This is a genomic window from Terriglobia bacterium (assembly GCA_020073085.1).
Taxonomy (GTDB): domain Bacteria; phylum Acidobacteriota; class Terriglobia; order JAIQFV01; family JAIQFV01; genus JAIQFV01.
The window spans coordinates 1-115,343 of sequence record JAIQFV010000003.1 but is presented as its reverse complement, the minus strand read 5'-3'; the positions used below and the strand labels follow the sequence as shown (position 1 = coordinate 115,343).

At 56.4% G+C, this 115,343-nt stretch carries 97 protein-coding genes, 2 tRNA genes and 1 other RNA gene (1 of these 100 running past the window's edge); 38 read left to right on the top strand and 62 right to left on the bottom strand.

Annotated features, from left to right (window positions below; genetic code table 11):
- The 17 genes from secG to LAO21_04740 form a co-directional block, all read right to left on the bottom strand.
- Positions 1–138, bottom strand: partial view of a preprotein translocase subunit SecG gene (gene secG / locus LAO21_04820; GenBank protein MBZ5552021.1) — the beginning only. The gene continues 327 nt to the left of window position 1, outside the view; only the first 138 of its 465 coding nucleotides appear in the window; its start codon is at positions 136–138; its stop codon lies off the left edge, out of view.
- A 35-nt stretch (positions 139–173) separates the two neighbouring features.
- Complete coding sequence (gene tpiA / locus LAO21_04815) at positions 174–923, bottom strand: triose-phosphate isomerase (GenBank protein ID MBZ5552020.1); 750 nt, start codon at positions 921–923, stop codon at positions 174–176.
- Positions 924–1,005: 82 nt separating this feature from the next.
- A complete protein-coding gene (locus LAO21_04810) occupies positions 1,006–2,193 on the bottom strand; it encodes a phosphoglycerate kinase (GenBank protein ID MBZ5552019.1) in 1,188 nt (395 codons plus the stop codon).
- Between the two features lie 347 nt (positions 2,194–2,540).
- A complete protein-coding gene (gap, locus tag LAO21_04805) occupies positions 2,541–3,545 on the bottom strand; it encodes a type I glyceraldehyde-3-phosphate dehydrogenase (protein ID MBZ5552018.1) in 1,005 nt (334 codons plus the stop codon).
- A gap of 250 nt (positions 3,546–3,795) precedes the next feature.
- A complete protein-coding gene (locus LAO21_04800; GenBank protein ID MBZ5552017.1) occupies positions 3,796–5,745 on the bottom strand; it encodes an ABC-F family ATP-binding cassette domain-containing protein in 1,950 nt (649 codons plus the stop codon).
- Positions 5,746–5,973: 228 nt separating this feature from the next.
- Positions 5,974–7,119: a divergent polysaccharide deacetylase family protein gene (locus tag LAO21_04795; protein MBZ5552016.1), complete on the bottom strand. Its 1,146-nt coding sequence runs from the start codon at positions 7,117–7,119 to the stop codon at positions 5,974–5,976.
- A gap of 168 nt (positions 7,120–7,287) precedes the next feature.
- Positions 7,288–8,565, bottom strand: coding sequence for a S41 family peptidase (locus LAO21_04790; GenBank protein ID MBZ5552015.1), 1,278 nt, complete (start codon positions 8,563–8,565; stop codon positions 7,288–7,290).
- Between the two features lie 101 nt (positions 8,566–8,666).
- Positions 8,667–9,770 carry an aspartate-semialdehyde dehydrogenase gene (asd, locus tag LAO21_04785; protein ID MBZ5552014.1) on the bottom strand — a complete coding sequence of 368 codons (1,104 nt, stop codon included), beginning with the start codon at positions 9,768–9,770 and terminating at the stop codon, positions 8,667–8,669.
- Positions 9,771–9,822: 52 nt separating this feature from the next.
- On the bottom strand, positions 9,823–10,656 hold the full coding sequence (locus LAO21_04780; GenBank protein MBZ5552013.1) for a 2,3,4,5-tetrahydropyridine-2,6-dicarboxylate N-succinyltransferase: 834 nt from the start codon (positions 10,654–10,656) through the stop codon (positions 9,823–9,825).
- On the bottom strand, positions 10,643–11,560 hold the full coding sequence (gene dapA, locus LAO21_04775; GenBank protein ID MBZ5552012.1) for a 4-hydroxy-tetrahydrodipicolinate synthase: 918 nt from the start codon (positions 11,558–11,560) through the stop codon (positions 10,643–10,645). The genes LAO21_04780 and dapA overlap by 14 nt, the downstream gene beginning before the upstream one ends.
- Before the next feature lie 2 nt (positions 11,561–11,562).
- Positions 11,563–12,288: a dihydrodipicolinate reductase gene (locus LAO21_04770; protein MBZ5552011.1), complete on the bottom strand. Its 726-nt coding sequence runs from the start codon at positions 12,286–12,288 to the stop codon at positions 11,563–11,565.
- Complete coding sequence (locus LAO21_04765) at positions 12,285–13,241, bottom strand: M20/M25/M40 family metallo-hydrolase (GenBank protein MBZ5552010.1); 957 nt, start codon at positions 13,239–13,241, stop codon at positions 12,285–12,287. Before LAO21_04765 ends, LAO21_04770 begins: the two co-directional genes overlap by 4 nt.
- Before the next feature lie 158 nt (positions 13,242–13,399).
- The gene (gene lysC, locus LAO21_04760; GenBank protein MBZ5552009.1) at positions 13,400–14,830 is read right to left on the bottom strand and encodes a lysine-sensitive aspartokinase 3; all 1,431 of its coding nucleotides are present in this window, start codon (positions 14,828–14,830) and stop codon (positions 13,400–13,402) included.
- A gap of 473 nt (positions 14,831–15,303) precedes the next feature.
- A complete protein-coding gene (locus LAO21_04755; GenBank protein MBZ5552008.1) occupies positions 15,304–16,101 on the bottom strand; it encodes an alpha/beta hydrolase in 798 nt (265 codons plus the stop codon).
- Entirely contained in the window at positions 16,102–16,536 is a 435-nt protein-coding gene (locus LAO21_04750; GenBank protein MBZ5552007.1) for an MmcQ/YjbR family DNA-binding protein, read from the bottom strand.
- 83 nt (positions 16,537–16,619) lie between these two features.
- Entirely contained in the window at positions 16,620–17,291 is a 672-nt protein-coding gene (locus tag LAO21_04745) for an ankyrin repeat domain-containing protein (protein ID MBZ5552006.1), read from the bottom strand.
- A 57-nt stretch (positions 17,292–17,348) separates the two neighbouring features.
- Positions 17,349–17,996 (bottom strand): ATP-binding protein, encoded by a 648-nt coding sequence (locus LAO21_04740; GenBank protein ID MBZ5552005.1) that lies wholly within the window; start codon positions 17,994–17,996, stop codon positions 17,349–17,351.
- Positions 17,997–18,062: 66 nt separating this feature from the next.
- Between LAO21_04740 and LAO21_04735 the strand changes: the two genes are divergently transcribed.
- Positions 18,063–18,284 (top strand): hypothetical protein, encoded by a 222-nt coding sequence (locus tag LAO21_04735; protein ID MBZ5552004.1) that lies wholly within the window; start codon positions 18,063–18,065, stop codon positions 18,282–18,284.
- Between the two features lies 1 nt (position 18,285).
- On the opposite strand, the gene LAO21_04730 is transcribed toward LAO21_04735, so the two are convergent.
- From LAO21_04730 to LAO21_04715, 4 genes are all read right to left on the bottom strand, one after another.
- Entirely contained in the window at positions 18,286–18,795 is a 510-nt protein-coding gene (locus LAO21_04730) for a DinB family protein (protein ID MBZ5552003.1), read from the bottom strand.
- 31 nt (positions 18,796–18,826) lie between these two features.
- Entirely contained in the window at positions 18,827–19,750 is a 924-nt protein-coding gene (locus LAO21_04725) for a cysteine synthase family protein (protein MBZ5552002.1), read from the bottom strand.
- 129 nt (positions 19,751–19,879) lie between these two features.
- Entirely contained in the window at positions 19,880–20,524 is a 645-nt protein-coding gene (locus LAO21_04720) for a class I SAM-dependent methyltransferase (protein ID MBZ5552001.1), read from the bottom strand.
- Between the two features lie 184 nt (positions 20,525–20,708).
- The gene (locus LAO21_04715) at positions 20,709–21,266 is read right to left on the bottom strand and encodes a DinB family protein (protein ID MBZ5552000.1); all 558 of its coding nucleotides are present in this window, start codon (positions 21,264–21,266) and stop codon (positions 20,709–20,711) included.
- 349 nt (positions 21,267–21,615) lie between these two features.
- Between LAO21_04715 and ruvX the strand changes: the two genes are divergently transcribed.
- From ruvX to LAO21_04625, 18 genes are all read left to right on the top strand, one after another.
- A complete protein-coding gene (gene ruvX / locus LAO21_04710) occupies positions 21,616–22,068 on the top strand; it encodes a Holliday junction resolvase RuvX (protein ID MBZ5551999.1) in 453 nt (150 codons plus the stop codon).
- Between the two features lie 153 nt (positions 22,069–22,221).
- Positions 22,222–23,328: an endolytic transglycosylase MltG gene (mltG, locus tag LAO21_04705; GenBank protein ID MBZ5551998.1), complete on the top strand. Its 1,107-nt coding sequence runs from the start codon at positions 22,222–22,224 to the stop codon at positions 23,326–23,328.
- A gap of 68 nt (positions 23,329–23,396) precedes the next feature.
- Positions 23,397–23,720, top strand: coding sequence for a hypothetical protein (locus LAO21_04700; protein MBZ5551997.1), 324 nt, complete (start codon positions 23,397–23,399; stop codon positions 23,718–23,720).
- A 71-nt stretch (positions 23,721–23,791) separates the two neighbouring features.
- A complete protein-coding gene (locus LAO21_04695; GenBank protein MBZ5551996.1) occupies positions 23,792–24,676 on the top strand; it encodes a hypothetical protein in 885 nt (294 codons plus the stop codon).
- A gap of 16 nt (positions 24,677–24,692) precedes the next feature.
- Positions 24,693–25,796 (top strand): ABC transporter permease, encoded by a 1,104-nt coding sequence (locus tag LAO21_04690; protein MBZ5551995.1) that lies wholly within the window; start codon positions 24,693–24,695, stop codon positions 25,794–25,796.
- A 176-nt stretch (positions 25,797–25,972) separates the two neighbouring features.
- Positions 25,973–26,695, top strand: coding sequence for an ABC transporter ATP-binding protein (locus tag LAO21_04685; GenBank protein ID MBZ5551994.1), 723 nt, complete (start codon positions 25,973–25,975; stop codon positions 26,693–26,695).
- A gap of 98 nt (positions 26,696–26,793) precedes the next feature.
- Positions 26,794–27,180 (top strand): hypothetical protein, encoded by a 387-nt coding sequence (locus LAO21_04680; GenBank protein ID MBZ5551993.1) that lies wholly within the window; start codon positions 26,794–26,796, stop codon positions 27,178–27,180.
- A 99-nt stretch (positions 27,181–27,279) separates the two neighbouring features.
- Positions 27,280–27,960, top strand: coding sequence for an outer-membrane lipoprotein carrier protein LolA (locus tag LAO21_04675; GenBank protein ID MBZ5551992.1), 681 nt, complete (start codon positions 27,280–27,282; stop codon positions 27,958–27,960).
- 313 nt (positions 27,961–28,273) lie between these two features.
- Positions 28,274–29,506, top strand: a complete 1,233-nt coding sequence (locus LAO21_04670) for a DUF5777 family beta-barrel protein (GenBank protein ID MBZ5551991.1) — start codon at positions 28,274–28,276, stop codon at positions 29,504–29,506.
- A gap of 27 nt (positions 29,507–29,533) precedes the next feature.
- Positions 29,534–30,340 carry an RNA methyltransferase gene (locus tag LAO21_04665; protein MBZ5551990.1) on the top strand — a complete coding sequence of 269 codons (807 nt, stop codon included), beginning with the start codon at positions 29,534–29,536 and terminating at the stop codon, positions 30,338–30,340.
- A complete protein-coding gene (locus LAO21_04660; protein ID MBZ5551989.1) occupies positions 30,324–31,154 on the top strand; it encodes an ABC transporter permease in 831 nt (276 codons plus the stop codon). The genes LAO21_04665 and LAO21_04660 overlap by 17 nt, the downstream gene beginning before the upstream one ends.
- 215 nt (positions 31,155–31,369) lie before the next feature.
- Positions 31,370–32,314: a branched-chain amino acid transaminase gene (locus LAO21_04655; GenBank protein MBZ5551988.1), complete on the top strand. Its 945-nt coding sequence runs from the start codon at positions 31,370–31,372 to the stop codon at positions 32,312–32,314.
- A 30-nt stretch (positions 32,315–32,344) separates the two neighbouring features.
- On the top strand, positions 32,345–33,490 hold the full coding sequence (locus tag LAO21_04650; protein MBZ5551987.1) for a PilT/PilU family type 4a pilus ATPase: 1,146 nt from the start codon (positions 32,345–32,347) through the stop codon (positions 33,488–33,490).
- A gap of 15 nt (positions 33,491–33,505) precedes the next feature.
- Positions 33,506–34,027 (top strand): RecX family transcriptional regulator, encoded by a 522-nt coding sequence (locus LAO21_04645; GenBank protein ID MBZ5551986.1) that lies wholly within the window; start codon positions 33,506–33,508, stop codon positions 34,025–34,027.
- Between the two features lie 101 nt (positions 34,028–34,128).
- Entirely contained in the window at positions 34,129–36,816 is a 2,688-nt protein-coding gene (gene alaS, locus LAO21_04640) for an alanine--tRNA ligase (protein MBZ5551985.1), read from the top strand.
- A 196-nt stretch (positions 36,817–37,012) separates the two neighbouring features.
- Positions 37,013–37,726: a lytic transglycosylase domain-containing protein gene (locus LAO21_04635; protein MBZ5551984.1), complete on the top strand. Its 714-nt coding sequence runs from the start codon at positions 37,013–37,015 to the stop codon at positions 37,724–37,726.
- Positions 37,727–37,979: 253 nt separating this feature from the next.
- Positions 37,980–39,989 carry an N-acetylmuramoyl-L-alanine amidase gene (locus LAO21_04630; protein ID MBZ5551983.1) on the top strand — a complete coding sequence of 670 codons (2,010 nt, stop codon included), beginning with the start codon at positions 37,980–37,982 and terminating at the stop codon, positions 39,987–39,989.
- A 26-nt stretch (positions 39,990–40,015) separates the two neighbouring features.
- Complete coding sequence (locus tag LAO21_04625; protein MBZ5551982.1) at positions 40,016–41,191, top strand: hypothetical protein; 1,176 nt, start codon at positions 40,016–40,018, stop codon at positions 41,189–41,191.
- A 70-nt stretch (positions 41,192–41,261) separates the two neighbouring features.
- Here LAO21_04625 and LAO21_04620 read toward each other — a convergent pair whose 3' ends face one another.
- Complete coding sequence (locus LAO21_04620; GenBank protein ID MBZ5551981.1) at positions 41,262–41,642, bottom strand: hypothetical protein; 381 nt, start codon at positions 41,640–41,642, stop codon at positions 41,262–41,264.
- Positions 41,643–42,169: 527 nt separating this feature from the next.
- On the opposite strand from LAO21_04620, the gene LAO21_04615 reads away from it, so the two are divergent.
- Positions 42,170–42,245: transfer RNA gene (locus tag LAO21_04615), tRNA-Thr, on the top strand.
- A 316-nt stretch (positions 42,246–42,561) separates the two neighbouring features.
- Positions 42,562–43,455: a PDZ domain-containing protein gene (locus LAO21_04610; GenBank protein ID MBZ5551980.1), complete on the top strand. Its 894-nt coding sequence runs from the start codon at positions 42,562–42,564 to the stop codon at positions 43,453–43,455.
- 182 nt (positions 43,456–43,637) lie between these two features.
- Here LAO21_04610 and LAO21_04605 read toward each other — a convergent pair whose 3' ends face one another.
- From LAO21_04605 to LAO21_04595, 3 genes are all read right to left on the bottom strand, one after another.
- Positions 43,638–44,117: a hypothetical protein gene (locus LAO21_04605; protein ID MBZ5551979.1), complete on the bottom strand. Its 480-nt coding sequence runs from the start codon at positions 44,115–44,117 to the stop codon at positions 43,638–43,640.
- 72 nt (positions 44,118–44,189) lie between these two features.
- Positions 44,190–45,515 (bottom strand): DUF58 domain-containing protein, encoded by a 1,326-nt coding sequence (locus tag LAO21_04600; GenBank protein MBZ5551978.1) that lies wholly within the window; start codon positions 45,513–45,515, stop codon positions 44,190–44,192.
- A 10-nt stretch (positions 45,516–45,525) separates the two neighbouring features.
- A complete protein-coding gene (locus tag LAO21_04595; GenBank protein MBZ5551977.1) occupies positions 45,526–46,518 on the bottom strand; it encodes a MoxR family ATPase in 993 nt (330 codons plus the stop codon).
- A gap of 76 nt (positions 46,519–46,594) precedes the next feature.
- Between LAO21_04595 and LAO21_04590 the strand changes: the two genes are divergently transcribed.
- The 5 genes from LAO21_04590 to LAO21_04570 all read left to right on the top strand — a co-directional run bounded on the left by LAO21_04590 (position 46,595) and on the right by LAO21_04570 (position 49,855).
- A tRNA-Val gene (locus LAO21_04590) sits at positions 46,595–46,670 on the top strand.
- 142 nt (positions 46,671–46,812) lie between these two features.
- Positions 46,813–47,475, top strand: coding sequence for a carbohydrate-binding family 9-like protein (locus tag LAO21_04585; GenBank protein MBZ5551976.1), 663 nt, complete (start codon positions 46,813–46,815; stop codon positions 47,473–47,475).
- Positions 47,476–47,877: 402 nt separating this feature from the next.
- Positions 47,878–48,132 carry a DUF1844 domain-containing protein gene (locus LAO21_04580; GenBank protein ID MBZ5551975.1) on the top strand — a complete coding sequence of 85 codons (255 nt, stop codon included), beginning with the start codon at positions 47,878–47,880 and terminating at the stop codon, positions 48,130–48,132.
- Positions 48,129–48,893 (top strand): MBL fold metallo-hydrolase, encoded by a 765-nt coding sequence (locus LAO21_04575; protein MBZ5551974.1) that lies wholly within the window; start codon positions 48,129–48,131, stop codon positions 48,891–48,893. Before LAO21_04580 ends, LAO21_04575 begins: the two co-directional genes overlap by 4 nt.
- Positions 48,890–49,855, top strand: a complete 966-nt coding sequence (locus tag LAO21_04570) for a bifunctional riboflavin kinase/FAD synthetase (GenBank protein ID MBZ5551973.1) — start codon at positions 48,890–48,892, stop codon at positions 49,853–49,855. Before LAO21_04575 ends, LAO21_04570 begins: the two co-directional genes overlap by 4 nt.
- Before the next feature lie 205 nt (positions 49,856–50,060).
- Here the strand turns inward: LAO21_04570 and LAO21_04565 are convergent, their stop codons facing one another.
- The 18 genes from LAO21_04565 to larC all read right to left on the bottom strand — a co-directional run bounded on the left by LAO21_04565 (position 50,061) and on the right by larC (position 72,765).
- Positions 50,061–51,299: an O-antigen ligase family protein gene (locus LAO21_04565; protein ID MBZ5551972.1), complete on the bottom strand. Its 1,239-nt coding sequence runs from the start codon at positions 51,297–51,299 to the stop codon at positions 50,061–50,063.
- 182 nt (positions 51,300–51,481) lie between these two features.
- Positions 51,482–54,544: a hypothetical protein gene (locus tag LAO21_04560; GenBank protein ID MBZ5551971.1), complete on the bottom strand. Its 3,063-nt coding sequence runs from the start codon at positions 54,542–54,544 to the stop codon at positions 51,482–51,484.
- A gap of 106 nt (positions 54,545–54,650) precedes the next feature.
- Positions 54,651–56,060: a type I glutamate--ammonia ligase gene (gene glnA, locus LAO21_04555; GenBank protein ID MBZ5551970.1), complete on the bottom strand. Its 1,410-nt coding sequence runs from the start codon at positions 56,058–56,060 to the stop codon at positions 54,651–54,653.
- Positions 56,061–56,366: 306 nt separating this feature from the next.
- Positions 56,367–56,867, bottom strand: coding sequence for a transcriptional repressor (locus LAO21_04550; protein MBZ5551969.1), 501 nt, complete (start codon positions 56,865–56,867; stop codon positions 56,367–56,369).
- Positions 56,868–56,929: 62 nt separating this feature from the next.
- A complete protein-coding gene (locus LAO21_04545; protein MBZ5551968.1) occupies positions 56,930–58,030 on the bottom strand; it encodes an FAD:protein FMN transferase in 1,101 nt (366 codons plus the stop codon).
- A 51-nt stretch (positions 58,031–58,081) separates the two neighbouring features.
- A complete protein-coding gene (locus LAO21_04540) occupies positions 58,082–58,636 on the bottom strand; it encodes an FMN-binding protein (protein ID MBZ5551967.1) in 555 nt (184 codons plus the stop codon).
- Between the two features lie 67 nt (positions 58,637–58,703).
- Positions 58,704–60,380: a hypothetical protein gene (locus tag LAO21_04535; protein MBZ5551966.1), complete on the bottom strand. Its 1,677-nt coding sequence runs from the start codon at positions 60,378–60,380 to the stop codon at positions 58,704–58,706.
- Between the two features lie 110 nt (positions 60,381–60,490).
- The gene (locus tag LAO21_04530; protein ID MBZ5551965.1) at positions 60,491–60,943 is read right to left on the bottom strand and encodes a PepSY domain-containing protein; all 453 of its coding nucleotides are present in this window, start codon (positions 60,941–60,943) and stop codon (positions 60,491–60,493) included.
- A 477-nt stretch (positions 60,944–61,420) separates the two neighbouring features.
- Complete coding sequence (rseP, locus tag LAO21_04525) at positions 61,421–62,803, bottom strand: RIP metalloprotease RseP (GenBank protein MBZ5551964.1); 1,383 nt, start codon at positions 62,801–62,803, stop codon at positions 61,421–61,423.
- Between the two features lie 42 nt (positions 62,804–62,845).
- Positions 62,846–64,003: a 1-deoxy-D-xylulose-5-phosphate reductoisomerase gene (locus LAO21_04520; protein MBZ5551963.1), complete on the bottom strand. Its 1,158-nt coding sequence runs from the start codon at positions 64,001–64,003 to the stop codon at positions 62,846–62,848.
- Between the two features lie 34 nt (positions 64,004–64,037).
- Positions 64,038–64,886, bottom strand: coding sequence for a phosphatidate cytidylyltransferase (locus LAO21_04515; protein ID MBZ5551962.1), 849 nt, complete (start codon positions 64,884–64,886; stop codon positions 64,038–64,040).
- On the bottom strand, positions 64,883–65,665 hold the full coding sequence (locus LAO21_04510; GenBank protein MBZ5551961.1) for an isoprenyl transferase: 783 nt from the start codon (positions 65,663–65,665) through the stop codon (positions 64,883–64,885). The genes LAO21_04515 and LAO21_04510 overlap by 4 nt, the downstream gene beginning before the upstream one ends.
- 7 nt (positions 65,666–65,672) lie before the next feature.
- Complete coding sequence (locus LAO21_04505; protein ID MBZ5551960.1) at positions 65,673–66,257, bottom strand: class IV adenylate cyclase; 585 nt, start codon at positions 66,255–66,257, stop codon at positions 65,673–65,675.
- 58 nt (positions 66,258–66,315) lie between these two features.
- On the bottom strand, positions 66,316–67,278 hold the full coding sequence (locus LAO21_04500; GenBank protein ID MBZ5551959.1) for a polyprenyl synthetase family protein: 963 nt from the start codon (positions 67,276–67,278) through the stop codon (positions 66,316–66,318).
- A 110-nt stretch (positions 67,279–67,388) separates the two neighbouring features.
- The gene (locus LAO21_04495; GenBank protein ID MBZ5551958.1) at positions 67,389–67,886 is read right to left on the bottom strand and encodes a YajQ family cyclic di-GMP-binding protein; all 498 of its coding nucleotides are present in this window, start codon (positions 67,884–67,886) and stop codon (positions 67,389–67,391) included.
- Between the two features lie 128 nt (positions 67,887–68,014).
- Positions 68,015–69,403, bottom strand: a complete 1,389-nt coding sequence (locus LAO21_04490) for a YchF/TatD family DNA exonuclease (protein ID MBZ5551957.1) — start codon at positions 69,401–69,403, stop codon at positions 68,015–68,017.
- A 35-nt stretch (positions 69,404–69,438) separates the two neighbouring features.
- Positions 69,439–71,469, bottom strand: a complete 2,031-nt coding sequence (gene metG, locus LAO21_04485; protein ID MBZ5551956.1) for a methionine--tRNA ligase — start codon at positions 71,467–71,469, stop codon at positions 69,439–69,441.
- 3 nt (positions 71,470–71,472) lie between these two features.
- Entirely contained in the window at positions 71,473–72,765 is a 1,293-nt protein-coding gene (gene larC / locus LAO21_04480) for a nickel pincer cofactor biosynthesis protein LarC (protein ID MBZ5551955.1), read from the bottom strand.
- Positions 72,766–72,965: 200 nt separating this feature from the next.
- Here larC and LAO21_04475 point away from each other — a divergent pair, with 200 nt between their 5' ends.
- The gene (locus LAO21_04475; GenBank protein ID MBZ5551954.1) at positions 72,966–74,975 is read left to right on the top strand and encodes an arginine--tRNA ligase; all 2,010 of its coding nucleotides are present in this window, start codon (positions 72,966–72,968) and stop codon (positions 74,973–74,975) included.
- A gap of 157 nt (positions 74,976–75,132) precedes the next feature.
- On the opposite strand, the gene LAO21_04470 is transcribed toward LAO21_04475, so the two are convergent.
- From LAO21_04470 to ligA, 4 genes are all read right to left on the bottom strand, one after another.
- Positions 75,133–76,047, bottom strand: coding sequence for a C40 family peptidase (locus LAO21_04470; protein MBZ5551953.1), 915 nt, complete (start codon positions 76,045–76,047; stop codon positions 75,133–75,135).
- A gap of 443 nt (positions 76,048–76,490) precedes the next feature.
- An RNA gene (gene rnpB, locus LAO21_04465) (RNase P RNA component class A) lies at positions 76,491–76,970 on the bottom strand.
- Between the two features lie 85 nt (positions 76,971–77,055).
- On the bottom strand, positions 77,056–78,666 hold the full coding sequence (locus LAO21_04460; protein MBZ5551952.1) for a patatin-like phospholipase family protein: 1,611 nt from the start codon (positions 78,664–78,666) through the stop codon (positions 77,056–77,058).
- Positions 78,667–78,781: 115 nt separating this feature from the next.
- Positions 78,782–80,803 carry an NAD-dependent DNA ligase LigA gene (gene ligA, locus LAO21_04455; protein ID MBZ5551951.1) on the bottom strand — a complete coding sequence of 674 codons (2,022 nt, stop codon included), beginning with the start codon at positions 80,801–80,803 and terminating at the stop codon, positions 78,782–78,784.
- 274 nt (positions 80,804–81,077) lie between these two features.
- Between ligA and LAO21_04450 the strand changes: the two genes are divergently transcribed.
- Positions 81,078–81,689 (top strand): VTT domain-containing protein, encoded by a 612-nt coding sequence (locus LAO21_04450; GenBank protein ID MBZ5551950.1) that lies wholly within the window; start codon positions 81,078–81,080, stop codon positions 81,687–81,689.
- 25 nt (positions 81,690–81,714) lie between these two features.
- On the opposite strand, the gene LAO21_04445 is transcribed toward LAO21_04450, so the two are convergent.
- From LAO21_04445 to LAO21_04425, 5 genes are all read right to left on the bottom strand, one after another.
- Positions 81,715–82,206, bottom strand: coding sequence for a DUF4149 domain-containing protein (locus LAO21_04445; GenBank protein ID MBZ5551949.1), 492 nt, complete (start codon positions 82,204–82,206; stop codon positions 81,715–81,717).
- Positions 82,207–82,219: 13 nt separating this feature from the next.
- The gene (gene dnaK, locus LAO21_04440; GenBank protein MBZ5551948.1) at positions 82,220–84,079 is read right to left on the bottom strand and encodes a molecular chaperone DnaK; all 1,860 of its coding nucleotides are present in this window, start codon (positions 84,077–84,079) and stop codon (positions 82,220–82,222) included.
- 7 nt (positions 84,080–84,086) lie between these two features.
- On the bottom strand, positions 84,087–84,806 hold the full coding sequence (locus LAO21_04435) for a hypothetical protein (GenBank protein MBZ5551947.1): 720 nt from the start codon (positions 84,804–84,806) through the stop codon (positions 84,087–84,089).
- Positions 84,807–84,879: 73 nt separating this feature from the next.
- Positions 84,880–85,083, bottom strand: a complete 204-nt coding sequence (iscX, locus tag LAO21_04430; GenBank protein MBZ5551946.1) for a Fe-S cluster assembly protein IscX — start codon at positions 85,081–85,083, stop codon at positions 84,880–84,882.
- A gap of 75 nt (positions 85,084–85,158) precedes the next feature.
- Positions 85,159–85,479 carry an iron-sulfur cluster assembly accessory protein gene (locus tag LAO21_04425; GenBank protein ID MBZ5551945.1) on the bottom strand — a complete coding sequence of 107 codons (321 nt, stop codon included), beginning with the start codon at positions 85,477–85,479 and terminating at the stop codon, positions 85,159–85,161.
- Positions 85,480–85,852: 373 nt separating this feature from the next.
- Between LAO21_04425 and LAO21_04420 the strand changes: the two genes are divergently transcribed.
- The 7 genes from LAO21_04420 to LAO21_04390 all read left to right on the top strand — a co-directional run bounded on the left by LAO21_04420 (position 85,853) and on the right by LAO21_04390 (position 90,943).
- A complete protein-coding gene (locus LAO21_04420) occupies positions 85,853–86,302 on the top strand; it encodes a MerR family transcriptional regulator (protein MBZ5551944.1) in 450 nt (149 codons plus the stop codon).
- A 28-nt stretch (positions 86,303–86,330) separates the two neighbouring features.
- Positions 86,331–87,551, top strand: a complete 1,221-nt coding sequence (locus LAO21_04415; protein ID MBZ5551943.1) for an IscS subfamily cysteine desulfurase — start codon at positions 86,331–86,333, stop codon at positions 87,549–87,551.
- A gap of 148 nt (positions 87,552–87,699) precedes the next feature.
- Positions 87,700–88,119, top strand: coding sequence for a Fe-S cluster assembly scaffold IscU (iscU, locus tag LAO21_04410; GenBank protein MBZ5551942.1), 420 nt, complete (start codon positions 87,700–87,702; stop codon positions 88,117–88,119).
- Positions 88,120–88,186: 67 nt separating this feature from the next.
- The gene (locus LAO21_04405; protein ID MBZ5551941.1) at positions 88,187–88,423 is read left to right on the top strand and encodes a NifU family protein; all 237 of its coding nucleotides are present in this window, start codon (positions 88,187–88,189) and stop codon (positions 88,421–88,423) included.
- A gap of 135 nt (positions 88,424–88,558) precedes the next feature.
- Positions 88,559–89,173, top strand: a complete 615-nt coding sequence (folE, locus tag LAO21_04400) for a GTP cyclohydrolase I FolE (GenBank protein ID MBZ5551940.1) — start codon at positions 88,559–88,561, stop codon at positions 89,171–89,173.
- A 210-nt stretch (positions 89,174–89,383) separates the two neighbouring features.
- A complete protein-coding gene (locus LAO21_04395) occupies positions 89,384–90,049 on the top strand; it encodes a hypothetical protein (GenBank protein ID MBZ5551939.1) in 666 nt (221 codons plus the stop codon).
- Between the two features lie 177 nt (positions 90,050–90,226).
- Entirely contained in the window at positions 90,227–90,943 is a 717-nt protein-coding gene (locus LAO21_04390; GenBank protein MBZ5551938.1) for an OmpA family protein, read from the top strand.
- Positions 90,944–91,218: 275 nt separating this feature from the next.
- Here LAO21_04390 and LAO21_04385 read toward each other — a convergent pair whose 3' ends face one another.
- From LAO21_04385 to nuoI, 4 genes are all read right to left on the bottom strand, one after another.
- The gene (locus LAO21_04385; GenBank protein ID MBZ5551937.1) at positions 91,219–91,881 is read right to left on the bottom strand and encodes a hypothetical protein; all 663 of its coding nucleotides are present in this window, start codon (positions 91,879–91,881) and stop codon (positions 91,219–91,221) included.
- Between the two features lie 92 nt (positions 91,882–91,973).
- Positions 91,974–93,527, bottom strand: a complete 1,554-nt coding sequence (locus LAO21_04380; protein ID MBZ5551936.1) for a HAMP domain-containing protein — start codon at positions 93,525–93,527, stop codon at positions 91,974–91,976.
- A 273-nt stretch (positions 93,528–93,800) separates the two neighbouring features.
- A complete protein-coding gene (locus LAO21_04375) occupies positions 93,801–95,177 on the bottom strand; it encodes a sigma-54 dependent transcriptional regulator (GenBank protein ID MBZ5551935.1) in 1,377 nt (458 codons plus the stop codon).
- A gap of 1,167 nt (positions 95,178–96,344) precedes the next feature.
- On the bottom strand, positions 96,345–96,833 hold the full coding sequence (gene nuoI / locus LAO21_04370) for an NADH-quinone oxidoreductase subunit NuoI (protein MBZ5551934.1): 489 nt from the start codon (positions 96,831–96,833) through the stop codon (positions 96,345–96,347).
- Positions 96,834–97,339: 506 nt separating this feature from the next.
- Here nuoI and LAO21_04365 point away from each other — a divergent pair.
- From LAO21_04365 to glmS, 3 genes are all read left to right on the top strand, one after another.
- Complete coding sequence (locus tag LAO21_04365; protein MBZ5551933.1) at positions 97,340–97,843, top strand: tetratricopeptide repeat protein; 504 nt, start codon at positions 97,340–97,342, stop codon at positions 97,841–97,843.
- A gap of 78 nt (positions 97,844–97,921) precedes the next feature.
- A complete protein-coding gene (glmU, locus tag LAO21_04360) occupies positions 97,922–99,322 on the top strand; it encodes a bifunctional UDP-N-acetylglucosamine diphosphorylase/glucosamine-1-phosphate N-acetyltransferase GlmU (GenBank protein ID MBZ5551932.1) in 1,401 nt (466 codons plus the stop codon).
- Positions 99,323–99,344: 22 nt separating this feature from the next.
- Positions 99,345–101,195, top strand: a complete 1,851-nt coding sequence (gene glmS / locus LAO21_04355) for a glutamine--fructose-6-phosphate transaminase (isomerizing) (protein MBZ5551931.1) — start codon at positions 99,345–99,347, stop codon at positions 101,193–101,195.
- 102 nt (positions 101,196–101,297) lie between these two features.
- On the opposite strand, the gene LAO21_04350 is transcribed toward glmS, so the two are convergent.
- From LAO21_04350 to LAO21_04325, 6 genes are all read right to left on the bottom strand, one after another.
- Positions 101,298–101,627 carry a cupin domain-containing protein gene (locus tag LAO21_04350; GenBank protein ID MBZ5551930.1) on the bottom strand — a complete coding sequence of 110 codons (330 nt, stop codon included), beginning with the start codon at positions 101,625–101,627 and terminating at the stop codon, positions 101,298–101,300.
- Between the two features lie 170 nt (positions 101,628–101,797).
- Positions 101,798–102,913 (bottom strand): AmmeMemoRadiSam system radical SAM enzyme, encoded by a 1,116-nt coding sequence (gene amrS, locus LAO21_04345; protein ID MBZ5551929.1) that lies wholly within the window; start codon positions 102,911–102,913, stop codon positions 101,798–101,800.
- Positions 102,914–103,249: 336 nt separating this feature from the next.
- Positions 103,250–104,170 carry a cysteine synthase A gene (cysK, locus tag LAO21_04340; protein MBZ5551928.1) on the bottom strand — a complete coding sequence of 307 codons (921 nt, stop codon included), beginning with the start codon at positions 104,168–104,170 and terminating at the stop codon, positions 103,250–103,252.
- Positions 104,171–104,458: 288 nt separating this feature from the next.
- Complete coding sequence (locus LAO21_04335) at positions 104,459–108,628, bottom strand: hypothetical protein (protein ID MBZ5551927.1); 4,170 nt, start codon at positions 108,626–108,628, stop codon at positions 104,459–104,461.
- Positions 108,629–108,920: 292 nt separating this feature from the next.
- Positions 108,921–113,090 carry a hypothetical protein gene (locus LAO21_04330; protein MBZ5551926.1) on the bottom strand — a complete coding sequence of 1,390 codons (4,170 nt, stop codon included), beginning with the start codon at positions 113,088–113,090 and terminating at the stop codon, positions 108,921–108,923.
- Positions 113,091–113,919: 829 nt separating this feature from the next.
- On the bottom strand, positions 113,920–115,343 hold a 1,424-nt coding region (locus tag LAO21_04325; protein ID MBZ5551925.1), incomplete at its 5' end, for a hypothetical protein.

Below are 115,343 nucleotides of genomic sequence, written 5' to 3'. Positions count from 1 at the left end.
CCGAGGTCCGAAGGCGGTCTGGCTGCCTCCACCACCAAATGCGCCCGCCAGGTCGGCGCTCTTACCGCTCTGAAGCAACACAACGAGAATCATGATGACCGAAGCCAGGATGTGAATTGTCGTAAAAACTGCAACCATGAAAACGCCTTTCTCTTGAATTGTTCGATCCCGGCCTAAAAATTCACGATGGCCGCAAACGAATCAGCCTTCAAACTCGCCCCGCCGACCAGGGCGCCATCGATATCGGGCTGTGCCATCAAGCCCTTGATGTTATCGGGCTTAACGCTCCCCCCGTACAGAATCCGCATTGCTGAAGAGCTGGCGGGAGAAAACATCCTTCCGATCGTATCGCGTACAAACCGGTGGGTCTCGGCCGCCAACTCCGGGGTGGCCGTGCGCCCGGTGCCGATCGCCCAGACGGGCTCGTAAGCAACAATAATATGGGAAAGCTGGAGCTCTGTCAACGAGTTGAGGCCTTTCGTCAATTGCTCGCCCACGACTCGTTCCGTTTGTTTCTGCTCTCGCTCCGCCAGCGATTCGCCGATGCAAACAATCGGGATCAGGGAAGCACGAAGGGCAGCAAAGATCTTCTTGTTGACCGTCTCATTGGTCTCTCCAAAAAACTGCCGCCGCTCCGAATGCCCAATGACAACATGGCTCGCCCCTGCTTCAACGATCATTTCACAAGACACTTCACCTGTAAAGGCTCCTTCTTTTTCCCAGTGGCAATTCTGTGCTGCCACTCGAACATTGCTCCCTTTCACCCGTCGGGCAACGGACCACAATGAGGGGAAAGGGGGCGCCACCACGACTTCGCAGTGCGCCGAACCTTTGACCAGGGGAAGGAGTGCATCGACAAAGGCAACCGATTCTTCCACGGTTTTGAACATCTTCCAGTTGCCGGCAATGACGGGCTTTCGCATGACTATAAGGGCCTCTTTTCAAGGATTGACCGATGACTTTCAAACATATGCATAAATATAATAAAGGACGACTCGACCCTTTTCACCTCGTCTCGAGGGCTGCAACGCCAGGCAGCTCAATCCCCGACAAAAACTCCAGGGAAGCCCCGCCTCCCGTAGAGATGTGCGTTATCCGGTCGGCGACACCCGAGCGCTTGACGGCAGAGACGGAATCGCCGCCTCCGATTACGGTAATTCCCCGGCAATCCGCCAGCGAATGCGCGATGTCCATTGTTCCTCGAGCGAAAGGAGTCTTTTCGAAGATACCCATCGGTCCATTCCAGAAAACGGTTTTTGCCCCCCGTATCTTTTCCCGAAACTTCTCAACGGTCCTGGGGCCGATATCAACCCCCATCCAATCCGCCGGGGTCTCATTCACACTGGTGATTTTTGTCTCCGCCAATTCATCGAGCCGGCTTGCCACGAGATGGTCCACCGGGAGCAGGAACTCAACATGCTTACTTGCCGCCACGTCGAGGAGTTCTTTGGCCAGAGCTGCCTTGTCGGACTCCACCAGGGACTTTCCAACCTCCACACCCTTGGCCAGGAAAAAGGTGTATGCCATGGCGCCGCCGATCAGGAGCGCATCCACGCGGCCGAGAAGATTCCTGATGACCTCAATCTTGTCCGAAACCTTGGCTCCTCCCAGGATGGCCACAAAGGGTTTCTCCGGATTGGAGACCAGCTTCCCCAGATACTCCAGTTCGCGCTCCATCAGGAATCCAGCCGCTGCTTCGCGGCAAAAGGGGACCATTCCCACCGTTGAGGCATGAGCGCGATGGGCCGTGCCGAATGCATCGTTGACATAAACCTCACAAAGCCGCGCCAGCCGCTCGGCATACTGGGGATCATTGGCTTCCTCTTCCTTGTGGAATCGCAAGTTTTCAAGCAGACAGACTTCCCCTGCCTTGAGCTGTTGCACCGCGGATTCCACCTCGTCTCCAACGGACTCCTTCGCAAATCGAGCATTGGCTCCCAGCAACTCATTGAGGCGTGTCGCCACCGGCCGCAAAGAATACTTGGGATTCACCGTTCCTTTGGGGCGACCCAGATGGGAGGCGAGAACCACCTTCGCTCCCTGGTCCCGCGCGAACTGAACCGTTGGCAGCGAAGCCCGTATCCGCGTGTCGTCCGCCACAGCCAGCTTCTCGTCCAGAGGAACATTGAAGTCGACCCGTATGAAAACCCGCTTCCCTTTCAGATCAACATTTCGAATCGATTTGATCGACATAGAATGACGTCCTGGGCGATAAATAAGCTTGTGAGCGAGTGCAAGGCAAGACCAAACTGTCTCCTGCGGGAGAGTTTCACGCTTACCTCAGATCCTCATGAAGCAGGTCCGGAACATTGCATTTTCAATTTCCGGAACGCGCAGAACCGGTGGCCGCCCCTGACCTTCACGGGGCTGCCTCAGGGGGTCTCTTCCTACTGCCGGCGATAGCAACTTCGAAGAACCGGGCGCCACGCCCCATTGACCTGCACGCCGTCAATCCAAACTCTAAGACAGCGGTTCCACTCTTATGGTGCAACTGTCAGAAACCCCGCCGGAAGAAAATTGGCATGGAGGTTCAAAGAGGTCTATTTATGCCCCACGATGAACCGGATCAAGTCACGGACACGGCAACTGTAACCCCACTCATTGTCGTACCATGACATCACATGAACAAGCCGGTCTCCCACCATCTTGGTGTATCCCGCATCAAGAATGGAAGAGTGTGGGTTCGCCCTGAAATCAACCGATACCAATTCCTCCTCGCAGTACTGCAATATTCCCTTCATCGGGCCTGCCGCCGCGGCTCTCATCGCCTCATTCACTTCGGTGGCCGACGTCTGCTTCTCCAGTCCGCAGACCAAGTCAATCACGGACACATTAGGAGTCGGTACTCGCATGGCAATACCGTCCATCTTTCCCTTCAGCTCAGGGATGACCACGCCGATCGCCTTGGCCGCCCCGGTCGAGGTGGGAATGATCGAAACCGCAGCCGCGCGTGCGCGTCTCAGGTCCTTATGGGGAAAATCGAGGGTGACCTGATCGTTGGTATAGGAGTGAATCGTCACCATAAATCCACTGCTCACCTTGAAGTGATCATTCAACACCTTTGCCACCGGAGCCAGACAGTTCGTGGTACAAGATGCGTTGGAGACTACATGGTGTTTTTGCGGGTCGTAGGTGCCTTCATTGACTCCCAGCACGATGGTGTGGTCAACGTTCGTTCCAGGGGCGGTGACAATGACCTTGTTCACGGTGCCTCGGATGTGCTTTCGGGCGTCTTCACCCTTCGTAAACTTTCCCGTCGACTCGATCACCATCTGCGCCCCAAACTTCGTCCAGTCGATGGCCTCAGGATTTTTCTCCTTCAGCACCCGAATGGATTTACCGTTGACGACGATGTTGTCGTCCCCATGATGGATTTCGGCAGGGCAAATACCGAGCAACGAATCGTATTTCAGCAAATGAGCCAGGGTCTTTGGATCTGTCAAATCGTTCACGGCAACAAAATCGATCTCCCGGTCGTCCAGGGCGGCCCGCAGCAGATTCCGTCCAATACGACCAAACCCGTTGATTCCAATTTTGACTGACATAATAATTTCCTCCGAATGAACCAGGATGATTGCTGACTGCCGGGATGGTCAGGCAGCTCGTCTGCTTTGAGACATCTTGTGGGGTGGTTACCCAAAAGAAAAGTGAGTTTACTTGGCGCTGCAAATCTATGTCAACAGGTTAAAAGCACGACAGGGCTCCGGCTGGCGTCCTCAGGGAGCATCCAATCGCCCCGGCCCTGCCACCGGGCGGATCCCTTCCCCTCACCACATTCAGCGCGTTCGGCCCCGCTCAAGCCTCTTCCCTTTCGAGGGCCGCCCATTCATCGTACAACCGCCGCAGCTGTTCGGTCAGGGACTGGTAAGCTTCGCTCAGGGCTCTGATCTGTTCCGGGTCGGAATAGTTGGTGGAGTCGGACAAGTGCTCTTCCAGGTCCTTCAACTCCAGTTCCAGCTTCGTGATTTCATCCTCAAGCCGACTGAGATCTTGGATTCTTTGGCGTTCTCGATTCGTGCTGGGCTTTTTTACTCCTCGGCCCGTCTCCGCTTTCGGCACATCTGCCAGGCTCAAGGGGACGCCCCGTTTGCCTTCATCTTTTAGATTTTTCTTTTTCGTGCTTTCGGGGAGGGTCGGCGCCGGTGTGGAGGTCAGGCCCTTGACATACTCTGAATATCTCCCATCGAAGAGCTCCATCTTTTCGTTTTCGAACACCAGCAGTCGTGAAACCAACTGCTCAAGCAGATAGCGATCGTGAGTGGCGACGAGAAGCGTCCCGTCATATTCCGTCAGGGCTTCTTCCAATGCCTCCCTCGAGGCGATATCGAGATGGTTCGTAGGCTCATCAAGCAAGAGGAAGTTGGGGTGCTGGCAGATCAGCTTGGCCAGGCTCAACCTCGACTTTTCTCCACCGCTAAGGCTCTCGATGCGCTGAAACACCTCCTCCCCTTTGAACAGAATCCGTGCCGCAAAGGAGCGCAGTTCCCCGTCAGTCGCCATGGGCGCGAGCAGACGCAGTTCTTCAAGGACGGTGTTCGACGGATTCAAGTTCTCCAGGGTCTGATCGTAATACCCGAGGTGAACCCTTTCCCCGGGAATCCAGGCTCCCGACAGGCGTTTCAAACGGCCGCAAATGGTTTTCAAAAAGGTTGATTTACCTGACCCGTTTCTCCCAATCACCCCGTAGCGCTCGCCCCGGAAGAGCTTCAGGTCAATCCCTGTGACGACGGAGGTCTCACCGTATCCAATGGTCCCGTTTTCAATTTCAAGCACCCGGTGCGCGCTCGGCAGGGTCACGTGGAAATCAAACCGCGCCGATTCCTCTGCCTCCGAAGGTTTCTCGAGTCGGTCCACCTTCGCCAGCATCTTCCGTCGCGACTGGGCTTGCTTCGTCTTTTGCCCGGCGATGTTTCGCCGGACGTAATCCTCGGTCCGCTCAATCCACTCGCGCTGTTGTTCGTAAGCCTTCGTGGCCTGTTCCAGACGTAACTGCTTTTGCCGGTGGTAAGCCGAATAGTCCCCTGAGTAGGTCTGAATCCTTCCATTTTCGAGCTCAAAAACACGGCGGACCACTCGATTCAAAAAATAACGATCGTGCGATACCACGAGAAAGGCGTTGGGGTAACTCTGCAGAAAATCTTCGAGCCAGGCGACTGCTTCGAGGTCCAGATGGTTGGTGGGTTCATCCAGCAGGAGCAGGTTGGGTTCGCTGAGCAAAAGACGCGCCAGGTTGAGCCGGTTCATCTGCCCTCCCGAGATCTCCTCGCCCGACCTCGAAAAATCAGAACTCCCAAACCCTAATCCCATGAGGACGGCTTCCGTGCGCGCCCGGAAGGAATACCCCCCTCGCAACTCGAATTGATGCAGCAAATCACTTAAGCGCATAGAGTCCTGCTCCCGCGTCCCGGCGAAGGCAGGATCAGAGAGGTGATGCGTGAGCATTTCTATTTCGCGCTCCTGAGACAGCAACCCCGAAAAAACACCTTCGGCCGCCTCAAAGACGGTGGCGTTGGACTCGCCATGAACCAGTTGCTCCAGGTAGCTGATCTGCAGCTGGGCAGACCGAATGATGGTACCCGCATCCGGTGGTATCTGGCCGGCGATCAGCCGGAGGATGGTTGTTTTCCCGGAGCCGTTGCGTCCAATCAGACCGATGCCCTCCCCCGGATCAATTTGGAAGGATGCCTCCTCCAAAACTTCGGCGGCGCCAAAGGAAATTTTCACGCGTTCAAATCGAACCAGCATTTAATTAAAGTTCAAAGTTCAACAAACCAGTTCAAAGTCCAAGGTCCAAAGTCCAAGGTCCAAAAACCCAACTCAAAGTTTAAAGTTCAAGGTTCAAAGTTAAGAACAAACCCACGGTACGGATCAGGGCAATTGTTTCAGGCTTCCGACATCCGACCTCTGACTTCCGACTTCTGACGTCTGGCTTCCTCCACCCTCCACCTGATCCCCGGCACCAGACCCCTCTCCTCACGACACCAATTCCGAGGCGAACACAATCTTCACTCCGCGGCGTTCAAATTCGGGAAGTTTCCGGCGCAGAGCTTCAATGGTGCTCGGATACGGGTGGCCAATGGCGATGGCCGAGCCCTGCTTCAACATTCGCTTGAGCAAGACATCGAGCTGGTACTCGGTATACGGCACGTTTCTCTTGTCGTCGAGGAACACCGAGCGGAAGTTAGTGGGGACTCCCATTTCCCGCGCCACGGCGTAGCCCTGGGTGGCGGGCGTCGTGCGACTGTCGATAAAGTAGAGTCCGCGCAACTTCGCCAGCGCCAGGACTTCGGCCATCAAGGCGCGATTGGGAGTCGCCTTCGAACCCATATGGTTATTCATCCCGACAGCGAAGGGTACATTGGCGACCATTTCCTGAAAGATTGACTCTACTTCCGAGGGCGACATGGATGACAGAATGGTCTTCGGTTCGATCACCAGCCCTTCGTGAGCTTCCGGTTCCATCGGCAAATGCACCATGATCTCTTTGCCGTTCGATTTGGCCAGTTCCGCCGTCTTCTGTGTGTACTTGAGTTCAGGAATGATCGAAAAGGTCAGATTCTGCGGGAGTTTGACCAATTCCTCAGCCACACTCAAATCGGCACCAAGATCGTCAATAATAATCGAGACCCGGTAGTCTCCCTGGAAGAACTTGGGCAGGTCAATTTTAGAAGGCTCGATCTCATCGGGGGGCAGTGTTGCGGTCCTTCGCGGCTCGGTCTGAGACTCCAGGGTCAGGAGGATGGAACTAACCCGGTTTTTTCCCTCCGAGACTTCATAAAGCACAAAGTCCGTTCCATCCTTGGGAGAAACCCACCGCTTGTAGGACAGCTCATACCGGCTCGCTATTTTCTCCACCGCCGCCCCCGCCTGCTGAAGCACGATCCGGTTGGGCGCAACGATTTTCATATGGGTCATCTCTTGAATGCCGCCGTCTGTCCCTGCGGGTTCGGTGGCGACCGTCGGCTTACAGGCCGCCAGGTCTCCTCCCCGTAACGCCTGCTTCAATTCGGCATGAAACAATGCCCCCCGATTCTCCTTCGGCCTCGGAATCTGCTGACACGAGCCCAGGAGCAAAGTCAGAATGACAAGAAGATGGATTCTTTTCCGGTTGGTCATCATGAGGAAATTAATTTCCGAGAATAGGAGTTGGAGTCTTTCAGTCGTGGCAAGCATTCTTGGCCCGCGCATATGAAAATGGCGATCCACCGCGGTGGATCGCCATTCGGATTTCCCGGGACCTGTACTGAACTCAAGGATGCAGAGGGTGGGCTTCCACCTCCTCAGCACTCAAGCGGCTTTCTTTTCTCTTGCGGACTCCTCATGAAGCACTTCAAGCGCCTTATTCAGGATGACATCCGGCTGGTTCCTGGGTTTTGGCGGCAACCCCGCCTTCGACTGTCCTTTATCGGCCGGCGCCGCCTCGGATTCGGCAATCGGTTCAGCCTGCGCCGCCAGATTGTCTTCATCAATCTTAACGACGACGTTGGGAAGCACCCCGGATTTACTCAGATCTTTGTCGTTCTGAATCAAATGTCCGGCCGGTGTAAAGTATTTTCCCACGGAGAGCAGGATGGCCGATCCATCTTCCAGAGGAATCAGCTTTTGGATCGATCCGATGCCATAACTGCGCTCTCCGATAACGTCACCGCGGTTGTTTTCGAGGATGGCAGACGCAATGACCTCCGCATCAGACGCGCTTCCACGGTTCATGAGCACTGCGACAGGAAGTTGAGTCGCCGTCTTGCTTTTCTCGGCGACAAAGGTTTTCTTGGGATATTTCTGCCCTTCGACCGTCACTATGGTTCCGTGATCGAGGAACAAGTTCGCCACAGCCACTGCTTCTTCGAGATCATTGCTGGCCATGTCTCGGACATCAAGCACGAGCTTCTTGGCCCCCTGCCGTTCCATCGCCTCGACGGCCTTCTTCACCTCTTGGGCCTTCCCGGAGGCCAAATCGGAGATCCGGAGGTAACCGGTGCCCTGCTCAAGCATCCTGGATTCCACGGGGGGCACTGGAAGGGCTTCCCTGATGATATCCACCTTAATGGGCTCAGCCCGCTGGCCGCGGAGAATGGAAAGCGTCACGGTCGCGCCCACCGGTCCTCGGAAGAACATCCGGGCCTGCTGCATGCTCACGTCGCGCGTGGAAACTCCGTTGATGGCTTCGATAATGTCACTCGTGATGAGACCTGCCCGGTCGGCCGGCGAGTTCGGGACCGTGGTGACGACGTTGATGTAACCGAACCGCTTGGAGATCTGCACCCCGATGTCGCCCCTCTCTCTCATGGCGCCGCCGTTCATCTGGGCCACTTCCTGAGGGGTGAGGTAGCTGCTGTACGGATCCAACGACTCCAGGACCCCGCGCAGCGCGCCCTCGGACACCTGTTTCAAGTTAGGCTCCTCGACGTAGTCATTTCGAATGCGCAGAAGAACTTCACTGAAAACCTGCAGTTGTTTGTAGGCTCCCTCTGCCGGGGTTTCCTTCCCGATGAGGCCGCCGACGACGGCGTAGAAAACCACAAGGCACGAGAGCAACACAATTAACGCTTTTATCTTTCTATTCATCCGTTTGTCCCAAACAGAGCATAATTTGTAACCAGGTGCCCCGAATTATACAGTCCCGGGGCAATTTTGACAAACAAACAATTCACAGCGGGAGGGACGGCTTATCGTGACGAATCCGCCAGCGAGTTCCTCATCCTCTTCTCCTTGCTCAGCCATCCCGTTGCAATCAGCAATTCCCCATTCAGGATCGCGGCGCCTGCCGCGCCCCTTACCACATTGTGTCCAAGCGCCACAAACCGGTAATCCAGAACCGGATCCTGAGCAATTCGGCCGATAGTGACGCTCATCCCCCTGCCGGCGTCGCGGTCAAGCCGGGGTTGAGGGCGGTCGGGCTCATCCCGCACAATCAAGGGGTGGGATGGCGCCGAATGGAGGCCCATGCTCTGAGGAACACCGGTAAAGGTCTCGAACGCCTCGCGGACCTCAACGGGCTTGGCAGGTCGAGATAGCTTCACCCGCACGGCCACGGTGTGGCCGTCGGAAACATTCACCCGATGACACTGAGCACTTACCGGCATCGGCGCATCCTCCACCTTCTCGCCTTTGTAAACACCCAGGATTTTCTTGGTCTCCCGCTGGATCTTTTCTTCCTCGTGTTCGATGAACGGCAGCACGTTATCGGTGATATCCAACGAGGCGACTCCCGGATAACCGGCTCCCGAAATGGCCTGAAGGGTGGTCGCCGCGACGGCTTCAAGGCCAAAGGTGCGCTGCAACGGCGCCAGTGCCAGGGTCAACACGATTGTCGAACAATTCGGATTGGTAACCAGGTATCCCCCGTTGGATCCGGGCGACTGGAGTTGAAGCTCCAGTAATCCCAGATGGTCCGGATTGACCTCCGGGATCAACAGGGGGACCGCGGGATCCATCCGGAAGGCCGAGGAGTTGCTGATCACCGGATAGCCGGCTTCGGCAAATGCTGCTTCTGACTTTTTCGCCACATCCGCAGGTAGACTTGAAAATATGATCTCACAATCCAGCGGGGGATGCGGCGGGTGAATGACCATCAACCGGGCATAGGAGGGCATCCCCCCCGGCAGTCTCCACGCGCAGGCCTCCCCATAGGTCTTCCCCTGAGACCGGTCGGAGGCAGCGAGCGCGGTGACTGTGAACTGAGGATGGCTTTCCAACAAGCGGATGAACCATTGTCCAACCATCCCAGTGGCTCCCAGAATTCCCACACGGTACTTGTGATCTTCAGCCATAAGCCTTCCCTTCCGTCATCTGATCCTTGGACTGTCCAGCACTCATCCATCTTTAGCGTAAAGCCTCTTCAAGTTGTGTTGCCGCATCCGATTTCTCATCCCGGTACTTGACGATGACCGGAGCATAAAGGGACAAACCTGAAGCGCCGCTTGGGCGATCCTGGACGGCTCGGGCGCCCGGGACGACAACCGCCCCAGCGGGGACTTCAAGCGAGGCCCCCTGTTCGCGCCGATAAACCCGGTTGCGGACAAGGTCATACAGCGGAGTTGAACCCGTGAGAATGGTGCCTGCCGCGAGAATCGCCCGTTCCCGCACAATCGCCCCCTCGTAAATACCACAACCCCCGCCGACCATCACATCGTCTTCGATGATGACGGGCATGGCGCCAACCGGCTCGAGCACACCCCCGATCTGGGCGGCGGCGGAGACGTGGACCCTTTTGCCCACCTGGGCGCATGAGCCCACCAGCGCATGGCTGTCAATCATGGTCCCTTCATCGACATACGCCCCGACATTGACGTACATCGGGGGCATGCAAACCACGCCCGGGGCGACGTACGCCCCATCCCGGATACTGGATCCTCCGGGAACGATGCGCACATTGTCTCGCAATGCCGTCGCGCGCACCGGATACGTATCCTTATCGAAGAAGCGCAAGCTAGGACCTGAAGACATGTCTGCCAACATCCCCATCCGAAAGCCGAGGAGGATTCCAAGCTTGACCCACAAGTTCACCTGCCACACCCCGTTGGGCAGACGCACTGCCGAGCGGACTTCGCCGCAATTGAGCGCGGCCTTGAACTCGTTGAACAGCGCACGATCTTCTTCTGTAAAGCTGTTGCGGCCGCTTGCCGAGAGGAGCTCGATGCGTTCACGCAACTGCATGGGAGGTTTCCTTCACCAATCCAAGTTCCACCAGGACTTCCCGCACTTTCAGCCGGGATTTTTCCTGCACGGGTACTAGCGGGAGTCGTAATTTTTCTTCAATCAGTCCCATTTGGGCTAACGCCGCCTTGACTGGCCCCGGGCTCGACTCAATGAAATTCACCTCCATGAGATCGAGCAACCGGAAGTGAAGCGTGCGGGCTTCTTCCCAGTCACCCGCCAGGGCCCGATCCACCATTCTTGACATCAAGTCGGGTACTTCGTTGGAGACCACCGAAATGATCCCATCCCCCCCCAGCGAAAGCAAGGGGAGCGTCACGGCATCGTCACCCGAGAAAACTCGAAACCCGGAGGGACGATGGTGGAGGATTTCCATGATTTGCGAAAGGTTTCCGGAGGCCTCTTTGACCGCCACGATATTCCTCACCTCGCGGGCCAGCCGGAGCACGGTCGCGGCGGCGATGTTCGAGGAAGTGCGGCCCGGAACATTGTACAGCACCATCGGGAGATCGCCCACTGATTCGGCTATGGCACGGAAGTGTGCATAAAGCCCCTCCTGTGTCGGCTTGTTATAATAGGGGGCCACGACGAGTATGGCATCCGCTCCCAGCTGCCGCGCCGCCAGGGAATATTCGATGGCCGTTGAGGTGGAGTTGCTGCCAGTCCCCGCTATCACGTGCGCGCGCCCTCTTGCCACCTCGACCGTCATACCGATCACCCGCGCGTCTTCCTCTTCCGTCATGGTGGCGCTCTCGCCTGTCGTGCCACAGGGCACCAGGAGTCGAACCCCCTGGGTGATCTGCCGCTCCACCAGCGCCCGGAATGCCTTCTCGTCAACAGCCCCTGCCGAATCAAATGGAGTCACCAAGGCCGTTGCGCAACCTTGAAGCCAACCGATCTGCATGCTCATTTCATATCCCTCCTTTCACGTTTCACCTCACTTAGGATTTCATCCAAAACGTCTGAGAACTCAAACACGCCTCGCCGCCCCATGACCCACTGCGCCGCAACAAGGGCACCCGAGGCAAATCCCTCCCGAGATCGGGCCGTATGCGCCAACAGGATCTGATCGGGAGCAGAGTCAAACCCCACCCGGTGGGTGCCGGGAATATAGCCGGCGCGGGTGCTGGTCACGGCAAGGTCGCGCCCTGAACGCGTCGCCACAATCTCACGGAGACGGAGCGCCGTGCCCGAAGGCGCATCCCGCTTGCGTCTGTGGTGAGCTTCTTCAATGAAGGCATCATATTCGTCCACGCGGCCAAACAACTCTGCAGCTTGCGCCACGACACGATAAAAAAGGTTTATCCCAATGGAGAAATTAGCCCCCAAAATGAGACCGCCATGGAGGGACTGGACCACTCGCCGTACTTCGGCCTCTTCCGCTTTCCAGCCGGTCGTCCCCTCGACTAGAGGAACACCCGCTCGCGCGCAGGCCGTCGCATGTTTGAGGACGGCATTGCCCACCGAAAAATCGATCGCCACTTCGTGCCCCCGAAGGCGATCGGACATTTCCTCAAGCGTCAGAACCGAATCCTTCGAGGTGAAAATCATCCCGATTTCCCGCCCCTGATTGCGGGCGCATGTTTCCACGAGGCGGCCCATCGCCCCATGACCGAGCAAGGCGATTCTCACCGGCGGGTCTCCGTTCTCAGCTCATCCCCCTCCGGGGCATGGGCGCGGCCAAGCAGGATGTGCGCGAGTTTTGTGTATAGCCCCACTGCCTTGATGATCTCTGTTTTGGAGATGCGTTCATGCTCGGTGTGGGCTTCCAGAATTGAACCGGGCCCCAACAACAGCGGTACTCCCCAGTTCTTGAGGTGGGGGATATCAGTCGTGAAGCGGACGACACACTCCTCAAAGCCCTCAACTGCCATGAGACGTACGGGTTCCGCGATGGAAAGGACATCAAGCCGAGCCAACCCATCCACTGCCTGTTCCAGCAATTCTTTGACGAGTTCGGAACCTGCCACCAGACGAATCTGAACCTCGGCGTAGGCCTCGGAGGGTACCACGTTGGTCCGTGTGCCCCCTCCCACGACTCCGATATTGCAGGTCGTTTCCCCCAGGAAGTCATCGCGGGGCCACTGGACTTCACGGAGCCGCGCCAGGGCATCGAGCAGTTTTTCAATGGCGGACTCGCCCTGTTCCGGATAAGCCGAATGCGAGGCCCGGCCCTCGGCTCGAATCCTGGCCCGCAGGGAGCCTTTGGAGGCGATGGCCAGCTTGTTGTCGGTAGGCTCTCCATTGATCATGTAATGGCAGGAGGATGCCAAAGCGTGCTGATTGGCAGCGCGCGCCCCCAGGCTTCCCACCTCCTCGTCCACGAGAAACAGAAATCCCAGGTTTGTCTTCCCCTCCGCACGCAACCGCTCGGCAGCAGCTATTTGCGCGGCCAGAATTCCCTTGGCGTCACAAGCTCCGCGACCGTATAGATAATCCTCATCCTCACCCGGGGTAAGCGGCGGAGGCACCGTATCGAGATGCGTCGAAAAGAAGACGCGAGGATCATTTCCCGAGGTGGCGATGACGTTCATCCGGCCCGCAGCGACTTCCTGGATCTCCACGCGGTAATTCAGACTTTCCATGAGCCGGGCCACGAAGCCAGCTATCTCCGTTTCTTCTCCTGAGGTCGAAGGGATCTTGAGAAGCTGGCGCGTCAATGCAATAGGGTCGGCATGTGCCGGTTTTTCTGAAGCCAAGGGTGTCTCCCTTTCCTCTGACCGGAACGAACATTATGAAGGTCTCATGATGAGGTGCGAACCACTCCTTCGTGAATCACCGCTTCGGAGTCCACCCCCATCTCCCTCAGATCCACCTCGAAGAAGGCCTTGTGAAGACGCGACACCGCTTCCCCCACAAACGCCTCATCAATAACGAAGGTCAGATTGATCCGTGAGGCCCCCTGGGAAATGAGCGAGATATTAATGTCCCTGAGCGTTCCGAACACCCGGCCTGCGATGCCGGATGTGCTCCGCAGCCCCTCGCCCACCACACAGATGATGGCCCGGTGATCTTCCACTTCAACGGTCCCCAACTGTTCCAAATCCTTGAGAATGGCCGGCAACGCGGAGGAATTATCCAAGGAAAGTGAAACGCTCACTTCCGAAGTCGTGACGACGTCGACAACAGTCCGATGGCGTTCAAATACCTCGAAAAGGGAACGTAGAAAACCGTAAGCTCCGAGCATTCGTCCTGACGAAATTTGGAGTGTGGTAATCCCCGCCTTGTGGGCGATGGCCTTAATTCCCCGCGGCGAGATCTCGCTCTCATGCCCGATCATGGTTCCCGTCTTCTGGGGAGCACGCGAATTGCAGATGCGAAGAGGAATTCCCCGATCCACCGCGGGATGCACCGTCTTGGGATGCAGGACCTTGGCGCCAAAATAGGCAAGCTCGGCCGCTTCCGCATAGGAAAGCCGGGTTATCGTCCGGGCGTTCTTTACCAACCGGGGGTCCGCCGTGAGAACGCCTGTAACGTCAGTCCAAATCTGGATCTCTCTTGCGGAGAGGGCGGCCCCCACCAGGGCCGCCGTATAATCCGACCCGCCCCGCCCGAGGGTTGTCGTCAGTCCCTCCCTCGAGGCGCCGATGAAACCCCCGAGAACAGGAACCGTTGAAGCATCGAGCAGCGGTTGAATTTCGGCCCTAGTACGCAAATCCGTCTCGGGCCACAAAGGCACAGCGCGGCCATGCTCGTCATCGGTGACAATGCATCGACGCGCATCGACGAGCGCCGTTGCAAGTCCGCGCTGCCGAAGCACCCGGCTCAGGACCAGGGCAGAGAGACGCTCGCCGTAGGAAACAATCTCGTCTTCGAGCATGGCCCGAGCTCGCGGCCGCTGACTGAGTTGCTGTAGTTGGCTGGAAATCGTTCTGCGGGCATCATCCAGCGCGAGTCCAATCTCCGGTGTTTCAGGGACACACAGGTTCTTTGCCACTGTCAAATACCGCTCAAAACAGGACTCCAGTGAACGAACGGCCTCTCCATGGGAGCCGTGTTCTGCCAACCGGACGCTTCCCAGCAACGCATCCGTAACGCCACCCATGGCCGAAACAACAACGACCGGGAGGGCCTCCCTTTGAGCGAGGACGATGGATGCCACCCGATCAAACGCATTGGTGTCTTCTACCGATGTTCCGCCAAACTTCAGAATGGTCGGTCGCTGAATTCCCATGGTTAAAAGTCCTGCTCAGCTCTGGGTTCGGGGTCGAAGCTCTGGCCGCAATCCGCAACCAGAAATCAAAAATAAAAAAAGGCCGGCCGCGAGTGCTCACGACCGACCTTGGAATAGACGGGTGCGGGAGAAACCGCACTCCATTGCCTCTGTCGTAGCTCTCCACCGGGATGAATCCCGGCGACAGTCCTGTGGATTTAGCCACAGCAACCAGCCCGTCTGCCGTGAAGGCGGCGCGACGGCTTCGGCGGCCTTCCCCTTTTGCCCGGGCGATCCTGAATCCTTCACTTCTTCCGGACCGGCTACTCCTGGAGGCCGCGCCTCTACTTGGTTGTAAAAGATCATTCCCCTGGAAGCCGCGAAACTTAACAACAACTCCTGGCCTTGTCAAGCGGAGAATTGGCAGATAAATTGCCCCTGAGTGGATTGAACTGAAGCCTGTCGGACGGTTCCCCGCTGAGCCGCACCGACACTCACTGCAGTTCCTCTTCCAGGACTTGATAGAACGCTTCCGTCGCCCGCCGCTCGATCCAGGGTTTGTGCCCGCACTGCTTGAGCAGAACGAATCGAAAGTCCTTCAAGACAGACAACAGGGGCTTTCGGACTCCCTCAGCGGGATGAGGGTCGTAGTCACCATGGATGGCTACCACCGGACATTGAATCCGTTGCGCAAGCTCCAGGAGGGTCCCGCTGCGTCTCATTTCCGCGGCATCCCTCCAAACCTTTTGATAGAGATCGCCCGTTCCGCTGAGTGAAGGCGATTCACGGGGACTTCTTCCATCCGGATCATACTCGTCCGCTCTCGAAGTGAGCTTTCCCAGCCGCTCTAATGATTCCTCTCTCTTATGGGCCGCGGGATCGTCCAGCATCTTGAGAATCAATCCATACTCAGTCCGCTCTTCTTCAGTGAAACGGCTCAGTCGGGCCTGTTGAAGTTGTGAAACGTAGTTCTCTTCAAACGGACCGCTCCCAATGAGAATCAGTTTCTTGATTAAAGCCGGATAGGAAGCCGCTACGATAAGACTGAGCCAGGCCCCCCAGGAAAACCCGATTAAAGTAAGGGGCGGGTCGCCGCCGTGCTCCAAGGTCGACTTCAATTCCTCAACCTGGCCTTGAAGGGAGGTAGCCGTTTGTATCGGCTCCAAGACCCCCCTCTTGGAGGCGAGGCGACGCGCAACCGGGGCCATCTCTCCGCCGGCACCCGGCCCCCCGTGAATAACCGCCACCATAAAGGGCCGCCCTCCATAAGTTCTCAGGTTCTCCAAGGTCATTTACTGATACAGCTCCCCCCATCGGCAATGTTCCAGCTCCTCGCGCCTACGGCAGATATATCTCTTGCGCCACTGCTTGCATCGAACGCCGTGAAAGTCGAACCGAACTAAGAAACTACCAAGCATCCATGGGTAATTGAGGTAGTGCTCAGTAATGTAGTACGTGTCCGGTTCGGCCGCCATCAACTCTTCGCGTTGCTCTGGCTCCATGCGAACGACGAGCGAGTCCGGATCCTCACGGAGAGGTGCGAACAGTCCCCCACGTACCCGGAACTCCGGGGTGCGGTACGAAGTTCCTTCCTCGACGTCGTCCAGCGCCAGCGCCAGCGCCATCTCGCGGACGGTCTCAAAGGTTACAGGCTTGGAGTCTGCTTGCCGGATCTTCTTCACCTCTTGAGTCTTTGCAAACCTCGACGTTCCTCTTGGCGTTGTCATAAATTGATCTCTATCAGCCCTTCGTTATTCCGCCGGTCTGCCTGACGAAAAACACGTTGCCAGCAACGTGTCGATCCGGGCTGTCAGTCATGCGGCGCCCCAAGCAGATTGGCTTCCATGGAACGCCGTTCGGGGCGGATGAAGAAATTCCCGTAGCAAAGTTTTCGGAGAAACGAATCGGGGCGGAGGTGCCAACTCCCCCAAGTGAGCGGAGAGTCGCCGTTCATGTCTTTGGCATCGATGGTTGCGCCGGCATCCAGAAGCAGCTGGATGGTCTCTTCAGTGCCGAAGGCGGCGGCCCGATGCAGCGGAGTCTCAGCTCTGGTCCTGCAGTCCCTCATGAATCCCCCTGTTTCAACCGATGCCTTTGTTGCGCAATTGGGATTCGCCCCATGGGCGAGCAGAACTTTGACAACCAAATCATGTGCCGTTCGCTTCGCAGTGCACAGCGCCGAGTGCAACGGGGTTTCTCCGGTGTCCGCCAGGGCCTGATTTACATCAGCGCCATTTTCGATGAGGAATTGGCACAGCCGCCAGTGCCCGTGAAACGCGGCCGCATTGAGGCCAAGGTCGTCTCCCAGGGACTTGAGTGATTCGCCGTTGGCTAGGAGGAATCGTATGGCACTGACATCGCCGTAATAGGCGCACCATTTGATGAGAGACACTCCATTCCCATCGGTGGAGCTGGCCGGGTGGCCTTCCGATAGATACTCAAACACCAGGTCAGTACGCCCATCCGCAATTCGATCAAACATCTTTCTCCTCCAATTGCGCTCTATTTGTTCGTGCGTGTCGCCCCACGGTTTGACGCCTCACCTGCCCGGCGTTCTCTTGTTTCTTGTTTGCTCCGAGTCTCTGCACCGGCCTGACTGACCTGTCCGGTGAGTGTCCAATTGTCCTGGGCGCTGGCTTCCAGTCATCTCGCCGCCCCTTTCTTGGAGATGGATCAATACCTGCTGGACACGTTCGTGGAGGGAGCCCGTCACCTTCAGCACATTCATCCCGAGTTCGAACGGATTTTCGATGAGAATCTCGTTGAGTTTTTCGTCCACCGCCAGTCGGAACCTCTTGTCCTGCGACGAGGCCACTTCGATTCGATCGGGTCTTTCGATTGGCAGAAAAACGATTAAGTCTAGGTTTTCAATGGAAATCCTGACACGGGGCAACCAGTCCTCAAGTCGAAAGGCATCGGCATCACGGTGTGTGAGAAGATAGCCGAGCAGATCGATGGGGCAGCGGTCCAAGATGACGTCGGATCCACTGCCCTCCACAGACTCGAGGGATCGTTGGAGCTGCGATTCGAAATCTTCGAGAGAAGGCACTTCCGCGAACTCGTACCCGTCGTCCTCCAATAGGTAGTAGGGCTCTTCGACAGTGGTGTACGCAGGAAGCTCCCTGGAGAGCGCTTCCACCAGCGTGGACTTGCCCGAGTAGTGCGTTCCTGAAACCGCGATCCGCATCTTGAAGTTCTACCTGGCCCATAGCGTGCCCCTTGTAGCGTCCCTCCGACCAAGGAATCACTTGGGATGCTGATACAGACCAATGACGTTCCCGCCGGAGTCTCGAAACCGTGCGGTGACCTCGGGCGCGTCCGCTCCAACCGGTTGAACGATCTCACCTCCGCGGGCGACGATAGCGTCGAGGCAGTTAAGGCGTTGGACCTTCGGCCTGACGATCTGCCGTTCAGCCGGCGCCTTGCTGAGCGGCCGACCTCAAAAGCGAGCGGGTCGGATGGGGATGTGACCTGATTTACCCCGCCGGGACGGCGCGCTTCTCAGCAAAATAAAAGAGAATATCAACATTGCCCGGCACAAAGCCGAGCAGTCGAAGCAGCAACGCAACCTGACCCCGATGATGAACGCCATGATTGGCCGCGTGCTGCATCAGGTTTCCCAACGGCAACGAGCGTTTCTCCCCCCGGGGATTCATGAATTCGACAGGGCGAGCCAGCTCGTCGTCCTTCAGCTTTGATAAAAACTCGCGCACGTAGATCTCGACTTTGTTCCAAACCTCCATGAGAGATTCGACCGTTGGAAAATCGTCAGGATTGAGGCGCGAGCCACGCTCTGCGCCGCCGCAACGGTCCAGCCAGCCCCATTCGGCGCTCAGAACGTGAACCATCGTGTTCCGTATGGATCCATAGCTTCCTCCCACCGGCTGCGTGAATTGTTCCGGCGTAAGCTGTGAAATCACATTGAAGAGCTTTTTGTTTGCCCAGTGGCCATAATCGTAAAGAGTTTCCAGATCTTTGATGGTCATCCGATACTCCTCTTATGATCGAGAGGGTGGCTTACTTTCTCCGAAACACGTCGGTGCTCAAGTACTTAAGGCCGGAGTCGGCCATCAGCGTCACCACCTGGGCCTGTGGCCCAAGTCGCTCCGCGACGCGAATCGCGGCGACGACGTTCGCTCCGGAAGACGTCCCCGCGAAAAGGGCCTCCTCCCGCGAAAGGCGTCTCGCCATGTCCTTCGCGTCGTCTGTTCTGACCGGCTGAATCTCGTCCACGAGAGTCGGCTCCCAGAGAGGAGGAGTGAAGCCGATCCCCACTCCTTCGATCTTGTGAGGACCTGCCTGCCCTCCCAGCAACACCGAGGATTCCGCGGGTTCAACGACGACGATCTTGATACCCGGTTTGCGTCGCTTCAGCACTGTGGCGACCCCACGCGAGGAAGCCGCCGTCCCCACGCAATGAACGAAGGCGTCGATCTGCCCCTTCGTTTGATTCCAGATCTCCTCGCCCAGCGCGTAATAGCCCGCGATGCTGTCGTGGTTGTTGAGCTGGTCGGTCCAGTAGGTGTGAGGCTCTTGGCTCAACACACGGGCGGCCTCGATCATGTCCAGGATCAGCTTCTTGGTGGTGCGCCCTCCCTCGCTCGGGACAAGTGTCAGCTCAGCCCCCAGGGCCGCCATGTGATCCAGCTTCTCCTGGCTGAACGCATCGGAGCTGACGATCTGGAGACGGTATCCTTTGGCGGCGCAGACCAATGCAAGCGACGTTCCTGTGCTGCCGCCGGTATATTCGAGGACGGAATCCCCGGGCTTCAGTCGGCCGTCCCCCTCCGCCTGCGTAATCACGGCCAGTGCCATCCGGTCCTTGACGCTGCCGGTGGGGTTCTCCCACTCAAGCTTCACGCAGATTTCTGCGCAATGAGGTGGAACGACCTTGCGCAGTCGAACCATCGATGTGTTTCCTATGGCCTGGAGAATGTCCATGGGTTGAGCTCTCCCTCTGATTGCTGGTTACCTTGACGTGCGGAGTCTACTCTGCACGTAGCTCGGTGTAAACAGAGGGCCTCTCGCTCGGTCGCCCTGTAGGGGGAGAATGCGGGTTTCATCCACAAACTACAAAGGCTTTCTGCCAATGCCACAGATCCAACCCTTGTCGTGTTCCTCTATAATCTGAACATCCGAATAACCGGCGTTTGAGAAGAGTTCGCTATGTTCCTTAACACTCAAGAGCGCCATCTGCGTCATTTTCGCATGCTTCTCTAATAGCTTTTGAATCCGGACGTGTTTCCCTCCTTTGTATATTTCTGCGATGACGATGAGCCTGCCACCGGGTTTCAGTACGCGGAAGACCTCTCGCATGTCAGCGGGCAAGTCAGGCCACCAGAAATGCGTTTCCACCGCTGTGGCGAGATCGAACATGTCCTCGGAAAATGGCAGATGAGACACAGAACCTAGCCGGATTTCGACGCGGCCCATCGCTATCCATTGTTGGTTTGTTCGCTGGGCTGCGGCGACACCCTCTCCAGAATGATCGACGCCGTAGACCTTGCCCTCCGTAGCGATGGCGGCCAGCTTGCGAACGGTCCTCCCGCCGCCGCAGCCCACGTCGAGAATCGTTTCGTGCTTCTCTATCGGGACATGCTTCAGTCCCCAGTCGGTCACCTTGGAATGCCGGATGTTCATTGTCCACAAAACGAATCTGCCGTGCCATCCTGTCGGTTTTCGGCATTGATTGAGCAAGTTGTTCCTGGTGCTCATGATTCTTCTCCTCTACTTCCTATTGATGGCCCGCCTGATGGCGGTGGCTGCGCTGCTGCGGAGGGACAGTAAATGAACGTAGCCGACTGGCGCACCCATGAATGATTAATTCTGGCTTGACTCGTCGGCCGGCGATTCGGGTTCCGTAGTTCCCTCAGCTCCAGCGGTCTATCAGGCGGCGGGCCTACGGGTGGCGGGTGAGCAGTGGGACATAGCGCTCTTGCAGCAATCGCATATGGTGCAACTCGTGACCGGCCATGTGAAAGGCCAGCCCACGGGGCGTTGCTCGATACCCGTTTACTTCACCCGCGCGCGTCCATCGAGCAGGTGAGAGCCCGCGGAAGAGCGACAAGGAAGCCGCCCGGACTGCCTGGTAGTCCGATAAGAGTTCCCCCCATGAGCGGTGCTCGGCATCTCCATGAGCCGCGTACACATTTTCGTCGAATCCTGGCAGCGACAGAGTTTCGCCGCGTGCGAGGCAAAACGCCCGATAGGCAAAGACTCGTTCGTCGTCGATCACATGCCCAAGGACCACCTTCAAGGTCCATTTGGTGGGGGCATATCGTAGACCCGCCAGACGGTCTTCAGGAAGAGAGTGCAAGAACGCGAGTGTCTGGTCAGCGAGACGCTCCAACACGATCACGGCGTCAGATCCTTCCACCAGGTCGATGTCGGCCTGTGCATACTGTGCGTACTCCCCTGGGACGGGACGACCCGAGGGGTGATGAGAAACTCCAATCATCGAATACCTCCAGATTAGGGTTGTTGATTGACCATGACTGCCGCTGCCTCGTCAGCTCCGAGCCGCCGGGTAGTGATACACCGCCGCGCAACAGCGGGGGAGCCCATCTCATCGCTTGAACTTGGTCTCAGGAATTCCTGCTCCACACCCGAGCAGCTGCGTGTACATGGAGGTTTCCACGGGGGAGGAAAAACTGGTTCCTACAATACAAGCCTGAGAAACCAAGCTTACGCTGGGCGAAAATGAGAGTCAAGCCTATGGGGACCGAAGTTGTCATTTGACACATGCGCGATCCGCTTTCTATACTGCCATGCCTGATTGAATTTGAAGAGAGCGGCAAAGGAATTTCATGGCAGGTCGGATCCTGGGGTTGGATGTTGGCGATGTCCGCATCGGCGTTGCGGTCAGCGATGCGCTGGGGATTACAGCCCAGGCCGTGACCACTCTCAAGAGGAGAGGTTTGGAGTCGGATCTCGATGAACTCAAAGCTCTCTTCGATGACTACGCGGCCGAGAAAGTGGTCGTCGGGTATCCGCTCAACATGGATGGCACCATCGGGCCACAAGCCGACAAGGTCAGGGCTTTTGCCGAGGCGCTTTCCACCCGCCTGGGCCTGACCCCAGTCCTTTGGGATGAGCGCCTCACCACGGCAGAAGCCCGCAAGGTTTTAATCGGCGGTGGCATGCGCCGGGAGAAGCGAAAGGGGGTTATCGATCAAATGGCGGCGATGCTTCTGCTGCAAAGCTATCTTGATGCTCACGGTCACGACAACTCCTCTCGCGAACCCAGTGCTGAACCGTAACTCACCCCGCGGCCGAGGGATTCTCAATGCAAACCACATTTGCAGGTGGTGACGGGGATTTGAACGCCATGTGAGAAGTCTTGCCGCAGGTCGCAGCGCTGAATCGGATGGCGGCAAACTTTTCAGCACCGCCACGACGTCAGGATAAGAAGGATGCATTTTGTTTCCAGATTTTGGTACCGCACAACGGTTCTGATTTCATTCCTCGTGCTTTCGTGCCTCGCCGTCGTCATTGGAGGCGCATTTCTCCTAAGCTCTCCTTACAAAGGGTTTACCGAGAAGGAAAAGCTGGTGGAAATACCCCGGGGCACCCGTCTGCGGGGGATCGTGGACCTGCTTCAAAAGGAAGGCATCATTCGCCACCGCCGCTCTTTTCTGGTGGCGCTGCTGCTGGAACGGCGCAAACGGGTCATCCGCGCCGGCGAATACAATTTCGACCGCCCTTTGACCGAATTTGAAGTCATCCAAAAACTGCTCCGGGGAGAGGTGCACTATCACGAGGTGACTGTACCGGAAGGATCAAACATCTTTGACATTGCCGGGATATTGGCGAATGCTGGTCTTGCCGACAAGGATGAATTTCTGACAGCAACAAACCGTGTGGATTTGATCAAAGAGATCTCGCCCAGCGCCGTATCGCTCGAGGGTTACCTTTTTCCGGACACCTATAAATTTGAACGCCACACCCCCGTCCTCGAAATCATCGGCAAGATGCTGGATCGGTTCCACAAATTCGTGACGCCGGAATATCTGGCGGCAGCTCGAAATGAGAACTTGACGCTTCATCAGGCGGTCATCCTGGCGTCTTTAATCGAGAAAGAAACTCGAAAGGAGACCGAGCGACCGCTCATCAGCGCCGTCTTTCTAAATCGGCTGAGAATCCACCAGCGGCTGGAATGTGATCCCACGGTCATCTACGCGGCTCTGCTCAAGGACAGCTATCGGGGAAAAATCTATCGCTCCGACATGCAGATCGACTCGCCCTACAATACCTATCTTCAAAGTGGTTTGCCGTTGGGGCCGATCGCAAATCCCGGCGAGGCGTCCCTGGAGGCGGCGGTACATCCCGAACCGGCCGATTATCTCTACTTCGTCAGCGATAACAATGGGGGGCACATTTTCGCCAAGACCCTGGCGCAGCATCAAAACGCCGTGCGTGAGTACCGGCGGGCCTTGGCGCTGGACGCCGCCATTGCACCACAAACCCCCAGTTCCCCTGAGGTGACAACAAAACCCCGTCGCCCCAGGACACGGAAGTGAATCGTTTCCCCTCAGGCCCCCCGTCTCATGGCCAAGGCGAGTGTTCAATGGAAGATGAGTTCGAGGGAATGCTTAAGTTCGATACCCTGGATGCCTCAGAGCAGACCTTGCTGAAGGTGCATGCGCGATTCTCCGAGTTCAGCACCCAAGGCGACCCGAAGGGTATGCAACGTTGCCGGGAACTCATCCTTAAGGGCAAGAAACGAGCCCAGATGATTGCGAGAAACAAAAAGGTCCATTCCGGGAAACGTGCGGAGAAAGCAGAGATTGCTCAGTGGTTCACAGTTTGGTTACAGACGCCGGACATTTTTGTGGACTGGCTGATATTGAGAAAGCGGAGCCGGGAGTTTCAGGAACACTTCGGAGGTGGTGGCGAGGAGCATTCGCCTTGACAAGCGAAGAACCGTCCGCCTAAACTACGCCACTTTTGTACTGGCAGTCGACCTCCTCGGGGTGAAACCGCTTGACGACAAACCGATCCGGGTACGCCATTCTGATGTCCCTGCTGCTGGCCTTGGCCGCGGGAGGGTGTGTCGTTAAGACCCACAAGGTTAAAGAGTTTGAGCGTCCCCGCTCCGCTCAAACCGCAAGCCTGCAGGACCTCATTCATCGCTTGAATTCGGAGGCTGAGGCCGTCCACTCTTTCCAGGCGAAGGTCCGGTTTGACCTTCGGAGCGGTTCGCTTGCCAGTGGCGAGTTGAAAAACTATCACGAGATTAAGGGTTTTCTTCTGTATCGCTCTCCGGACCACCTTCGGATGATCGGGCAAATCCCGAGCTTTGGGCTGAATGCCCTCGATATGGTTTCCAATGGCCGGGAGTTTCGGGTCTCATTCGCTCCTTACAGGAAATTCATTATTGGAAGCGCCCTCGACCACCCGCATTCCAAGAAACCCCTGGAAAACCTTCGCCCGGAACATATTCTTGAAGCCCTCCGGCCGGCGACCATCGGCGAAAACATCGACCACCGACTCATTTTTCAGGAGGAGGCTTCCGAGGGCAGGGACAATTTCTATGTGATGTACGAGGTCGTCCAAGCGGAATCCGGGTCCGCTGCCCTCCGTCGCAAGATTTGGATTGATCGATTTGACCTTCGCGTCGCCCGGCAGCAGTTGTATTCTGAGGGGGGTGTGCTAGAATCAGATGCGCATTACACGCAGTATTCTCAATGGGGGGATGTTTGGTATCCCGGCGGAATTGACCTCTTTCGACCTCGCGAAGATTACGGTCTGGCAATCCGCGTTGACGATATTAAATTCAATCTCCTGCTGGATGACAGCAAATTCGAACTCACCCGGCCGGGAGGCTATGAATTGATCGAAGTCGGTCGGAAACCGACCAACCCTTGAAAGAGAGTCTGCCGCCTTGACCAACTCCATGATCGTCGCCAACATCCTCCACCGGCCGATGCGGACCTTTGTCTCTGTGGTTGCCGTGGCGATCCAGGTCACCCTGGTGTTGCTTGTCGTCGGGATCACCACCTGGATGCGGGTGGATAGTGCCAAGCGGCAGGAGGGGATCGGCGCGGATATCATGTTCCGGCCTCCCAACGCGCAGCTTCTGTGGCTGACCGGAGCCCCCATGTCAGTCAAGTTCAAGGACGTGCTGGAGCGAGTCGAGGGTGTCAAGGTCGCGGCTCCCGTTTTGATTCAGACCACCACGAGCGGCGGACTCAGCCAAATCTTCGGGATTGACCTGAAGAGTTACAGCGCCCTCTCGGGAGGCTTCAACTACCTCCGGGGAGGCCCGTTCGAAGAACCGCTCGACGTGTTGGTGGATGATCTGCACGCCCGCAACAACAAGCTGAGGGTCGGGGACCAAATTGACGTGCTCAACCATAAGTTCCGGGTGTGCGGGATTGTGGAGCATGGTAAGGGCGCTCGCGTATTTGTCCCGCTCGCCACCCTTCAAGACTTGATGGGAGCGGTGGACAAGACCTCGGTGTTCTACGTTAAGGTCAAGGATCCGAACGAGACCGACGCCGTCGTCCAGCGGATCAAAGCCATTCCCGAGCTGCGCGATTATTCGGTGATTTCTATCAAGGAATATCTTTCACAGATCACGAATGCAACCATCCCCGCACTGAATACTTTCATTGATGTAATGATTTTCATCGCCTGCTTGATCGGTTTTCTGGTGATTTATCTCTCGATGTACACCACGATCACCGAGCGCACCCGTGAAATCGGCATCCTGAAGTCGCTGGGAGCTTCCAAGCTCTTCATTGTCGACGCGATTCTCCGGGAAGCGCTCCTGCTGACGATCCTCGGGATCCTCCTGGGATTGGGCTTCACCTTCTTGGCCAAGCGCGTCATCACCACCACCCTGCCCACACTGTCGGTGTTGATCACGACCTCCTGGGTGGTCAGGGCCAGCCTGCTGGCGGTCCTGGCGGGTGTGCTGGGAGGGTTTTATCCCTCCTTGCGCGCCGCCTCGCAGGATCCCATTGCCGCACTTTCTTATGAGTAGATTTCCGCTTCCGGATTCCGGGTTGTGACACCGTAACCTTCAGACTTACCGTTTCGTCCTCTCCATTCGCTTGTGAAGCAACCTCTCCGCCCCGCCGGCGGGAGATTTGTCATCACAAAGGCACAAAATTTTGTTATCATGACGTTCGCATCCTGACCCTTCGAGGGCGCCTAGACTTGAAGACCATTCTTGAAACAAAGGCCGTGACCAAAGTGTACCGCGCCGGGAAGGTAGACGTCCTGGCGCTGCGCGGCATCGACCTTCGGGCCCATCAGGGTGAGTTTGTCGCCATCATGGGGCCTTCGGGCTGCGGGAAGTCCACCCTTCTTCATATCCTCGGAGGCTTGACGACACCCACGAGCGGTGAAGTATGGATTGACGGCGTGAATGTCAGCGCGCTCAGCGATGCGGCGCGCACGCGGGTTCGGCGCGATAAGATCGGTTTTGTTTTTCAGCGGTTCAATCTGCTTCCCACGATGACCGCCCAGGGAAACCTGGAAATCGCGCGCCACATCCACGGCAATGGATCAGGGGCGATGCAGTTACAATCGAGCCAGGAGGTTTTGCGGGTGCTGGGGCTCGAGCACAAGCTCAAAAGCAAGCCGCTGGAGATGTCAGGAGGCGAACAGCAACGCGTCGCCTTGGCGCGAGCCGTCATCAACCGGCCGTCCATTTTGTTGGCGGATGAGCCGACCGGAAATCTGGACTCAGAAAATTCTCAACTCGTTTTAAAGATGTTGCAGGAGCTGAATACGAAGTTCACCCAAACGATCATCCTGATTACGCACAATCCCGAAGTGGCGGCGATCGCCCACCGGTTGGTGGAAATGCGCGATGGCCGAATCGTGGACCGCGCTCAGGATGTTTCCTACACGGCGGTGGAGGAATCGTTCTTGTAAGTGTGGCGGCTGCAAGGATTCTTAATCCAGTCTTTCTCCTTGAAGCTCGACTCGGGGGGACAGGACCCCGTCAGAAAGTCTTCATTAAACTTCCGGCGATGTTCCACAAGATCTTCTTGGTTCTTAAGAATGCCCTGTTCTGGAGATACGCGCGGGGCACGTGGCAGTACGACCTGATGGTGGCTGCCATTCTGCTCTTCATCTTCTTTACCCCCCGGAGAATCTTCCATGACGAACCGCTTCCGCTGAACGTCAGTGATACCGTCATTCGAGAATCTCACCAGGGTTCGGTGCAAGTCTATCATTTGAGGGCCCAAGTCTTCTCTCATTACAAGGAATTTCAATCTGACAATCAAGCCCTGACGCGGGTGATCCAGGAAGAACTCCAGAAGAACCTGCACCGTTCCGTCAAAATCCAGCGCATTGAGCCGGTCTTCGACGAGGATCAAAAGCTTGAAGGGTTCCGTGTCTGGGTGTTCGAGTAAATCCGTTCCCCCGTCCGATCCCACCGGAAGAGAAAACCGCCTGCATATTTTCATGATTGATTTTTCTGCGTGGATCACTAGAATGAGGGGTGGCGATCGATGAGACCGAATCCCGCAATACTTATTCTTGCGCTGTCAATCATCCTCCTGGGTTCCTTTCCCTGGCTGGGGTGGGCCCAAAAGGAGGACCCCCAGGTGGAGCACATCCTGGCGGAGTTGGATAAAGCCGCTGCTGATTTTCAAACCCTTCAGGCAAAGATCAAGAACACGACCTATACCAAGGTGGTGGACGACACGAGTATTGAAAACGGTCGCCTGTGGTTCCAGCATGAGCGCCGCGGAAACAAGATCAAGCTCGAGTTCAAGGACCCGGCGCGCCGTGAGATCCTGATTGCGGACGGAAGGGTGTCCATTTATTACCCCAAAATTAAGAAGATCGATGAGTTTGCTTTAGGCAGCGAAGGCCTTCAGAACAAGGCAGAATTGGGGTTGCTGGCCGGCGTGGGATCGTCGGGCGATACTCTCCGAAAGACCTATTCCATCCGTTACCTGGGAGAGGAAAAGATCGAGGGAAAGAAGACTGTCAAACTGGTCCTGACTCCACGCGACGCCAAGGCCAAATCGTTCTTTTCCACCCAGGAGGTATGGCTCGATGCGGTGTCCTGGCTGCCTGTACGCCAAAAGATGATTGAGCCTTCGGGGGATTCACTGACGATCGATTTTGACGACGTGGAGAAGAACAAGCGCATCTCCGACAAGACCTTCAAGATCAAGAGATAATCCTCATCCCTTCCCCTGGACAGACTCGATCTGAACTCCGAAATCTGAAAAACAAAGTGACCTCCGCAAGTAAAATGACGCCGCTCCTTCGCGTCAGCCCCTTCAACTCAGACCCTCTTTCTCGCCGCGACGCCCCCCCCTCCGAACCCGGGTAAATGCAATGATGTTCATTCCTGCACCGGCCACGCTGGGCATGCAAATGGAAATCGTGTAATATCCGACCGAATCCGGCTAGGACACCTGAAGGTCGTGCGGCAGGTCCTGGAGGCTCTGAGTGCCGCCCGATTTCTAATTTATTTCTGGAGTCATTTTCATGAGAACCCCAAAACCCAAGTGGGCAACATGGTGTGGGTTAGCCTTGCTCGCGGGGATGACCCTTGGCACAGGCAGGAACGCCCTCTTTGCCCGTCCGCAGTACATGCTCCTCTTCGATCAGGACCAATATTCGATCCCCGCATGGCACGGCCAGTGTTCAACCTGTCATATCAATCCCAGCGGGGGCGGAGAGCGCAATGTGTTTGGACAGTCCTTTGAGAAAGGGCTGCATAGGATCACTCCCGAATTGCGAGCCAGCTTCCCGGACCGGTTCCTCTCCGAACCACGCTCCTCGCATCGCCCCCGTGTCCATTTTGATCCGAGGAACCCCAACCTGGTGGTGGTCGAGGTGAATGGGGAGAGGATTCAAATCGACACTGCCAGAAAGAGCTTCCAGACGGCCGGACCTACACCCAATGCGCCCCCGTCAACTCCGCAGGTCCCGCCACCCCCTGGAGCTTCCGTAAGGGAAAAAGCTTCCCCCACAGTTTTAGACCACTACTTTGTTAACCTGCCCTCCGCCGTTCCCTACGCCAAGCACTCCTTGAATCTGCAATTCTCGCACCGGTTTGGGAGTCCGCCCTTTGATGAAACACGAGGTGGTGGCCCCAGCAATCTTTTTGGGTTTGACAGTTTCTCGATTTCCTCTTTTGGGGTGACGTATGGCATTACCGACCGAATTGCGGTGCGCGCCTATCGCAGCCCTCTGTTCAAGACGATCGAACTGGGCGGGGAAGTTTCCATTCTCAGAGAATCGGAGGGAGAACCATTCTCCTTGAAGGCCTATGCTTCGGTCGAAGGCCGCAACAACTTCAAACTCACCGTTGCGAACCGGGAGTTCTTTGAACATTTCTATGGCGGGAATTTTCAGATCGCCGTGTCGCGCTCGTTATGGAACCGACTCGAACTGGCCTTTGCCCCCACCTTCTCCAGCAACACGCGCTTCATCTTTGACCCCACAACCTCCCGAAGCAACACGGTGGCGATGGGAATCGCGGGTTCGCTCAAGTTAACACGCCGCTCCGCGCTGGTGGCCGAGTATATTCCTCGTGTGGCAGGTTATGTTCCCGCAGGCACCCAGCCGACGGTCTCCCTGGGAATTCAGAGAGCGACGACGCGGCATGTCTTCTCGCTGGTGGTCTCAAAGACGCAGGCCACCACCACAGGGCAGCAAATCCTGGGCGGCAATATTTTCACCGTGGGATTCAACATTTACCGAAGAATACGCTAAGATGACTTCAAGCTGGGGACTGCGGTGATGCCCGAAGAATTTGAGGAAATCAAGAGCCGGCACAATGCCCTCCTAAAGGAAATCCGGACGGCCTTAAGGGGGGGAGAATTGAGTGCGCGCGGCCTGCTCCCAATCGAAGGGCCCCTCCTGCTCCGTGAAGCGTTCAAGAGCAGAATTGCCGTCGATTCCCTTCTGGTCCGAGATTCCACTCTCCTCGATGCGGGTTTGCAGAACTGGCTCCGAGACGGTCGGGCCCGCGTTTTTACGGTCAGCGCCGATCTGATGACCTCTATTGCCGATACGGAGACACCCAGCGGCATCCTGGGATTAGTCCGACTGCCCCAATGGAAACTGGAAGCGCTATTACCGGAGAAAGCCGCGTTGTTCCTGGTCCTCGTTCAACTTCAGGACCCCGGAAACCTGGGCACTATCATTCGCTGTGCCGAGGCGTTTGGGGTGACCGCTGTCCTGGCGACCCCGGAAACCGTCAGCCCGTTCAATCCCAAAGCCGTGCGCGCCAGCGCGGGGTCCATCTTCCGGGTCCCGATATTCCGGGGGTTTCGCGAGACAGACCTTTTTGAGGTATTCAAGGCCCACCGGATTGTCACCGTGGCGACATCCCTGCGGGCGCAGCAGTCCATCGAAACGCTGCGACTTCATCCGCCCCTGGCTTTGTACATCGGGCAGGAGGCCGCGGGTCTCCCTGAAAACACCCTGGCCGCCTGCCAGAGCCGAGTCCGGATCCCCATGAGAGAATCTGTTCAATCGCTCAATGTTGCAATCGCCACGGGGATACTTCTTTACGAAATTCGAAGACATGAAAAAACTCATTAAAGTGATGTACTTCCCGTTCCGGGACATGGTGACAAACGCACAGCTCATCTCGACCCTCGTGAAGCGGGACTTCATGTCGCGCTACCGGGCCTCCTCGGTCGGGCTCTTCTGGACCCTGATCCAGCCCGCATTCATGATTTGTGTTTACACCGTCACCTTCTCTTTGATCATGAATGTCCGTTTTGGAACCGATGACTCCCCGATCTCTTTTGTTCTTTACCTCTTTTGCGGGATGCTTCCCTGGATGGCGTTCAGCGAGTCGCTCTCCCGTTCCAGCACCGTCGTGCTGGATAATTCCAATTTTGTGAAGAAGCTGGTTTTTCCGACTCAGATCCTCCCCATTAACATGATGCTCTCCGCCCTGATTACCGAAGGGATCGGAATCCTGATTCTCCTGGTTGCCATCCTGCTGTTCAAGCATACCCTGCACCCCACCGTCGCGCTTTTCCCTTTCGTGCTCCTCCCTCAGATTCTGCTCACCCTGGGCCTGGGCTGGATCCTGGCGAGCCTGACGGTCTTCATCCGTGACATCGCCAACTTCCTGAACCTGGTTTTGACCGCCTGGTTGTTCCTGACCCCGATTTTTTATCCCGAGGAGATCATCCTGCGGGCGCAGGTGCCCGGCCTCTTCAAAACTTTTTTTGTGCTGAACCCGATGTATACTCTTGTGAGCAACTATCGAAGGATCTTTCTGGAGGGAAAGATGGTGGAGGTTCGCAGTCTCGCTTTACTGACGCTGGCATCGCTCCTGGTCTTTTGGATCGGCTATGCCTGGTTCTACCGCACCCGGCGGTCGTTCGCCGACGTGTTGTGATGCCCGTCACACGAATCCATTCTGCATCGTGTTTTTTCCACAACCCTGGATCCACGGAGGTGGACTCGGACGGAGGCGCCAAACTTCCAGAATTTCAGATTTCAGGATAATTCCGGAAGTTTCGACTCCGGCGAATGTGTTATAATCCGCCGCAAGTTGGTTGCAGGCATAACCGATTGTGCCGGGGCCGACAAATCCTCCAAAGGAGCAGACGCATGCCGATTGTTAAAGCCTCCAAAATCTGGGCGAATGGAAAGATGATTGATTGGGACGATGCGAAAATCCATGTCCTTTCACATGTCGTCAATTATGGTTCGTCCGTTTTTGAAGGGATCCGTTGTTACCAAACTGCCAAGGGACCCGCGGTATTTCGGCTCTCCGATCACATTGAGCGTCTTTTCAATTCCTCGAAGATCTATCGCATCGAGATCCCCTATTCCCCGGAGCAGATTTCGAATGCGGTTCTGGAGCTGGTTCGAGTCAATCGGCTGGAGCAATGTTACATCCGCCCCATCGTCCTGCGCGGGTACGGCGACATTGGCGTCAACCCTTTCCCCGCCCCCATTGATGTGTACATCGCCTGCTACCCCTGGGGCAAGTACCTCGGCGAGGACGCTCTTGAGAACGGAGTGGACGTGTGCGTTTCCTCGTGGGCCCGGATGGCCCCCAATACGTTTCCGGCCATGGCGAAGGCCGGCGCGAACTACATGAATTCGCAGCTCATCAAGATGGAAGCGCTCGTCAACGGCTATGCCGAGGGGATTGCCCTGACTTCGGAAGGTTACGTCAGTGAAGGGAGTGGCGAAAACGTCTTTGTGGTTCGTGAAGGGGTCGTGTACACCCCCCCCATCGGTTCGTCCATCCTTCCGGGCATCACACGCACTTCGGTCCTCAAAATCTGTACCGAGGCTCAGATCGAAGTGATCGAGCGGGTGATCCCACGGGAGTTCCTCTACATTGCTGATGAAGTCTTCTTTGCGGGGACGGCGGTGGAAATCACTCCAATCCGTTCGATCGACCGGATCAAGATCGGCAGCGGCCGGCGTGGCCCCGTTACGGAGGAAATCCAAAGAGAGTTCTTCGGGATCGTCGGGGGAAAGAACCCGGACCGCTTTGGATGGCTGACTTTTGCGAATGCGACAAACTTTGTCAACGCCTGAACCGGAGGGCGCTGCGGAAGGTAGGGCTTCATGATCATCGATGATCTACTTCGCATTGCCTGCGAGAAGAGCGCCTCGGACCTTCACCTGAAGGCGGGAAACCACCCGCACATCCGGGTCCACGGCGAACTGGTCCCGGTCACCGAGGTGCGTCGCCTCTCCGCTGAAGACACCCTGAACATGGCGTTCAGCATCATGTCCAATCGTCAGAAACAGAAGTTCAAGGACAACTTCGAACTCGACATGGCTTACGGCATCACCGGGGTGGGCCGCTTCCGGTGCAACATTTTCCAGCAGCGCGGCACCGTGTGCATCGTGATGCGCGTCATTCCGACGAAAATCCTGACCCTCGAGGAACTGCATCTCCCTCCCATCGTCGAGAAGATCTGTGACGAAGCCCGCGGCCTGGTCCTGGTCACGGGAACCACGGGTAGCGGCAAGACGACCACCCTGGCGACGATGATCGACCTCATGAATCAGAAGCGCTGCGAGAACATTATTACCATTGAGGACCCGATCGAATTTCTTCACACGGACAAGAAGGCGTTCGTCAATCAACGCGAGGTGGATATCGATACGAAGAGTTTCCACGATGCCTTGCGCAGCGCCTTGCGCGAGGACCCCGACATCATCCTCGTGGGCGAAATGCGAGACTTGGAAACCATCGATACCGCCATTACCGCGGCGGAAACCGGGCACCTCGTCTTGAGCACCCTGCACACCATTGATGCTACGGAAACGGTCCAGCGCGTCATCACCATGTTTCCACCCCATCAGCAAAACCAGATCCGGCTGCAACTCGCCACCATCCTGCGCTCCGTGATCTCGATGCGGCTGGTACGTCAGGCCGACGGGGTCGGCCGTGTGCCTGCGGTTGAAGTTCTGATGTCGACCGAATACATCCGGGATTGCATTGTGACCCCCGAAAAAACCCGCATCATCCGCGACGCCATCGCCCAGGGCACCACACAATACGGGATGCAAACATTCGATCAGTCCATTTACGGCCTTTTCAAGTCCGAGCTGATTACCTATGACGAGGCGTTCAAGAACGCTTCCAACCCGGATGAGTTTAAGCTGCGGGTGCAAGGGATCCGGTCGACCTCGGATTTGGCGCGCGATGATATGGACTCGTCACTCCGCGACTCCATCCAACGGACCTCCCACCGGGGGTAGCCTACTTACGCGGTCATGAAGCCCTCGCGAACATGGATCGTCAGCGAAATCGAGCTCTATGACCGCGCCCTCAGACTTCTCGCTCAGAAGAACCGATCCCGATGGGAATTGAGCCGGCTCCTCGAGAAACGGTGCACGGAGAAAGCGCTCGTCTCGAGCGTCCTCGATAAATGTGTCGCTCGGGGTTACCTCGATGATATAAAATACGCCGTCCATCTGGCTCGTCAGCGTGCGACCGGGAAGAAACAGGGCCGCCGCCGGGTGGCCCAGGAGTTGAAATCCCGGGGCATTGCACCCTCGATCGCCGAGCAGGCGCTCGAGCAGGTCTTCGGCTCTCTGGATGAGGATGAACTGCTGCGTCAGGCCCTGGGAATGAAACTGAAAGCCAAGTCCGGCGCCTGGACTCGGAAGCAGGTAAAGAAAATCTACGACCAGCTCGTCCGGGCCGGCTTTAACACGGATCGTATCCTTCTTGAATTTCGCCGTCATCATATTTCCCCGCGGGAAATGGATCTCAACGGCGAGGAAGGCGAGTAAAAGGAATCCACCCGGTTATCCGCGCACGGTTCGATGAGCGCCGAGGCGGGCTGGATTTGAAACGGACGGATGAGCAAGGGGTCATTCGGGGAGATGAGAAATTGACCGGCCACGAAATTCGCACAGCCTTTCTGAAGTACTTCGAAAAGAATGGGCACAAGCTCGTCAAAAGCTCACCCCTGCTTCCCGCCAATGATCCAACCCTGTTGTTTGCCAACGCCGGGATGAATCAATTCAAGGATGCCTTTCTTGGGAATGAGAAACGCGAGTATCACCGGGCGGCAAGTTCGCAGAAGTGCGTTCGAGCAGGAGGCAAACACAACGATCTGGAGGAGGTCGGGAAGACCGCGCGCCACCACACGTTCTTTGAAATGCTGGGAAACTTCTCCTTTGGCGATTATTTCAAGGAGGACGCGATCTTTTTCGCCTGGGATTTGATGACCCGCGAATTTCAACTGGAGATCGATCGCCTGTGGTTTACCGTCTACACGGACGATGATGAAGCCTTTGAGCTCTGGAAGAGAGTCGGCGCCCCGGCGGACCGGATCCTGCGCTTCGGGGAGAAGGATAACTTCTGGGCTATGGGAGAGACCGGGCCGTGTGGCCCCTGCTCCGAGATTCACTACTATCTGGGAGACCTCAAGGCGGACAACCGCCCCGAGCACGTGAACGGCCCCGGGGACACCACGATTGAGCTTTGGAACCTGGTCTTCATGCAGTTCAATCGAGCCGCCGGCGGACAAATGGCCCCCCTGCCGAAACCCTCGGTGGACACCGGGATGGGGCTGGAACGGATCGCGGCCGTCCTGCAGAATGTCCGGTCGAATTACGATTGTGATCTCATCCGGCCCATCATCGAATTTATTGCGGGGTGCGCCAAAAAGAAATACTCCTATTCGAGCGAGGAGGGAGTTTCCATGCGGGTGATTGCCGACCACGCACGGGCTGCAGCCTTCCTCATCACCGATGGCGTGTTCCCCGGCAACGATGGGCGTGCCTACGTCCTCCGGAAGATCATGCGGAGGGCCTTGTGGCACGGGAAGAAGCTGGGACTCGAGCTTCCCTTCTTTTACAAGATTACGGAATTTGTCTCGGACTTGATGGAGGGTCCCTATCCCGAGCTCGCCGACGCCAAAAGCATCGTGACCCGCACGGTGAAAACCGAGGAGATCTTGTTCTCCACGACCCTCTCCGTCGGGATCCGGGAATTTAACAGGATTCTCGAGGCGCACGTGGAACAACACATCGCCGCCGTGGCAAAGGCCGAGCAGACCGGGTCTCCGGTCGCCCTGGTTCCCATCCCGGGAGAGGAAGTATTCCGCCTCTATGATACTTATGGATTGCGCGAAGACCTGATCGAGTACATCGCCGAGCAACGCGGATTTACGGTGGACTGGGAAGGATTCAAGAAGGAACTGGAACGGCAGCGCGAGCGCGCTCGAGAAAGCTGGAAGGGCGTTGACAAGAAGCAGGTGAAGGAGGTTTACCGGAAGGTAGCTGAGCGGGGGGCGGTCGTGTTTACGGGTTATGACGGAACAGATCTTCCTTCCGCCACCATTCGCGCTCTGCTCTCGAGCGATCGCGAGGTTCCATCCCTGAAACTCCACGACGAAGGTGAAATCGTGCTGGACCGGACACCCTTTTATGCCGAGAGTGGCGGCCAGATCGGCGACCGTGGAATGCTCGAAAATGAGGAGGCCCGCATCGCGGTGCTCGACACCTACTCCCCGCTCACAGGCCTGATTGTCCACAAGGTCCGGGTGGAAGGCGGTGAGATCAAACCGGGTGATCGAGTGGCGGCGCGCGTCGATGCCCGGAGACGCCAGCGGATCGTTTTGAATCACTCCGCCACCCACTTGATGCACGCGGCCCTGCGTGAGGTCCTGGGCCCCCATGTTAAACAAGCCGGATCCCTGGTGGCGGAGGATCGCCTGCGTTTTGACTTCACGCATTATGCCCCTCTCTCCGATCAGGAGATCGCTGAAATCGAGCGGCTTGTCAACGAGCAGATTCGGGAAAACAAAGCGGTTTCAAAGGATGTCATGGAACTGGATTCCGCCTTGAGCAGCGGGGCGCTCGCCTTCTTCGGTGAGAAGTACAGTCGTCAGGTCCGAGTGGTGACTGTCCCCGGCTTCAGCAAGGAACTTTGTGGTGGCACCCACGTCCTCCGCACCGGCGACATCGGGCTTTTCAAGATTATTTCAGAATCGTCCATCTCGTCAGGGGTAAGACGGATTGAGGCGATCACGGGGGAAAGAGCGGTAGAGGAGTTCTATAAGTACTTCCAGGATTTTTCCTACCTCGCCGAAACGCTGCGGGCCCCGCGCGGAGCGGTAGTCGAGGCGGTAGAAAAGCTCTCCGAACAGGAATCGCAGCTCCGCAAGAAGATCGAAGATCTGGAACGAAAGCTCGTTCGGACCCGGGAGTCTGCGGTCCACAGCCCCGCGAATGAGCCCAAGAAGATCAAAGATGTCTCCTACCTGGTTCGAGAAGTGAACGACGTCAGCCAGGCTAATCTCCGGTTGCTTGCAGACGAATACCGAAGCCAATTGGGCTCCGGTGTGGTCGTGCTGGGAATGAAAACGGATGGAAAGGTGTCGTTAATTACGGCCATAACCAAGGACCTGACCTCCCGACTGAATGCCGGAAAGATCGTAAAAGAGATTGCGGCAGTGGTAGAGGGCGGCGGAGGCGGTCGGGCTGATCTCGCGGAAGCGGGCGGCAAGAATCCTGAGAAATTGGCCGAGGCATTGGCTCTGGTCCCCGGCATCCTCGAGCGGATGTTGTGAGCCATGTCACATCGGTGTGACAATTTCGGGATAGAATTTTTCTCAGTGGGACGCGTGGACGCGCCCGGGGAGCTGCATTTCGGGTTCGTCTTTTTGACGCCCAATGACGTCTACGTAATCGAGTGGGATGTTCTGACTCATGAGCCGACGAATTTTTAACCTACTTCTCTTCTTTCTCATGGCGGCCTTGCCGGCGGTGAACCGGGCCGAAGGCATCTACACTTACGTCGACGAAAATGGAAGGCGGGTGTTCACCAACGTCGTGTCGAACACCAAGGGGGGCGCCTCCGGTGGGGCGTCCGGCTCTTCCACCGTGGCCAACCGGAAGAAAATCAAACTTCCAGTCCCTTCAGGGGAGTTAGAGTCCTCCAAACCACTGAGCGACCGGATTGCGACTCTGGTCGAGAAATACAATCTTGGAAGATACAACCTGGGCCCTGATTTTGTCCGCGCCGTCATCAAAGTGGAGTCCAATTTCAATCCACATGCCCTTTCCCGAAAGGGTGCCCTGGGCCTGATGCAACTCATGCCGGCCACGGCCAGGCGGTTTGGCGTGCGGAATGTGTACAATCCGGAGGAAAATCTGGAAGGCGGGATCCAATACCTCAACTTCCTTCTGGATACCTTCAATGGCGATGTCAACCTCACGCTTGCTGCTTATAACGCCGGAGAGAACATCGTCCAGAAGCTCAAGGCGATCCCTCCATACCGCGAAACACGTGATTACGTGAAACGAATCAGCGACATCCTGGGCGGGTCCTCCTCTATTCCCCTTTACGATTATGCCACCAAGCGGGTCACTTACGTGGCATTAGTGGGAGGAAGACTCAAATTTACCAATGTCGATCCACCCGCCTCTTCAGTGGTTTTTGACGGATACCATATGCCCCGGGCCGCAGGCTCCTTATAGACGACCGCGCATCCCATTCCCCTCCTTGATTCTCACCTTTTGTTCACCAACTCAAGTCTTCGATTAGCGTGCGCATCCATGGAGTTTATGGATCTTCCCCGCTCCGAAACCGTCTTATCGGGGGAGGGGTAAAATGAACAATGCTCGAAAGAGGTATTGCAATACCGATATGACCGTGCAATAATCAGCCGAAACTTGTTGAAGGAGATGAACTTCGACGGAATTGCAGTTTTCTGGCGACCGTAAGCAACGTTTGAAGCAACTCTTTTTCCCCGTGCTTTTAGGGGCCGTAGCCAGTGTCGGCCTAATTTCCACCCTTCAAGCCTCCCCTGAGAACGCCAATAGACGAGAACGTGCCAAGGCGGCCTTCGAAAAGGCCGAGCAGTTGCGTGCGGGCCTCGATGGCCGGCCGATATCATCGAGGAAGTTAGGCGACTATGAGCGCGTGCTGTACGCCTACAAGCTGGTTTATGACATCAGCCCTGTCTCAGCCTATGCCGATGATGCGCTCCTGGCAGTGGCTGAATTGCACAATCAGATGGGGGGAGATCTAAAAAAGCCCGATTACTACAGAAGAGCGATCCAGGATTATGAGTTTTTGCTTAAGGAGTATCCATTCAGCAAGTTCGTGAAGGATGCGCTTTTCACAATCGGGTTAATCTATCAGGATGATTTGGAAGACAATGACGCGGCGCTCAAGGTTTTCCAAAGGTACCTTGACAAGTACAAGCAGGGACCCAAGGTCGTTGCGGCCCGCGAGAATGTCCGCCAACTGAAGCAAAAGATTGCACTGGAGGCGAAATCCTCTAGACCGGCATTGCCGGAGAAGGCCGCCCAGCCGAAGCACGCTGATGTTGCCGAGGAGCCAGCCCAAGCGAAAACGGTTGATTCCTCGCGCCTGCCGCGCGTTTCCAATATTCGACACTGGTCGACCTCCAATTACACCCGTATTGTCATTGACGTGGATAGCGAAGTGGAGTTCGATCAACGGCGGCTGGCAAACCCTGACCGGATCTTTTTCGACCTCCGGGGAGCCCGCTTGACCTCCACCCTGTCGGGCAAGAGCTTTCCCGTTGAAGACGGATTTTTGAAGGAAATACGGGCCGGGCAGTTCCAATCCAACATCGTACGCATTGTTCTCGATTTGGACCGGATTCAGGACTACACCGTCTTCCCACTCTACGATCCGTACCGCCTGGTCATCGACGTTCGCGGAGCCAGCACCCCCAAGGAGAATCCTGTCGTTACCGCCGAGAAAGTGCCGCCTGCCCCGGCAAAGACCGGTGACGTCCCCTCGAACCAGAAGAAACAAGAGCCGACTCGGCGCTCGGAAGATGTTGCTACAGAAATTCCGGCGGTCACTCCAGAGAAAACAGCCACCTCCAGCAAGTCCGCCTCCCCCGAACCCCTCCCCACCACAAAAGCTCAACCCCGAAGCGTTCTGCCCAAGGAAAAGGCAAAAGGGACGGACACCAGCGCCCTGGCAGCCCCGCACGCCGCCAAGCCGAAATCCGATGGCGAGCTTTCATTGACGCGTTCCTTGGGATTGAAGATCGGGAAGATCGTGATCGATCCGGGTCACGGAGGCCACGACTACGGAACGATCGGCCCCGGAGGACTGGCGGAGAAGGACCTCTGCCTTGACGTTTCATTGCGGCTAGGAAAGCTCATCGAGGAAAAACTGGGCAGTCAGGTTGTCTATACGCGGGACGATGATACCTTTGTACCCTTGGAGAACCGGACGGCACTGGCAAACCAGAAACAGGCGGATCTCTTCATCTCCATTCACGCCAATTCCAGCCGCAACCGTTCCGCCAGCGGGGTCGAAACGTTCTTCCTGGGAATCGCCTCCAGCCGGGACCAGGAAACCCTGGACGTGGTCTCCCGTGAGAACGCCTATTCGGAGCGGTCCCTGCATGATTTGCAGGATGTCATCAAGAAGATCACTCTGAATGAAAAAGTGGAAGAGTCGAGAGAATTTGCCGGGGATGTTCAGAAGTCGATCGCCACTCAAACGGCCCAGTGGAATAGATATGCTAGAAACCGCGGCGTCAAGAAGGCCCATTTCATCGTGTTGATCGGCGCCAACATGCCCTCAGTCCTCACCGAAATCTCGTTCCTGAGCAATCCCAACGACGAGAAACTTCTGAAGAAACAGGATTACCGGCAGAAGATGGCGCAGGCACTTTTTGGGGGCATCTTCAATTACGTCAAGACCTTGAGTGGCATTAAGGTCGCCAAGAAGATTGAGACCGAGGAATAATCACGCTTTCCGAAGCAGTGTGGGGTATGAAGACGAATTGGGTAAAGCTGCTTGGCTATGGCTGCCTGGCGTTCACGCTCACCGCAGGTAGTTCCCACTCCGAAGACACCCTCGTAACAACGATTAAGTTATTTCCTTCTCCGAAGGAAATCCTGAATAAGATTGGCGCCACCGCTCATTGGCGTGCCCAGGGATCGCTTGTGGGCACGGAAACTCTCCGTTCTCCGGATATCGGCCTCCCGGTATCTCCCATCCTCCTCAAGGAATGTGGATTCCGGTCCTTTTGGCAAGGGATTTATGAACGCGGACCAAGGGCCGTTTCCGTTCAGATCTTTGAGTTGGGAGATCCCTCGGGAGCCTACAGTCTTTACACCATCCAGGTTCAGCCCGATGCGCACGCTGAGCCCACGGGAGATCAGGCGACCTCCACTCCCAATGACCTGTGGCTGTGGCAAGCTAACCTGGTAATCCATATCCATGATCAGACGGCGTCTGGAAAGGCTAAGACCCAGCTGTTGGACCTCGGAAGGGAGGTTTCCGCATTGGTCCGGCAGCACGCCGAACTGCCCAATCTTGTGAAGCGACTCCCGTTCCACAACCAGGTTTCCGGAACCTCCCGGTATGCCGTCGGCCCGCAAGGTTTTTCGGACCTCAAGATCCCCCTGCAAACAGCCAAACTGGGCTTGGAAATGGGCGCCGAGGTCTCAGTCGCGAGATACCAATTTCCGAACACGCAAGGACAACTCCTGCTGTTGAGTTACCCCACCCCACAGTTGGCGCGCAAGTTTTATACGGACATGAAAGATGCGCGTTCCCTTCTGCTGAATCCCTCCCCGACCAGCACGATCTTCAGTAAGCGGAGCGGCCCATTGATCGCGTTGCTCTTTGGAACGCTGAGCGAGGCCGAAGCGAACACGTTGCTGCAAACGATTCAATACAGCGCTAACCTCACCTGGGATGAAGTCCCACCCGGAGAAGATGTGGCTGCCTATCTTCGAAGGGTCAGACAAAGCATCATGCTGACGGGAGCTCTGCTCCTTTTTACAATTGGGGCGGGCGTGGTGTTTGGTTTCATCCGGGTCGCCGCCAAGCGCTGGCTGCCGATTTCAATTTTCGATCGTCCAGAAGAAGTTGAGCTCACACAGCTCCGGCTTTGGGAGAGAACAGTTCATCCACCCCCCACTGCCCCTCCATCAAAGTGAGGACGGGATGACCCGCTCCACACGCCTCTCGTAACGGGCGGCCCCATTCGCCGCAGTTCGGATCACCCATTCACATCAGAAGAATCTCGTAAACCTCAGATGTCGATTTTGAGGATTTGATGTACAGCGTAACAAGCATCCCGACAGCCAATTCGGAGATTTTCAGTTCGCCCGTCTTATGGACCGATGTGATCCGGACGCCCTTCTTATAATTGAAGGTTTCCTCCTGATCACCCTCCGTTGTGGTCAAGACCAGGATGCGATTCTTGATATCGATGGATTTGACCTTACCTACGAAGGTGTGATCGCTCTTTTGGCTTTCGCCCTTCTTCTTTTTGACCCGGGGGATTTTAGGACCACCGTAAAGTGGAGTGACGTCCGCAATCAGAGACAACATGATTATGGGAATGGTGAGGAGGAGCACTAGATTCTTCCAGGCACGGCGGCGCATGAACCCTCCATCTCTAGCCTAAGGATATTATTCAAAACGGAATGAACCTGTCAAACTGTAACAGTCCAGGCAGCAAAATGGCAACTCCTAAGAGCTAGAATCTGTAATGAAAGGTCATGTCCTCCAGTAGGCTTTTCCGCCCAATGACCCTCTCGTCGACCCACCCTTTTGGCAGTATTTCTTTCGTTTACAATGAGTTCCGCGTCGCCCTGGAGATCTCTCGCCAGTCTCAAAAAAATATTTAAACAATAACATTAGAATGTAATTTATATAATGCTGTATATACACTACTTATAATATCATTGTATGTGGATAGAAATGTCTACAAAAGGAAGGGAATTATTTCTGTGGAAATCCAGTTTTTTCTATTGACAACACAAGGGCCCCTTATCTACTATGGCCATGGTTTTGGTATTGACGGTTGCGCATCCGTCATTCCCTCCTTAACAAGAAAATGCTCATCCTCGCGGGTGAGCATTTTTTTTGTTCATTGCAGTTTTGGGAGACTCGGATATAATGCCTTCCGCGCCAGCGTAGCTCAGTTGGTAGAGCAACGGTTTCGTAAACCGTAGGTCGTCGGTTCAAGTCCGACCGCTGGCTCCATGATTACCAACTCACGCTTAACCTACTCCTCCCCTGGTGCGATTCCCTCCCTGTCGTTCGCAAGAAACAAGCATTGAAGCTCGGGACGGACTCCTGCCGGCTGGACGGTTGAAAGGACGTTGAGTCATGGCAAATCTCGCTTGCATAGCCTCAGATTAGCGTCCGCCCGACCCACCGTTTCCCCAGGCGAGTTCCAGCGTTGAAGTGCGGCTGAAGGCGTCTTCCTGTCTTAGGAAGTCCGAACCGTCGAATTTTTCTCCGACCAAATTCTGAGATTAATCGTCTTAATGGCGAAAACTGAGTCCAAGGAGGAAACATGCACAATGGCCCAAAAATCGTTACCGTGATCCTTGCAATCGTTTTGTTGTTTGCTGCTGTTGAGGCCTATGGCCAGAACACCTACTCGCTTCTGGAAGGATGGGAGGACGGCGCATGGCTTGGGGTTTCCATCAGTGACCTGACAAAAGCCAAGGTGTCCGAACTCAAATTACCTGACGAAAACGGCGTCCTCATTGATAGCGTTGAGAAGGATTCGCCCGCACAAAAGGCGGGGCTTCACCCCAACGATGTGATCGTGCAGTTTAATGGAGTCAAAGTTCTTACGACGCGTCAGTTCACACGCATGATGAGGGAACTGCTTCCGGATCGAACCAGCAGCCTGGTTGTGGTACGCACCGGCGCCCCAAAGACCATTGCGGTCACTTTAGGGAAGCACCCCGGCTCGGAGACCAACGACGTCTACACCTTGAACCTGGCTCCCTTCCGCAAGAACCTTGACGAGTTGACCGAGCGGTTCCACAACTGGGAAGGGCCGCAGGGTGCAATGGCTTATCTCTTGGAACCCCGTCAGGGCCGGCTCGGGGTTAATATTGATTCTTTAACTCCCCAGCTGGGGGAATACTTCGGGGTAAAGGACGGTCATGGGGCGCTTATCACTTCTGTTCGAAAAGAGAGCCCCGCGGAGAAGGCCGGGTTGAAGGCGGGTGATGTGATTGTCGGAATCGATTCCAAGGAAGTCGCCTCAACAGAGGATGTGATGCGCATGATCCGTGCAAAACGAGAGGGCGATCTCGAAATCAAGGTTCTCCGGGACCGGCAATCCAAATCTTTCACGGTTCATCTTGAAAAGTCTGAGTCAGAGTCCCGGCACAGCAGCTACCGGACACAAACCCTTCCCCGGAGAGCAGCGGCCGCGAAGTCCATCATTTGACTCCCACAGGGGGCCGCCAGCGAGCCGGACTGAGTGTCTCAGACCCCTTCAAGGGTGCCCGCCGGGCACCCTTTCATTCGCTTCACAAGGACTTTCCTGTTCAAATCGGAAACCAATCCTAAGAGCCGGGCGATTCATGGGAGCGGATCGCCCGTGGGCCCTTTCCTGTTGTCATGGAACCCTTAGAATCGGAAGACCAGCCCGAAAGAAAGCCGGGCATTATTCTGCGTGCTTCCCCCGAACCGAGTCATCAAGTAATCCGCCTGTACCGCCCGGACCGCGGTGTGCGATCCTACCTTGACATCGACGCCACCCCCCAAAGCCATTGCAAAGGCATTCTGTAAACCTATATTGACGCGTGCCCCGCCGAAGAGGCTATGAACAAATGGGGTGACGAAGGGCAACTTGCGATACGAGAGTTGCGGACCGAACAGGTAGGCGTGCTGATGGAAGTCTCCGTAGTGACCGCTAAAGTCACCGACAATCCCCAACCAGTCGTTCAGATTCCCTGCGACAGAGGCGTTCCACCCATTCAAGTGGATCCCGCCCGCGGCATGATAGTAAGAATAGCCGCCGAACACCTCGGCATAGGGAGCGTCCTTGCCCAACGCGAGCAAAGGGAGAAGCAGCAACAACAAGGCGCCCAGGATCGTTCTTCGCATGACTGTGTCCTCCTCAAATCGATGTCTGGATATTTTCAGGCCGCCCGTGCGGGAAAGCCTGACATTTTGATTTCATTCCACAGGGGCCGGGTTGCCCGGCGCGCCAGGGCCTTCCCGGATGAAAAGAACATGCGATGACTCCCACAGTCGGGTGGGGAGCGTTCCGCGTTCCCGCAATGTGAATACAATCTTAAATGAATCCTTCTCGTCTGGCGGGAGCGATTCCACCTGATCCATCAGCCGGCTGGGACCTGGGCTCATCTCCAGCAGCGCCAGCTCGGTATAGATTTCATCAAGCGTCTCTTCCGTGGTCCCCTCCAGAAGAGTTCCATCTTCCCGTAGATAACTGAGGTCGGCCCCTTCACTAAGAAAGTGATGGGCCAGACAGGCGCACAGCGTAACTGCCCTCTCAAACCGGGAGGGCTCGGGCATCGGAATATCGTCGGTTTTCGCGTCAAAAATCAGCATGAGGCGTCGTTCATCCTCGCGGGCAAATTCCTTGACCTTGAGCGATTCCGCCCGTGCCGTGGCCTTCCAGTGGATCGTTCGGGCAGAATCGGTGGCCGAGTAATCGCGGACGGCATACAAATCCATCCCCCGGCCTTTCAGATAGCTCTCAAATTCGCCGCTGATCAAAGGGAGAATCTCGTAGAAACTGTCCACCGGTTCAATCGAGGGAAACACAATCACTTCCCGGGGTTGAGGGAGCTCGACCCATTTGGTAATGAAGCCAAATGGGAATCGCGTGGAGATTCGAACCCTTGACTGAGAGTACTTGCCCCGGCGACTGAACACCAATTCCATCCTCCGTTTTTGGGAGAACGAGGGGGGAAGAAACGGGAAGTAGATTCGCTCAAAGGCGATGCAGGGGCCCATTTGAAGGGCTGGCTCCACTGAGATCGAAAACGAGGGAAGCCATCGCTTTCGGTTGGCCAGGGTGACAGTCGCCAGCGATGCTTGTCGAGCGAACAAACGCTCCGGAAGGTCTGCGGAAAACTGGAGTCCCCTCAGGGCGACGCGGGACGCCACTCCCGAGATGACAATGGAGCCCAACATCGTGGATAAAACGATGAAGAGCAGGTTGTTCCCGGTATTGACGGCGGAAAGACCGATCAGCACGGTCACTCCGAAATAGATCCACCCCTCGCGGCTCACTTTGAATAAGATCTTTGCTCCCCTCCACTCCCTGCGTGCGCGGCGGGCCAGAGAAGGGACCACCGTCATTGAAATGAGTCCCGCGAGGCCAAGTGCGACGAGCGCCAGCAGGGCGGCGGTGATCAGTTGATTTTCCAGAGCGGCCGCCCGGGATGCCAGCGCTGCGAGCAGCGCCAGCAACAAGGTCGTCAGGGCCATGAGGAAATAACCCCACGCCGGCAGAAGTGGTTTCTTGAGGGCCATGAGGGGAACCCTAGAGCGGGACTTCCAAGGATTCGATGATCTCGTCGAGGATCAGCTCGGCTTGTTCAATTTTCTTCAGTGTGGAGGAGAACTTCGAATTCACGGTCATACGATGAGCAAACACGGGCTTCACGAGCCGCTTGATATCGTCAGGCAAGACATATCCGCGACCTTCCACCAGGGCCAGCGCCTGGGCCGCCCGGTAGAGGGACAACGAACCGCGCGGGCTCACGCCCAGCGAGAGGTGTTCATGGGAGCGGGTGCTCTGAACAATCCGCAGGACATAATCCACGAGCGCTTCGTCCACCGTGACGCACCGCACGCGCTCCTGGATGGCCAACACCTCTTCAGCATTCAGGACAGGCGTCAAATCCTCCAGGGGATGATTGCGGGACTGGCTGAGGAGGATTTCTTTTTCGCTGCTGGTTCTTGGATAGCCCATTGTGATTCGCATCAAAAACCGATCCAGCTGTGATTCCGGGAGCGGGTAGGTACCATGGTGCTCCACCGGATTTTGGGTGGCCAGGACCATGAACGGCCGGGGGAGCGCGTAGGTATGGTTATCGGCCGTGACCTGACCTTCATTCATCGCCTCGAGGAGCGAACTCTGTGTCTTGGGAGTGGTGCGGTTGATCTCGTCGGCCAAGACCACATTCGCAAAGAGAGGGCCCGCTTTAAACTCGAAGGTTCGTGTGGCCTGATTGTAAATCGAAATTCCGATGATGTCGGAGGGGAGCAGGTCGCTCGTGAATTGGATTCTCTGGAAAGTGCAGTTGAAGGAGCGTGCCATGGCGTGGGCGAGGGTCGTCTTCCCAACCCCCGGAACGTCTTCCAACAAGAGATGTCCGCCGGCCAGCAAAGCCACCACGGAAAAGCGGATGGCTTCATCTTTTCCCCGGATGACGGTGGCAATGGATCGCTGGAGCGCCTGGATTCTCTCCAGGATATCGACGTCGCGATCATGATTCGGGTCCAAGTGAGGGCTCCGGAGGATCTCGCCCATCCCGCCGCGAGATGCTTGTTTTCGCTTTTACTCGTTGACGCTCGTGGGAAAGTTTGTTAGCTTAATCGCCGCCTTGGGGCGCTTAGCTCAGTTGGTAGAGCGTTCCCTTCACACGGGAGAGGTCATAGGTTCGAGTCCTATAGCGCCCACCAGTGCTTCCAGACAGATTCCCATATTCCAGCGTAATTGTTAAGGAAAATCCTCGCAACACGCCGAGTCCTCCTATATAATCCCTCCCCATCAACCTGAAAACCCTTTGCCTGATTGCCCGGCATTTTTGAGATTCTGCCAGCCATGATGAGTACACCTACCGCAGACCCCTCGCGAGTCCTTGAATGCCGGTGGGCGAATGAGAAGCCGCCTGTTAAGGCCGATTGGGGGACGGAGTTCTGGAGAGGGGCTCAATGGCAAGCGATCTCCACCCAGTGGAACGGCGAGGCGGTGGGTCCTCCATGGGAAACATCGTTCGCGACACGGTGGACCAAGGATTTTTTGCATTTCGGATTCGACTGCCGGTTTCAAAAGCTGACCATGAGCGACCGCCCCCAGGTTCAAACACGAACTCACGATCTGTGGGACAAGGAAGATGTCGTCGAGATTTTCATATCGCCGGATCTCCGGCGTCCGAATTGTTACAAGGAGTTCGAATTGAGCCCGTCAGCTCAATGGATTGAAATTGATGTGGACCGGGACCGGGATTTGAAGGATTTCCACTGGGTCGCGGGGATGGAATCGCGGAGTGCGGTGGACATCGGACAGAGGCATTGGCAGGCCGAGTTCCGCGTTCCGCTCGAATCTCTCGGGATGAAGGAAATGACTACAGGAACGCGCGTCGCGCTCAATGCCTACCGGGTGGAATTGAAGTCGCATCTTTACCTTGCCTGGAACCCGACGATGACGCCGAAGCCCGACTTTCATGTGCCCCGACGATTCGGGCAAATGGTCCTTTCCCGTTGACGCCGCCTTTTACTAAATGGCGGCATCCCGAGGTCCGGCCAGTTTTCTCCTCAGCAATCAGTGGTCTTTTGCATCTGAAGAATGACGAACGTGTTGACAAGAACACGTTTTTTGCCAATGATAAAAACTTAGTTCGGGTTCATCCCTAACGAGAGCGAGGCGGGACGCTTCATTGGTCGGCCTCGAAGCGCGTGATCCCTTTTCCAAGGCGAGGAGACCGTTATGCAAAATTCAGAACAAGAGGGGACCTTTAAGGTCACGGACAAGAGAAAATTTACTACCGAAGGGGAGGCCAGGGCGGAATCCAGCGAAACCATCGGAGACGTGACAGCCCCGCAGGCCAAGGTATCCGCGAACCAACGAACGGCACCCGAGGATCCAACTCCTCCGGAAGCCTTTCAGATGACCTTTGAGACCCTGGTGATGTCGCTCAGTTCAACCGCCATGGTTCAACTGGGGCTGATTCCAGACCCCGCCACCAACCAGCCGGAGCAAAATCTGCAGGCGGCCCGACAGACCATCGATATCCTGGAAATTCTCCAGCAGAAGACGAAAGGGAACCTCGACGAATCGGAATCGAAGCTTCTGGACAACATCCTCTATGAACTGCGGATGACTTTCCTTGAGGTGAACCAGTCGATTCAAGAACCGCGATGAACATTACCTTCTTAGGCACTGGGACTTCGGCGGGAATTCCTGTCGTAGGGTGTGGCTGTGGAGTCTGCCAATCGACAGATCAGCGTAACTCTCGAACGCGGGCCTCGGTCCTGGTTTCCTTCGACACCAGAAACATACTCATTGATACCTCCACTGATTTTCGGGCCCAGGCCTTGCGGGAAAAAATTTCTCGGGTGGATGCCATCCTTTACACCCACTCCCACGCGGACCACATCCTGGGACTTGACGATATCCGGCCCTACAATTTCTGGCAGCAAGGGGCCGTTCCCATTTATGGCCGCATCGAAACCCTCTCCCACATCCGCCGGGCCTTCCCTTACATCTTCGAATCCACTTCCGCGTTGAGCCTGGTTCCCCATGTGGAGGAAGTCCAGATCAACGGCCCATTTGAGCTCTTTGGAATGCCGGTCACTCCCATTCCCGTGATGCATGGCCCCAATGAAATTGTAGGGTATCGAATGAACGGCTTCGCCTATATTACAGACTTCAAGACCATTCCAGAGACTTCGCTTTCCCTGTTGCAGGGATTAGAGGTCCTCGTGCTGGATGCCCTGCGGCGGAAGCCGCATCCCACGCACTCGAACCTCGAGAATTCCCTCGCAGTCGTGGAGGTCTTGAATCCAAAGAAAGCATATTTTACTCACATGTGCCATGATCTGGACCATCAAACCACTGAAGCCCATTTTCCCCCTCACGTTCGTTTGGCTTATGACGGGCTCAAGGTCTCACTTGACTCATGAAACAATTTTCGCGCCTGGAATCCTTTCCCTCGGGTCTCCCTTCGCCGTTCGTTACGATCGGCAACTTTGATGGCGTGCATCTCGGCCACCAGTTGATTCTCAAGCGGGTCGTGGAAGAAGCCCACTCTCGAAAGGGCTGTTCCGTCGTCATTAGTTTCAGCCCTCACCCGCTTCGAATCTTGTTACCCGACACCGCTCCTCCGCTGATCATGACCTCTCCTCAGAAGCTGGCGGCCCTGGCCCAGCACGATATCGACTACGTCTTGATCGTTCCTTTTGACGAAGAAGTATCTCGATGGAGCCCTCGCCACTTTGTGGAGCGAATCCTCGTGCATTGCGTGGCGGCGAGAAAGGTCTTTGTGGGTTCCGATTTCGTCTTTGGATACCAGCAAAGGGGAAATCTCGAAACACTTCAATTCCTGGGGAATGAATTCCATTTTGGAGTAGAGGGCATCCCCCAATACACCTGGCGCCAGACGCGGGTCAGCAGCAGTTTGATCCGGAGCTATGTCCGCGAAGGCAATGTGGCCGAGGCCAATCGTCTTCTGGGAAGATACTTTACCCTGGAGGGCAGCGTCACTCAGGGGGCCGGACGGGGTCATAAGCTGACAGTCCCCACCCTGAACCTGGTGTCGGTTAACGAGTTGATTCCGAAGACCGGGGTGTACATCACCCAGACTTCATTTCATTCCAGCACCTATCCCTCGGTTACGAACGTGGGAACCCGGCCAACCTTCGACGAGTCGTCACTTTCCATCGAATCCCATCTGCTTGATCAGGATGAGATCGAGGCCCCGAGCCAGATGTCGATATCCTTTTTTCATCGCTTGCGCGATGAGAGGAAATTCGCCGGCCCGATCGAGTTGAAGAATCAAATTGGCCGGGATGTGCGGGCGGCCAGGAAGTTCTTTGGCCGGCTGAAGCGATTCACGGGCGCCACAGTCTCGCCCGGGGAAACCTAGATTTATTCCCTGGACTTGCGAAGCCCCTCTCCTCTTCCAGAGAGTCAGATTCTCCGGGCTGAACCCGCTAAAGCGGGTGAAATCCATCTTGCGGATCATTCGACCACCGCAGCGGATCGGGGAGAGTTGAGGTTCAATCCGAATCCCCGCACGAGCGCAGGATACGATTCGAGCACTGAGGACGAAAAGTAGGGGGCAACCCTTGCTATGTAAGGTTCGGCCTGGAGCGTGCCGAAGGATCAGGAGTGAACGGGCGGATGGCGTAAGGGGCACTGATCAGAAACAGGAATAGTATCAGGACTTCCGAATCACCAAAGTTGAATTCAAAGAGCCCTGCTACCACCAGGGCGACCGTCGACAGTAAAGCGGCGAGATAGGCCGCCCGCATTTCGACGGGGCCTGTGGCAATGAGGGTTCCTCGCCAGAACCGGACGATCAGTTCAACCATCAACCACACAAAGGCCGCCAGGGCGAATATCCCCCGTTCTGCCCCGAGTTGTACGAAATTGTTGTGGAGGTGGCCGGTATAAAAAGGGGGGTTGCGTACCCCCTGATTCTCCAGGATTGATTCAAATTCCTCCCTGATTCGCTGCGGTCCCACTCCAAACCAGGGGTGCTCGCGGAACAACTTCCAACCCGCCCGTGCCATTTCGATTCGCGCGACATTGGAAGAGAATCCCGTATTCACGATCGAATCCAGCCGATCGTGAAAGGCATGCGGAAAGATCGCGAGCAGCACGATGAGCGCCAGGGGGAAAACCAGGAGGATCCGCTTCCGGGCAGTGAGCAGCGCCACGGCAAAAACCGCCATGGCCGCAAGCCAAACGCTTCGCGTGAAGCTCAACGCTACGGAAACAGAAAGCAAGACAGCAGCACCGACCCACCTCCAGGTCTTCTGGATCGGAAGCGCCACAAGGCACCCCAGGAGCGCCGCCAGGACCAAAACCTGTTCCCCGCTGAAGGTCATCCAATGACCCATGAACGCATGAATGCGAAAGATGAGAGTGGGATCATCCGCGGCCTGCTGAGTGTGCTGGAATAACCACCACTTCTCCCCGAACTGTACCATCGCGTAGAGTCCTGCCAGGCTGCCTAAGCCGAACAGACTGTAATAGACGCGCTTGATCCAAACCTGATCGAGGAACCGGACGACTAGAAAGCACAGAAAAAACAGTGGCAGCTTCCGGATTGCTGCCATCCCTTGATGCGGGTTTACAGAAAACAAGACCGAGAGTATGGTGGCCGCGACGAAAAGTTGAAGCGCTCTGAAAAAGGGGGGCCATTCGACAGGGAGCCTCTTCTTATTCCAGCCTTCCTTGATCCCGACGGGCAGCCAGCAAAGGAACGCCAGGGCAAGGAAGCTCTCTGAGGCCGCAATGGAGAGCAGGATGCTAACAATGCTCAGGAAAGTAAAAAGCCGTATGGCCGCACTCAGTCGCGTCATAAAAGGTCAGGGTGGATGGCCTCCAAGGGAGCCCTACGCCCATAGGGATCCAGCACAAACACCATCCCAGAGAGAATTATTGCTCGACAGAACAAGGAGCTGCAGGTCTGCTGAATAGAGCCCTGGGTGAAGTCTAACACAGAGGGCAAACGGTTGTGGGCGGAACCCGACTTGAAGCACCTTCAAGGGATTCCCTCAAAGGCTTGTTCCATTCCGCATCGCACCCGGTCGGCCATCCTCGTGCATAACGCCATCACTTCGTCCGCCTGATTCCCGCGGACAAATGGGCCCATACCTGAAGAGGAGGCGAAGGCCGACATGATCCGGCCCTGCAGATGCACGGGGACTTCCTGGATGATCTTCTGGTCGAGAGCCGGAGAGGTCTTCCCCCTGATTAAACGGATGGAGTGGTCAAGTATGCGGTAAAGAGGGATCGCCTCATCAAAAACCGTCGCGATGGACTCTGAAAGTATTTTGCTGCGACGGGCGGTTTCGACCGCCTCACGAAGCGTCAACCCAGCCCGATAGCGCTTGCCATTCTTCAAATGGCTGTACGCAAGAGCAAATTCGATGTCGTAGATCCCGCCGCGGCCTTGTTTAAGATCCAAAGACGTCTCGGAGGAGCCGGACGCCTCCTGCACTCGCGCCCGAATATCCAGTAAATCCTCTTTGAGCGTTTCTGGTTTCATGCCGGCAAAGCTGGCATTTGCAAGTTTCTTTGAAACCGTCTTGGCCCACGACAGATCGCCCGCCAGGGGGCGCAGTTTCAGATACGCGGCGTGCTCCCAGCCTTTGGCAATCCCTCGAAAGTACTCAATCAAGTAAGTGGCATCCTGAACCAGTTCTCCCTCCTTGCCGCTGGGCCTCAAGCGGAGGTCGACCCGGTACAAGGGACCTTCACGAGTATAACTTGTCAGTATGGAAACCACCGTCTCAGCAAGCCGGAACGCTACTTCGTGAACGGCTTCTCGTGCTTTGAAGCTAGCGTAATCGCACGCGAAGAAGAGATCCAGGTCTGACCCGACATCGAGTTCGTTTGAGGCGAGGCGCCCCAGTCCAAAAATGCCGAAATGAAAATCACTGCTCTTAAGGATTTTTCGTGTTGCTGCTGAAACCCGCCCACTGAGCTGACGGGTCGCGAGCGTCAGTGCGCCTGCCACGGCCCTTTCCGCGGTTTCCGTCAGGCGTCGAAGCGAAACTGCCAGAGGAGGCTGCCGTAACACATCTTCGACAAGAATGTCGAACACCTGGCGGCGAATCTCATGTCGAAAGAAAGTCACCCCCGCAGGAGCCGCTGCTCCGGGTCGGCCGCGTTTCTTCTTCCCGCTTTTTTTAGGGACGGTACTTTCAAGTCGGGCCTTGATTCGCAGCCCCCTGGACATTCCGGGCCGATTTCCTGCCGCGGGCTTCTCCAGCAGAGAGAGCACCCACCTGGGATTACGCACCATCGCTTCACAGAGAGCCGTTCCGGATGCAAAGAGCGCCTCCAGCCGCTGGCAAGAAGATGCGTTCAGCTGAAAATCTTTCAGCAATTGGGCCTGCGAGAGAAGGGCCTCAAGAAATAAATGGAACCGCGATCTGGCGGCCTTGTCAAAATCCACCGTTCTGAGCGCGGATGCGAAGTCAGGATGGACTTTCTCGAGCTTATTCATTGACGCCGTCATCTCGCGAGATTCTCGTGCCTCAGCTCCATGTTCCATCTCTTCCAAAATTTGAACGTCGCCGGGGTGAACGACGGCCTGGACCCTCCCCTCCTCCAGATTTTGCTGGGAGATTCGAAGAACATTTCCGCGGTGATACTCGATTGCATGGAGCAAGGCCTCCCGAGCCGTCGTTTCGCGGCCGTCCTCGAAGCCCATTCGCAGGGCCAGAAGCTGCTGATCGGACGGCTGGCCGGATAGGGTATGAGTCTGTTGGCCCCGATCCAGTTGGAGGCGATGTTCAATGATTCTAAAGAATTCATAGGCGCTGGCTAAGGCGAAAAACTCGGCACGGGGCAGATAGTTATTGTCGTGGAGGCGACGCAAGGCAAGAACCGTGTTGCCCTCCCGGACCCAGGCGTCATGAGCTCCATGGATGCGCTGCAGGCACTGCGTAATGAACTCGATGTCGCGGATAGTTCCTCGCGCCAGCTTCACATTAAAGCCCGAGGCCTCTGATTGCTGCAGCTTATCATCCAGCTTGATCCGCATCTGCTCAATGCTTTCAATAATGCGCCCCTTCTCTTCCGAGGGAAAAATGCGTACCTGCAAGCTGTTCAACAACTGCTTTCCAACGGCCAGTGATCCTGCCACAGGTCGCGCCTTCAGCAGCGCCTGCAGCTCCCAGGGTTGAGCGTGGCGATTATAATATTCGATGGCGCTCCTCGCCGACCGTGTCAGGAAGCCTTCTCTCCCCTGGGGGCGCAGACGCAGGTCCACCCGGAAGGCCCATCCCGCCGGAGTGACCCGGCTCACCGCTTCATTGATCGCGCTACTGAGCTTGATAAAGTATTCCTGATTCGAGATTCGCGTTTCGGACCGCCCCTCGATTCCCTCAGTCTCCCCCTCGTGGGAATACAGATACATCAAATCAATGTCGGAACTGTAATTGAGCTCATTTCCTCCCAGCTTCCCAAGGGCCAGGACGACAAACTCCGAGGGAGCAATTCTGCCTGCCTCGTCGAGAAACCGGGGGACGCCATAGCGGTTTCGAAGCGATTGGTCGCACCAACGAAGGGCCTTTTCAAGCACCACGTCCGCCAGCGTCGACAGTTCCCATGTGGTCTCCGCGAGAGTAGCAATCTTCCTGACGTCACGGAGGGCAATCCGGAGATACTCCTTCCGCTTGAAACGGGCCAGGCGTTCAGCCAACTCCACATCCCCCAGGGTCGCATCGAACCGGGAGGACTCCTCCAGCAGGTCTTCCTTCGACTTAACGAATTCAATCCGCTTGTCCCGGTGGAGCCATTCCACGTATTCCGGATGCATGAGCAGCGTCTCCGAGAGGAAATGACTTTGTGAAAAGAGGGGGATAAGCACATTGAGGGCTGCCGGGAACTTGGCGAGATAACTGATGGTCTTTTCGGGGGTGTTGGAGAGGAACCGCTCAAGATAGTTGAGGGCAGTGTCGGGATCGGCAGAGCCTTTGAGCAGCGAAGCGATCGGGCCCAGAATCTCACGGGGCGCCGACCGCTCAATACGCGTCCAGTTCAGCTGTGCCCGGTCCGGATCCTGGAATGAAATGGATAGATGTCGAATGGGCATGCAATGAAGGCGAAAAAAAAGGGACTACTCCTGCGCTCAGCAGACTGCAGTCCCACACATCTTAGCACAAACCCGATTCCCCGACGCACCGACCCGCTACCCCAGGTTAGATGTCGTAATACAATGCGAATTCATAAGGGTGAGGACGCAAGTTCACCGCCTGGACCTCATTCTTCATTTTGTAATTGATCCAGGTGTCGAGCAGATCCTGCGAAAAGACATCGCCCTTCATCAGGAAGCCATGATCCTTTTTCAAATTGTTCAACGCCTCCTCCAGCGAGCCAGGCAAAGTGGGGACGTCCTTCATCTCCTCCGGACTGAGGTCGTAAATGTCTTTGTCGAGGGGCTCGCCCGGGTCAATCTTGTTTTCGATCCCGTCGATGCCTGCCATGAGCATGGACGCGAACGCCAGGTAGGGGTTACACGAAGGGTCGGGAGGTCGAAATTCCAGCCGTTTCGCCTTGGGGGATGCGGAATACATCGGAATGCGGACGGCGGCGCTGCGATTGCGGCGGGAGTAGGCCAAGTTGACGGGGGCCTCAAAACCCGGGACCAACCGTTTATAAGAATTCGTGGTGGGAGCAATCAGCCCGGCGATCGCGGGCGCGTGCTTCAGCAGGCCCCCGATGTACCAGAGCGCCATCTGGCTCAATCCAGCGTATTGATCGCCCGCAAAAAGCGGCTTCCCCTTCGACCACAGGCTCTGGTGGGAGTGCATCCCGGAGCCGTTGTCCTGGAATAGCGGCTTGGGCATGAAGGTCACCGTCTTGCCATGCCGGTTGGCCACGTTTCGAGTGATGTACTTGTACAGCATCATGTTGTCGGCGGACTTGACCATGGTATTGAATCGCTGGTCGATCTCCGTCTGACCCGCCGTAGCCACCTCGTGGTGATGACATTCAATCGTCATCCCACATTGTTCCATGACCCTGACCATCTCCGAGCGCAGATCCTGATAATGGTCGGTAGGAGGGACGGGGAAATAACCCTCTTTATAACGCGGCCGGTAGCCGAGGTTCTCCTCCTTGCGCCCCGAGTTCCATCGCCCTTCCTCCGCATCAATAAAGTAATAGCCACAGTGCTCTTTCTGGTCAAAGCGAATGTTATCGAAGATGAAGAATTCTGCCTCCGCGCCAAAGTAGGCCGTGTCAGCGATCCCGGTATAGGCGAGATAGGCCTCCGCCTTGCGGGCCACGTAACGGGGATCGCGCGGGTAATGCTCCCGCGTGATGGGATCAATCACGTCCCCGATCATGCACAGCGTCGGCGCTTCATGGAATGGATCGATCCAGGGAAAGCTGGGATCCGGGATCAGGAGCATGTCGCTCTCATGGATGGATGCCCAACCCCTGATCGAGGACCCGTCGATCCCAAATCCGTCTTCAAAACTTTCTTCCGTCAGTTCGTGAAGCGGGAATGAGACGTGGTGCCACAATCCCGGAAGATCGGTGAAGCGAAGATCGAGAATCTTCACATTATTCTCTTTGGCATACTCCAATACTTCTTTGGGTTGCATTCTTCCCTCCTTCAGGTAATAGGGTTGCGCCTTCTGGGTTTTGGATTTGGATTGGCTTTCGTCCTGAAAAATTATACGAGGGGTCCGGTTTAGTCAAGCAGATTCCCGACCGATTGTCCGGGGTCACTCGTTGTCCATATTGACTCGGTTTCTCCTGGAATCAGACCAGGGACGGGAAGACCAAGCCACGGGTGGATTGCGGCGTGGGCGCAAGCCATCCCCCGATCAATTCGCAAGATCTGGAATTTCAAGTCGGGCAGGAGCCTCGAAAAAGGACATCCGAATAACGGCGGAACAACGGAGGGCCTAGGTCTTGAGAGCACGCTGACAATCGCGACAGAGACCATACAGCACCATGACGTGGTGCTTCATCTTGAAGTGGTACTTCCTCGCCACTTGCTCTTGAAGTTCTTCGATCTCAGAGACAAAAAACTCCACGGTTTTGTTGCAGGAGGTGCAGATGAGGTGATCGTGGTGTGGATACTTGTAGTTGCGCTCAAAGCGGGAAATTCCGTCCGCCAGGACGACCTCACGGGCAACGCCGCAGTCTTTGAGAAGCTTCATGGTCCGGAAGACGGTGCTGAATCCGATCCGAGCGTCCCTCTGACGCGCCATCTGGTAAAGATCGTCCACGCTTAAATGTGTTCGATGCTTCAGGAACTCATCCAGGATGACATCCCGTTGGTGCGAGTGCTTCAGACCGACCGTTCTGAGGTGTTCTTCAAAGACGCGCTTCTCCTCAGTGACAGGGATGGTCCCTTGGGCCTTGTTTACTTCCGAAATATCCAACACCCGCGCGGTGTTCATAGGGTCACCTGAACGCTTCTTTCTCTTTGCCGGGACCTGCTGGGTCTGTGACCCGTAATCTATCAGTTCTCCCGCTTCAAATCAACACGTCTAACGGAATGGGTCCGGCGAATTTCGCCTTTCAGGCAGAATTCCGATTGTGACCAGGGAGTCATTCGGAGGCGCCATCCGGCGGACCCGCTGCGCTCGAAACGAAGGGCGTGGACCCCGCCCAGTTTCTGAAATAGGCCGAAGGCATCTGGGGGAGATAAAACAAAAGCTGCTTTCGTCAATGCGTCTGATTCGGTTGCCGTTGGGGCAATGACGCTCACCTCGAGAACTCCCCCCACCGGCGCCCCTGATCGCGGATCAAAGATGTGACTGAAGGTCTGACTTCCCTCTTGCACGCGCTTTTCGAGGCTCCCGGACGTGGAGAGCGAGTTGTCGAGGAGCGCAACGAAGGCCGCGGGATGGTTTGGAAAAAAGGGGTCCTTGATCCCGATCCGCCAAGAGGCCTGGCCGGGTGGATGCCCGATCGCATACAGGGAGCTGCTGCCGGCGTTGACCAGAGCGGAAGTGATGCCGGCGCGCTTTAGCGTTCCAACTGCCCGATCCACTGCGTAGCCTTTGCCTATTCCCCCGGGATCGATCTCCATTCCCTCAACCCCGTAACTGATCAGGGCATGAACCTGGTCGAGTTCGACCTTCCCCATTCCCACCTTGTCACGGGCGGCTTCCACTTCACTCCTCCGGGGGACATGAGGGTGAAGCCCAAAAAAACCCCAGGCACGAACCAGGGGGCCTACCGTCGGGTCAAATGCCCCCTGAGTGATCCTGTAGAACCGCTGACAAGCCGTGACAAATTGGAATAACTCGACAGACGCTTTAAAGGGGCCCGCGGCAGCCGTCCGGTTCATCCGGCTCAACTCGCTGTGGGGATCGTAGTTGCTCAAGAGCCGGTCGACCCGTTGCATCTCCTCAAACGCTTGGTTCATGGCCCGCTCCGCCCGTACTGGATCCTCGTCATAAATCGTAATTTCGCACAGGGTTCCCATCACATAACGCATCTGCTTGTGAGGAAGTGGTTGCGATCCGGATTCTCTGAACCCCATTGCTGCCAATGCGGCCCCCATAACTACCGCCATCGGGACCCAACGCCGCCAGTACCCAAACATTTTACCCATTGCAGGATGAATCTTGGGGAAGTGTTGAGATGTCGAATTCAAGGGGAGCTCCTACTTTCTATCCGAATGTAAAAGGAAATAATCGACCAGCACGACGGCCTTCTTGACACCGTTGGCCACGGCGATCGACGAAAGAGTGGCGCCGCTCAAGTTGACCACATCATCGTTGACACGGAGGTGATCGGTGGATTTCTTGCCATGAAACTGGCGCAAAAAACGGGGCTCCTTTACCTCCCATCCGCGAGTCTCCCGAAACTCCATGACGGCTACGGTCTGGACTCTTCCAAATGGGTCCATGACGACAATGAACGTGATCGGCTCGCTCTTTCCGATCTCGTCAGCGATCACGGCATACCCGTCTATCCTTGAACCGCTTCTTCCAGAATATATCCTCGCTGAAGAACTCAGCACTTCAATCCCGTATCGCTGTTTGATTCCCCGGCGGTCCTCGTCTGAGATCACTCTGCTCTCCGCGGTGACGCTCTGGGACTGAGGGAACGCAATCTTCAAAGCTTGCGCTTCGGTCAGGTATTGCTCGGCAATCATCACCGGCGTGCGGACCCACAATGAAATCAATGCGAGGCACAGCACTTGCTTCTTCATCACTCAATCCCTTCCACTTCCGAAATGTCGGGGGGCAGCGGCAAAGCTGCACACGTAATGCCCCATTCCTCTAGAAGCCAAAACTCATTCCCAAAAGGAAACCATTTGTCGAATTCAATGGAACCGCCGGATAAATCAACATCGATCCTGATCGGCGTCGATTGTGTTCATAGGCGAGTTGGAATGCGAACGACGGCACCGGCCGGTAACTGATCCCAACCGTCAACCGGTCCTGGCTCCGGTTCTCCTGAGCAAGCTCGGTGAGGGCCCCCTGGTCGAATGCAAGCCCAGTGACCAGGTCTTTGAGCCATACGCGTTCAAATCGGACAATGGGGATCAGGACCGGATCCTCAAACCCTCGACCGAGGAACGTCTTCCTCAAAAACTCCGGTCGCCAGTGATACTTGACGTCGGTCCAAAAGCCGTACCGCCTCCGCGCCAGGCCCTCCAGACTGAATTCGATCTCTGATCCGAGACCCCCGCTTCCTGTGGACTCTACAGACGCGGCAAATGCCCGCTCGGCAAAGGCGGCCAGCACATTGCGGACATTCCCAAAATCGGAAGCAATCATCTCTCCTTCCACTTCGAACCCCTTGTGTTTGAAGTCCCCATCCAGTCCGATCACCTGGAGTACTTCAGAGACCGGGAGAAAGCCCGGGGTATATCTTCCATGATATCCCGAAAGGGCGATCTCGCTTCCCAGGCGTGGGCTATAAGCCAGACGATAGCCCAAGGCCTGAGCGGACTTCGTCCCGTCAAAGGCGCCGGAGGTCAACCCCACCTCAGCCTCCGACACCAATCGGGCGGGTTGCGAACCCCTTGTCTGGCTGATCTGATTCATCGCAAAATCCAGAGTGGCCCCACCCAATAAATAGACTTGATAATCGATCCGACCGCGCCCCCCCACGTTGCCATGACCGACCAGGCCCGCCCCCAATTCCCTCCATGCGGCCTTCACCGGCAGCACGGGAGCATCACGGTCGGTCAGCGTGCGTCGAGGAAGATCCCAATAGTCGTCGTCGTGGTTGATGTTATAGCGCCCCACCGGGGATAAGACGACGCCGAACCGGATTCCGTGGTTTTTCGAAAAGTCGAATTGGCCCCAGGCCTGCTCAAGTTCAATGGCTCCCCCGTTGGTTCCCTCCAAACCTTGCTCGAATCGCAGTCCGCCCGCACTCCTTTCGACCTTCCGTTCAATCTCCAGTTCCAACAGTCTCTCAAATTCGGTTTCCGTGTGTATGCGAAGCCGGTCGCTGAGATGCGTATCGGTAGTCAGCACAAAACGTCGAAACGTGAACCCCCTGGCTGACCCGCCGGGTACGAAGAAGTCACCGCCCACATCATTCGCTTCAAATCGGACCGAGCCGTAACCTCCTATGTTGACACGGTCCTTCAAGACGCTGATTTGTCCCGGCCGAATACGTCCAGGAGAGGTTTGCGAGCTTGAGTCCATGACCTCCTTGCGTGGGACCTGGACTTTCGCCGAGTCATCCGGGGAGATTGGCGGGACAGCGGTTTCCGTCTCAACCGGTCTTTCCATCCCGATCTGCTTCCGGAGTGCATCGATCTGTGCCTGAAGGTCCGAGATTTTCGCCAAAAGTTGATCGCGCTCGGACTTCAGCAGCGTGCCACTTGCGGGCTTCGCCGCCTCTGAACCGTTATAGGCGCTTTGTCCAACCGCTTCTCCCCCGCCCAAGCACAGGATCAGGAGACAGGACAACCGCTTCCGAAAAAACTGAGACCTCATATATGAATCTCCCACTGTAGACTTCGGGATGGCTCTGAGAAAATGAATCATCATCGACACCCGGGCTGCTCCTTCACGTATATTCCTGATTTGATCCTGGTCGTTTTTGTTCAGGTTCCGTTTGAAGTTGTGATTCTCAGTTGTTGAGGCTCTGAGGCCTCCGCAGGGATTGGAGGCAAGTCGGCGACAGGCTTCGCCCGAGGCGTTTGAAAGGATGCCCCTCGTTTCCGGGATCGTCTCCACCCCAAGGCAAACCCGGTTAAAGTTGAGGCCATCAAAATCAGGGCGATGAGATCACTTACCGTGGGGCCATATCTTCCGAAAAGCAGCCCGGAGTGGAGATCGGCAAGAACAATATCCAGCCGTGTTCTTTCTCCCTCGTCCATCGGGCGATAATGCGAAGGCAAAAAGCGGTGGCTGACGGTTTTCTCCTCCAGCCCCCAGTCGGTTCGATGATTCAGCGCAATCCCGGTCAGGCCGAGAAACAAGAAATACAGGCCGGCGGAAAGCCCCAGCCAGAGATGAAGCCGGGGGATTCTGCCAGACCGCAGGGAAGATTTCATCGGGACTCCACCTCAAGGCCGTGTCGTCAATATTGAAAATGAATGTCATTTTCAATACAACACTACCCAATGGCTTTCCGGCTGTCAAGCCTCTTCTTGAAATTTTCTTGAAATTTCTTCTTGGAATTGTTCTTGAAAAGGGTCGCCTTGAAAATCCTCTTGAAAATCGCCTTTCTCCCGGGGCAAACCGGGACTCGGGAGAGGCTTACGATCCCCTTCTCCATCCCATACGCGGCCGATGGCGGGGATTCAAGTATCTCAACTCGTTGTGTGTCAGCGGGGGGAGGAAGAGATCAGATTCTCGGGGGGGGGGCGTACATACGGTGATTTGCGAGAGAAAGATAAATGCTTCGCTCTGCTGAAAAACACACGTCAGGGGGAAGGACAACCAACGTGAAGAAAAAGTCCCCGCAAGCCCTGGAGGCTCGCCCGCCTGTCGGGAACGCGCATTCGGAATGAACAGGCGAACGCCACCCCCTATTTTGGGGGCGACGCAGGCTGGGTCGCAGTGCTTCCTGACCCCTTTACCCAAGGGGTATACCGCATGGCATCGTTGTAGATGACGTAGACCATCAAAAGCATCAGGAAGACAAAACCCACCTGAATGAGTCGTTCCTTGGCGACCCGACCCAAATCGCGACGGAGGGCGCTCTCGATCAGCAACACGAAAACCATCCCACCATCGAGAACAGGGATCGGAAGCAGATTGAATATCCCCAATTGGAGGCTGATAAAGGACATCCAATGGAACAAGTCGCTGGCACTGGTCTTGGCCGCCTCGCCTGTCACCTTGAAAATGCCAATCGGTCCAACCAGTGTCTTGGGCGACGTTTTACCGGTGACCAGTTGCCCCAACACCTTGAAGGTCAGCCCGGCGATCCTGACGTTCTCGCCCACCGATTTTCCGATGGAGCCGACCACCCCAAGATTCATTTTCTCCGTGGGGATGTCGGGTCGGAATCCAATGCGGCCATAGCCAAGGGCCGGATCCAACACCGGCGTGATCTCCTTCGTCAGGGTGTCGTTCCCCCTTTGTAGCACAAAGAGGAGCGGCTTTCCGACGCTCTTATGAATGGTGTCGTTGAGGTAGGAGAAATCTTCACTCTTCGTGATCGGATGATCCCCGATCTTCAAGATCAGGTCTCCGTCCTGGACACCTGCCTTCGCAGCGGGAAACCCCGGGACCAGGTTGCGTACCTGCACGGCAAGGGTGGGTTGAATTCCGAAGTCGCTGATTCGTTCCCCCGTCTCGGGCAGAGTCACCAGCCGGGGAGTCACGGTTAAACTGAAGGGTCTGCCGTTGCGCTCTGCAGTGACCGCCACCGGCTCAGCCAGATTGGTAATCGACAACGTCTCGAGGTCATGCCAATTAGGATTCTCCTTGGCGTTCAACTTGGTAATCCGATCCCCCGCTTCGAGTCCGGCCGCCGAAGCCGCGGAGTTCGCCGCCACCGACCCGACGACGACCGGTTGGCCCAAGTACATGGGCTCGAGGTAATTGAACCTGAAAACAGCCGCCAGAATGAGGACCGCCATGATGAGGTTCATGGTGGCGCCCGCCACGCCCACAATCAACCGCTGCCAGCGCGGCTTGTTCAGAAATTCATCAGGGGCCCCGACCGACTCATCGGTGGGATATTCACCGGCCATTCGAACGTAACCGCCCACTGGCAGGACGCTGACTCGATAGTCCGTGCCCCCCCGTTCGAACCCCACAAGACGCTTCCCAAAGCCGAGGGAAAAGGTCAGGATCCGCACCTTAAAGTACTTGGCGGCCAGGAAATGACCCAGCTCATGCACAAAGATGAGTACTCCCAGGACGAAGACGAACGACAGGATATAGACGGCTGCGTTATACAAACAACTCTCCTTGGCGGGAAATGAAACCCTGTGGCAGCTCCATTATATCATAGCGAGGGCCACCCGCCGGGCTTCCCGATCGGTTTCCACACAGTGCCGAATCGACTGGATCTTAACGGAGGGCAGGCGTTCGAGGGTCTTTTCAATGACCACCGGAATCCGGGTCAGGGGGATTTCTTCCTTGAGGAATGCCTGGACTGCCACCTCGTCCGCTGCGTTCAAGGCGCACAACGCGGAGGGCCCGGACCGGAGAGCGTGGTAGGCTAGGGCGAGGCATCGGAACTTGCCCAGATCGGGCTGTTCAAAATCGAACTTCGTCGCCTTGCCAAAATCAAAATATTGGACATTGGAGTTGAACCGGTGCGGATAGGTCAACACGTATTGGATCGGCTGACGCATATCGGTGGCACTCAGCTGGGCCATGATCGACCCGTCGATAAACTCGACCATGGAATGGATGGTCGACTGGGGATGGATGAGCACATCGATCTGGTCGGCCTTCAACCCGAATAACCAGTGGGCTTCAATCACCTCAAATCCCTTGTTCATCAGGGTGGCGCTGTCGATGGTGATGCGGTTCCCCATCCTCCAGGTTGGATGGGCCAGGGCTTCCCGCACGGTGGCGCGGCGCATGGCCCGCAGCGAGGCGTTGCGAAACGGGCCTCCGGAGGCCGTCAGGATCAATCGCCGGATCTCGTGATGATAGCCCGAGCGCAGGCATTGATGGATTGCGCAATGTTCGCTATCAATCGGCAGCAAGGGTTTCCCCTGCCGGGCCATCTCTCGGGTGAGGAGTTCTCCCGCAACAACGAGAATCTCTTTGTTCGCCAAGGCCACGGACTTCCCGCGCCGGACCGCCTCGAAAATAGGAACCAATCCCACCACCCCGACCGTGGCGGCCACCACGAGCTCGACGGCCGGGTGGGTGGCCACCCGCGTCATTCCCTTTTCGCCGACCTCGATCTGGGGCTGGCGTCGCTTGGGAAATCCCCGAAGATTCCGGGCCAAGGCGTCGGCAGTTTCGTCATCAGCCACGGATACAATCTGCGGGTGAAACTTTCGAATTTGCTGAGAAAGAAGGCTGGAATTGCTCCCGGCGGCCAATGAGACCACGCGGATCGTCCCGGGAAATTTTTCAATCACGCGGAGGGTGTTCACCCCGACCGAGCCTGTGGACCCGAGAATAGAAATGTTCTTCATTCGGTTTTCGAGATGCCGCCCTGATGCAACCACTTCAACCCGTCTTGAGCATGCCCTTCAAGAATACAAGCACCGCCGGGTAATAATACATCACCGGGAGGGCGAACAACAAACTGTCGATCCGATCCAGGACACCGCCATGGCCCGGAACAATCGAGGAAGAATCCTTTACGCCCGCCCCCCGTTTCATAGCCGATTCGGCCAAATCGCCCAGAACCCCCGCCAGATCGAGAAAAATTGCAAGGACCATCAGGGCCGCCAGGCTGTAACCTCGAAGCCAATACCGTTGAAACACAAGAGAAACGAGCACGCTGGCCATCAATCCTCCCACCAGACCCTCAATCGTCTTTCCCGGACTGATCCGCGGGGCCATCTTATGCCTTCCGATGGCGCGACCGACGTAATACGCTCCAATATCAGACGCCCAAATGACGGCCAGCAAAAAGAAAATTGCTGCCCGGCCCTCAATGGGGAGACCCAAGGGACCCCGGCGGGACGAGGGGTCTGGAAATGCCAGGAGGAGACTCAGCAACCCTCCCGTATAGAGGGTGCCTAAAATCGTGGCCCCCGAAGACCCAATCGCCAGGGCAAAGCTGTCCGGACGCGTCAGGCTAAGAAAGAGAACCAGCAGGACGAACCCTGTCAACGCGCCCATGCTCATGTGCCCGGGAAACCTCCACTGCTCGGCGAGCAGCCACAAGCCGTAAAGATGACCGGCCGACCGGAACGGAAGCAGCCCGCATTTTTCAGAGAGCTGGTAGAACTCGTGCAACGCCAGATTGCTGAGCACCACCAGCCCCAGAAAGATCACCCAGCGCGGGGCCCAGCCCACCACCCCAACGGCAACGAGAACCAGCACAAGTCCGCTCAACACTCGCGTCATGCCTGGAGGCCACCATAGCGCCGCTCGCGCTTTTGAAATTCAATGATTCCTTCCAGTAAATGGTGCCGGCGAAAATCAGGCCAGAGAACCGGGGTCACCCAGATTTCCGCGTACGCGATCTGCCAGAGCAGAAAATTCGACACCCGCATTTCTCCACTCGTTCGGATCAGCAAATCGGGATCCGGCAGACCGGCTGTGTACAATTCCCTTTCAATGTCAGATTCGTTCAATTGATCGAGATCCAGCCCGTTCGTCCGCATCCGGACAGCCAGACGCTTGAACGCGTCGACCAGTTCGGTCCGCCCCCCATAATTCAGGGCGACGTTGAAGATCATTCCGGTATTGTTCCGGGTTTCCTCCCGGCCATAGACCAGGTCTTTCTGAACCAGCGGCGGAAGATCCTCCATCCGGCCGAGGACCTGGAAGCGAATATTGTTCCGCTTCAGACGGGCCAGTTCCTTGTGGAGATACTCGCGGAGCAGGCGCATCAGAACGCTGACCTCCGACTTAGGCCGCTTCCAGTTTTCCTTGGAAAAAGCATACAGGGTCAACGCTTCAATATTCAGCCACCGTGACATTTCGACGGTGTCCCGAACGGCATCGATGCCGGCGCGATGTCCGGCAACCCGCGGCAGGTGTCGCCGCTGTGCCCAGCGGCCATTGCCATCCATGATGACGGCAATGTGGCGCGGCATTCGAATCGGATCGAGCTGTTCGACCATTCTCTTGCTCCGTGCATCCAGGATGAACGGGTCGGGCTGCTCGGCCTTGAGGTTCATACGATGGCTAACCTTTCGGGTTCGGTTGTGAGTAGGTGGACCCAAACAACATGGCGGACCCTTCGAACTCCTGCTCCGGACAACTCTCCCGGAACAACGTCACATAGCTTTTCAAGATATAGTCGCCAGGTGAAAAGCCCAGCTGTGAGGCCGCTTGATCGATCCAGTCAGTGGCGCCCTCCAACTCCAGAAATGGGCCGATCGGCGTTTCATCCAGCAGAACATGCCCCCGGGATTCATCCCTAATCCGGAACGCGGTCCGATACTTTTGATAGCGAAACGTCTCGTTCAAGCCCAATTTGCGAAAAATATCGCGCATCACCTCGGCTTCCGCCACTTCAGTTTGAATCTCGTCGCGCATCTTGTAACGCAAGTTCCCTTCGGGAGGATCCTTAAAGGTGATGATGGCGCGATCGCCGGATTTTCTTAGCCGGAGCAAGGAACGCGATTGACGCAAGGTCTGGGTCGGAAAATCGTACAGCCAATTCTCTTCAAAAACCCGCTCTCCTTCGGGTTCAAACCCCGCCTCCAGGAGCCGGCGCCGGGTCTGGACGACATCGCTGATCCTCAGCTTGACCTCGATTTCTTTCATGTTTTCTGTTGAATGGAGCGGAACCCGCCAGGGAGGGCCCGGCCGCCTCGAACTGCTGTTATCGGTTGCGATCGATGACAAAATCCGTGATGTCCAGCAACGCCTCTCGATACGGGGAGGGCGGAAAACTGGAGAGCTCCTCGCGGGCACACCGGGCATAACGTTTTGCCTTTTCATGCGCCTCGGCAAGGGTATCGTATTTCTCCACCAGTTCGATGATCTCACGGCGCCCGACGGTATCGAACCCGGAGTCTTCCAGGACTCGCTTTACCGGGATGGCTTCTTCCGGCTGGCAGCGACGCAACGCATAAATCAGCGGCAACGTCACCTTGCCTTCCTTCAGATCGCTCAGGACCGGCTTTCCCAGAGTGGTCTCATTGGAAGTAAAGTCGAGGAGATCATCGACCAACTGGAAGGCCAGGCCGAGGTTTCGGCCATATTCCCCGATCCGCGCTTCCTCTCCCTCCGACCGCCCTCCCAGGACGGCCCCGAGCCGGCCGCAGGCTGCAAACAGAAGGGCGGTTTTGCGGGTGGCGATATCGAGATAGCTCGCCTCATCAATATCGCTGTGACCCAGCCACTGGAGTTGGATCAGTTCGCCTTCCACCATTTTCTGGGTCACGTCCGTCAAGATCTCGAGGATATGAAAGTTCTTCTCCGAGAGCGCCAGCACATAGGATTGCATGTACATCCAGTCCCCGGCGAGAACACACGTTTGGTTGCCCCATTTCATGTGCGCCGCAGTGCGGCCCCGCCGCAGGTTCGAATCATCAATGATATCGTCGTGAACCAGGGTGGCCGTATGAAGGAATTCCACGACCGTTCCGAGCTTAATCGACGCCAGGCTCCCGTTGGAGCCGCACAGCCTCGCGCAAAGAAGTAAAAGGGCGGGTCGCAGCCGCTTGCCTCCGCTCTGTTGGAGGTAGCTCCCAATCGATGAGATTGTCTTGACAGGCGAAACCACCTGCCGGGCGAATTCGGCTTCAACTTCCTTCAGGTCCGATTGGACAAGATCGAAAATCTCCTGGACGGTCACAGCACGAACTCCTTTGATCGCGGATCCCTATCCGGACCTCGGCTCCTCCTCGCCCCGGCAAGGAGGCACGCTTCGCCTCTTTGTGCAGCCTCCGTTTACTGGCTGCGGTAGTTCACAAACTGCATGTGAATTCCAAAATCGAGGGCCCGCAGATGGGCAATCACGTTCTGCAGGGTGTCTCGATCCTTTCCTGAAACACGCACGAAGTCCCCGTTAATGGAGGACTGTACCTTCAATTTGGTTTCTTTGATGGACTTGATAATTTCGCGGGCCTTGTCCGGAGAAATCCCCTGTTGAAGCGTGACCTCCTGCCGCACCGTCCCCTGAGCGGAGGGCTCAACCTTTCCGAAGGCCAACCCCTTTAGAGGCACGCCGCGCTTGACCAGTTTTTGCTCCAGGATGTCCGTCACGGCTTTCAATTTGAAATCATTATCGGAGACCAGAACGATCTTGTCCTCCAGGAGTTCGATCGAACTCTTGCTCCCCTTGAAGTCAAAGCGCTGATGAATTTCTTTCAAGGCCTGTTGGATGGCGTTGGAGACTTCCTGCTTGTCAATTCTTGAGACGATGTCAAAACTATTTTCTGCGGCCATTTGGCTTCCGCCCCCGGTTAGACAACTGAAAAGAGAAGTTGTCAGTTCTCAGTTCTCGGTTGTCAGTACGAGCGCAAGACCAGGCTGCACTACACTGATAACTGGGAACTGACAACCGACAACTTTCCTCACCCAACCAAATCATACTCTCGAATCCGAAAGACGGCTCCGATCTCGTCCGCCATCCGTTTGCAGGCCTCAACGTCCAGATTCGGGACGCGGACGACGGACAGCGTAACCCGGGGCAACCACCTGACGCATTCGCGGGTAAACTCCAGCATTCCGGCGAAAGCCTCCCCTGGAAATTCCGTCCGGCAGAGCTTTTCGTATTTTTGTGCGTCCGCGGCATTCAGGCTGATGGAGACGTGATCAATCAATCCCACCAGTTCGGGCACAACGTTTCTCTTGTGAATCAGATTGGCATGGCCGATGGTATCAATGCGGGTGCGCCCCCCTTTGGACTTGACGGCGCGCGATACCTCCTTGATGACGTCGAGCCGCAGGGTGGGTTCGCCATAGCCACAGAAAACCACTTCTTCGAACTGTGTGGGGTCGCCTATTTCGCCGATGATTTCGTCGGCGCCCGGCTCCTCGTTTTCTTTCAGCCCCAGGTAATAGCCGGACACGACCGGATCGTAAAGCCGGGCGCAAAAAACACAGTCGGCCGTGCAGCGCGTCGTCAGGTTTACATAAATTGAATGCCGGATCTTGTAGGTGACCGTGCGCCGACCGATCGAGGGATCCGGCAATTTGAAGAACCGGTTGAAATTGAACCGGGTGATGCGGGCAATGTCCTCCGTTGTCAGCCCCTTCACTTCCGCCAGTGCTCGGGCGGTCTCTGCAACAAAGGCCGGTTCGTTTGTCTTGCCCCGGTGAGGCTCCGGCGCCAGGAACGGGCTATCGGTCTCTATCAAGACCCGCTCATTCGGCAAGGAGCGAGCCACTTCTCGGATCGACTGAGATTTCTTAAAGGTGATAATCCCGGAAAAGGAGACGAGAAAACCCATCTCGATCGCGCCGCGCGCCATCTCCAGGCTCCCGGTAAAGCAGTGCAGGATCCCGCCCAGCCCGGCACTCCTCCACTCGTGGCGAAGGATTTCCAAGGTATCCTGTTCTGCATCCCGGGAATGAACCACAATGGGCAAGCCCAGATCTTTTGCAATCCGGATCTGGCGGATGAAGACTTCCCGCTGGACGTCCCGCGGGGAGTGATCATAATAGTAGTCGAGGCCAATCTCCCCGATGGCCAGCACCCTTGGACGTCCGGCCAGCTGCCGAATCTCCACGAAATCCTTATCCGCGGCCAGCCTGGATTCGTGGGGATGAATGCCAACCGTGGCGAAGATCCAATCATAGCGTTCCGCAAACTGGAGGGCGCAATCCAGCGTCCCGGGTCCCGACCCGCTCCCGATGGCGAGGATGCGTTCGACGCCGGCGGCCTGGGCGCGCGCCAGGACCTCGGCACCCTGGCCGTTGTACTGGGGGAATTCCAGATGGGCGTGAGAATCGATAAACATGGTTTTCAGCAGGGAGGAGCGATTGAATCTTTTTGCTATTTCAATCTCGCTCCATTGGGGACGTCCTCGTTAAATGTTGCGATGACAGGTCGTCCCTCCGGTCCCACCGAGGCCGCCACTATCATGCCGTTGGAATCGAGCCCGCGCATCTTCCGGGGCGGCAGATTCGTCACCACGACCACTTTCCGGCCAATCAATGATTCCGGTTCGTAATACAGGGCGATACCTGCGAGGACTTGTCGCACTTCATCTCCTATATCGACGGTGAGTTTCAAGAGCTTGTCCGCCTTCGGAATGCGTTCCGCCGTCAGCACGGTCCCAACTCGCATATCGACTCGAGCAAATTCCTCAATCGAGATGAGCCCGTCGCGGACGGATTCCCCCTCCGGCCCTACTTTGGAGGCCTCCTTCGGAGCGGCCGCAGTTGAGGGTTGATCTCCTCTTTCTGCCCTCCCGGCTCCCTCGGTCCGAGCCGTCAATTCGTCGCGTTTGATTTCTTCCATGATTTTCACCTTCTCCATCCTTGGGAAGATGCCCTTGACCTCACCAATTTCAGTCCCCGCCTTCAGACCTCCCCACCGAAGCCCGGCAGGCGCAACCTCGCCCACCTTGCCCGCCTGGCCCAGCTGTTGCCACACGGCCTGACTGCCTTCCGGCAGGACAGGCGCCAGCACGACGGCTAAATGCCGCACTGCCTCAAGGGCCGTACTCAGAACGTACTTCAGGGTTCCTTGCTTTTCAGGATCTTTGGCCAATTCCCACGGCTGGGCATCCGTGATGAACTTATCAACGCGTGACATGGCAGCCCAAATGGCTTCCAGCCCGAGGCTGAAGCAGTACCGCTCAAATTCCCGGTCGAATTGGGCCATCGCCTGCTCGATCGCCTGACGAACCTCTGCGGCCTGCGGGACAAATTCACTGCTGGCATCCGAGTCGGACAGAGGGATCCTGTTTCCACAGTAGGTCCGCACCATGGTCAGCGTCCGGCTTGACAGATTCCCCAGGCCCGCCGCCAAGTCGGCATTCACACGATCGATTAGCGCTTCGTACGTGAAGTCGCCGTCTCGCCCAAACACCATTTCGCGCAGACAGAAATACCGCACCTGCTCGGGAGTGAAGTGCTTCCGGAGAACAGCAAGGTCGATGACGTTGCCGAGGGTCTTCCCCATCTTTCTTCCACTGGAGAGCCACATCCCATGGGCGAAAACGGTCCGTGGGACTTCGATCCCCGCTGCCATGAGGAACGCCGGCCAGTACACGGCGTGGAACCGGAGAATATCCTTCCCGACCAGGTGCAGGGCCGGCCAAAACCGGTCAAAATCCTGGAAGGACCGGTTTCCCCAACCCAGCGCCGTGATGTAGTTTGCGAGCGCATCGAACCAGACATAGATCGTGTGTCGGGGATCCCCCGGCACTTCGATTCCCCACTTCACCGAAATACGGCTGATGGAAAGGTCCCTCAGTCCCCCGGCCACGAAAGCGATCACCTCATTGCGTCGCGAGTCGGGTTGAACAAAATCCGGACGTGATTCATAGAGTTTTATGAGGCGATCCCCGAACGCCGACAATTTAAAGAAGTAGCTTTCCTCCGCCACGATCTCGAGCGGCCGTTCATGGGTGGGGCAAAGCGGCTGCTCTGTTCTCTCCTCGACCTCCTTGAATTCATTGCAGTAGGCGCAGAACCATCCTTTGTATTCTCCCCGGTAAATGAACCCCCGTTCGTCGAGGTGTCGCCACAGACTTTGTACCCCCTCTTTATGGTAGGAATCGGTCGTGCGGATCCATCGGCTGTATTCAACGTTGAAGACACGAAACGTCTCCTGAAATTCTTCCACAATTTCGTCAACATGCTGTTGCACGGGAATCCCGCGCGCTGCCGCGGCCCGCTCGATGTTGACCCCCCTCTCGTCAGTCCCAGTCAGGAAGAAGGAGTCGATCCCGCGCTGCCGCTGAAAACGGGTCAAGGTGTCCGCCACCAGAGTGGTATAGAGGTGACCCAGATGCGGTTTGGCGTTCGCATAATAGATTGGGGTTGTCACGTAAAATGATCTTCGGGTCTCTGTCATAAGCTATAACTTCAGCGTTCGGATCTTTGCGTTCGCCTCTGCCAAAACCTCCTTCAAGGGGGTGGCATTTTCTTCGGCCAGCCGCTGGCAATCGGCAAATTCAGGCATGGCATTGAGGACAGACCCATCGAGTCGCGCCACCTTAATCCTCACTGGACCAAACCGGGTTTCAATGGTCTCCAGCGTTCGATTCAAAACCCGTCGGGAGGCCTCCTGGATGCGCAATCCAATGGTGGTTGTCTCGGCAAAAACCAGGCGGGTGAGGACATCGAGTTTGGATGGATCGCAAATCACTGAGAGGCATTGACCGGGCCGGCTCTTCTTCATCTGGACCGCGGTGATGTACACATCGAGCGCCCCCGCGGCCAGGGCTTTTTCAACAAAATAACCGTAAATCTGGGGGTTCATATCGTCAATGTTTGCTTCGATGATATTTACAATTTCCAGATCACTCTCAAAGACCCCCTCCGGCCCGCTTCCTTCTTTCCCCACATAGACACGCAACAGATTCGGAAATCCCTTGACGTCGCGAGAGCCGGCACCATACCCCACGGAGGTCGATTGAAACTCTTTCATTCTTCGAAACTCGGAAGCCATTGTAGAGATAATGGCCGCCCCGGTGGGGGTAGTGAGTTCCACCTCGGGCCCCTCCGAGTAAATGGGAATGTCCTTGAGGAGTTCGGCCGCTGCCGGACCCGGCACAGGCAACTTTCCGTGTTCGCAATCGACAAATCCCGACCCGACATTAATCGGCGAACAGATAATCCGCTCGAAACCGAGCCAATCAAAGCAAACAGCGCTGCCTACAATATCGACTATGGAATCGACGGCTCCCACCTCGTGAAAGTGCACCTGTTGGAGGGGGATACCGTGTACTTTGGCTTCGGCCTCACCAAGGCGCCGGAAAATTTGTTGAGAAAGCGCCTTCGCGCCGGAACTCAATTTCGCGGTCTCAATTATCTCCAGAATATTGTCGAGGGAGCGGTGCTTGTGCTCACCCGGAATGTGCTCGTGGTGCGGTCTCCCTCCCACCTGCTTCCCCTTCGAGGGAGCGCGTCCGGCCGGCCCTGGACTTCCCTCAGGCGAAGGACGTTCCGGTCCGGTAAGCAGCACATCAAACTTAATTGCCGAGATCCCACTCCGCAACACCCGGGATTGGTGAAGTTCATAGCCCTTGAGCTTCAACTTCGAAAGTTCTGCTTTGAGGTCCGGAAAGCTCACACCTGCTCCGAGCAGGGCGCCAATCGTCATGTCGCCGCTAATCCCTGCAAAACAATCGAAATACGCTACGCTCATCTTCAACCTCAACCGGGCCCCTCCGGGCAGGCCCCGCGTTTGTCCTCGGCGCCACTCTATCTTTCCACGTGATCAATCTAAAACCCGCAATGATAGAAGCAATATCAGGCAATGTCAATTCACCGCGCATTCGCCGCGCAGGAATCGAATTGCGGGGGTCGGGGGGCTGGGCTATAATGCGGCGCCCTTGGGGAGAGCCGATGTACCATACCATCCAGCAAAGAGTTCGCGAGCGAGTGGCGGAATTTCTTAAATCGGAGTACGGAATTGAGCGCCTCGAGTTAAAGCTCGAAATTCCCCCGCAAGTCGAGTTCGGCGAGCTGGCCCTACCTGTCGCCTTCGATCTCGCCAAGCGCCTCAAAAAGGCCCCACGAGTCATCGCTCAACAGCTCGCCGAAAAAATTGGCCCGCTTGACGGCATCGAAAAAATTGTCGTTGCCGGAGGCGGATACATCAATCTTTACTTGCAGCGAAGCGACTTCTTCACTCTTCTCATCGATGCTAGACTGGATCAGCTGGAATCCCATGCCGCTCTTCCGCACAAGGTAATTGTCGAACACACCAATATTAATCCGAATAAGTCGGCGCACATCGGTCATCTTCGAAATGCCGCCCTGGGTGACAGCTTCGTCCGGCTGCTCCGGTTCCTGGGCCGGACCGTCGAGGTTCAGAATTATATCGACAATACGGGCGTTCAGGTGGCGGATGTCGTTGTGGGGTTTGAACACATCCAGAACCTTTCCAAAGACCAGGTCGCGTTGCTGATCGATGATCCCCGGTTAAAGTTCGACTTCTACTGTTGGGACCTTTACGCCCGGGTCTCACACTTTTATGAGGAAGATCCCTCCCGGCTTTCCCTTCGTGCCGAAGCTCTTCACAACATCGAACAAGGCGGGAATCCGACGTCTGAGCTCGCCGATCTCGTCGCGACTGCGATTGTTCGCGCCCACATCGCCACAATGAAGCGCGTGAACATCCAGTATGATCTCATGCCGCGAGAGAGCGACATCCTCCATTTGAAATTCTGGGAGAAGGCATTCAATCTTCTGAAAGAAAGCGGCGCCATTGTTTTCGAGAACGAGGGGAAAAACCGCGGCTGCTGGGTCATGAAGGGCGCTGAGTCAGCCGAAAAGGACAACGCCGGTTCGACGACTGAGGAATTCCACGATGAAGACAAAGTCATCGTCCGGTCCAATGGAACCGTCACCTACGTGGGGAAGGACATCGCCTACCAGCTCTGGAAGTTTGGATTGCTGGGGAAGGATTTCTACTATCGGAAATTTCATACCTATGAGGATGGTCATGTCCTCTGGATGTCGTCGTCTCAGCCGGCCCCGGACCGCGACTGCCCGCCGCACTTTGGTGGCGGGGGCGAAGTCTACAACGTCATCGACGTGCGCCAGGCGTACCTCCAGAACATCGTGGCGCTCGGGCTGCGTGCTCTCGGCTTCCACGAGGCGGCGGATCATTCCATCCACTTCGATTACGAGATGGTGGCGCTGTCACCCCATTGCTGTGCGGATCTGGGGATTGAGCTTTCCGAAGAGGACCGCAAGCGGCCTTATGTCGAAGTTTCGGGGCGGAAGGGGCTCGGCGTCAAAGCCGACCAGTTGATTGACCAGATGATTGCCAAGGCGCTCCTGGAGGTGGAAAAGCGCCATCCCGCCCTCCCCCCGCTGGAACAGGAGATGATCGCGAAACAAATTGCCATCGGGGGATTGAGGTACTTCCTCTTGAAGTACACCCTGCACTCCGTCATCGCGTTCGATTTTGACGAAGCGCTCAGCTTCGAAGGTGAAACGGGACCCTACATTCAATACGCCGTCGTTCGCTCCAGGAATATCTTTCGAAAGTATGCCGAAGAGAAACCTGATTTTTCTCTTGAGGACCTTCGCGTCCGGATGCGCAGCCGCCCCTCCGGAAGATTCCTGGAAGGAGCCGCGAACGATGAACTGTGGAGCCTGCTGTTGTTGGCATCGCAATTGAGGACGCTTTCCCGGCAGGCCGTCGCCACGCATGAGCCCGCAGGAGTGGCAAAGTACGCTTTCACGCTGGCTCAAAATTTCAATAATTTCTACCACAAACACCGTATCCTTCCCGAGCCCGACGCCGAGCGTAAGGAATTTCTCTTGATGGTTGTCGACATTGTCATGCGCACTCTGGAAAGATCACTCGATTTGCTTGGCATTGAAGTTCCGGAAAGGATGTAGGTTCTTGAGGGATGTCACCGTTGGAGTAAGCTCGGGGAGAAAACGAGCGCTGCAGCGCGGTGCTCTTTAGGAAAAGCACAGGTGAAATCTCACTCTGAACCAAAAAGGCCGAGCTCCTCAGCTCGGCCTTGCATTATTCCACCCGAAGGCCCCAGAATCAGTTTCCCTTGGCCTCGGGCGGCTTTTGTTCATCTCTCCAAAGGCCCGCAATCCGCCGGGCGCCCACAAAATTCCGCTGATACCAACTCTGGCTGAGATTGCTGATGATGACCTGCCCCGCCTTCCGCGCCGCGTGAATGAACCGGTTGTCACCAATATAGATGCCCACATGTGTGGGAATCCTGCCCCGCGTCGAGAAGAAAACCAAGTCCCCTACGGCCAACTCGGCCCTCGCCACCTTTTCGCCCAGTTTGTATTGCTCCCGAGCCGAATGAGGCAGTTCGATTTGAAACCTATCAAACAGGGTCTTTACGAGGCCGGAGCAATCAACGCCGCGGCGCTCCGACATTCCCCGCCACCGATATGGAACACCGAGAAAGTCCAGGCCGGCTTGGACCAGTTGGTTGGGAACCGAAAGTTCCGCCTCTGCCACGTCTCCCGAGGGCGGATCATTCATTAAAGCCTCGGAGGAGCGAAGGGCTATTTCCGGAGAATTGCCCGGATCTAATTCCCTCGTGGTCGCCGCGTCACGCACGCCCGCCAAAAGCTCTTGAGCGCTTCTCCTCTCTTTCGGCTCTCGTTTCGATTTCGCCTCGTTCCAATTTGCAGTGTTTCCCGGCGAAGCGATCAAGAGGCGCTGCCCGAGTCTCAGGCGGTTGCTTTGAAGGTGATTAATGCGCCTCAGCGCTTGAACACTGATGTTGTTCGCCTGAGAAATACTGAAGAGCGTATCCCCCTCCTGTACCACCCGGAACAAGAGCGGGTTCTTCTCGGCCTTCGTGGCCTGGGACGTGTCCACCTGGGGATTTCTGGCTAGAACGACGGCAACCATGACAGGACCCGGCGATTGTCCAGCCGCAAGCAGAGGGGCGAAGAAGGAAACGCACAGTGCAAGTACAATACGTTTTTTCATCCGTTATGAATACCTGCTGGCTTTTATTTTTTCTTAACTCGGACTGCCTTTTGACTTGGCCCTGGACAACTCAGAACGATTTGGATAGCCCTCAATAACCTACATCACAGTTCGCCGAACCGGGGAAGAACTTTGGTTCGTCGATTGAAAAGATGACGCAATTATACAGACTTGAACGGCTAAATCAAGAGGAAGTTTGCTATCCCATGCGTATGGATCCGGGCGGTCGTGTTTAAACGGAGGGAGAATCAGCCTGACTTAGGTTCTTTGTGTGTCTTGCCCCTGCCTCGGAGGTAAAGGAATACTCGCCAGCAAAAAGTCAGCAGCCCCGGGCATCAAATCGGCAATCCGAAATCTACAATCCGAAATAGAATGGACCTTGCCTGAGAAAATGAGAATTGTTTTGAGCCGATTCTGAAGGAGGGGCTTTATCCGCAGGGGAACAAATTGGCAGGCCGATAAGCCGAATCCTGTTCTCTGAAGGTGACCGGACAGAATCCCCGGAACCATTCAAAGTGACGATCATTCCTCTAGCCCCGGCATCACTGTCGGGGTCAAGCGACCTACCCGCCCCACCCTTCCGCCGCAGCGGAAATCTGAACGGGCCATTCTTTTCGGCCGGAGCCGAAGGTGAGGCCTATTTGGTCTTGCTCCATGTGGGGTTTGCCCTGCCTCCCCCGTTACCGGAGGAGCGGTGCGCTCTTACCGCACCTTTTCACCCTTACTCCAAGAATCCGGAGCGGTATGTTTTCTGTGGCACTTTCCGTCGCCCCCGGTTCCCCCGATTCCTTCTGGGATCCCCGTAAAGAAACCAAGGGAATCCAGAGGCGCCCACGCGTTACGTGGCACATTGCCCTGTGGAGTTCGGACTTTCCTCCCCGGTCCCGTCTTGCGGGACCGCGGCGATCGTCTCGGCCTGCCAAATCAAATTATAAGGGAACTGGACGGAGAGTGCCATCAGAATCAACGCGGCTCGACCGGATGCACTGGGGCCTGTTCGGGATCTTGTCAAATTACCTGTTTGGAAGATTCGTTTTGAGACTCTTCCTTCCATTGGGGCCAGTCGGTATAGATAAACTGCTTCAGGGCATCCGAATAGCCACGTGCACAGGCGGCGCTGAGAGGTACTTTGTTGCCGTTGGCCGAAATCCCGCCATCGAAGTCCAGGGTCGCAATACACAATGAAGACCGGGGCTGCACGATGGACATCTTGATGCGCTGGTCCCTGGGGACATACTTGTTCCAAAGTTCATAGTACCGGTAGTCATCATCCACGGTTGTATCGAGAACCGTCTCCACCGTCCTCATCAGGCAAGGCAAGGTGGCATTGAGTTCCTCCGGATTATTGAGCGGTTCGACCACGTTCTTCGGTTCCACCTGGACTACGATGAGGTGCGTCGCGCCGGCTTCGATGGCGTCACGAATGGGGGTATTATTGCCAAATCCACCATCCACAAAGGTATGAGGGGGCTCGAGGGAACGCCAGTATCCTTTGGCGGGCATCTTGATTTTTCGGGCCGGAAAGACCCCAATGATGGAAGTCGAAGCTAACAACGCATCGAGGAGCAAGCAACCATTCTCCTCGTACAGCAAGTCGATGTAATCTGGACCGCAGTGATCGATCCCCTGGGAATGGACAAAAAGGTCGCCCTTGTTGAGGTCGTATCTTCTCAGCCGTTGGGTCACGAGTTGTTCGCGATATTGGTCGCGGAGCGCCAGGAAAAGACACTCCGTCTTGGCGTTCAGATCGGTTGCTGTGATCATCAATTCCCGAAACCGCGGATCGTTCCCTTCCACTTTGGAATGCAGCCACGTGGTGAAGGTGAGTCCAATTTCTGTAGAGTTTGTCTGCGAGGCGGTCAGGTTCTGGTCTGACAGGACCCTGTGGATCTCTCCGCGCAACATTTCCTCGAGCGGGCGCGCAGAAAAATACGCCGGCGCGTCCACTTGATGGATGCTCTCCACAAGCCGGTCGGAGTCCAGCACATCCCACGGCAGCTTCAGCCAGCGAGTCAAAATCTTCTTGGTAAGCCGCGGGATATGTCGGGCGGTGACTCGAAGATTGTTCAGAGATTCGTCATTGACGGGGACGATCCCCAACTTGATCTTCAACCAGTGGTAAACCGTGAGGGCGACCCTGCCAACGAAAAGGTATTCGAGGACCATCATCACGGCGAGCAACACGGATCCATAGAAGATCCCCGCCAGGAGGTTACTTCCCAACCTTCCCATCGCCTTCGAAATCCCTTGATTCTTGACGCTGACATAATACCCGGTAAGAAAGACCACGGAGAACCCCAACGCAAAGAAAACCAGGTTCAAGAGAGAGACCGCGATGCCCAGCCAGGCAAGCTTCCAGCTCACGACTCGAGAATAAAAAGTGGAGAGAAGCCCGTCGCGGAGGATGGCCTTCTTGCTGATGCGTTGCCAGAGTCCGGTCCCTTGCCCGTTATAGAGCCGTTCGGTCTCGCCCACGGCATAGAAGACGGCATTCAACGCCCCGGCAGACGTTCCGATGACCAGATCCACACGCACATTGTTATCCTCAAGGGCTTTCAGGACGCCTGCCTCGTAGGCTGACTTGGCCCCTCCACCGCTGAGAATCAAGGCTGTTCGCATCGTTGAATCTTTCCAGACCTAGACCGTCTAGGACCGCTTAGATACGGCTCAGGCAAGGATGGGTTAAGGAAGGAGGTCCTTTCATCCGGAAAGTGAGTACCATCGCCACCGCGTTTCACCTCGACTCACCCAACATTTTCGAGAGATCGTCCTCGCTGAGCACAGGCACCCCCAGGGCTCGGGCTCTCTGGAGCTTGGAGCCCGGCTCGTCGCCGGCGACAACGTAATTCGTGTTCTTACTGACGGATCCCGTCACGCGTCCTCCTGCCTCTTCAATCATCCGGGTAGCTTCATCGCGTGAGTAGTGCGCCAGGGTCCCTGTCAGGACGAACTGTTTACCGGAGAATCTTCCTTCCGCCTTGCGAGCCTTCTTTTGCTCAAACTGGAGGCCGGCTTCGCGCAGTTTCTTTAACAGTTCTAAATTCCGAGGTTCATGGAAAAATTCGAGGATTGCTTCGCCAACCCTGGGGCCCACTTCCTCGACCTGATGAAGCTCCTCCGCGCTCGCTTTGGAGATCTTTTCGAGGGATCCAAAGTGGTCGGCCAGGAATTGTGCCGTGCGCTCCCCGACGAACCGTATCCCGATGGCGAAAATCAGGCGGCTTAGCTCCGCCTTCCTGCTATTCTCGATCTCCCCCAAGAGGTTCAACGCCGACTTTTTCCCCATGCGTTCCAGGTTCGCCAGCGTCTCCAGGGTCAAACTGTACAGGTCGGCGGAATCATGGACCAGTCCTTTATCGACCAGTTGATCCACCAAGGCCTCGCCCAACCCGTCGATGTTCATGGCGCGGCGGCCCGCATAATGCAGAAGGGATTCTTTCAATTGAGCCGGACAAGCAGCATTCACGCACCGGTAAGCCACCTCCCCTTCGGGATGTTGAACCTCGGAGCCACAAACCGGGCACTTCCGAGGCATCCGGAACGCCCGCCCGTCGGGAGCCTGTTTCACCACCTTAACCACCTGGGGAATGACCTCTCCCGCGCGCTGAATCAAAACGGAGTCGCCGACTTTCACTTTCAGCCGCGCGATCTCATCCATGTTATGGAGCGTCGCATGACTCACCGTGACCCCGCCCACATCTACGGGATCAAGGTCGGCCACGGGGGTCAGTGTGCCGGTCCGCCCGACCTGGGCCCGGATCCCCAAAACCTTTGTGGTCGCCTGCCGCGCGGGGTACTTGTAAGCCACGGCCCAGCGTGGCGACTTCGCCGTCGCCCCGAGTTCCTGCCACAAACGGGTGTCATTCACTTTGATCACGATGCCATCGATCTCATAGTCCAGGTCTTCACGCCTCGTTTCCCACTCCCCGATGTAGCCGAGGACTGCCTCTATGGACTTGCACAATTTCCAGTGGGGGTTCACCTTGAAACCGATCTCGGCAAGCACTTCGAGCATCTTCGCGTGCTCCGGCAGGGGTTCAACCCCCTTGACCTGCAGGTAGTAGAGAAACATATCGAGCTGACGTTCGGCGACGATGCGGGGATCCAGTTGGCGCATCGTGCCTGCTGCAGAGTTGCGCGGGTTTGCGAACCGCGCTTCCCCAGCCGCCTCGCGCTGCGCATTGACAATCTCAAACGCCTTGCGGCCCATTAACACCTCCCCGCGCACTTCGAACCGTGAGGGGCTGCCAATCGCCTTCAGCTTCTTCGGATCAACGCGCAGCGGGACCGATCGGATGGTTTTGACATTTCCCGTGACGTCCTCCCCGACCATGCCGTCGCCCCGCGTGACCCCGTGAAGCAGGACGCCATTTTCATAGGTCAGCGACATGGAAAGGCCGTCCAGCTTCAACTCGACGACGTATTCAATCTTTTCCCGGTCGGACAATTCGCGGACACGGCGATCGAAATCCCTGAGTTCATCCACCGAGTAGGTATTGTCCAAACTCATCATGGCTGCGGCATGGCGCACCTTGGGAAATTCTTCGGCGGGCTGCCCCCCGACTCGCAGGGTCGGCGAGTCCGGCGAAGCAAACTCCGGGTGTTCCATCTCCAGCTCCCGCAGCCGATGCATGAGCTTGTCGAACTCCCTGTCGGAGATCTCCGGATTGTCGAGGACAAAGTAGAGGTGTTCGTGATGGCGGATGAGGTCTCGCAGGTCTTCGATCTGCTCCTGGATATCAGGCTTCGGGGGCATGGATTCCTCGCAGTCGTCCGGGCAGGGATTCTAGCGAAAGACCCTGACGGACTCAAGAAGCAAAGAGGGGGTCGTCGTGGAGCGGGAAGGGGTCTCTCTGTTCGACCAGGACCTCGGCGGAGGCATTTTCCCTTTTTCCGTAAACAACTTTTTGACAAGGTATTCCCGCTTCGTTATCATGGGCGGTCTCTTGAGTCCGGCCCATCGGCACACTCGCAGTTGCCCGTCCGACCCAAAGGCGCCTCGCTGAAGTTCCAACGAAGAAATCAATCGCATGCAATCGATCATGGGGAAGATCACTGCTTTTCTGAAATCTATCGCCGCGACCTTCGGCGGGCCGGGGCTGCTGATCATCGCCTTTTTTGACTCCTCGTTTCTGTCTTTTCCGGAAGTGAACGACGTCATTATTATGACCAATTCCTTCCACAACCCGGAGCGCATGTTGTACCTGGCATCCATGACGGTGATCGGATCAGTTTTGGGATGTACCGCACTGTACTGGGTCGGGCGGCGGGGGGGCCATGCCCTCCTTCACAAGAAGTTCGATCCTGTCAAAGTGGCCCGGGTGCGGCGATGGTTTGATCGTTACGGGATACTGGCGGTAGTGATCCCGTCCATCCTTCCTCCCCCCACCCCCTTTAAAGTGTTTGTCCTCTCCGCGGGCGTCTTCGAGATCAAGCCATGGAAGTTTATTACGGCAGTATTGTTCGGCCGGAGCTTCCGCTACTATTTGGAAGGGTACCTTGCCATGAAAATGGGGGAGCAGGGGATGCACTGGATGAGGGAACACTACCCCTGGTTGGCGTTGTCAATGGTTCTGACCCTCGTCGGGATCTTCGCGATTTATTTTCTATTGCGAAAGAAGCATGAAGAAATCCCGAACTGAACCGTCCCGGGGGATTGATCCCCGGTCATTGCGGTCGACCGATCTCGCGAGTCCACAACCCCAGCATCAACAATCCCAGAACCACATTCACCCCAAAAAAGGCGACTGACCGGCGATGCAGGCGATCGAATTCCGCCCGGGTCGGATCCTCGGCGACGGACGTTTCGACAGCATCCATCCTCGTCCGCAGAGCGTGCATTCGCCGATCAACCCCACCCCACGCGTAGAGCGAGAGGGCAAGCGCCACGGCCGCCGCCGCGGCGAGGATGTGCCGGCGGACCTTCCGGGGCCGGCTTCCAAGGGCGGAAGCGACCAGCGTCAGGAGAAGGAAAACCGCGAGAAGAATGCAGGAAAGGTAGTTGAGTTTAAAGAGCGTGGTCCCCACCAGCGTTCCTGCCAGTTGACGCGTCGGCAAAACCGCGAAGGCCGAGGGGGCGACAACCAGTCCAAAGAAAATCATTCCCCCCAGCCACAGGACCAAACAGAGCGCTTGGAAGAATCGTAGGATGGCGTCCATCAGTGTTCCCGGACTAGTGATGCGATGAAGGGGAATGGGTTCCCGGCCTGCCGAGAGTACCTTCGGCTTTGATCGCCTCTGTCACCAGCAATTCCGCGAGTGGCAGGGTGGCCTCGTTGAGCGCATCCAAGGCAGCCTTCAAGTCGTGCCAGTCCCCGCCTTCAAGAGCCTTTTGGGTCCGCTCCACCAGCAACAGGACCTTCTCCCGCATCGGGCCTTCGAGCTTTGCGCCGTGCTGAGACATTGTCTTCATCGTGGCGGCAACCACCCGTTCAGCCTCCTGCTTGTGGTCCACCCACATGCGGCGGTCCATGTCCTCAAATGCGTGTTCCACGGATTCATCCACATGCCGGGCGACTTCTTCTTCTGTCAGACCATAGCTCGGCTTGACTTCGATGTGTTCCTCTTTCCCGGTGGATTGATCCTTCGCCGTGACATTCAGAATCCCGTTCACGTCGATCACAAAGATGACTTCAATTCGGGGGCCTCCGGCGGGTTGCGGTTTGATGCCGCTTAACGCAAAGCGCGCCAGCGTCCGATTATCTGCGGCCATCTCGCGTTCCCCTTGAAGGACGTGCACATCAATGGCGGTCTGGTTGTCCACCGCCGTCGTGAACACCTCATTTGCGGTGGCAGGGATGGGCGAGTTCCGGAAAATCAGCTTGCTCATCGCTCCGCCATAGGTCTCGATTCCCAGGGATAGAGGATTGACATCCAGCAACAGGACGTCGGAGACATCGCCCGACAGCACGGCGCCCTGGATGGCCGCACCGATTGCCACGACCTCGTCGGGATTAACACTGGTATTGGGCTCCTTCTCAAAAACGGCCTTCACCCGGTCCCGGACCAGGGGCATGCGCGTACTCCCCCCCACGAGAATGACCTCATCAAGCTCGCCCGGATCCAGCCCCGCATCATCCATGGCACGACGACAGGGATTAATCGTCCGCTCCACGATATCGCGGCTAAGGGTTTCAAGGTCGGCCCGTCGCAGCATTCGATGGAAGTTCGATACCTTTCCGTCGCGGGCATCGAGGAGGGGAAGGCTCACCTCGACGGCTGCGCTGAATGAAAGCTCACACTTCACTTTCTCGACTTCCTGCCGCACACGCTCAAAAACTTCCGGGGCCCTCTTGAGCGCATACCCGTTCTCGCCCTCAAATTCCGAATAAACCCACTCCACCAAACGCTTGTCGATATCGTCGCCCCCCAGGTGGGTATCGCCATTGGTGGCGAGGACGTGGAAAATCCCCTGCGAGAGCTCGAGGATGGAGATATCGAAGGTCCCTCCGCCGAGATCAAATACTGCAATCTTCGAAACATGCTTCTTGTCGAGACCGTAGGCGAGGGCCGCTGCCGTCGGTTCGTTGATGATTCTCACCACTTCCAAGCCCGCCAATCCACCTGCATCCTTGGTGGCCTGACGCTGGCTGTCGTTGAAATAGGCCGGTACCGTGATGATGGCCTGAGCGACCTCGGCCCCCAAGTACCGGCCCGCCCGCTCCTTCAAATTCCGAAGTATCATGGCCGAGATTTCCGGCGGGGTGAGGACACGCCCCCTCGACCGAACTTTTACCATCTCTTCCGGCTTGCCAAAGATCTCGTATGAAAGCGAACTTTCTTCTTTCGTGACTTCACTGTGTCGCCGGCCCATGAAACGCTTGATCGAGTAAATGGTGTTCCGGGGATTGAGAACAAGCTGATTGCGGGCTGCAGTGCCGACCAGCGGCGTTCCCCCTTCCTGAAAGCCGACGATGGAAGGACACAACTTCTGCTGCTCGTCATCGGGGATGACGGTGACCTTCCCCCCTTCCATGACCGCCACAACTGAATTCGTTGTCCCGAGATCAATGCCGATGATCTTATTGGTCATCAAATTATTACTCATAGAGGGTGTCTTTGATTCGACGGATCAGAGAATCCACGTACGAAATCTCGTCCATCTTGGCCGCCAGCGCAGAGACAATCTGGCGCCGCTTAGCTCTTGCCAGGATATCCAGGTTCTCAAAGTTGTGAGTACTGTCGCAGAGCGCATCCCATTCCTGTTCCTTGGAACGCAATCCCTGCTCAAAGGCCTCCCGGCGGGTCGTCAAATCCTGAAGATGCGCTTGTAACCGCGAGACGAGGCCGTTCAAATGATCTCCATTGCCCGGGACGGGTCCCCTTTCAGCCCGTTCTTTCGCCTGCTTCGCCTCGTGGACCTCTGCCATAAGGTCATTGATTTCCTCCACCAACTCAAATAACTCCACGGGAACGTGGCCGGATTTTTCCTCACGCTCCCCCAGTTCCTGGCGGACCAGGTAGTGGATCCGGCGCGTCCGGTCTCGCAACGTGTTAAAACCGTTGTTAATCAACACCGATTTGCGGAGGGCGATTTCACGCATGCGTTCATCGGTCAACTTTGCCGCACGATCCGGGTGAAAGGCGCGGTTCAAATCAAAAAACCTCTCCTTCAGAACGGCTTCGTCCACATTGATCTTCTGAGGGAGCCCCAGAATTGAGAAATAATCCTCGTTTTCCGGGGTCGGAAGAATGGCGCCGCATTGACTACACCAGTGTCCGGACTCCCGGGAATCGCAGCTGATACAAACGACTCGCATAAATCCTTTCCTCTGATCCCCCTTCCAAAGCTATCGAAAGGCCAAGAGTAGTTCAGGCCCGAGGGATCCCGAATCAATGGAGATAATCGGCCCAAGCCTGGACAATGCTCTCCAATTTCCCCTCCATCGAGGTCTTTGGATTCTTCTCCCCATCAAATCCATCCAGGTTCACAATCCACTGAAGCAGATCAACAAACCGGACTGAGAATGGATCCTTGATCTCCGGGTGCTGCAGACTCAACTGTTCGGCGATTTCCTCAACGTCATCCCATTCCATTCTAATCGGTCTCCCGGGTTCTTATTCGGTTCCTGCCGTGAAGAGGTCCACGCCTGATCAGCGCTCAGGCCAATATCAGTGAAACGACTCCCCGCAACTGCAGCTTCCGTGGGAGTTAGGGTTCTTGAACTTAAATCCTCCACCTTGGAGGGCGTCAACAAAATCAATCTCCGTCCCTTTCAGATAAAGGAGGCTCTTCAGGTCAACGTAAACCCTGACTCCATTCGATTCGAACGTCTTGTCGCCCTTCCGCTCTTGAGTCTCAAGGTCGAGGTTGTACTGTAAGCCTGAACAACCTCCGCCCACCACACGGACTCGAAGACCGGCGTCGGGCTGACCCTTCTTCTGTATCGTTTGCTGAATCTTTTCGGCTGCTGCCTCAGTGAGCGTGATCATGGCTTGATGACCTCGTCCGGATTAATGTTTATAAGGGCCCTCGACCCGATAAATTAACGTTTAAGTTAAATCTTGTCAAACCAAAAAAACTCCTCTGCCTTAAAAGAATCCGTTCAAAAATGCTCCTCTCCATTCGATTCGCATCTCAATCCAGGCTTTATTATGATAGTCCATGTGTTAAATAATACTATTATATTTCAACATGTTAAACAGTATCCAGCAGCTGTAACAACACCCCAGTAAACCGTCGGCAAAAGATTCGTTTGAAGCAGACATTATTCGTTTCAAAAAGCCCTTGACACCTATTTTTATTTACGTTATCGTAAACTTTAGAAAAAAGGTCTCATGTATGGCTACACGCCAAAATCACTTGATGAGGATCGGTAAACTGGCGAGAATGACGGGTATAACGCCACGGACTCTTCGTTTCTATGAGGAAATCGGGCTCCTTACCCCCACTGAGCACAGTACCAAGGGAAACCGGCTGTATTCTCGAGACTGTGTCGACAAGATTGTCACGATCAATAACCTCAAAGAGTATGGCCTGAAACTGTCGGAGATCGAGGAGATATTCTGTGCCAAGGAAAAGGCTGCCAACAAGAAAGACGCTGTTGGCAAGATCAAAACGATCCTGACAGAGCAGGAGAAGACCCTTAATTTCAAGATCGCCTTTCTAAACAAGATGAGGGAGGAACTTCATAGCACCCTCCAGGTGTTGGAGGGCTGCCCTACCTGCCGGTTCGAGCCTCTTGAGAAGTATTGCCAGGAATGCATCTTTTATGAAGGCGAGATTCCAACAACGTTTAAGGCATTGGTTTCTTAGGTAACACCACTGACGGACGAGAGGAATTATGGTAAAGCTACCCATATACATGGACAATAACGCAACGACCCCTTTGGATCCGCGCGTCTTGAGCGCCATGATGCCGTACTTGACTGAAAGCTTCGGAAACGCAGCCAGCCGGACTCATTCCTTCGGATGGGTGGCTGAGGCCGCAGTCGAGAAGGGGCGCGAACAGATTGCTCAATTAATTAACGCCTCCTCTCCTGATGAAATTATCTTCACCAGTGGCGCCACCGAATCCGACAACCTCGCGCTGAAGGGGGTGGCCTGGAGTTACAAGTCCAAAGGCAATCATATCATTACGCAAAAAACGGAACACAAGGCGATCCTCGATTCCTGCAAGTACCTGCAGAAGGAAGGGTTCGAGGTGACTTACCTTGACGTGGACAAGTATGGAGTGGTGGACCCCGAATCGGTGCGGGCCGCGATCACGGATCAGACCATTTTGATATCGATCATGTATGCCAACAGCGAAATCGGAACCATCCAGCCGATTCCCCAGATCGGGGAGATTGCGCGGGAGAAGGGCATCTTGTTCCACTGTGACGCGGTTCAAGCCGCGAGCAAGATTCCGATCGATATGCAATCGACCTTTGTCGACCTGATGTCCATTTCGGGTCACAAGCTCTATGGCCCCAAGGGGGTGGGAGCGCTTTACGTTCGCAAGAAGAAGCCTTTTATCAAACTCACGCCTCTGATCCATGGAGGCGGCCACGAAAAAGGAAAACGCTCCGGGACTCTCAATGTGCCCGGGATCGTGGGATTCGGGGAAGCGTGCGAACTGGCACAACGGGACCTGCCGGAGGAGATGAAGCGCCTCGCCAGCCTGCGCGACAAGTTGCGCGAAGGCTTGTTGGCGAAGTTGGACTACGTCCACCTCAACGGGCATCCGGAAAAACGCATCCCGGGGAGCCTGAATTTGAGTTTCGAGTTTGTGGAGGGGGAATCTCTTCTGATGGGTTTGAAGGATGTGGCGGTTTCGTCCGGTTCGGCCTGTACTTCGGCCAGTCTCGAGCCCTCTTATGTGCTGACCGCGATCGGTGTGGGCCCCGAGCTGGCGCATACCTCAATTCGTTTTTGTGTCGGCCGATTCAACACCGAGGAGGAAGTCAGTTTTGTGGTTGAGGCGGTCGTCAAACATGTGAATCGTTTGCGCGAACTTTCACCCCTCTACGAAATGGTCCTCGAAGGCATCGATCTGAACTCCATCAAATGGTCGGCCAGTTGATTCGGGCGGTCTCGGCCGGGAAATGGAAATGGCCGATCGTGGGGACGGAGGGGAGCAGGCGGTAGAGCGCTGTTCCAGGTTTCAGAAACAAACCCGATGCATTCTTCGACGGATCCCGGTAAAATAACTATCGCGAGAAGGAGCAACCATGTACGATCCAAAGGTGATTGATCATTACAATAACCCGCGCAACGTCGGGAGTTTCGCGAAAGGCGACGACGGGGTGGGCACCGGCATTGTGGGTGCCCCCGCGTGCGGGGATGTAATGAAGTTGCAACTCAAGATCAATGATCAAGGTGTGATTGAAGACGCCAAATTCAAGACGTTCGGGTGCGGGAGCGCGATTGCGAGCTCCAGTCTGGCCACGGAAATGGTCAAAGGCAAGACCATTGATGAGGCCTATGCGATCAAGAACACGCAAATTGTGAATGAGCTCAAATTGCCCCCGGTTAAAATCCATTGCTCCGTACTGGCGGAGGATGCGATTAAAGCAGCGATTGAAGACTATCGGAAGAGGCACGGGAATTCGACGAAACCCGCTGCTGTTCCCGTTCGGACGACGGCTTAGTCGGGTCACCTTTTTGGGACTCCCCGTTCGGGAAAAGACGGATCGGTGGTCTTGAAAGGGGCCGGATTTGGTGACGCGAGAGCAAGTGGAGAGCGTTCTCGAAAAGTTACGCCCTGCTATCCGGTCGCATGGAGGTGACGTGGAGTTGGTCGAGGTCGCTGACAATTGTGCTACAATCCGACTGGTGGGACATTGCATTGGATGCCCCAGCTCCATGTTAACGCTGCAATTCGGCATCGAACAAACACTCAGAGATGAGATCCCCGAGTTTGATCACCTCGTCTCGGTTTCGCCTTTCGAATGAAGCATGCCGCACAGGGGGGGGAAGTTGTGAACGCCCGAGTTTGAACTCGGGTTTTTTTTTGCGACCGAACTTCACTGATGGCTGCGAACGGAGTAGCCTCGGTGGATCGCCATCATTCCCAAAGGGTAAATTCTGATGTCTAATAAAACGACGACTACGCCTTCGGAGAGGGGCCTCCAGGAAGCGACCTTGGACGAATTGATCAGAGAGATTCTGATCCGCATCGGAGAGGACCCGGACCGCGAGGGGCTGGTGGAAACCCCCCGGCGTCTGGCCAAGGCGCTCACCTATTTAACCCAAGGCTACCAACTCGATCCCCGAAGAGTCCTGAACAATGCCCTTTATTCCGTTCAATATGACGAAATGGTCATGGTGAGGGATATCGACCTTTTCAGCATGTGTGAACATCACCTGCTTCCTTTCTTCGGCAAGTGCCATGTGGCCTACATCCCCAACGAGAAGGTCATCGGTCTCAGTAAGATTGCGCGCCTGGTAGAGATGTTCGCCCGCCGACTCCAAATCCAGGAAAGACTGACATGCCAAATCGCAGAGACAATCAACGAAGCGATTAGCCCGGTTGGAGTGGGTGTGGTGATTGAGGCCCAACATCTTTGTATGATTATGCGTGGAGTTGAAAAGCAAAACTCTGTCGCCACAACCAGTTCTATGCTGGGGGCGTTCCGTGAAGACGGACAAACCCGGCTGGAATTCCTGGAGCTTCTACGCAGTTCCAAGACAACGCGAGTGTGAGGATCACCCCCCGCCCTAAGACTGGGTAAGTACCGACCTGCAGGCCCAAAGGTAAGGGAATTTTTCCCTTCCACCACCCCCCTGTTCGCAGTTCCCATCCGAACAATCAAATAACTAATTTATATTCAACAACTTATAAGATACTCGATTTTGGCCCAGGAGATGCTCTATTCAAGGTTGACTCATTCAAGCAGGGAGAGGAGGTTCAGGATGCTAAAACGTATATCCGTCCTTCTTGCTTTCATCATTTTGGTTGGCGGTTCAGGATACTTACTTTCGTCCAAGTTGCACAATGAGGGTGTTGCAGCAAGCTCCCGGCCCGCGGAGGGCTCATCCGAACGTGCTTTGGAAAGCGCCTCGTCAGTTGTCATTCCAGAGGGCACTGAGATCGAAGTACGATTGCTCAACACGCTGAGCACGAAGAGCAACAGGGTTGGAGACCAATTCAGCGCTTCTATTGAACGCCCCATTCAAGTGGATGGGAAGGAAATCGTACCCCGGGATTCTACGGCTCTCGGGGTGGTCACCTCGGTCAAGGAATCCGGGAGGGTGAAAGGCCGCTCTTATATATCTCTGCGGCTCCAGTCAATCGAGTTGCGGGGTGGCACAAAGCTGGAGGTGGCCACCAATTCCGTGAGTAGGCTCGGTGCATCCAACCACAACCGTAATTTGGCCTTGTTGGGGGGAGGAGCTGGGATCGGCGCGGGTATTGGCGCCCTCGCGGGCGGAGGAAAAGGGCTGGCTATCGGCGGCCCTGTGGGGTTTGGCGCAGGCCTTGGCACCAAGGCCCTGATCCGGGGACATGAAGTTACTATCCCCTCAGAAACCCTCCTACGTTTTACTTTGAAGGAGCCGACGAACGTCAAGGTGTCGTGAGTGGTTCAGGGCGAAGCGTTGATCCGCTTTGGAAACGTGAGCGGAAGTTGATTCGAAGGGTTGTAGGTTTGACCGGCCGGCTGAGACGGCGCCCGCTCTATTCCCTGGGAATTTGGACAAAGTTTTTTTGGTAATGATGAAGCTAATCTAACGAACGCAAACTAAGGAGGAGCAAACATGGTCGGTACTAAAACAATCAAGACAATGCTGCTGCTGAGCGCAGTGGCTGGGGTGCTGCTGCTCGCAAGCGGATGCGCCACAAAGAAATACGTGAGACAACAGATTGATCCCTTGACGGGCAAGGTGACTGAGTTGAGTGACCTGGCTCGAAAGAACTCGAACGACATCAAGGATGTCGATTCGCGGGCACAGCAGGGCATCCAAACGGCCTCCAGTAAGGCAGACACAGCCGATGAAAAGGCAATGACTGCCGATAAGAAGGCCGAAACCGCCCAGTCCATGGCAACCGACCTGAAAGGTCAGTTGACGGGTGTTGAGAGCAAGCTCGGGAACATCGACAATTACAAACAGACGGAAACCGTCACGCTCAACTTCCCCTTTAATCAGTACAAGCTGAAGGAGAAGGAGACAACGTCGCTGGATGAGCTCGCGTCCAAGATCAAAGACCGCAACGCTTATATAGTCCAGATTGAGGGTTACACGGACTCAGTTGGAAACAAGGACTATAACTACGACCTGAGTCAAAAGCGTGCCGAGTCCGTCGTCCGTTATCTCGCGGAGAGATACGACATCCCGCTCTATCGATTGTTCATTGTTGGCTTGGGCGCAAGCAAACCGGTCGACGACAACAAGTCGCGTGCGGGGCGTGCAGAAAATCGCCGCGTCGAAGTTCATCTTCTCGAGAATCCGGAGATCATGAGCGCAAAGAAGTAGTAGCCCATAACAGGTGTTGGAAACGGAGGGAGGGTGAGAAGGTTGTTATCTATTATTCTTCCTTTCACTTTTCCCTCCGGCGGGCATTCACCTAGTTGAAGCCGGCTTGCGCAGGTCTTTTCGATCCAGAAGAATCCCCCACCCAATACGTATTGCGGCGCTCAGCCAAGGTCTCGTCATTGATTGAGCCGGAGCGCGTCGATGTGATGCGGTTTCAAAATCTCCCGAAAGTGCCCTCCGACCAACACGGGCCGCGGTCCATCGAGTGCCCACCCCTACGGCCGTTTCCTTAAATCAATCCGCTTCATCTTTTCAATTTCACTTTGAAGCTCTTTGATGATCAGGGCTTGTTGCGCTTGCGTGGCCTGAAGTTCTTTGATCGTCTGCTTCTGGCGACCGTCCGTGGTCTGAAGCGCCCCGGCTGCCTCCTTTTGCTTGTCATAAGAATCCTGCAACTGGCTGAAGGTCTCCTTTAGACGCGCTTCAGAAGCCTGAAGCGCCTCGATCATCTCGATCTGCTTCGCGTTTGCGATCCGGAGCTGATCGAGCATCCCCACCAGATGGGCGACGATGCCGGCATTGGTCGCGTAAATGCTCATGGGGATCTCCGCCGGGATGCGGCTCAGCAGGGCCACGGCCTGACTATAGTCCTTCTGAGGATTCTGCTCCGAAGCATAAAGGAGTCCACACTGGAACAAGGCGTGGTCCAGCACCGGGCTCTGGGGATATTGTTGCAGGAAATCCTTGCAGGAGGACATGGCTTCGGCAAAGTGGTTTTGAGTCGCCAGCCGGTTCACATTGGCAATCATCTGCTCATGCTGGCGAACTGAAGAGGCTGGGGTCTTCACATGCGTTTTCTTGGCACAAGAGATCATTGTTGCCATCAGGGTTGAGACCATCACCAGGAGTGTCCATCCCCGTCTGGTATTCGAAGTCATCAAACCACCTTTTCCCGCTCAGGGTGTGTTGTGCCTAGAACCGGAAGACGAAAGCTAAGACCACGGACAGTTTTGGGGTCTGCAGATCTATTTCACACAATTTGACTCGACTTCCTTACTCCCTGCGGCAGCGAGGTTGGCAGTGCAAATTGAAATCGGCTTCCCTGCCCCAATTCGCTTTCCACCCAGATGACGCCGTTGTGGGCCTCGATAATGCTCTGACAGATGGCCAGGCCCAGTCCAGTCCCGGTCTTCGAAACTTCATTCCCGTGGCCGGCTTGATAAAACCTCTCAAAGATCCTGCGGGTCTCCCCGGGGGGAATTCCAATTCCCTTGTCCTCGACACTGATTACCATGTATTCCCCTTGAGGATCGCACAGAGATGAGGCGGGATCGTTGCCGTTCCAGGCATTGAAGACTGGGGCGAGCTGTTGCCCTGTCGTCCGGTGGCACCCCGCCCGGATTGTGGTGTTCTCGCGTGAGAACTTGATGGCATTGCTCAGCAGATTCTCCACAACCTGGACGATTCGACGGGAGTCAATGGTGGCCCGGGAGTTTTCCATATCACATTCCGTCACGATGCAAAGGTTCTTCTCCCGCAGCAGCGGGGATGCGCTCTCGATCGCCGATTTGAGGATGGCCGAAACGTCGGAAGGCTCGAGCTGATATTCCATGGCCCCTGCCTCAATCCGCGACAGATCCAGCAAATCGTTAATTCTCCGGGACAGCATGTCTGATTTTTCCCGGCTGATCGTCAGAAGACGTTTCTGCTTGTCGTTCAACGATCCGATGGCCTCGCTCAACAGCAGATCATTCGTGGCCAGCATGGAGGCCAGGGGAGATCTAAGCTCATGGGAGACATGAGACACAAAACCCCTCTTCAGTTCGTCGAGCTCGCCCAGTTGCTTGGCCATGGAATTGAAGGCCTGGGCCAGTTCCCCAAATTCATCTCGCCGGTTGAGATGAATCAGGGTTCTGAACTTCCCGGTCGCGATCAACCGCGTTCCCGCGATCAGCTTCAACAGGGGGCGGGAGATCTTTCGGGCCAGAAACAGACTCAGCCCCACCGCGAGGATAATTGAAAAAGATCCGGCAATCCATGCTATCTGCCGAGCCCGCCGCCGGACGCCTTCAGAATACAACAGGCGCTTCTGCATCACATCGACGGTGGATTGCTCCAGTTCCGAGTACTGGCGCTTCAGACTCTGAGTCAGATCGAATTTCCGGTTGTCAAGCAAGATCAGATCTTCCGTGGAAACGGCGCCTTCGGAGCCCATTCGCCGATTGAAAACCTGATTGTATTCAGAGTAGGTCTTTTCAATCTCCTGCGCCTTTGCCTGTTCCTCCGGACTGACCAGGAGCCGCCGCAGATGTTCAAAACTCGAAGTGAACTGTTTCTCCGAATTGATCATCCGGTCCAAATAGTCCGGATCCTGCGTCACCAGGAACTTTTGATCCGAAATGAAGATGTCTTCAAGGAGTCGCCCTTGTTCCTGCTCCTCAGTGCGAGCGTGGAAATCGATATTCGATAAATCGCGGTTCGTTCGGTTCAGCCAACGGATTTCCACCATGAAATAGATCGCGACCGCGACCATCAGCGCAACTAAGCCGAAATACCCCAGCGTAATCTGCGTTCGGATTTTCATGGGCTTGATCGCTTGAAACCAGCGGGGAAAGACACCAAGAACTCAAAACTCTCCACCGGTGAGAGCGGGACTTCCATTGAGGGACATCACGCGTCAGTCAAAAACTCAAGGTCTCAAATGTGATCATTGGTGACAAAAACCCCGGTCCTGACAAGAAGTCAAAGACCCGTCCCGCTAAACCGTCCCCGCCTCGGAAATCATTCGGCGCCCCCATCGGCGGATCCCACCGCTGCGCAGAAAGGATCGCCGGGCACCAGGGGGACGTGATACCCGTCACCCTGCGGACTCAAGATCAGCGATTCCATAAGCCTTCAGCTTGTTTCGGATCGTCTTGACATCCACACCCAAGACCCGTGCTGCCTCCGCTTTGTTGTTATCCACAGCCTTGAGAGTCCTCAGGATAATCTCCTTTTCTGCATCAGAAAAGGTGGTGCCCGGCTTGATCGTAATCAACTGTTCCTGCTCCGCCGTGATCTGGGTCAAATACGGGGGCAGGTCTTGAGGCTCGATCCATTCCGACTTAGCCACAATGACGGCGCGCTCGATGACATTTCGCAATTCGCGAACATTTCCAGGCCATGAATAACTCATGAAAATCTGTTTGGTTCGCCTGGAAATCGACTTGATCTTGACCTGGTGCTTCTGGTCATACATCTCGATGAAATGACGCACCAGGAGTGGGATGTCTTCCTTCCTCTGCGCCAGGGGAGGCAGTTCCACCTGAACGGTGCTCAGCCTGTAAAACAAATCTTTCCGCAACGTCCCTTCCCGGATAGCTTCGTCGGGCCGATGATTGGTCGCTGCAATGATCCTCACGTCAATGGGTATGGATTCACGACCGCCCAGTCGTCGAACGCTCCCCTCTTCCAGGACACGGAGCAGTTTGGGCTGGAGATTCAGAGGCATCTCGGCAATCTCATCGAGGAACAGCGTTCCCTTCGTGGCGAGCTCAAAACACCCCGGACGTCGATCTTGAGCTCCCGTAAATGCGCCCCGTTCGTGCCCGAAAATCTCACTCTCGATAAGCGTTTCGGGTATTGCAGACGCATTGATGGCGATATAGGGTTCCAAGGCACGTGGGCTCGCCTGATGAATGGCATTCGCGACCACTTCCTTCCCCGTGCCGCTCTCCCCCGTAATCAAGACAGCCGCATCCTTGCTGGCCACGTCGCGGATTAGGCCGACAATTGACTTGATCGCCGGGCTTCGTCCGATCAAACCGAAAAAGGACCCGCCTGAACGCAAAAGCTTGTCGAGATCGTCAAGCTCTACCATTTCGGCTTCCTCTTCGCAAAGATTATCGAGAAGGATCTTCAGCTTCTTGAAATCGATGGGCTTTGTGAGAAAGTCGACCGCGCCCAGTTTCATCGCTTCCACGCCCAGATCGATGGTCCCCTCCGCCGTAATCAGGATGAGCTTGGTACTGGAGTTGGTGACCTTCAACCGTCGAAGGAGTTCGAGTCCCCCAAGCTTGGGCATGATCACATCGGTCACCACGACCGAGACCGGGTCCTTCTCCATCTTCTTTAGGGCGTCCTCGCCATCTTTGGCCTCCAGTGGCCTGTAACCCCACTCTTGCACCATGATAGAGAGCATCTCCCTCGCCGCTGCGTCATCGTCTACGATAAGAATGTGCTTGTCTGTTGTCATGTTTGAAGCGGATTATACGCCTCTCCTCTCACTTCAAGAAGGAATTTTTTCCCTGATTCCACATCCACATGAAGGCTTTCTTCCCATCCCCAAGCTAGGTGTGTTGAGCTTATTCCTGTAAATTCTTCAAATTAAGAAATTATTCCAGTTTGGCCACCTCATTGCATGTAACAAAACGGAACAGTTGTTGATGAGGATCATCGGTGCAGTAGAGAGCGTGGCCATTTAGCCTGGGATCGGCCCCTGACAGACTTGAATACGGGCTTGAGCAGCTCGTAGAATCCGGGAATGCTTGTAGGGCATTAGTACTCTGATGGGCTGATATGATTAGATCGGCCTGACAAAAGAATATTTAAGTTTCTGCCCGTGAGCTCTTTCCTCCTTGAATTTTTCTCGCGAGGCAGAAGGACGCGGCAGGTGGCGCTACCCCCGCCTGCCGCTTTTTTCCCTGTTCCAAAGCTCGAACCGTGGCTAGGCATTTTGGTTCGAGAACCCTTGGTCGCAAGCGCGACAAGATTGAGGAATGGGAGGTTTTGGATCGAAGCTTTTTGGCGTGAGGGAATGTGTCGTCTTCCCAATCCGTCAAGGAGATCTGCCCGTGAGTGGGCTCCTGGCTGAGTTTCTCTCGCGAGGCAGTATGGACGGCGACAGGTGGCGCTACCCCCACCTGTCGCCATCGCATTGAACGAAGAAAGACAACAAGAGTTCCCCGCCCTGTCCCAACCTTCCTGAAATTCTTCCATTTAATAAATTCCGACCCCAACAAGGATCTTGAATTGGATCTGATCGCCCTCGGTCGGACCTTGAACTCTTACAGATCAAGAATGAAAGGCCCGGGCCGCACCGTGCTCAATAGACCCAGACCCGAAGAATTGGCTCATTGCTGTCAATGAGGTCACAACCCTCTTGGAGAGTGAGGGCGGTGAAGGGGGTGGCTAGAAGATTGCAGAAATGAGCAGATTGATTACACAGGCTTTCTTGAAGCAGAGGCGGGGCCGGATAGGCTGTCCATTCCCCGTTGGGAGGGGAACCAGGGACTCCCAAATGAAATGGCGCCAGGATTGGTCATTGATCCTGGCGCCGGTTCTATTCGAGGAAGATACTGCAGGGAACTCTCTCCCCTGCCCGTCCCCCACCGATTTCATGCGGGGGTCCCTTTTCAAGACTTCAGGCTGCTTTCTCGCCCGCCTTCTTGACTTTCTCCTCCGTCGGGTTGGGAACAAGCAACATATCTTTCGTGTAGATCAAGTCCTTCGTATCGTATATGGCAAATTCAAATTTGTGACCGTGAGTAATGGCGTCCGTTGGGCAGGCCTCCACGCAAAACCCGCAAAAAATGCATCGACCGTAGTCAATGTTGTAAACCTTGGCGTAACGCTCAGCCTGGCTAAACCTTTCCTTCTCCGTATTCTCGGCGGCCTCGATGTAGATGGCGTTGGCGGGGCAGGCGGCTGAACATAGAAAGCAAGCCACGCATTTTTCCAGTCCATTTTCATCCCGTTGAAGTTCATGTATCCCGCGGTAGCGCTCTTCAAATTTCGGCGCCACATCGGGATAATTCTCGGTAATCGCAGGTCGAAACACATGTCTGAGAGTCATCCCGTAACCCTTGACGAGAGCGACCGACGCGTCCACAACCTCTCTAAGTAGATTCATTCGGTTCGTAGACCTGCCTTCTCCGGCGTCCTTCCATTTCCATTTCAGGATCGCAAGAATGACAAAATCTAAACTTATCGCAGCCCGGACCAATTGTCAATCTTTCGGGACCGAACCCCGTCACCTTGACTTTCGCTCGGAAGGTTTGCTATAAGAGGAAACGTCAGTCGAAAGCTTTAAAAAGCTACCCATCGGTTCCCTCAGATAGTCTTTGACCACAGGTTGGGCGACCGTGGTTTCTCCTTTGTCAATGAATAGGGTCGCTTCTCAAGCCATCAGTGCACCACCTGGAAACACCAACGACCTACACCACTCAAAAGAGGTTTAGTATGGCAAAAGGAACAAGACAACGGAGTGTCAAGAAGAAGACGGGAAAGAGCACCCGACCTGTCCAACGTCAAAAACCCACAGGGCGGTCCGCCGCAAAGGTCTCCTCCCGACGGGCGGAAGGACGCTTACCCTCCGCAAAAGCTCGTCCTGTGGAAAAGAGGATAATCAGAAGGGCGGTGACCCCGGAACGGGATCCGCAAGCGGTAAAACTTTATGAGGCAGCATTGAAGAGTTTCGGTTCGCACGAATTTGCGAGAGCTCGCGATACCTTTCAAAAAGTGATTGACCAATTTCCGAAAGAGCCTGACATCGTTGAGCGCGCAAGAGTCCACCTGAATATCTGCCAGCAACGGCTTGCCAAGGGTACAGGCAGCGCCAAGACGGCTGAAGACCTCTATAACCTCGCTATCATTCACCTGAATCGGCGAGAATTCGGGGAGGCAATGGCCAGTCTGGAAAAGGCGCTCGCGCTCGATCCGAAAGGCGACCACATTCTATATGGAATGGCCGCCTTGGAATCTCTGCAAGGTCATCTGGAGCCAGCCTTGAAGCACCTCCAAAGGGCCATCCAGTTGAACCCCTTGAACCGCATGGCTGCCTTGAGTGACCCGGATTTTGAACCCATTGCACCAACCACGGAATTTCAAGCCCTCGTTCGTGGGACACCTGCCGGCACTTAAGATTCGCATGCCGCGCAGTCATTTGTTCCCCCACAAATTAGGATTGGCGGGGAACCCAATTTCTGCGAACATGAGCCCATGTCAAACTCATTGATCGCCGTCGTGATGGCTGCGGGCAGGAGTACGCGCTTCAAATCGCAGCGCTCCAAGTTGGCCACTCCCGTTCATGGAAAAAGTATGATTGAGCGTGTGGTTGAGGCAACTGAAGGGCTTTCCCCCCAGACCCTCTATGTCGTAGTGGGCCATTGCGCTGAGGAGGTTCAATCAGTTCTCCGTAATCACTCCCTCAAATTTGTCACGCAGCAGCCCCAGCTCGGAACCGGTCATTGCGTTCTTGTGGCAACGCAGCAGATCTCGGAATCGTCGGGGACGGTCCTCATTCTCAACGGGGATATCCCGCTCATTGGCCAGAATTTGCTGAAGAAACTCCTGGAAGCGCACCGCTCCGAGCGGGCTGATGCGACGGTGGTCTCGACCCGATTGGAGGATCCCTCCGGCTACGGCAGGATCCTCAAAAATCGCTCCGGGAAGATCGCCCGGATCATCGAGGACCGCGACGCGACACCGGCCCAGCGTCGAATCCAGGAAATCAATGTCGGGATGTATCTCATATCCCTGGACCTTCTTAAGAAGTTTATTTCCAAGCTCAGTAATCAAAACGCCCAGCAGGAATATTACCTGACTGATCTTGTCGAGTTGTTGATCTCCGCCAAGAAGAAGGTGAACGTGTTTGAAACCCCGGACCCCCTGGAGGTTCTGGGAGTGAATGATCGTATCGAACTCGCTGCGGTGGACCGGGTCCTTCGATTGCGGACCCTCGAACGTCTCATGCGGGACGGCGTAACCATCATGGACCCCTTGACAACAACGGTCGAGGAGGGCGTCTCGATCGGGCAGGACACAATTCTCTTTCCGGGCGTTCGTATCGAAGGGTCTACCACGATCGGCCAGCGCTGTCTCATTCGCTCTCATTGCCGCATTACCAATTCGACCCTCGGAGACGATGTCACAGTCCATGACCTGAGCGTCATCAACGAAAGCCACGTTGCCGAGAGGGCTACCATCGGCCCGTTCGCTCATTTGCGGTTGGACGCGGTGGTCGAATCAAATGCCCGTGTCGGAAATTTTGTCGAGCTGAAGAAGACCAAGCTAGGCCAGAACTCCAAGGCCTCCCACCTGACCTACCTCGGTGACACGACGGTAGGGCAAAATGCGAACATTGGAGCGGGCACCATCACCTGCAACTATGATGGGGTCAATAAAAACTCGACCGTGATCGGCGATGAATGTTTCATCGGCAGCGGCGTGGAACTGGTCGCTCCGGTCGTCGTCCACAAGGGGGCATATGTCGCCGCAGGGTCGGTGATCACTCACGATGTTCCCCCCGATGCCTTGGCGATTGCACGGGGCCGGCAAGAGAACAAGCGGGATTGGAAGCAAAAGCGCGCCGACAAGAGATCGAAATCCACTAAAGCTTAGCGGGAATGAGAGGGGAAAACTCATGTGTGGCATCGTGGGCTACCTGGGAAAAAAGCGGGTCGTTCCTGTGATCCTCGACGGGTTGAAGCGGCTGGAGTATCGCGGCTATGACTCTGCAGGAATCGCTGTGGTCAACGAAGGACATCTGGAGATCAGGCGGACCAGTGGAAAGCTGCGCAATTTGGAGGAAGCGATCCGCCTCAAACCGCTCGATGGAACTTATGGAATCGGGCATACCCGCTGGGCCACCCACGGGCGTCCCACCGAAGAAAACGCCCATCCCCATCGAGACTGTAAAGGGGAGATTGTCGTGGTCCACAACGGCATTATTGAGAACTACCTTTCGATAAAGAACGCATTGATCGCCGAGGGCCATCATTTTGTCACTGAAACCGACACTGAAGTCATCGCCCACCTCGTCGAGAAGCATTCCAACGGAAACCTGGAAACGGCCGTCCTGAAAACGGTCCAACAGATCAAAGGTCTCTTCGCCCTCGCAATTCTCTCCACGAAAGATCCCAACAAGATCGTTGCAGCCCGCAGCGGACCTCCCGCCATCATTGGCCTGGGAAACGATGAATTTTTCGTCGCTTCCGATGTTCCCGCGGTCCTGCCTCATACACGCGACATTATCTTTCTCGCCGACGGAGACATCGCTGTCGTGACGGAGAACGGCGTATCTTTCATGGATTTCTCGGGGGCCCCCGTGACCCACCCCATTCAGCACATCACGTGGGACCCCATCATGGCTGAGAAGGGCGGGTTCAAGCACTTCATGCTCAAGGAGATCTACGAACAGCCGCGCGCCGTCCGGGACACCATGGTGGGGCGGCTCTCATTGGAAACGGGAAAGATCTTCCTGGACCAGATGATGATCGACGAGGATGAGTTCCGGCGCTTCACCAACATGCGGCTGGTGGCGTGTGGGACCTCATGGCATGCGGCCCTGGCAGGAAAATTCATGCTTGAGCGCCTGGCGCGTATCCCCGTCGAGGTGGACTATGGCTCGGAATTCCGATACCGCAACCCGATTATCACTCCCAGCACCCTGACCATGGTGATCACTCAATCCGGCGAAACCGCGGATACGATCGCGGCACAGCGGGAGGCACGGCAGCGGGGCTCCAAGAGCCTGGCCATCTGCAATGTCGTCGGCAGCATGGTGGCCCGCGATTCCGACGGGACCATTTACACACACGCCGGCCCGGAGATCGGCGTTGCCTCCACGAAGGCCTTTACCGCCCAGTTGACGGCTCTCTATCTGTTTGCCATCTGCCTGGCACAGATCCGCGGACAGATCGACGAAAAGGCGTCCAAACAATTGGTCCAGCAATTGACGGAAATTCCGAGCAAAATTGAGAAGATCCTCCAACAGGACGACACGATTGAGGAGTTGTCCCGGCATTTCTTCCGCTGCACCGATTTCCTCTTTCTCGGACGTGGCATCCATTACCCTATCGCCCTCGAAGGTGCGCTCAAACTCAAGGAAATCTCTTATATTCACGCCGAAGGATACCCCGCGGGAGAGATGAAGCACGGCCCCAACGCCCTGATCGATGAGAATCTGCCGGTGGTCATTCTCGCCTCCACGGATGCGAACGATCCCGAATCGGTCATCCTTCGCGAAAAGACAATGAGCAACGTCAAAGAAGTGAAGGCCCGGGACGGGATCGTCATCGCGCTGGGGAGTGAAGGGGACCATGAACTCGCCGAGGCCTCCGACCACTTCCTGGAGACCCCGCAGACCAACGCGATGTTGAGTTCGATTCTCGAAGTGGTGCCCTTGCAGTTGCTCGCCTATCACATTGCCATCCGCCGTGGCTGCGACGTAGACCAGCCGCGCAATCTCGCCAAGAGCGTCACGGTGGAATAATGTGCGAGTCGTCTCGCCCGATCGTTCCACTTCTTGTGGCATTTCCGCAAAGGAGGTGGATCGAGGGGAGACCGAGAATCCCTTAGACCGGAGTCTTCTTTCTTAAGCATTGGGCGGCGCAGGCGACATGCCCATCAATAGAACCAGCCGATAAGGCCCAGCGTTGGTCACCGCATGACTGACGCCCGCCGGCGCCCACACGGTCATTCCCATTCTCCCTTTCTGGGTCTCCTTTCCCACGGTAAATTCACCTTCGCCTTCGACGACAAAGTAAAATTTATCCTGCTCCGCGTGCTGGTGGGCGTGATGCGACTGTCCTGGCTCCAAACAATTTATCCCCAGAAGCATCCTTGGAGTTCGAAAGAGAGTCGTCTTGGAGGGTTTTTCCTGGGAAAAGCCGATGTGAGACCGGTAGTCCTGAAAATAATCCATCAATGACCTCCTGTTGCCTGAATACAGAGGATTCTAGAATGTCGTGACACTGGTGGCTCGATGGAGATTGGCTCCCTCAAGCCTGGACACCCCCCCCGAGGGATCGGGGTGGAACTTTCCCTGCCGGCCGCAAAAGTCCGGGCCTCACCAAAGCTCTGGATCTCGCAACCTTATGACCGAACTCGCTGGTGTATCCGGGGAACAAACGGACGTGCAGTGATCTGACCGCGAAAGTCAGAGTCCCATCTTCCCGGAATCATAGTTCCGCAAGACGGGCAGGAACCGTTTGCCGTCAGGGAATAACGGGTGATCAAGTACCCGAATCTCTCGATGAGGAGCATCTGGCAATTGGAGCAGCAGGTGTTCTCGAGGCCACCGACCTGCCCCGGCAAATTGCCTGCGTAAATATAACGCAACCCTGCAGCCCGGCCGATCTCCGAGGCGCGGATTAAAGCGTCGGCGCTGGTGTCCTCGGGATCTGTCATTTTGTAGTCTTTGTGAAAGGCCGTCACATGCCAGGGAATATCCCGTGAGACGCTGCAGAGGAACCCGGTCAGCCTTTTCAGTTCCTCTTCAGAATCATTGAATCCCGGGATCAGAAGCGTAAGGACCTCCAGCCAAAATCCCAACTGAAACAACCGCCGGATGGTATCGAGTATCGGCTGAAGACGTCCTCCGAGTTGGCGGTAGTGCTTGTCATCAAAGCTCTTGAGATCGACCTTGTAAAGATCAACCCAGGGCCGAAGGTATTCGAGCACCTCCGGGGTGCCGTTCCCATTGGAGACATAACCGGTCATTAGCCCAGCGCCCTTCGCCTCCCGGAACACCGCCACTCCCCACTCACTCGTAATGAGCGGCTCGTTGTACGTACTGACGATTACTTTGGCGCCTTGACGAAGAGCCTCGCGCACCAGGGCCTGGGGTGTGACCTTCAACGGCGAGGCGACTGCCGACGGATCGCGCAAGACCTGGGAGGTCACCCAGTTCTGGCAGTAGGCGCAGTGCAAATCACAACCCAGCATGCCAAAGCTGTACGCCAGCGCCCCGGGATAGGCATGGAAGAACGGCTTCTTTTCAATCGGGTCGCATTGGACCCCGCCGACATATCCCCAGGGGACGAAGAGCGACCCTCCCTCGTTGAACCGGACCTTGCACACCCCCGGCTGCCCTTCGGGAATCCGACAGCTATGCCCACAGGCATAACAACGCAGCCATCCTCCCTCGAACTTCTCATAGAGTTCGCCCTCGCGAACGTTTTCATTGACGATGGCTTGTAACGTGGCCATAGGGATCAGACTCGAGGGAATATTATACTATTTTTGGGGGGGGATTGATCTAATTGGTCTATTCGGTCTATTCGGTCTGTCCGGTCTGTCTGGTCTGTTCGGTCTGTCTGGTCTGTTCGGTCAAAAGCAACGGTCTAGTTGGTCTATTTCGTTTATCCGAATAGACCCGCCACAATGCGCCGCGGGCTAGCTCGATGTTCAAATGCTTCGTGAGTTCGCTCACTGACAACTGAGAACTGGCAACTGATAACTACTTTTTGATGGAATCCGCCACACACCAAGCGGACGCAAACGCAGACCGAAAAGACCGAATAGACTGAACAGACTGCTTTCCTCCTACCACACTGAAAGATACCTTTCGCCCCGGTCAGGAAGGATAGTGACCACATTCTTACCTGGTCCCAAGGCACGAGCGACCTCTTGGGCCGCCACCACATTCGCTCCCGCGCTGATCCCGACGAACAGTGCCTGTTCCCGGGCCAACCTCTTGGCCATTCGAATGGCTTCTTGTGTCGGGACTTTCACAACTTGATCGACCTTCTCGACCTTCAGGATCGGAGGGATGAACCCATCGGCGATGCCCTGAATTCCATGATCTCCCGGGGACTGTCCCGAAATAACTGCTGATTCCGCTGGTTCCACGGCAACGATTTGAACACGGCGATTTGCCCGGCGGAGCGCCTCACCCACCCCCATAAGAGTCCCGCCTGTCCCCACGCCCATCACAAAGGCATCAACATCCGATCCCAACTCGTTGAGGATCTCACGACCGGTGGTGGCGGTGTGAGCCGCCGGATTGTCGGGATTCGAAAACTGCCGGGGCAGGAAGATGGTGGGGTCCTTTCCGGCCCGATCCTCAGTATCAGCGACTGCCCGCTCGATGTCCTTGACGTCATCGATCAGCTCGAGTTCAGCTCCAAAAGCCTCAATCATCTTTCGCCGCTCGACGCTAGCGGTCCTTGGCATGATGATGACAACCCGGTAGCCTTTTTGTGCCCCCACCATTGAAAGGGCTATCCCCGTATTTCCGCTGGTGACTTCCAGGATGGTCGAGCCAGGTTTCAGGTCGCCACGATCCTCGGCGCGCTCGATGATGTACTGGGCGATCCGGTCTTTGACGCTGCCTCCCGGATTCATGAATTCGGCTTTGGCAAAGATGGTGGCGCCCGCTGCGGGGCCAGACGGTGACAGCTCGAACAAGGGGGTGTTTCCAATGCGTGTCAACAGGGTGGGACAAGGCACTAGAACAGCAGACATATCAAGCCTCCCTCAAAGCTGTTGCTAGTGATGATATATCACAAAGCAAGATTAAGGTCTATTCGGTCTATTCAGTCTGTTCGGTCTTTTCAGTCAGAAACAACAGTCTATTTGGCTTGATTCATTTATCCGACTAGACCTCCCACAATGCACTTTATGATTGCGCGGAGTTCAGTGGCATCGCCATTTCAGTTCAATGACAACTGAGAGCTGGGAACTGATAACTGGTTCTTGACTGAATCCGCCACAACCCCGGCGGACGCAAGCGCAGGCCGAACAGAATCTCCCTCATTGACATCCACTACACGCCGAATACGTGTAGTCATTAAACAGCCACGCCCCTCCGATCCTTGACCACAGCCGCACATACACCGTGCTGCTGTCGTTGGGCAGGCCAGTCACTCCCGTAGACAAGTTAATGCCCTGCCCGGCGCCGTGAAGCTCCTGCCCTCCCGGCGTCAGGCCCACAAACAGGTAGTACTCCGAAGCGAGGCTCGCACTCCATGTAAATGTCACTGCTCTGGAAGTCAGCGTTGATCCCGAGGCGGGCGTCTGCATTAGGGCTTTCGTCCCCGTGCACCCGGTGCACGCCGTGTAGCTGTAATCGTTAAACAGCCACGCTCCCCCGATCTTCGACCACAGCCGCACATACACGGCGCTGCCATTGTTCGGGATGTCCATCACCTGACTCGACAGGTTTGTCCCCTCTCCGGCACTGTAAATCTCCTGCCCGCCCACGGTCGTCCCCACCTGCAGGTAGCACTCCGACGCCAGACTGCTGCTCCACGTGAAGGTCACCATCGTCGCGGTCAAGGTGGACCCTGCGGCAGGACTCGCCATCACCGCCGTCGTCGGCGTGCACCCGCTGCATGCCACATAGCTGTAGTCGTTGTAGAACCACGCCCCACCCATTTCCGACCACAACCGCACATAGACGTTGCCGCCTACTATCGGCAGACCGGACACTGCTGCCGACAGGCCCCTCCCCTGCCCCGCACTGTAGACCTGTTGCCCGCCCGGCGTGGTCCCCACTTGTAGGTAGTACTGCGAAGCCAGACTCCCGCTCCATGTAAACGTCACCGACGAGGAACTCAACGTCGATCCCGATTCCGGACTCGTCATGGCTGCCTTGGTCGCCGTGCATCCGCTGCACGCGGTGTAGGGATAATCGCTGTAAAACCACGCCCCTCCGACATTGGTCCACAACCGCGCATACACCGGACTCCCGTCGGTCGGCAGTCCCCATACCGCCACCGACAGGCTCGCCCCCTGCCCTGCACTGTAAATCTGCTGCCCGCCCAACGTCGTGCCCACCTGGAGATAACATTCACTCCCCAGGCTCGTGCTCCACCAGAAGACTTCCATTGAGGAACTCAGCGTGGACCCCGGCGCAGGCGTGGTCATCGCCGCCTTGGTCGCGGTACAGCCGGTGCAAGAAGTGTAAATATAGTCATTGAAGGACCATAGCCCCGCGATCTTTGACCACAGGCGTACGTACACGGAGCTGCCGTCGGTCGGCAGCGCCGCCACCGTCGCCGACAGGTTCAGGCCTTCGCTGACACTGTAAAGCTCTTGCTCCCCCGGCGTCGTGCCCACCTGAAGATAGTATTCGAAGACTCCTGTGCCCGTTGTCCAAGTAAACGTCACCGTCGAAGAGGTCAGCGCCGATCCCGGCGTTGGGCTCGCCATCTCAGCCTTGCTTGAAGCCGGAAGAAAAACCTCCCGCACAGACTCCACTATCGACCCGCAGCCGGTGTATAACCCAGTCCGGAAAGAGCCACGAGCCCTCAAAAGGAAGTTCTGATTGCTCGGTAACGTCACCCCGCCCAGCTGCCAGCCGCCCGCCACCCGCGTGCCCACGCCCATGGGACTATAGTTGTTTCCGTCGTCGGACGATTCGAACGTCACGCTTTCCACTTCCGGTGCGGCGCCACTGCGCGACCAAGTAATCATAGATCCGGCGCCGTCAACTCCCAGATTTTCGAACGCGGCCTCGTTATTCGCCAACCGACCAATGAAGTATCGCGTCGTTGTCCCGGTCCCGCCTCCTCCGAGCATTGTGAACGCACCACCCACGAGGACCTTTCCGTCCGGCTGCAAGGCCATAGTTTGAACATAGCTGTTTGCTCCCGGGTCGAAGCTGGTGTCGAGATTCCCATCCGGGTTCAGCCGACCAATACGGTTGCGCGTCGTCGTGCCACTCCCGCCTCCTCCCAGCCTCGTGAATGCACCTCCCACCATGATCTTCCCGTTTGCTTGCATTGCCAGGGCGTAGATAGGGCTGTCCGCTCCCGGATTGAAGCCGGTGTCGAGACTTCCATCCGGATTCAGTCGACCAATATGGTTGCGTGTCGTCGTCCCCGTCCCGCCTCCTCCAAGCTTCGTGAATTGACCCCCCATGAGGATGCTCTCATCCGGTTGCACTGCCAAGGCGTAGACCTGGCCGTCGGCCCCCGGATTGAAGCCGGTGTCGAGACTTCCATCGAGGTATAGCCGGCCAATCGCAATGCGCGTAGTCGTCCCCGTCCCGCCACCTCCTAGCGTCGTGAATCCACCTCCCACCAGGATCTTGCTGTCCGGCTGCAACGCCAGAGCGACGACAGTGTCATCTGCTCCCGGATTGAAGTCGGAGTCGAGACTTCCGTCCGGGTTCAATCGACCAATCCTGTTCCGCGTCGCCACCCCCGTCCCTCCGCCTCCCAGCATCGTGAATTTACCTCCCACCAGGATCTTTCCATCCGGTTGCACTGCCAGAGCGTAGACCTCACCGTCAGCCCCCGGATTGAAGCCGGTATCGATACTTCCATCCGGGTTCAGCCGACCAATATAGTTGCGCATCGTCGTCCCCGTCCCCCCGCCACCCAGCATGGTGAAAAAACCTCCCACCAGGATCTTTCCATCGGGCTGTACCGCCAGAGCGGCGACCCAGTTGTCCGCTCCCGGATCAAAGTTGGTGTCGAGGCTTCCATCCGGGTTCAGCCGACCGATATGGTTGCGCGTCGTCGTCCCCTTCCCCCCTCCTCCCAGGGATGTGAACGCACCTCCCACCAGGATCTTCCCGTCCGGCTGCAACGCCACAGGCCATACTGAGGTGTTTGCTCCCGGATCAAAGCTGGTGTCGAGACTTCCATCTGCGTATACCCGGCCAATATAGTCGCGCGTGGTTGTCCCTGTTCCACCTCCTCCCAGCGTCGTGAAGTTACCACCCACCAGGATCTTTCCGTCCGGCTGTACCGACACGGCTAGGATATTGCTGCTCGCTCCCGGATCGAAGTTGGTGTCGAGACTTCCGTCCGGGTTCAAACGACCAATACACCAGCGCGCCGTCGTTCCCGTTCCCCCTCCTCCCAGCGTCGTGAATCCACCTCCCACCAGGATCTTCCCGTCTGGCTGCACCGCAAGTTCGAGGACAGTGCCGTCCGTTCCCGGATTGAAGTCGGTGTCGAGACTTCCGTCTGGGTTCAGCCGACCAATACGATAGACCGTCGTCGTCCCCGTCCCGCCGCCTCCCAGCGTTGAGAAGTCACCTGCCACCAGGATCTTCCCATCCGGCTGCACTGCCATAGCGAAGACCGCGTTGTTCGTTCCCGGGTTGAAGTTGGTGTCGAGACTTCCATCCGGGTTCAACCGACCGATATGGTTCCGCGTCGTCGTCCCCGTCCCCCCTCCTGCCAGCGTCGTGAATCCACCTACCGCCACAATCTTGCCGTCCGGCTGCACCGCTAGAGCGAAGACCTCGTAGTTCGCGCCCGGATTGAAGCTGGTGTCGAGACTTCCGTCCGGGTTAAGCCGACCAATACGATGGACCGCCGTCGTCCCCGTCCCACCTCCTCCCAGCGTCGTGAAGTCACCTCCCACCAGGATCTTCCCGTCCGGCTGCACCACAAGAGCGAAGACTCCGCCGCTCGCTCCCGGATCAAAGCTGGTGTCGAGGCTTCCGTCCGGGTTCAATCGACCAATACAGTTCCGCGGGGTCGTCCCCGTCCCACCTCCTCCCAGCGTACTGAAATAGCCTCCCACCAGGATTTTCCCGTCCGGCTGTACCGCCAAGGCCCACACCGCGTTGCTCGCTCCTGGATCGAAGCTGGTGTCGAGGCTCCCATCCGGATTCAGCCGACCAATATAGTTGCGCGGCGCCGTCCCACCTCCTCCCAGCGCCGTGAATTGACCTCCCACCAGGATCTTCCCGTCCGGCTGCACCGCCAGAGCGAGGACGAGGGCGTTCGCTCCCGGATCGAAGCCATCGAGTGCCGATTGCGCCCACGCGGCAGAACTCAATGCCAGCATCGCCACAAACAGGGCGCACACGAGGTTCACCACATCCCAACGGGAAACTTGTCGTCCCACCTGTCCCGCAAGGTGGGAAGCAGGGTGCGGGTTGGACTCTTGAGGCTTTTCGTTGAGGCTGGCGCTCCGAAGAGAGCGTTCGAGGTTCAAGTCACGGTTGTTGGTTTTCATCGGTCTCCTCCCTGGAACCGAATCTTTCCATTTTCATTCGAGACGTTTTATCCGCCACACTCGCGCATCACCGAACCCAGGGTTCCCTCCCAATGGATGAAGGAAGTTGCTGTTCCTTGAGAACCTACCGCCTTCCTTGCTCACGAGCTCGGAGAATAATGTTTTCATTTCGAAGAACTGTATCTATAACCGATTACCTTGATATAGACCGAATCCGCCAAAAACTCGGCGGACCTTCGGCCGAACAGACCGAACAGACTGAATAGACCGAACAGACTGAACAGACCTTCCCTCATTGACATCCGGTACACGACGTATATGTATAGTCACTAAAGAGCCACGCTCCCCCAATCCTTGACCACAATCGCACATGCGCGGTGCTGCCGTCGTTGGGCAAGCCGGTCACTCCTGTCGTGAGGTTCGTGCCCTGCCCCGCGCTGTAGAGTTCCTGCCCACCCGGCGTCCCCCCAACAAACAAGTAGTACTCCGCCGCCAGGCTTGCACTCCACGTGAATGTCACCCCCGTGGAAGTTAGGGTCGATCCCGGAGCGGGACTCGTCATCGCCGCCTTTGTTGCCATGCAGCCCGTGCATGCCGTGTAGGTGTAATCCATAAACGACCATGCCCCACCCACGTTCGACCACAGGCGCACATAGACCGCACCCCCGTTGTTGGGCAGATCCAACACCTCGCTCGACAGGTTCGTCCCTTCACCTGCACTGTAAATCTCCTGCCCGCCCGGCGTTGTCCCCACCTGCAGGTAACACTCGGAGGCTAGGCTTGTGCCCCACGTGAAGGTCACTATGGAGGACGTTAAGTTGGATCCCGGGGCGGGACTTGTCATCGCCGCTATCGTCGGGGTGCACCCAGTGCAGGCCACGTAGCTGTAGTCGTTGTACAACCACGCCCCGCCGACGTTCGAAAACAGCCGCACATACACGTTCCCCCCCCCGATGGGTAGTCCACTCACTCCTGCCGACAGGCCCGTCCCCTGCCCGGCACTGTAGATCTGCTGCCCGCCCGGGGCCGTCCCTACCTGCAAGTAGTACTGCGAAGCCAAACTGCCGCTCCACGTAAAGGTCACCGACGAGGAGGTCAGCGTCGACCCTGTCGCCGGACTGGTCATCACCGCCTTGGTCGCCGTGCATCCGCTGCACGCGGTGTAGGCATAATCGTTGTAAAACCACGCCCCTCCGACATTGGTCCACAACCGCGCATACACCGGACTCCCGTCGGTCGGCAGTCCCCATACCGCCACCGACAGGCTCGCCCCCTGCCCTGCACTGTAAATCTGCTGCCCGCCCAGGGTGGTCCCCACCTGGAGATAACATTCACTCCCCAAGCTCGTGCTCCACCAGAAGACCTCCATGGAGGAACTCAGAGCGGACCCCGGCGCAGGCGTGGTCATCGCTGCCTTGGTCGCCATGCACCCGGTGCATGCCGTATACGTGTAATCGTTGTATTGCCACGCTCCTCCGACGTTCGACCACAGCCGCGCGTGCACCGTACTGCCATTGGTCGGCAGGGCCAACACCGTCGCCGACAGATTCAGGCTTTCGCTCGCGCTGTACAGCTCCTGGCCTCCTGGCGTAGTTCCTACCTGAAGATAGTACTCGGTCGCCTCGGGGCCCACGCTCCACGTGAAGGTCACGGCTGAAGAAGTGAAAATCGATCCCCGGGGGGGATCCACCATCACGGCCTTGCCCGAAGGCGGCAGAAAAACCTCCCGCACGGATTCCACTATCGACCCGGAGCCGCTGTAGCATCCCGTCCGGAAATAGCCACGAGCCCGCAAGAAGACATTCTGATTGCTCGGTAAAGTCAGCCCGCTCAATTGCCAGCCGCCCGCGACTCGCGTGCCCCCGCCTAGAGGGCTATAGTTGATTGCGTCGTCAGCCAATTCGAACGTCACCTCATCCACTTCCGGTCCGGCGCCACTGCGCAACCAGGTAATCACAGATCCCGTGCTGTCAACCCCGAGATTCTCGAGGGCGGCTTCGTTATTCGTCAACCGACCAAAACAGAAGCGCGTCGCTGTCCCTGTCCCGCCTCCTCCCAGCGTATCGAAAGCACCTCCCACGAGGATCTTCCCGTCCCGCTGGGCTACTAGAGCATAGACCTCCCAATTCGCTCCCGCGTCGAAACTCGTGTCGAGACCTCCATCCGGGTTCAACCGACCAATCCTGTTGCGAATCGTGGTCCCCGTCCCGCCTCCTCCCAGCGTCGTGAAAAGACCTCCCACAAGGATCTTTCCACCCGACTGCACCGCCAGAGCGTCGACCTTGTCGTTCGCACCTGGATCAAAGCTGACGTCGAGACTTCCATCTGCGTACAGCCGACCAACCCTGTTGCGCGTCGTGGTCCCCGTCCCACCTCCCCCCAGCGTCGTGAAGTTACCTCCCACCAGGATCTTCCCGTCCGGCTGCACCCCCAGAGTGTAGACACTGCCGTTGGCTCCCGGATTGAAGCTCGTGTCAAGACTTCCGTCCGGGTTCAGCCGACCAATACGATTGACCGTCGCAGTTCCCGTCCCACCTCCTCCCAGCGTCGTGAAGACGCCTCCCACCAGAATCTTCCCATCCGCCTGCACCGCCAGAGCCACGACCGCGCCGTTTGCTCCCGGATCGAAGCTGGTGTCGAGACTTCCGTCCGCGTTCAGCCGGCCAATGTAGTTCCGCATTATCGTCCCGGTCCCGCCTCCTCCCAGCATCGTGAAGCTACCGCCCACCAGGATCTTCCCATCCGGCTGCACCACCAGAGCGTAAATATAGCTGTTCGCTCCCGGATTGAAGCTGGTATCAAGACTTCCATCCGCGTTGAGCCGACCAACATAATTGCGCGCCGTCGTCCCTGTCCCGCCTCCTCCCAACGTCGTGAACCAACCTCCCACCAGGATCTTCTCATCCGGCTGCACTGCCAGAACGTAGACCCAACTGTTCGCTCCCGGATCGAAGCTGCCGTCGAGAATTCCGTCCTGGCTCAGCCGACCAATACTGTTCCGCGGCGTCGTCCCCCACACGCCCCCTCCCAGCCTGGTGAAAATACCTCCCACCAGGATCTTCCCGTCCGGCTGCACCGCCAGAGCGGTGACAGAGTTGTCTGCTCCCGGATCGAAGTTGGTGTCGAGGCTTCCATCCGGGTTCAGCCGACCAATTTTGTTGCGCCATCCCGTCCCACCTCCTCCCAGCGTCGTGAAAAGACCTCCCACGAGGATCTTCCCATCGGGCTGCACCGCAAGAGCCAGAACCAAGTCGTCCGCTCCAGGATCGAAGCTGTTATCGAGACTTCCGTCCGGGTTCAACCGACCAATTCTGTTGCGCGTTGTCGTCCCCGACCCGCCTCCTCCCAGCGTCGTGAATCCCCCTCCCACCAGGATCTTTCCGTCCGGCTGCACCGCCAAAGCATCGACCTCGTTGTTGGTTCCCGGATCGAAGCTTGTGTCGAGATTTCCATCCGGGTTCAGTCGACCAATATAGCTGCGCGGCGTCGTCCCCGTCCCTCCTCCTCCCAGCGTCGTGAAGATACCTCCTATTAGGATCTTCCCATCCGGCTCAATCGCTAGGGCGTGGACTGTGTTGTTCGCTCCCGGATCGAAGCCCGTGTCGAGACTTCCATCCGAGTTCAACCTACCGATCTTGTTCCGCGTTGTCGACCCTGTCCCGCCTCCTCCCAACCTGTTGTATTGACCTCCCACCAGAATCTTCCCGTCCGACTGCAGGGCTAGAGCGGCTACCCAGCCGTTCACTCCCGGATCGAAGCTCGCGTCGAGACTTCCATCAGGGTTCAGCCGACCAATCCGGTTGCGCGATGTCGTCCCCGTCCCGCCTCCTCCTAGCATCGTGAAGCTACCTCCCACCAGGATCATCCCATCCGGCTGGATGACCAGAGTGCGGACAGGGCCACTCGCTCCCGGATCGAAGCTGGTGTCGAGACTTCCATCAGGGTTCAACCGACCAATTCTATTGCGCGTCGTCGTCCCAGTCCCGCCTTCTCCCAGCGTCGTAAAGTTACCTCCCACCAGGATCTTCCCGTCCCGCTGCACGGCCAGTGCGTAGACTACGGCGTTCGCTCCCGGATCGAAGCTGGTGTCGAGACTCCCGTCCGGGTTCAGCCGACCAATCCTGTTGCGCGTCGGCGTCCCAACAGCGCCTCCTCCCAGCGTCGTGAATCCACCCCCCACCAGGATCTTTCCGTCCGGCTGCACCGCCAGAGCGTAGACTGTGCCGTTCGCCCCTGGATCGAAGCCATCGAGTGCCGATTGCGCCCGTGCGGCAGAACTCCATCCCAGCAACGCCACAAACAAGACGCATACGAGCCTCAGTACATCCCAACGCGAAATTCGTCGTGCGACTTCCCCCGAAGAGGGGAAGGGAGTCCACAGATTGGACTCTTGAGACTTTTCATTGAGGTACCCGCTCCGAAGAGAGCGTTCGAGGTTCAATTCACGGTTGTTGGTTTTCATCGGTCTCCTCCCTGGAACCGAATCATTCCATTATGAATCGCGGCGTTTCATCCGCCACACTCGCATAACAACTGAGGTCAGACTTCAATTCTCGGGCCTGCTGCAAACATCCCTGTTTGTGGAACAATTGAAAACTTGGGTTCGGACTCAAGACAATTCTGGACTCCATCAGACGACCTCACGCCCTGAAACCAGAAATTACCTCACCCGATGGATTCCAAGACTGTGCGATGAGTCGACAAGCAACAGAACACGCATGAGTGTGTGAAATCCGGCTCAAGTGGTTGGGGGTTCCCATAGCTGTTCCCCTGTTTGCATCCACACAACAAACAAATCAGAGTCCCACCGCAGGAACGGAGTCGATGAGCTTTCTGGAATCATCGACTTGTGAGGGACTTTGACGAGGGGGCCTGGGCCTTTTTGTTTTATGAGAACTTGATGATCTTTAGGAGGGGAAAATTTGGAGTGATAAAAGGCAATCCAACTCGATAAATACAAGACGCCATTGCTACCCTTCGCGTCATACCCCCAAATGGCTGTCTAAGATCATGTGATACTAATCACAATCCTCTCCTAAGGTCAAGAAAAGAGAATCACTTCACAATCCAGAAATCAACTCCTTTGCTCCCCGAAGTCCATGCCGAAAGCTCGCGACTGGTCGCCCTGAGAACAGATCCGCCATGAAAGCATTGGATCTTCGACCGAACAGACTGTATAGCTCCGCCAGAAAAGATTGGCGGAGCTGCGGCCGAATCCGCCACAAAGCCGGCGAACCTGCGGTTGAAAAGACCGCATAGACCGAACAGCAGCATAGACCAAACAGACTGAACTAAATCTTGCTGGCACTCCAGGTCGTGCTGCCCGAGCCATAACAACCGGGCACGCCCGGGATTTCCACAAGCGTGAAGTCCAAGGTTCCACTCGAGGCAGAGCTGGAGCTAAAGCTCCCGCCGATGGTGTAAGTGATGCCGCCCGGCCCAGCCGTGTAGGTCCAGGAAAACGCATTACTCGTGATCAGGTGGTTCATCGATGGGGTGGTGCTGGTAGAATCCGTTGTGCATCCAGGTCCCGCAATGTGGACTCCAAAAGAGATTGCTGTGACTGAGCCCCCCGAAACCGTGAAGGTGATCGGCTTCCCCTGGGCCGTCAGCCCCGACCAGTTCCCATCCAGGGAGAATCCTCCGGCATTCAAGGCTGTGTAGATGTAGTCATAGAACAACCAAGCACCTCCAATCTTCGACCACAGCCGCACGTGCACCGTGCTCCCATCTTCAGGTAAGCCGCTCACTCCGGTTGTCAAGTTCGTCCCTTGCGCCGCGCTGTAGATTTCCTGTCCTCCTGCCGTATGGCCCACGAACAAGTAGTACTCCGAAGCCAGGCCTGCACTCCAGGTGAAGGTCACCGCCGTGGAACTCAGGGTCGATCCCGGAGCCGGCGTCACCATCGCCGCCTTCGTGGCCACACACCCCGTGCACGCCGTGTAGGTGTAGTCCTTGTACGACCAGGCCCCGTCCACGTTCGACCACAGCCGTACATACACCGCATTTCCGTTGTTGGGCAGGTCCACCACCTGCGACGACAGGCTCGTTCCCTCCCCCGCACTGTACAGTTCTTGCCCTCCCAGCGTCGTCCCCACCTGCAGGTAGCACTCCGACGCCAGACTCGCACTCCACGTGAAGGTCACCACCGTCGAGCCCAGCGTCGCCCCCGGCGCCGGCCCCGTCATCAGCGCCTCCGTCCCCATACACCCACTGCACGTTGCGTAGGTATAGTCGTTGTACAACCACGCCCCACTGACATTCGACCACAACCGCACATACACCGTACTTCCATCCGTCGGCAGTCCCCACACCACCGCTGACAGCCCCGTCCCTTGCCCTGCACTGTAGAGCTGCTGGCCGCCCACGGTGGTCCCCACTTGCAGATAACACTCACTCCCCACACTCGCGCTCCACCACAATGTTGCCATCGAAGAGCTCAACGTCGCCCCCGGCGCCGGCGTCGTCAGCACGGCCTTCGTGGCCATGCACCCGGTGCAGGCGGCATAGGTGTAATCGTTGTACAGCCATGCCCCCCCGATGTTCGACCACAACCGCGCATAGACCGGGCTCCCGTCGGTCGGCAATCCCCAGACCACCGCCGACAGTCCCGTCCCCTGTCCCGCACTGTAAATCTCTTGTCCCCCCAGCGTGGTTCCCACCTGCAGATAACACTCACTCCCCAGGCTGGTGTTCCACCAGAAGGTCGTCATCG

What these genes read in the sequence shown, in the direction of transcription:
- tpiA (MBZ5552020.1), bottom strand. Translation starts at nt 923, where the DNA reads ATGCGAAAGCCCGTCATTGCCGGCAACTGGAAGATGTTCAAAACCGTG.
- LAO21_04810 (MBZ5552019.1), bottom strand. Translation starts at nt 2,193, where the DNA reads ATGTCGATCAAATCGATTCGAAATGTTGATCTGAAAGGGAAGCGGGTT.
- gap (MBZ5552018.1), bottom strand. Translation starts at nt 3,545, where the DNA reads ATGTCAGTCAAAATTGGAATCAACGGGTTTGGTCGTATTGGACGGAAT.
- LAO21_04800 (MBZ5552017.1), bottom strand. Translation starts at nt 5,745, where the DNA reads ATGCTGGTTCGATTTGAACGCGTGAAAATTTCCTTTGGCGCCGCCGAA.
- LAO21_04795 (MBZ5552016.1), bottom strand. Translation starts at nt 7,119, where the DNA reads ATGATGACCAACCGGAAAAGAATCCATCTTCTTGTCATTCTGACTTTG.
- LAO21_04790 (MBZ5552015.1), bottom strand. Translation starts at nt 8,565, where the DNA reads ATGAATAGAAAGATAAAAGCGTTAATTGTGTTGCTCTCGTGCCTTGTG.
- asd (MBZ5552014.1), bottom strand. Translation starts at nt 9,770, where the DNA reads ATGGCTGAAGATCACAAGTACCGTGTGGGAATTCTGGGAGCCACTGGG.
- LAO21_04780 (MBZ5552013.1), bottom strand. Translation starts at nt 10,656, where the DNA reads ATGCAGTTGCGTGAACGCATCGAGCTCCTCTCGGCAAGCGGCCGCAAC.
- dapA (MBZ5552012.1), bottom strand. Translation starts at nt 11,560, where the DNA reads ATGCAGATCGGTTGGCTTCAAGGTTGCGCAACGGCCTTGGTGACTCCA.
- LAO21_04765 (MBZ5552010.1), bottom strand. Translation starts at nt 13,241, where the DNA reads ATGGAAAGTCTGAATTACCGCGTGGAGATCCAGGAAGTCGCTGCGGGC.
- lysC (MBZ5552009.1), bottom strand. Translation starts at nt 14,830, where the DNA reads ATGGGAATTCAGCGACCGACCATTCTGAAGTTTGGCGGAACATCGGTA.
- LAO21_04755 (MBZ5552008.1), bottom strand. Translation starts at nt 16,101, where the DNA reads ATGACCTTGGAGAACCTGAGAACTTATGGAGGGCGGCCCTTTATGGTG.
- LAO21_04750 (MBZ5552007.1), bottom strand. Translation starts at nt 16,536, where the DNA reads ATGACAACGCCAAGAGGAACGTCGAGGTTTGCAAAGACTCAAGAGGTG.
- LAO21_04745 (MBZ5552006.1), bottom strand. Translation starts at nt 17,291, where the DNA reads ATGTTTGATCGAATTGCGGATGGGCGTACTGACCTGGTGTTTGAGTAT.
- LAO21_04740 (MBZ5552005.1), bottom strand. Translation starts at nt 17,996, where the DNA reads ATGCGGATCGCGGTTTCAGGAACGCACTACTCGGGCAAGTCCACGCTG.
- LAO21_04735 (MBZ5552004.1), top strand. Translation starts at nt 18,063, where the DNA reads ATGCTGATACAGACCAATGACGTTCCCGCCGGAGTCTCGAAACCGTGC.
- LAO21_04730 (MBZ5552003.1), bottom strand. Translation starts at nt 18,795, where the DNA reads ATGACCATCAAAGATCTGGAAACTCTTTACGATTATGGCCACTGGGCA.
- LAO21_04725 (MBZ5552002.1), bottom strand. Translation starts at nt 19,750, where the DNA reads ATGGACATTCTCCAGGCCATAGGAAACACATCGATGGTTCGACTGCGC.
- LAO21_04720 (MBZ5552001.1), bottom strand. Translation starts at nt 20,524, where the DNA reads ATGAGCACCAGGAACAACTTGCTCAATCAATGCCGAAAACCGACAGGA.
- LAO21_04715 (MBZ5552000.1), bottom strand. Translation starts at nt 21,266, where the DNA reads ATGATTGGAGTTTCTCATCACCCCTCGGGTCGTCCCGTCCCAGGGGAG.
- ruvX (MBZ5551999.1), top strand. Translation starts at nt 21,616, where the DNA reads ATGGCAGGTCGGATCCTGGGGTTGGATGTTGGCGATGTCCGCATCGGC.
- mltG (MBZ5551998.1), top strand. Translation starts at nt 22,222, where the DNA reads ATGCATTTTGTTTCCAGATTTTGGTACCGCACAACGGTTCTGATTTCA.
- LAO21_04700 (MBZ5551997.1), top strand. Translation starts at nt 23,397, where the DNA reads ATGCTTAAGTTCGATACCCTGGATGCCTCAGAGCAGACCTTGCTGAAG.
- LAO21_04680 (MBZ5551993.1), top strand. Translation starts at nt 26,794, where the DNA reads ATGTTCCACAAGATCTTCTTGGTTCTTAAGAATGCCCTGTTCTGGAGA.
- LAO21_04675 (MBZ5551992.1), top strand. Translation starts at nt 27,280, where the DNA reads ATGAGACCGAATCCCGCAATACTTATTCTTGCGCTGTCAATCATCCTC.
- LAO21_04670 (MBZ5551991.1), top strand. Translation starts at nt 28,274, where the DNA reads ATGAGAACCCCAAAACCCAAGTGGGCAACATGGTGTGGGTTAGCCTTG.
- LAO21_04665 (MBZ5551990.1), top strand. Translation starts at nt 29,534, where the DNA reads ATGCCCGAAGAATTTGAGGAAATCAAGAGCCGGCACAATGCCCTCCTA.
- LAO21_04660 (MBZ5551989.1), top strand. Translation starts at nt 30,324, where the DNA reads ATGAAAAAACTCATTAAAGTGATGTACTTCCCGTTCCGGGACATGGTG.
- LAO21_04655 (MBZ5551988.1), top strand. Translation starts at nt 31,370, where the DNA reads ATGCCGATTGTTAAAGCCTCCAAAATCTGGGCGAATGGAAAGATGATT.
- LAO21_04650 (MBZ5551987.1), top strand. Translation starts at nt 32,345, where the DNA reads ATGATCATCGATGATCTACTTCGCATTGCCTGCGAGAAGAGCGCCTCG.
- LAO21_04645 (MBZ5551986.1), top strand. Translation starts at nt 33,506, where the DNA reads ATGAAGCCCTCGCGAACATGGATCGTCAGCGAAATCGAGCTCTATGAC.
- LAO21_04625 (MBZ5551982.1), top strand. Translation starts at nt 40,016, where the DNA reads ATGAAGACGAATTGGGTAAAGCTGCTTGGCTATGGCTGCCTGGCGTTC.
- LAO21_04620 (MBZ5551981.1), bottom strand. Translation starts at nt 41,642, where the DNA reads ATGCGCCGCCGTGCCTGGAAGAATCTAGTGCTCCTCCTCACCATTCCC.
- LAO21_04610 (MBZ5551980.1), top strand. Translation starts at nt 42,562, where the DNA reads ATGCACAATGGCCCAAAAATCGTTACCGTGATCCTTGCAATCGTTTTG.
- LAO21_04605 (MBZ5551979.1), bottom strand. Translation starts at nt 44,117, where the DNA reads ATGCGAAGAACGATCCTGGGCGCCTTGTTGTTGCTGCTTCTCCCTTTG.
- LAO21_04600 (MBZ5551978.1), bottom strand. Translation starts at nt 45,515, where the DNA reads ATGGCCCTCAAGAAACCACTTCTGCCGGCGTGGGGTTATTTCCTCATG.
- LAO21_04595 (MBZ5551977.1), bottom strand. Translation starts at nt 46,518, where the DNA reads ATGGGCGAGATCCTCCGGAGCCCTCACTTGGACCCGAATCATGATCGC.
- LAO21_04585 (MBZ5551976.1), top strand. Translation starts at nt 46,813, where the DNA reads ATGATGAGTACACCTACCGCAGACCCCTCGCGAGTCCTTGAATGCCGG.
- LAO21_04580 (MBZ5551975.1), top strand. Translation starts at nt 47,878, where the DNA reads ATGACCTTTGAGACCCTGGTGATGTCGCTCAGTTCAACCGCCATGGTT.
- LAO21_04575 (MBZ5551974.1), top strand. Translation starts at nt 48,129, where the DNA reads ATGAACATTACCTTCTTAGGCACTGGGACTTCGGCGGGAATTCCTGTC.
- LAO21_04570 (MBZ5551973.1), top strand. Translation starts at nt 48,890, where the DNA reads ATGAAACAATTTTCGCGCCTGGAATCCTTTCCCTCGGGTCTCCCTTCG.
- LAO21_04565 (MBZ5551972.1), bottom strand. Translation starts at nt 51,299, where the DNA reads ATGACGCGACTGAGTGCGGCCATACGGCTTTTTACTTTCCTGAGCATT.
- LAO21_04560 (MBZ5551971.1), bottom strand. Translation starts at nt 54,544, where the DNA reads ATGCCCATTCGACATCTATCCATTTCATTCCAGGATCCGGACCGGGCA.
- glnA (MBZ5551970.1), bottom strand. Translation starts at nt 56,060, where the DNA reads ATGCAACCCAAAGAAGTATTGGAGTATGCCAAAGAGAATAATGTGAAG.
- LAO21_04550 (MBZ5551969.1), bottom strand. Translation starts at nt 56,867, where the DNA reads ATGAACACCGCGCGGGTGTTGGATATTTCGGAAGTAAACAAGGCCCAA.
- LAO21_04545 (MBZ5551968.1), bottom strand. Translation starts at nt 58,030, where the DNA reads ATGGGTAAAATGTTTGGGTACTGGCGGCGTTGGGTCCCGATGGCGGTA.
- LAO21_04535 (MBZ5551966.1), bottom strand. Translation starts at nt 60,380, where the DNA reads ATGAGGTCTCAGTTTTTTCGGAAGCGGTTGTCCTGTCTCCTGATCCTG.
- LAO21_04530 (MBZ5551965.1), bottom strand. Translation starts at nt 60,943, where the DNA reads ATGAAATCTTCCCTGCGGTCTGGCAGAATCCCCCGGCTTCATCTCTGG.
- LAO21_04520 (MBZ5551963.1), bottom strand. Translation starts at nt 64,003, where the DNA reads ATGAAGAACATTTCTATTCTCGGGTCCACAGGCTCGGTCGGGGTGAAC.
- LAO21_04515 (MBZ5551962.1), bottom strand. Translation starts at nt 64,886, where the DNA reads ATGACGCGAGTGTTGAGCGGACTTGTGCTGGTTCTCGTTGCCGTTGGG.
- LAO21_04510 (MBZ5551961.1), bottom strand. Translation starts at nt 65,665, where the DNA reads ATGAACCTCAAGGCCGAGCAGCCCGACCCGTTCATCCTGGATGCACGG.
- LAO21_04505 (MBZ5551960.1), bottom strand. Translation starts at nt 66,257, where the DNA reads ATGAAAGAAATCGAGGTCAAGCTGAGGATCAGCGATGTCGTCCAGACC.
- LAO21_04495 (MBZ5551958.1), bottom strand. Translation starts at nt 67,886, where the DNA reads ATGGCCGCAGAAAATAGTTTTGACATCGTCTCAAGAATTGACAAGCAG.
- LAO21_04490 (MBZ5551957.1), bottom strand. Translation starts at nt 69,403, where the DNA reads ATGTTTATCGATTCTCACGCCCATCTGGAATTCCCCCAGTACAACGGC.
- metG (MBZ5551956.1), bottom strand. Translation starts at nt 71,469, where the DNA reads ATGACAGAGACCCGAAGATCATTTTACGTGACAACCCCAATCTATTAT.
- larC (MBZ5551955.1), bottom strand. Translation starts at nt 72,765, where the DNA reads ATGAGCGTAGCGTATTTCGATTGTTTTGCAGGGATTAGCGGCGACATG.
- LAO21_04475 (MBZ5551954.1), top strand. Translation starts at nt 72,966, where the DNA reads ATGTACCATACCATCCAGCAAAGAGTTCGCGAGCGAGTGGCGGAATTT.
- LAO21_04470 (MBZ5551953.1), bottom strand. Translation starts at nt 76,047, where the DNA reads ATGAAAAAACGTATTGTACTTGCACTGTGCGTTTCCTTCTTCGCCCCT.
- LAO21_04460 (MBZ5551952.1), bottom strand. Translation starts at nt 78,666, where the DNA reads ATGCGAACAGCCTTGATTCTCAGCGGTGGAGGGGCCAAGTCAGCCTAC.
- ligA (MBZ5551951.1), bottom strand. Translation starts at nt 80,803, where the DNA reads ATGCCCCCGAAGCCTGATATCCAGGAGCAGATCGAAGACCTGCGAGAC.
- LAO21_04450 (MBZ5551950.1), top strand. Translation starts at nt 81,078, where the DNA reads ATGCAATCGATCATGGGGAAGATCACTGCTTTTCTGAAATCTATCGCC.
- LAO21_04445 (MBZ5551949.1), bottom strand. Translation starts at nt 82,206, where the DNA reads ATGGACGCCATCCTACGATTCTTCCAAGCGCTCTGTTTGGTCCTGTGG.
- dnaK (MBZ5551948.1), bottom strand. Translation starts at nt 84,079, where the DNA reads ATGACCAATAAGATCATCGGCATTGATCTCGGGACAACGAATTCAGTT.
- LAO21_04435 (MBZ5551947.1), bottom strand. Translation starts at nt 84,806, where the DNA reads ATGCGAGTCGTTTGTATCAGCTGCGATTCCCGGGAGTCCGGACACTGG.
- iscX (MBZ5551946.1), bottom strand. Translation starts at nt 85,083, where the DNA reads ATGGAATGGGATGACGTTGAGGAAATCGCCGAACAGTTGAGTCTGCAG.
- LAO21_04425 (MBZ5551945.1), bottom strand. Translation starts at nt 85,479, where the DNA reads ATGATCACGCTCACTGAGGCAGCAGCCGAAAAGATTCAGCAAACGATA.
- LAO21_04420 (MBZ5551944.1), top strand. Translation starts at nt 85,853, where the DNA reads ATGAGGATCGGTAAACTGGCGAGAATGACGGGTATAACGCCACGGACT.
- LAO21_04415 (MBZ5551943.1), top strand. Translation starts at nt 86,331, where the DNA reads ATGGTAAAGCTACCCATATACATGGACAATAACGCAACGACCCCTTTG.
- iscU (MBZ5551942.1), top strand. Translation starts at nt 87,700, where the DNA reads ATGTACGATCCAAAGGTGATTGATCATTACAATAACCCGCGCAACGTC.
- folE (MBZ5551940.1), top strand. Translation starts at nt 88,559, where the DNA reads ATGTCTAATAAAACGACGACTACGCCTTCGGAGAGGGGCCTCCAGGAA.
- LAO21_04395 (MBZ5551939.1), top strand. Translation starts at nt 89,384, where the DNA reads ATGCTAAAACGTATATCCGTCCTTCTTGCTTTCATCATTTTGGTTGGC.
- LAO21_04390 (MBZ5551938.1), top strand. Translation starts at nt 90,227, where the DNA reads ATGGTCGGTACTAAAACAATCAAGACAATGCTGCTGCTGAGCGCAGTG.
- LAO21_04385 (MBZ5551937.1), bottom strand. Translation starts at nt 91,881, where the DNA reads ATGACTTCGAATACCAGACGGGGATGGACACTCCTGGTGATGGTCTCA.
- LAO21_04380 (MBZ5551936.1), bottom strand. Translation starts at nt 93,527, where the DNA reads ATGAAAATCCGAACGCAGATTACGCTGGGGTATTTCGGCTTAGTTGCG.
- LAO21_04375 (MBZ5551935.1), bottom strand. Translation starts at nt 95,177, where the DNA reads ATGACAACAGACAAGCACATTCTTATCGTAGACGATGACGCAGCGGCG.
- nuoI (MBZ5551934.1), bottom strand. Translation starts at nt 96,833, where the DNA reads ATGAATCTACTTAGAGAGGTTGTGGACGCGTCGGTCGCTCTCGTCAAG.
- glmU (MBZ5551932.1), top strand. Translation starts at nt 97,922, where the DNA reads ATGTCAAACTCATTGATCGCCGTCGTGATGGCTGCGGGCAGGAGTACG.
- glmS (MBZ5551931.1), top strand. Translation starts at nt 99,345, where the DNA reads ATGTGTGGCATCGTGGGCTACCTGGGAAAAAAGCGGGTCGTTCCTGTG.
- LAO21_04350 (MBZ5551930.1), bottom strand. Translation starts at nt 101,627, where the DNA reads ATGGATTATTTTCAGGACTACCGGTCTCACATCGGCTTTTCCCAGGAA.
- amrS (MBZ5551929.1), bottom strand. Translation starts at nt 102,913, where the DNA reads ATGGCCACGTTACAAGCCATCGTCAATGAAAACGTTCGCGAGGGCGAA.
- cysK (MBZ5551928.1), bottom strand. Translation starts at nt 104,170, where the DNA reads ATGTCTGCTGTTCTAGTGCCTTGTCCCACCCTGTTGACACGCATTGGA.
- LAO21_04335 (MBZ5551927.1), bottom strand. Translation starts at nt 108,628, where the DNA reads ATGAAAACCAACAACCGTGACTTGAACCTCGAACGCTCTCTTCGGAGC.
- LAO21_04330 (MBZ5551926.1), bottom strand. Translation starts at nt 113,090, where the DNA reads ATGAAAACCAACAACCGTGAATTGAACCTCGAACGCTCTCTTCGGAGC.